This is a genomic window from Pseudomonas sp. B14(2017) (assembly GCF_002113255.1).
Taxonomy (GTDB): domain Bacteria; phylum Pseudomonadota; class Gammaproteobacteria; order Pseudomonadales; family Pseudomonadaceae; genus Aquipseudomonas; species Aquipseudomonas putida_Z.
The window spans coordinates 1-115,343 of record NZ_NEJY01000002.1; the positions used below are offsets into that span (position 1 = coordinate 1).

A 115,343-nucleotide genomic window follows, 5' to 3' on the forward strand; every position below is an offset into this window, starting at 1 on the left:
GGCGGGAGGGGTGGATCTTGGCATTAGTGCTCCGGTACCCCGAGCGGCTGCTCGGAGGGCTTGTCAGTGGGTGCTGGCAGCGGTTTTTGCGGCACTTTCGGGCCAGCGGTAACGATCACCAGTTTATCGGCTGACAGGTGTTTGTTCATGGCCGTTCTTACCTGCTCGACGGTGAGGGCCTGGGACTGCTGCATGAAGTCCTCCAGCCAGGTCAGCGGCAGGTTGTAGAAGCCAATGGCACCCAGTTGGCCGACGATGCTGGCGTTGCTGGCATTGGACAGCGGGAAGCTGCCGGCCAGTTCGCGCTTGGCATCGTCCAGCTCCTGCTGGGTTGGGCCGGCCTTGAGGTAGTCGGCGAGAATATCCTGCACCAGCTTGAGCGTGCCCTCGCTGAGTTCGGCACGGGTCTGCAGGTTGATCATGAACGGCCCGCGCACCTGCATCGGGCTGAACACCGAGTACACGCCGTAGGTCAGGCCGCGCTTTTCACGCACCTCGCTCATCAGCCGGGTGCCGAACGCACCGCCGCCGAGGATCTGGTTGCCCAGTGACAGGGCCGGCCAGTCCGGGTCCTGGCGGTCGATGCCGAGTTCGGCCAGCATCAGGTGGGTCTGCTTGGACGGGAAGTCGATGTGGGTCAGGCCTGCCTTGGCTTCGCCGGGTTGGGCCGGTGCGGCCAGCGCGGGGCCCTTGGGCAGGCCAGCTGATACCTGGGCGGCGATGGCTTCGGCCTCGGCGCGGCTGAGGTCGCCGACCAGGGCGATGACTGCGTTGCCGCCGGTGTAGGCCTTGGCGTGGAAGGCGCGCAGCTGTGCCAGGGTGATGCCACTGATGCTTTCGGCGGTGCCGTCGCTCGGGTGGGCGTAGGGGTGGTCGCCGTAGAGCTTGGCGAACAGGGCCTTGCCAGCGACCTTGCCGGGGTTCTGCTTTTCATACTCGAAGCCGGCCAGCATCTGGTTCTTGATGCGCTTGAGGGCGTCTTCGGGGAAGGTCGGCTTGCCAGCCACCTCGGCGAACAGCTTGAGCGCCGGTTCGCGCTTGTCCTTGGCGCTGAGGCTGCGCAGCGAGGCCACGGCCATATCGCGGTAGGAGCCGTTGCCAAAGTCGGCGCCCAGGCCCTCGAAGCCTTCGGCGATGGCAGTCACATCCTTGCCGGCCACGCCTTCGTTGAGCATGGCGTTGGTCAGGGCAGCCAGGCCTGGCGTGCCGCCATCCTGGCTGCTGCCGGCGGCGAAGGTGATGCGCAGGTCGAACATCGGCAGTTCGCGGGCCTCGACGAACAGTACCCGGGCACCTTCGGCGGTGTTCCAGTGCTGGATGTTCAACTGGCGCCGGCTGGGCGCCTTGCCATCCAGCTCGGCCAGCGACTGCAAGGTGTTGGCCGGGCGTGCCGCGTTGCTGTCGGCCTTGGCGGCGTTGTCGGCCATGGCCGGGGCGGCCAGCACCGCCGCCAGCGCCAGGGCGCGGATGCCCGTGGCCAGCAGGGTTGGGCGTGGTGCGCGGCGATCACTCATGAGCGGACTCCTCGGGCAATACATGGGCAACGCTCAGGCGTTCGCGGGTGAAGTAGGTGCGCGCGGCGTTCTGGATGTCCTGCGGGGTAACGCGCTTGAGCTCGTCCAGCTCGCTGTCGATCAGCTTCCAGGACAGGCCGACGGTTTCCAGCTGGCCGATGGTAGTGGCCTGGCTGCTGATGGAGTCGCGGTCGTAGACCAGGCCGGCAATGACCTGGGCGCGTACGCGCTCCAGCTCTTCGGCGCTGGGTGGGGTGGTCTTGAGCTCATCCAGCAGCTGCCAGACGCCTTTTTCGACATCGGCGAGGGTTTTCTGCTTCTGCACGTTCGGCGTGGCCGAGATCAGGAACAGGCTGTCGCCGCGGGTGAAGGCGTTGTAGCTGGAAGAAGCACCGGCCACCAGCTCCTGGCCACGTTCCAGGCGTGCCGGCATGCGGGCGCTGTAGCCGCCGTCGAGCAGCGCCGAGATCAGGCGCAGGGCATGCACCGTACGCGGGTCCTTGGCGGTGGACAGGCCAGGTACGTTGAAACCGTAGATCAGGCTCGGCAACTGGGTGCGCACGTGCAGGGTCAGCTGGCGCTGGCCTGGTTCGGCCAGTTCGAGCGGCAACTTGGCCGGCGGCACGGCACGCTTGGGGATGCTGCCGAAGTACTTCTGCGCCAGGCCCTTGACCTCATCGGCGGTGACATCGCCGACCACCACCAGGGTGGCGTTGTTGGGGGCATACCAGGATTCGTACCAGTGGCGCAGTTCCTCGACCTTCATGCGCTCCAGGTCGGCCATCCAGCCGATGGTCGGGGTGTGGTAGCCGCTGGCCGGGTAGGCCATGGCGCGGAACAGCTCGAACGCCTTGGAGTTGGGCTGGTCGTCGGTGCGCAGGCGGCGTTCTTCCTTGATCACCTCGATTTCACGGCTGAATTCGTCAGCGGGCAGGCGCAGGCTGGCCAGGCGGTCGGCCTCGAGTTCCAGGGCCACCGGCAGGCGGTCGCGCGCCAGCACCTGGTAATAGGCGGTGTAGTCGTCGCTGGTGAAGGCGTTTTCTTCGGCGCCAATGTCACGCAGGATGCGCGAGGCCTCGCCGGGGCCGACCTTGGCGCTGCCCTTGAACATCATGTGTTCCAGCGCGTGGGACAGGCCGGTCTGGCCCGGGGTTTCGTAGCTGGAGCCAACCTTGTACCAGATCTGCGAGACCACCACCGGGGCGCGGTGGTCCTCGCGCACGACCACTTTCAGGCCGTTGTCGAGGATGAATTCGTGGGTGGGTTGCACATCGGCGGCGAAGGCCGCGAGCGGCAGGCAGAGCGTGCCGAGCAACAGGCCAGCGGCGCGGCGGGCTAGAGCATTCATACGGTGTTTAACCTGTTCGGCGGCCCGCTGGTTTAGCGTCGGCGGGCCAGGAGGTGCTAGGATACTGATCCGGTTGCCTGGCGACCATGCCTGTCGCCGTTCTGGCCCGCAGGACACTAAGACAAAACGTTGCGCATGAACCAGCCGGCTTCAAGATAGTCTGTTCTGCGTAGAGAGAATTCCCGATGCGCCATAGCTGGCCCATCGCTACCCTGAGATAGCCGTCTTCCATGTTTGGTTCCAACGACGACAAAAAAGCGCCGGCCGAGGCTGGTGAGAAGAAAGGCCTGTTCAGCTGGTTTCGCAAGAAACCGCAGCAACCTGTGGAAGCGGGCGTGCCCGCGAATGAACCCCCAGCCGTCGAGCAGCCTGCAGCCGCTCCGGTCGAGGGTTCTACCGCCGAAGCGCCACAGGCCCCTGAGCCCGTTCAGGCCCCTGCGGCCCCACAGCTGACAGAACCGCAGCAGGTCGCCGCACCCGTCCAATCCCCGGTGGTCGAGGCCCCTGCCCCTGAACCGGTTGCTTCCCAGCCGTTGCAGGCCCCTGAACCCGAGCCGGTCGCGTCCCAGCCACTGGTGGCACCTGCACCGCAGCCGGTCGCGTCCATGCCCTTGCAGGCGGCCCCGGTCGAGCCAGCCCCTGTCGAGGCGGCCCCGGTCGTCGAGCCGGTCGCGCCGGTCAGCAACCTGGTGCTGCCGGTTGCCGAAGAGCCCGTGGCCCTGGTGCCGGATCTGGAGCCGAAAGCGCCGCCCGCCATCCCGGAACGCCCTGCACCAGAGCCTTCTGCCCCTGTGGCTGCAGCCCCGGTCGCCGCGCAGGCCGAGCAGGCCAAGCCCGGCTTCTTCGCCCGCCTCAAGCAGGGCCTGTCGAAGACCAGCGCCAGCATCGGCGAGGGTATGGCCAGCCTGTTCCTGGGCAAGAAAGTCATCGATGACGACCTGCTCGACGAAATCGAAACCCGACTGCTGACCGCCGACGTTGGCGTGGAAGCCACTTCCACCATCGTCCAGAACCTGACCCAGAAGGTTGCCCGCAAGCAGCTGGCCGACGCCGATGCCCTGTACAAGTCGCTGCAGGAAGAACTGGCTGCGCTGCTGCGCCCGGTCGAGCAGCCGCTGGTGGTACAGGCGCAGAACAAGCCCTATGTGATCCTGGTGGTCGGTGTGAACGGCGCCGGCAAGACCACCACCATCGGCAAACTGGCCAAGAAGCTGCAGCTCGAAGGCAAGAAAGTGATGCTGGCTGCTGGCGACACCTTCCGTGCCGCTGCGGTCGAGCAACTGCAGGTGTGGGGCGAGCGTAACCAGATCCCGGTGATCGCCCAGCACACCGGCGCCGACTCCGCTTCGGTGATCTTCGATGCCGTACAGGCCGCAAAGGCTCGTGGCGTCGACGTGCTGATCGCCGACACCGCTGGCCGCCTGCATACCAAAGACAACCTGATGGAAGAGCTGAAGAAGGTTCGCCGGGTCATCGGCAAGCTCGACGCCGAGGCGCCGCACGAGGTGCTGCTGGTACTCGATGCGGGCACCGGCCAGAACGCCATCAGCCAGGCCAAGTACTTCAACCAGAGCGTCGAACTGACCGGCCTGGCCCTGACCAAGCTGGACGGCACTGCCAAGGGCGGGGTGATCTTCGCCCTGGCCAAGCAGTTCAAGCTGCCGATCCGCTTCATCGGTGTCGGTGAAGGCATCGACGACCTGCGTACCTTCGAAGCCGAGCCGTTCGTCAAGGCTCTGTTCGCCGAGCGAGACTGAACATGATCCGATTCGAACAGGTTGCCAAGCGCTATCCCAATGGTCATGTGGGTTTGCATGAGCTGAGTTTCCGGGCGCGCCGGGGCGAATTCCTGTTCGTCACCGGCCACTCGGGCGCGGGCAAGAGCACCTTGCTGCGCCTGCTGCTGGCCATGGAGCGCCCGACCAGCGGCAAGCTGATGCTGGCCGGGCAGGACCTGGGCCAGATCAGCAATTCGCAGATCCCGTTCCTGCGCCGGCAGATCGGCGTGGTGTTCCAGAACCACCAGCTGTTGTTCGACCGCACGGTATTCAACAACATCGCCTTGCCGCTGCAGATTCTCGGCCTGTCCAAGGCCGAGGTCGCCAAGCGCGTGGACTCGGCGCTGGAGCGAGTGTCGCTGGCCGACAAGGGCGAGCTGTTCCCGGCCGACCTGTCCACCGGGCAGCAGCAACGGGTGGGCATCGCCCGCGCCATCGTTCACCAGCCAGCCCTGCTGCTGGCCGACGAACCCACCGGTAACCTCGACCCGCGCCTGGCCGCGGAGATCATGGGGGTGTTCGAGGACATCAACCGCCTGGGTACCACGGTATTGATCGCCAGCCACGACCTGGCACTGATTGCGCGCATGCGCCACCGCATGCTGACCTTGCAGCGCGGCCGCTTGATCGGCGATGGGGAGGCCGGGCAATGAGCACTACACGTACGCCGAAGGTTTCCGAGCGGGTTGCGCCGAAACCGGCCGACCCGCAACCGGCGAAGAAAAAGCACGACGACGATGACGGCCCGGATTTCCGCACGCTGCTGCATGCCTGGCTGGAAAGCCACCGTTCCAGCATGGCCGACAGCCTGCGTCGGCTGGGCAAGCAGCCGATCGGCAGCTTCTTCACCTGCCTGGTGATGGCGGTGGCGCTGAGCATGCCCATGGGCCTGTCGCTGCTGCTGAAGAACGTCGAAAAGCTTGGCGGCTCGTGGCAGCGCGCCGCGCAGATTTCGCTGTACCTCAAGCTCGATGCAGGCAGCCGCGAAGGCGAGGCGCTGCGCGACGAGATCAAGGGCATGCCTGGCGTGGCCGACGCGCAGTATGTCAGCCGCGAGCAGGCGCTGGAGGAGTTCCAGCAACAGTCCGGCCTGGGCGAAGCCCTGCGTGAACTGCCTGACAACCCGCTGCCTGGCGTGGTGGTGGTGACCCCTACCGAAGTCGACAAGCCGGCCCTGGAAGCCCTGCGCCAGCGCCTGTCGGAGCTACCACGGGTGGAAGTGGCGCAACTCGACCTGGTTTGGGTCGAGCGCCTGGCGGCCATCCTCAAGCTGGGTGACCGGTTTGTCTTTGGCCTGGCCGTGATGCTGATTTCTGCCCTGCTGTTAGTAATCGGTAACACAATTCGTCTACACATTGAAAACCGCCGTACCGAGATCGAAGTGATCAAGCTGGTCGGTGGCACGGATGCCTACGTACGCCGGCCTTTCCTGTACATGGGCGCGCTGTATGGCCTGGGTGCAGGGGTGATCGCATGGGGCATCCTGGCGTTTGGCCTGAACTGGCTGAACGAGGCGGTGGTAGGGCTTTCCGGGCTGTACGGCAGCGACTTCGCCCTGGGCGGGGTGCCGGCGTCCGATGGTCTGTCGCTCTTGATCGGAGCGGTGCTGTTGGGGTATATCGGTGCATGGATCGCAGTGGCCCGCCATCTGAACGAGCTGGCGCCGCGATAGTTTTTACGTGCCAGCATTGACAAATTCTTCACTATGGAACTTGTACCGTCGTTCCAGGTCAATGTTGGCAGCGCCCACAAGGCGCGAGTTCTGTAAGTCGGAGGTTCTTGAATGACCACATCGTTGCAACCTGCCTATGCCCTGGTACCCGGTGCAAACCTGGAAGCCTACGTGCACACGGTCAACAGCATCCCGCTGCTGACTGTCGAGCAGGAGCGTGATCTGGGCGAGCGTCTCTATTATGAGCAGGATGTCGAGGCCGCTCGTCAAATGGTGATGGCCCACCTGCGTTTCGTCGTACATATCGCCCGTAGCTATGCCGGCTACGGGCTGGCCCAGGCCGACCTGATCCAGGAAGGCAACGTCGGCCTGATGAAAGCCGTCAAGCGCTTCAACCCGGAAATGGGCGTGCGCCTGGTGTCGTTCGCCGTGCACTGGATCAAGGCAGAGATCCACGAGTTCATCCTGCGCAACTGGCGCATCGTCAAGGTGGCCACCACCAAGGCCCAGCGCAAGCTGTTCTTCAACCTGCGCAGCCAGAAGAAGCGTCTGGCCTGGCTGAACAACGACGAAGTGCACCGCGTGGCGGAAAGCCTGGGCGTGGAGCCGCGTGAAGTGCGCGAGATGGAAAGCCGCCTCAGCGGCCAGGACATGGCGTTCGACCCGGCAGCGGAAGCTGACGACGACAGTGCCTTCCAGTCGCCTGCGCATTACCTGGAAGACCACCGCTACGACCCGGCAGTGCAGCTGGAGGATGCCGACTGGAGCGACAACTCCACCAGCAACCTGCACGAAGCACTGCAAGGGCTGGACGAGCGTAGCCGTGACATTCTCTACCAGCGCTGGTTGGCGGAAGAGAAGGCCACGTTGCATGAGCTGGCGGACAAGTACAGCGTTTCGGCTGAGCGGATTCGCCAGCTGGAGAAGAATGCGATGAACAAGGTCAAGGCGCTGATCGCGGTCTGATCGAGCCCTGGCTGTAAGGAAAAGCCGCTGGCCCGCATAGGGTGAGCGGCTTTTTTTTGCGCAAGATTTACCGGTCTCTTCGCGGGCGCGCCCGCTCCCACAGGTACTGCACAGGCCTCAGGGGTAATGCTGGCCCTGTGGGAGCGGGCGTGCCCGCGAAGAGGCCCTCAAGGCTTGCGCGAAGTGTCGAGCTGCATCAGGTAGCTGGGCCCACCCAACTGGCTCATCTGCCGGCGAATCCAGCCGGCCCGGCTGGCCACGTAGGCGCTCGGCCGGCTGGCACTCCACTTGATCGGGCTCGGCAGCACCGCCGCGAGCTGCGCCGCCTGCTGGCGGCTCAGGCGGCTGGCATCGATGCCAAAGTGGTAGCGCGCTGCCGCCTGGGCGCCAAACACACCTTTGCCCCATTCGGCACTGTTCAGGTAGACCTCGAGAATCCGCTCCTTCGACCAGAACAGCTCGATCAACGCGGTGAACCAGGCTTCCAGCCCTTTGCGGAACCAGCTGCGCCCGGACCACAGGAACAGGTTCTTGGCCACCTGCTGGGTCAGGGTGCTGGCACCGCGAATGCTGCCGCCGCGCTCGTTGTAGGCCAGCGCCGCCTGGATGGCCGGGATGTCGAAGCCCCAGTGGTTGGCGAACTTCTGGTCCTCGCCAGCAATGACCGCGACCTTGAGGTCATCGGAGATGTTCTCCCACGGCTCCCAGTCGCGCTGCAGGTCGATCGGCTCGCCATTCACCCAGGACTGCACCTTGCGCTCGACCATCAGCGCCGTACCAGGTGGTGGCACCCAGCGGAACACCAGCACCAGCACGATGCTGCCGGCAGCGAACCAGAGCAGGGCGCGGGAGAGGCGGCGGAGAAGGGTTGGCAGCATGACGATGGCTTGGCCGTACGGGTGGAAGGGGCCATTATACAGACCCGATCCAAGGAGTCGTCCCATGCTTCGCAGCTTCCTGATGCTTGCCGCCTTTTTCGGCTTCACCGGTGTGGCCCTGGGCGCTTTCGCCGCCCACGGCCTGAAAAGCCGGCTGACGGCCGACTATCTGGCGATCTTCCAGACTGGTGTGACCTACCAGTTGGTGCATGCCCTGGCGATCTTCGCTGTCGCCGTGCTCTCGGTGCACCTGCCAGGGCGCCTGGTCGGCTGGGCTGGCGGCCTGTTTGCCATGGGGATAGTGCTGTTCTCCGGTAGCTTGTACCTGCTGACCCTCAGCGGCCTGGGCAAGCTCGGCATCATCACCCCGATTGGTGGCCTGTGCTTCCTCGCCGGCTGGCTGTGCCTGGGCCTGGCAGCCTGGCGGCTCGGTTGACCGAGTGGTCCACAATCGCGACTAATGGCGTGCAGCGCCCTTGGGTTGCAGGGCGGTTCAGCGCTAGAATGCGGGCCCCCAAAGAACAATGGTGGCCGTGCGCATGCGCATTCAACTGAACGGTGAACCTTACGAATTGCCCGCTGGCGAAAGCGTCGCGGCCCTGCTGGCCCGCCTGGAGCTGACCGGGCGCCGCGTCGCGGTGGAACTTAACCTGGATATCGTGCCGCGTAGCCAGCACGACAGCACGCTGTTGAACGACGGCGACCAGGTCGAAGTGGTCCACGCCATCGGTGGCGGCTGATTCCGGCCGGCGATTCACCTGCAAGCCCAGCAACCTTTTCCCGAGGAACAACCATGAGCAACGTTCGTAGCGACAAGCCCTTCACCCTGGCTGGGCGTACTTTCCAGTCGCGCCTGCTGGTCGGTACCGGCAAGTACCGTGACATGGAAGAAACCCGCCTGGCCATCGAAGCCTCGGGTGCCGAGATCGTCACCGTTGCCGTGCGCCGCACCAACATCGGCCAGAACCCGGGCGAGCCGAACCTGCTCGATGTGCTGCCACCGGACCGCTACACCATCCTGCCGAACACCGCTGGCTGCTACGACGCGGTCGAAGCCGTGCGCACCTGCCGCCTGGCCCGCGAACTGCTGGATGGCCACAACCTGGTCAAGCTGGAAGTACTGGCTGACCAGAAAACCCTGTTCCCCAATGTGATCGAAACCCTCAAGGCCGCCGAAGTGTTGGTCAAGGATGGTTTCGACGTGATGGTCTACACCAGCGACGATCCGATCATTGCCCGCCAGCTGGCCGAAGCCGGCTGCATCGCGGTCATGCCGCTGGCTGGCCTGATCGGTACCGGCCTGGGTATCTGCAACCCTTACAACCTGCAGATCATCCTGGAAGAGTCCAAGGTGCCGGTGCTGGTCGATGCTGGCGTGGGTACCGCGTCCGACGCCACCATCGCCATGGAAATGGGCTGTGAAGCGGTGCTGATGAACTCGGCCATCGCCCACGCCCAGCAGCCGGTGCTGATGGCCGAGGCCATGAAGCACGCCATCGTCGCCGGTCGCATGGCCTACCTGGCCGGCCGTATGCCGAAGAAACTCTATGCCAGCGCCTCTTCGCCGCTGGATGGTCTGATCAAGTAAGAGCCCCTGATGACTGAATCGCACGATACGCCGATCACCCCCGACGGCGAAGCCCGCCCGCACCGCCGCATCAAGAGTTTCGTGATGCGCGCCGGGCGCATGACCGAAGGCCAGCAACGTGGCCTGGAGCAGGGCGGCCCGCTGTACATCCTGCCGCTGGCCGACAGCCCGGTGGACTACGACCAGGTATTCGGCCGCTCGGCGCCGCGCACCCTGGAGATCGGCTTCGGCATGGGCCATTCCCTGCTGGAAATGGCTGCTGCCGCGCCTGAACAGGACTTCATCGGTGTGGAAGTACACCGCCCGGGTGTTGGCGCGCTGCTCAACGGCGTGCTGACCCAGGGCCTGAAGAACCTGCGGGTATATGACTGCGATGCCATCGAAGTGCTGAACCGCTGCGTGGCGGACAACAGCCTCGACCGCCTGATGCTGTTCTTCCCCGACCCATGGCACAAGGCGCGCCACCACAAGCGCCGCATCGTCCAGCTGGAGTTCGCCGAGCTGGTACGACGCAAGCTCAAGCCCGGTGGCGTGTTCCACATGGCCACCGACTGGGAGCCGTATGCCGAGTACATGCTGGAAGTGATGAGCGCTGCCCCGGGCTATCGCAACCGTGCGGCTGACGGTACCTACGTGCCGCGCCCGGAAGAGCGCCCGATCACCAAGTTCGAGCGCCGCGGCGAGCGGCTGGGGCATGGGGTTTGGGATTTGAAGTTCGAGAAGGTGGATTGACCGGCTGATACGGCCTTTCGATTTGCCGATGCCTGCAGAAATGCAGGCGAAAAAAAACCGCCTTGAGAAGGGCGGTTTTTTTATGACTGTGCTCAAGCCCGTTCGGGACTGTGTGGGAGCGGGCGTGCCCGCGAAACAGGCGACGCGGTGGATGGCACCGGCTTCGCCGGTGTTCGCGGGCATGCCCGCTCCCACAGTGACCGCATGCGCATTTAAATTTTGAGCAAGACAGTTGCTCCTGCAAGGTTCAGTGCAAGGCCGTGGCTCAGCCCCGTCGATCCGCCACCACCCCGATCAGCACCAGTACCACCAGCAGCACCGGCGCCAGCGCGTAGTTGTTGAACTGGCTCAGCCCTTTCACCACCCAAGGCGTGGCATAGATCAGCGCCGCACCGCTGCCGATCATCACCAGCAAGGCCATGAACGGTACGCGCAGGGCGCCCGCCAGGCCGCCCAGGCGCTGTTCCACCCAGCCCTTGATATCGGTGCCGAACAGCACCAGCAGGCAGCCTACCAAGGCCAGTGAAATCTCCGACAGGTTGCTGCGGCTCCAGCGAGAAACCGTCTCGAGCAGATCAAGTACCAGATCCATGGGTCATCCTTAGGTCAAGAAATACTGCAGCAGGTCATTGAGGAACAACTGGCCCCTCGGTGTGGCCACCAGTCGATCCGGTTCGACCTGCAAAAGGCCCTTTTGTTCGGCTGCGCGGCGTGCCTCGCGCAGCTGTGCCAGCGGCAAACCGGTGCGTTGGGTGAACAGTTCGGCTTCCACCCCATCGGTCAGGCGCAGGGCGTTCATCAGGAACTCGAACGGCAGCTCGTCGACTGGCAGCAGCTTTTCGCCGGCCTTGAACGGCTTGGCCAGGTTCAGGTAGTCCTTGGGCAGGCGGGTTTTCCAAGTGCGCAGGATGCGCCCGTCGGCGAAGGTCAGCTTGCCGTGGGCACCAGCGCCGATGCCGATGAAGTCGCCAAAGCGCCAGTAGTTGAGGTTGTGCCGGGCAGCGCGCCCCGCCTGGGCATAGGCCGAGACCTCGTACTGGCGGAAGCCGTGTTCGGCCATCAGTGCCTGGCCGGCCTCCTGGATATCCCAGAGGATGTCGTCCTCGGGCAGCTCGGGCGGCTGGTTCCAGAACACCGTGTTCGGCTCCACGGTCAGCTGGTACCACGACAGGTGCGTCGGCCCCAGGTCGATGGCCTGGCGCAGGTCGCCCAGCGCGTCGTCGAGCGACTGGTCGGGCAGGCCGTGCATCAGGTCCATGTTGAAGTTGTCGAAGCCGGCGGCGCGTGCCATGCCTGCGGCGCGGACTGCTTCATCGCCATTGTGGATACGCCCCAGCGCCTGCAGTTTGGCTGGCTGGAAGCTCTGCACACCGATGGACAGGCGGTTGATGCCGGTTTGCCGGTAGGCCTTGAACTTGTCCTGCTCGAACGTGCCCGGGTTGGCCTCCAGGGTGATTTCGATGTCCGGCGCAAACGGGATACGTTGTTCCACGCCACGCAGCAGCCGGCCAAGGGCGTCGGCACTGAACAGGCTGGGAGTGCCGCCGCCGAAGAAGATCGAGCTGATCGGCCGGCCTTGCACGGCGGCCAGTTCCTGGTCGAGGTCGGTCAGCAGGGCGGCGACGTAGGCATCTTCCGGCAGTTCAGGCCCGGCAGCGTGGGAGTTGAAGTCGCAGTAAGGGCATTTGCGTACGCACCACGGGATGTGGATGTACAGCGCCAGCGGCGGCAGGCTGGTAAAGCCCGCCGCGCCGGGGTTGGACAGCGTTTCGATCATGCCAGGCCCAGACGTTGGCGCAGCAGGGCCATGGCGCGGGCGCGGTGGCTGAGCTGGTTCTTGTCCACAGGGGCCAGGTCGGCGCTGGAGCAACTGCGCTCCGGTACCCAGAACAGCGGGTCGTAGCCAAAGCCGTGCTCGCCACTGGCCTCGAACATGATGCGCCCGTGCCACAGGCCTTCGCACAGAATCGGCAGCGGGTCGTCGGCATGGCGCACCAGTGCCAGGACGCAGACGAACTGTGCGCCACGCTCGGCTTCAGGCACGTCTTTCAGTGCTTCGAGCAGTTTGGCGTTGTTCGCCGCGTCACCCTTGCCGTCGGCATAGCGCGCCGAGTAGATGCCCGGCGCGCCGCCGAGGAAGTCCACCGCCAGGCCCGAATCGTCGGCCAGGGCCGGCAGGCCGGAAATGCGTGCGGCGTTGCGCGCCTTGAGGATGGCGTTCTCGACGAACGACAGGCCGGTTTCTTCCGGCTCGACCTGGCTGAACTCGCCGATCGAGCGCAGTTGCACGGACGCGCCGAGCATGGCCTGGAGTTCCTTGAGTTTGCCGGCGTTGTGGCTGGCCAATACGAGTTGCTGGAAATTCATCATTCGCCTGGGAAAACGTCCTGATTGAAGCTGAGGGAGTTGCTGATGCCGCCGGTTTCGATATTCAGGTCGAAGGTGACGGTTTCTGGCTGGTCGATCTTGAACTGGGCGATGTAGTACACCGCGCCCTGTTCGGTGATCTGCTTGAACGACAGCGGGCTGCTGCGCCCGGTCAGGTCCTTGACCGTGCCGCTGACCACCGCCATGGCGGGCTTGTTGGCCTTGAGCACGGCGATGTTGAGTACGCCCTGGTTCTTGCTGCGTACCAGGCCGGTGGCTGCGGCCACCTCCGGTGTCAGCATGCTCGAGGTGAACGCGCTGTAGTGCACCGTCACGTCGCCAAACACTTCCTTGCGCTCGGGACGGGCAGCATCGGCAGCCAGTACCGGCAGGGCCAGGCACAGGCTGATCAGGAACAGGGCTAGGCGACGCATGGGGTGATTCCTCCGGTGGGCGTCAGACCGCGAGCTGATGTTCTTGCAGGCCCGGGCTGCTGACGCGGTAGATGCCGATCTCACCTAGAAGATTAGGCCAAAGCCGGCCACCCCACCCGTTGCGGTGCAAGTGGTCGACCGCCAGGCGGTCTAGCACCTTGGCGCGGCGCTCGTGGCACAGCTCTTCGAAGTCGGCGAAGGTGCAGAAGTGGATGTTCGGCGTGTTGTACCAGGTGTACGGCATGAAGTCCGAAACCGGCATGCGGCCTTTGGTCGCCAGGTACCAGCGGCAACGCCAGTGGCCGAAGTTGGGGAAGGTGATGATGCACTGGCGGCCCACGCGCAGCATCTCGTCCAGGATGCGGTCGGGGTACTCCACGGCCTGCAGGGCCTGGGTCATGATCACCACGTCGAAACTGTTGCTGGCGAAGTTGCCCAGGCCCTTGTCCAGGTCCTGCTCGATGACGTTGACGCCCTTGGCCACGCAGGCCGCGATGTTGTCGGCGTCGATCTCCAGGCCATAACCGGTGACCTGCTTGCGGTCGCGCAGCGAGGCCAGCAGTTCGCCGCTGCCGCAGCCCAGGTCGAGTACCCGGCTGCCGGCGGGGATCCAGTCGTGGATGATTTCCAGATCGGCTCTCATGCTGTCCTCAGATGGCAATGCGGTTCATGTAGTTCGAGAAACCCTGCATGTAGCGAGGCGTGGGGATCAGGAAGGCGTCGTGCCCGTAAGGCGAGTCGATCTCCAGGTAGCAGACGTTCTTGCGCGCGGCCATCAGGGCGTCGACGATCTCGCGCGAACGGGCCGGGGAGAAGCGCCAGTCGGTGGTGAACGACATGATGCAATAATCCGCCTTGACGTGGGCCAGGGTGGCCGCCAGGTCGCCGCCCTGGGCGGCGGCGGGGTCGAAGTAGTCCAGCGCCTTGGTCATCAGCAGGTAGGTGTTGGCGTCGAAGCGCCCGGAGAACTCCTCGCCCTGGTAGCGCAGGTAGCTCTCGACCTGGAATTCGACGCTGTGGAAGTCGTAGTTGAGCTTGTCGCTCTTCAGCTCGCGGCCGAATTTTTCACCCATCGAGTCGTCCGACAGGTAGGTGATGTGGCCGACCATGCGCGCCAGCATCAGGCCGCGCTTGGGGATCACGCCCTGGTCCTGGAACGAACCACCGTGGAATTCGGGGTCGGTGAGGATGGCCTGGCGTGCCACTTCGTTGAAGGCGATGTTCTGTGCCGACAGCTTGGGCGCCGAGGCGATGTCGACGCAATGGCGCACGCGCTCGGGGTAGCTGATGGTCCACTGCAGCGCCTGCATGCCACCCAGGCTGCCACCGACCACGGCGGCCCACTGCTGGATGCCCAGGCGCTCGGCGAGACGCACCTGGCTGTGCACCCAGTCTTCCACGGTCAGCACCGGGAAGTCGGCGCCATAGGGCTTGCCGGTGGCCGGGTTGACGCTGCTGGGGCCGGTGCTGCCGTTGCAGCCGCCCAGGTTGTTCAGGCTGACCACGAAGAAGCGGTTGGTGTCGATCGGCTTGCCAGGGCCAATGCAGCTGTCCCACCAGCCCGGCTTGCGGTCGGTGGCGGCATGGTAGCCAGCGGCATGGTGGTGGCCGGAAAGGGCATGGCAGATCAGCACGGCGTTGCTCGCGCTGGCGTTCAGGGTGCCATAGGTCTCGTAGACCAGTTCGTAACTGGCCAGGGAGCGGCCACAAGCCAGTGCCAGCGGTTCATCGAACCGGGCGGTTTGCGGTACTACCAGACCGACGGAATCTTCGGGAAAGACAGTGGACATCGACCCTGCTCACGCTTGACGGAGGCGTAAGTCTAAAGAGCGCTACCCCCAGCGGCAAGCAGAGGCTTGTCGCTGGAAGCAACCCGGGTCAGGTGAGGCTCAGATCATCCGCCACAGCTCTTGTGGCATGCCGGCGTAGGCGGCCAGCGGCGGCATGACGAACGACTGGATCACCTGGATCGCGAGGAAGGCGAAGATCGGCGAGATGTCCATGCCGCCCAGGTTGGGCACGATGCGGCGGAACGGTGCCAGCACCGGTTCGCTGATCTGGTAGGCCAGTTCGGCCGCCGGATTGTGGCTGTTGGGAGCAACCCAGGACACGATCACCATGACGATCATCGCCACCCAGAAAATCTTCAGGAACAGCGAGGTGATACCGATGATGGCCCACATCAGCAGGTGCAGGATGTCACCGAAGGTGCCGTAGGTGACCATCAGCACGAAAGCCATCAGCAACGCCTGGATGACCACCGACAACAGCAGCGACGAGGTATCCAGCCCACCAACGCTGGGGATGACCCGGCGGATCGGCTTGAGCAGCGGTTGTGTGGCGCGCACGGCGAACTGGCACAGCGGGTTGTAGAAGTTGGCCTTGACCAGCTGCAGGACGAAGCGCAGCAGGACGATCACCAGATACAGGCTGACCAAGGTTTGCACCACGAAGATCGCGGCGCCGGACAGTGCATTCATCTGAGGCTCCTTATTTGCCCAGTTGTTCGGCCAGCTCGGCGGAACGTGTAGCCGCAGCCTGCAGCGCCTGTTCGACGATGGCTTCGAAGCCGCTGGCCTGGAACGACTTGATCGCCGCTTCGGTAGTGCCGGCAGGCGAGGTGACACGGCGGCGCAGTTCGGCAGCATCGACATCGCTGGCAACCGCCATGCGTGCGGCGCCCAAGGCTGTCTGCAGGGTCAGCTGCGAGGCGGTTTCAGGTGGCAGGCCAAGTTTTTCGCCGGCCGCGGTCATGGCTTCGATCAGCAGGAAGAAATACGCCGGGCCGCTGCCGGAGACAGCCGTCACGGCGTCCAGTTGCTGCTCCTGCTCCAGCCACAGGGCGGTGCCCACGGCCGACAGCAGTTGCTCGGCCTGCTGGCGTTGTTCGCTGGATACTTCCGCGGTGGCGTACAGGCCGCTGACGCCTTGGCGCAGCAGTGCCGGGGTGTTGGGCATGCAGCGTACCACCGGGCGAGCCCCGACCCAGCTTTGCAGGCTGGCGCAGGTGATGCCGGCGGCGATGGAAACGATCAGCTGGCCATCCTGCAGGTTCGGTTGCAGGGCTTGGCACACGGCTTTCATGACCTGGGGCTTGACCGCCAGGACGATGACGTCGGCACCATCGATGGCCTGTGCGTTGTTCTCGAAGGTTTCGATGCCGTGCTCGGCCTGGATGCGGCTGCGGGTCTCGGCGCCCGGGTCGCTGGCGCGGATCTGCGAGGCGTCCAGGCCCTGGGCACGCAGACCACCGATCAGGCTGGCGGCCATGTTGCCGGCGCCGATAAAGGCAATACGAGTCTTGCTCATGTCAGGTCCTTGTGGGAAAGAGTGAGTAAAGCATGGAATCAGGGCTGCCCGTAGTCGCGGGCACCGAACAGGGCGGTACCGATACGCACCCAGGTCGCACCCTGTGCAATGGCCGCTTCCAGGTCGTGGCTCATGCCCATGGAAAGGGTGTCCAGGCCAAGGTCAAGGCCTTCCTGCAATTGGCGCAGGGTGGCAAAGGCGGCTTCCTGGGCGGCGCGGTCATCAGTGGGTTCTGGGATGGCCATCAGCCCGCGCAGGCGCAGGTTGGGCAGCGCGGCTACCGCCTTGGCCAGGGCCGGCAGGTCGGCGGGGGCGCAGCCGGATTTGCTGTCTTCGCCGCTGACGTTCACCTGCAGGCAGATGTTCAGTGGCGCCAGCCCGGCCGGGCGCTGCTCCGAGAGGCGTTGGGCGATTTTCAGGCGGTCCACGGAATGTACCCAGTCGAAATGCTCGGCGATGGCTTTGGTCTTGTTCGACTGAATGGGGCCGATGAAGTGCCAGATCAAGGGCAGGTCGCCGAGCGCCTGCTGCTTTGTCAGCGCTTCCTGTAGGTAGTTTTCCCCGAAATCGCACACGCCGGCGGCGTGGATCTCGCGGATGGCGCTGGCTGGCTTGGTCTTGCTCACGGCCAGCAACTGGACGCTGGCCGGTTCACGCCCGGCAGCCTGGGCAGCGCTGGCGATACGGGCGGAAATAGCGGAAAGGTTGTCTGCTAGGGTGGACATGGACTGATGCCGGCGGCTGTGGGGTTTGCGGCATTCTACCTACTTGAAGGCCTTTGGGGAGTCTCATGGATGTGACCGACCTGTTGGCCCGGGCCGTGGACGCGGGGGCTTCCGACCTGCACCTGGCGGCGGGCCAGATACCGATGTTGCGCCTGGATGGCGAGCTGCAGCGCATGGCCCTGCCGACCTTGGGCCCGGCTGCCTTGACCGAGGGCATGGCACCCATGCTGGATGAAGACCAGCGCCGACAGTGGACCCGGGGTGATGAGCTGGACCTGGCGCTGGAATTGCCGGTGCTGGGGCGCTTTCGGCTGAACCTGTTTCGCCAGTTGCATGGCCCTGCGGCCACCTTTCGCCTGATCCCGGGGCATATCGCCACACTCGATGAACTCGACCTGGGGGATGTGTTTCAAGCTGTTGCGCAGTGCAGCGATGGCTTGATCCTCGTGGGTGGGCCGACCGGCAGCGGCAAGTCCAGCACCTTGGCGACACTGCTTGACCAACTGAACCGCGATCGGGCTCTGCATATCATCACCCTCGAAGACCCTGTCGAAGTGATCCACAGTAGCCAGCGCAGCCTGGTCAACCAGCGTGAGGTCGGCCGCCATTGTGGTGGGTTCGCCCAGGGGCTGCGCAGTGCCCTGCGCCAGGACCCGGATGTGATCATGATCGGTGAGCTGCGCGACCTGGAAACCATTCGCCTGGCCTTGCGCGCGGCCGAGACCGGACACCTGGTGCTGGCGACCGTGCATACGCGTTCGGCGGTGAGCAGCATTGACCGGTTGGTGGAGGTGTTCGCTGCCGAAGAGAAGCCGCTGGTGCGGGCGATGCTGGCCGAGTCGTTGCGCCTGGTGGTGGCGCAGGTGCTGGTCAGGCGTGCGGGCGGTGGGCGGGTTGCTGCGCGGGAAGTGCTGGTGGTGACGCCAGCGGTGCGTAACCTGGTTCGGGAGGGGCGGATGGCGCAGTTGTGTTCGGTGATGCAGGCGGGTGGTGCGGACGGGATGCGGACGATGGAAGGGGCGATGCGAGGGTTGAAGGAGAGGGGGCTGATCAGCGATCTATAGTGCCTGTGCTGGCCCTTTCGCGGGTAAACCCGCTCCCACATGGATAACACAGCCTTCGAATGCTGTGGTGTACCTGTGGGAGCGGGTTTACCCGCGAAGAGGCCCGGACAGGAGAGCGCCGATCAGATCAGCGCTTGGCCAGGTTCAGCTGCTGCTGTTCTTTCGGCAGCACTCGCTTGGCCACCACGTAATGCTTCTGCCAGTAAGGCTTGCTCAGGGTGTCGATGCTTACCCGCTTGCCACGGCGTGGAGCATGGATGAAGCGGTCGTTGCCGAGGTAGATGGCAACGTGGTTCACCCGGCGGCTCTTGATGTTGAAGAAGATCAGGTCACCTGGCTTCAGGTCACCCTTGGCTACCTTGACGCCGTGGCCCTGGGCCATGGCATTGGAGGTGCGCGGCAGGTCGACGTCGGCGACGTCGTTGAAGGCGTATTTGACCAGCCCGCTGCAGTCGAAGCCTTTCTTCGGGCTGCTGCCGCCCCAGACATAAGGGGTGCCGAGCACATTCACCGCACGGCTGAGCACATCGCTGCTCTGCTTCGGCGACATGGCGGCGACCGGCGCACCGGGCACGCTGCGGCTGCTGGCGGCATAGCTTGGGCGGGTGCGCAGCGCGGTCTGCTTGACCGGTGCGTGTCTTACCGAGGCATTGGTGGTGTAGCCGGTAAAACCATTGGGAAGACGTTGCTCACGATTGGTGGCGTGGGCGGCCAGGGGCAATAATAGGCAGAGGGTCAGCCATGTCTTGAGTAAAGGCGGCATAGATGAAGCTCTTATGAATAGTTATGTGTTGGGCGCGCAACTTTATAACAGCTTTTTGATCAATCTTTGATCCGTTGGTCGATTGTCCAGGTGCCGTACGTCGGCCTGCGACAAGAAAGTCACATTTTTTTTTAGAAAATTTTCGGATAACCCACGGGGGCTATGAATGAACAGTTATCAACAGGGGGCGCCGTTTCACGACACCCACAGCAAGACCATTGGCTACCTGCTATGGATTTTCGGCTTTACCGGGTCGCATCGTTTCTATTACGGCAAGCCAGTAACCGGCACCATCTGGTTCTTCACCCTGGGCCTGCTGGGCATCGGCTGGTTGATCGACCTGTTCCTGATCCCGTCCATGGACCGTGAAGCCGACCTCAGGTTCCAGTCCGGGCGCATTGACTACAACATCGCCTGGATCCTGCTGACCTTCCTCGGGGTGTTTGGGCTGCACCGGCTGTATCAGGGCAAGTGGATCACCGCGATCATCTACTTCTTTACCGGCGGGCTGTTCCTGGTGGGGGTGCTGTATGACTTCTGGACGCTGAACAGCCAGGTTTCCGAGCGGAATGCGGGGCGGGGTTGACGCACAGCCCTTGTGGGAGCGGCCTTGTGTCGCGAAAGGGCTGCAAAGCAGCCCCAGCATGCTCAGCAGCACCGCTGAAATCCTGGGGCCGCTTTGCGGCCCTTTCGCGACACAAGGCCGCTCCCACAGGGCCGCAAACGCAGGTTACTGACGGGTCTGCCGCTGTTGCAGCAGCAGGTTGCTGAAACCTGCCCCGGCCAGCTGCTTCTGCGCCCCGGTCAGCTGCTCGCGGTTGCTGAAAGGGCCCACCAGTACGCGGTACCAGGTTTCGTCCTTGACCGTGCCCGACTCCACCTTCACCGACTGGCCCAGCAGGATGATCTGCGCACGCACCTTGTCGGCATCGGCCTGCTTGCGGAACGAACCAGCCTGCAGGAAGAACTGGGTGGTTGCCGCCGGCTTGATCACCGGTGGTGCCGGTGGCGGGGTCTGGCCCATCAGCGCCGCCTGGGCTCGCGCCGTGTCGATCTTCGCCGCTTCGGCCGGCGTCACCGGGGTCACCGGCTGGGCCGGGACGGGTGGCGTCTTCTCTGGCACGGCCTCCGGCGGCACGATCACCTCGGACTCCGGCAGCAGCGTGTAGAAGTCGTACTTCGGCTTCACCGGCTGCTGCGGGGTGGCCTGCGCCGGCTTGCCGGCTTCGGCCACTTTCTCCGCCTTCTGCTGCTCGGGCTTGGTGCGCTTGATGTCTTCGCCACCGGGCTCGAGCTTCATCAGGAACACGATGAACGCGCCTACGGTCAGGCCGACCGCCAGCCATACCCAACCGGGAATCGGCTGCTTGGCCGGCGCCGTCTGGCGGCTGGCGCCGCGTTTGGGTGCGGGTTTTTTCTTGGCAGCCAACTTACATGCGCTCCAGGGTTTCCAGGCCGAGCAGTTCCAGACCTTGCTTGAGGGTGCGGCCGGTCAGCGCCGCCAGGCGCAGGCGGCTCTGCTGCTGCTGCGGGGTTTCGGCGGCAAGAATCGGGCAATTCTCGTAGAAGCTGGAGAACAGGCCGGCCAGGTCGTACAGGTAGCTGCACAGCACGTGCGGCGTGCCCTTGTCGGCGACGTTGTTGAGGATTTCGCCAAACTGCGCCAGGCGCGCGGCCAGGTCTTGCTCGTGGGCAGCCTGCAGCACGATGTTGCCGTCGACTTCATCGAAGCCTTTGCCCAGTTTGCGGAATACGCCGGCCACGCGGGTGTAGGCGTACAGCAGGTAAGGCGCGGTGTTGCCTTCGAAGTTGAGCATCAGCTCGAAGTTGAAGCTGTAGTCGCTGGTGCGGTGCTTGGACAGGTCGGCGTACTTCACTGCGCCAATGCCAACCACTTCGCCGATGTGGCGCAGCTCTTCGTCGGCCAGGCTCGGGTTCTTTTCCTTGACCAGCGCGTAGGCGCGCTCCTTGGCCTCGGTGAGCAGGTCGATCAGCTTCACGGTGCCACCGTCACGGGTCTTGAACGGGCGGCCATCGGCGCCGTTCATGGTGCCGAAGCCCATGTGCTCCATCTGCATCGGGTGGCCGACGAAGCCTGCGCGGCGTGCAACTTCGAACACCTGGTTGAAGTGCAGGGCCTGGCGCTGGTCGACGAAGTACAGGGCGCGGTCTGCCTTGAGCACGTTGCTGCGGTAGCGCACGGCAGCCAGGTCGGTGGTGGCGTACAGGTAGCCGCCGTCGGCCTTCTGCACGATAACCGGCAGAGGTTCGCCTTCGCTGTTCTTGAACTCGTCGAGGAACACGCACTGTGCGCCCTGGTCTTCGACCAGCAGGCCCTTGGCCTTGAGGTCGGCGACCACGTTGGCCAGGTCGTCGTTGTAGGCGCTTTCACCCATCACGTCGGCCATGGTCAGTTTGACGTTGAGCAGCTCGTAGGTCTTCTGGCAGTGCGACAGCGAAATGTCCTTGAAGCGCGTCCAAAGGGCCATGCAGTCCGGGTCGCCGGCCTGCAGCTTGACCACCAGGCCGCGGGCGCGGGTGGCGAATTCTTCGGATTCGTCGAAGCGTTTCTTGGCGGCGCGGTAGAAGTTTTCCAGGTCCGACAGCTCGTCGCTGGTGATCGGGTTTTCTTCCAGGTAGGCCAGCAGCATGCCGAACTGGGTGCCCCAGTCGCCCACGTGGTTCTGGCGGATCACGTCATCGCCGAGGAACTCCAGCACGCGCGCCACGCTGTCACCGATGATGGTCGAACGCAGGTGGCCGACGTGCATCTCCTTGGCCAGGTTGGGTGCCGACATGTCGATCACAACCTTTTGCGCAGGGCCGGCCTTGCGCGCGCCCAGGTGGGCGTCGGCCAGTGCGGCATCCAGGCGGTTGGCCAGGGCGTCGGTGTTCTGGAAGAAGTTGAGGAAGCCGGGGCCGGCGATCTCGACCTTGCTGATGTCGGCGCTGGCCGGCAGGGCATTGATCAGTTTCTCGGCCAGGTCGCGCGGCTTCATGCCGGCCGGCTTGGCCAGCATCATGGCGATGTTGCTGGCGAAGTCGCCGTGGGTCTTGTCCCGGGCGTTTTCCACCTGGATCGCCGGCGACAGCCCTTCAGGCAGCACACCGTCGGTGACGAGTTGGGTGAGGGCTTGCTGGATCAGCTGGCGAATGGTGTCTTTCATGGGGATCTCTTTTCGACCGCAAGCGCGGTGGAGCGCTTGGATGCGCAGGTGGAAAAACTGGGCATTATCCGTGGCTGGGGGCGGGTTGCCAACCTTTGGGGTGCAACCATCAAGGGTTCCATGTTGCGTTCGAGGGCCTCATCGCCGGCAAGCCAGCTCCCACAGAAGAGCGCGCGCAACCTGTGGGAGCTGGCTTGCCGGCGATGAGGCCGGTCGATTCAGTACAGGTCTACCGGGTCGACATCCAGCGACCACCGCACCTGGCGCCCGCTCGGCATCTGCTCCAACACTAGCAACCAGGCGCTGATCAGTCGATGCAAAGGCGCCCGCGTATTGGCCTGTATCAACAGTTGCGCGCGGAAGCGCCCGGCGCGGCGCTCCATCGGTGCTGGCACCGGCCCCAGCAACTCGATGCCGGGCAGGCGCTGTTCGGCCACCAGGCGCTCGGCGGCGGCGCAGGCCTCGTCGAGGAAACCTTCGGCCTGCCCGGGCTTGTGCGCTTCGGCACGCAGCAGCGCCAGGTGCGAGTAAGGCGGCAGCCCGGCGGCGCGGCGTTCGTCCAGGGCCTGCTCGGCGAAGGCGAAGTAGCCCTGCTCGGTAAGCTGCACCAGCAGCGGATGGTCGGCCAGGTGGGTCTGGATGATGACCTTGCCGGGTTCCTCGGCCCGCCCGGCCCGCCCGGCAACCTGCACGATCAGCTGCGCCATGCGTTCGCTGGCGCGGAAATCGCCGGAGAACAGCCCGCCATCGGCATCGAGGATGGCCACCAGGGTCACCCGCGGGAAGTGATGGCCCTTGGCGAGCATCTGGGTGCCGACGAGGATGCTCGGCTGGCCGCGCTGGATGGTGCTGAACAGGTTGTGCATGGCGTCCTTGCGCGCCGTGCTGTCGCGGTCCACACGCAGGATCGGGTAATCCGGGAACAGCACTTTCAGGCGTTCCTCGGCACGCTCTGTGCCGGCGCCGACCGGGCGCAGGTCAACGTGGTTGCACTGCGGGCACTGCTGCGGCAGGCGCTCGTCATAGCCGCAATGGTGGCAACGCAGCACGCCGGAGCGCTGGTGCACGGTCATGCGCGCATCGCAGCGCGGGCATTCGGACAGCCAGCCACAATCGTGGCACAGCAAGGTCGGGGCGAAACCGCGGCGGTTGAGGAACACCAGTACTTGCTGGCCCGCTTCCAGGGTTTGGCGGATGGCCTGCTGCAGTGGGCCGCTGATGCCGCTGTCCAGCGGCAGGCTCTTCACATCCAGGCGCAGCATGCGTGGCGGGCGGGCACCGCCGGCGCGCTGGTTCATGCGCAGCAGGCGGTAGCGGCCGGTCAGGGCGTTGTGCAGGGTTTCCAGCGATGGCGTGGCAGAACCTAGCAGGATCGGGACGTTTTCCTGGTGGGCGCGCACCAGCGCCAGGTCGCGGGCGTGGTAGCGCAAGCCTTCCTGCTGTTTATAGGAGCCGTCGTGCTCCTCGTCGATGATGATCAGGCCGGGGTTCTTCATCGGCGTGAACAGCGCCGAGCGGGTGCCGATGATGATGTCGGCCTCGCCGTCCCTGGCTGCCAGCCAGGCATCCAGGCGTTCGCGGTCGTTCACCGCCGAATGCAGCAGGGCGATGCGGGCGTTGAAGCGTTGCTCGAAGCGGGCCAGGGTCTGCGGGCCGAGGTTGATCTCCGGGATCAGCACCAGGGCCTGCTTGCCGGCTTCCAGTGTTTCGCGGATCAGCTGCAGGTACACCTCGGTCTTGCCGCTGCCGGTGACACCGGCCAGCAGGAAGGCGCCGAAGCCGCCAAAGCCTTCGCGCACGGCGTCGAAGGCGTCGCGTTGCTCTTCGTTGAGCGGCAGCTCCGGCTGTGCCAGCCAGTGTTCGTGGCGCAGCGACGGCAGGTGGCGGCGGACCTCGATCTGCACCAGGTCCTTGGCCAGCAGCAGGTCGAGGCTGTCCTTGTTCAGGTTGAGCTTGGCCAGCAAGCTGTGGGCCACGCCGTGCGGGTGCTGGGCAAGGGTCTTGAGGGCATCGCGCTGGCGCGGTGCGCGGGCGATGCGCGGGTCTTCCAGGCGGGCGCCGGGGGCGACGTGCCAGAAGCGCTCCTGGCGCATCTCGGCGGGCTCGCCCTGGCGCAGCAGGGTCGGCAATGCCCAGCTCAGGGTGTCACCCAGGCTGTGTTGGTAGTACTGGGCGGTCCACAGGCATAACTTGAACAGCGACGGCGGGATCGGCGACACCGGGTCGAGCAGGGCGCTGGCCGGCTTGAGCTTGTCGGCGGGCACTTCGCTCTGCTCGCACACCTCCACCAGCACGCCGATCATTTCGCGGCGGCCAAATGGCACGCGAATGCGCATGCCCGGAGTCAAGGCCTGGCGCGCCATGCTTGCCGGCGCCTTGTAGTCGAACAGGCGACGCAGCGGGGAGGGCAGGGCAAGGCGCAGGATGACGTCGGACACGCGGAAAGTCTCGGAGGGCGTTTCAAAGACTGGCGAGCCTAGCAGACGACGGTCGGTGCAAGCGACAACTTGCGTTGGCGTGATGCTCTGGTATTATTCGCCGCCTAATTACGTGCGGTATTCAACAATTGGTGTTGGGTGGCGGCACGCAGCTCGAGGAAGTGACCATGAAAGCAGATATTCATCCGAACTACGAAGTAGTTGCAGTCACCTGCAGCTGCGGCAACAAGTTTGAAACCCGTTCGACCCTGGGCAGCACCCTGGCGATCGACGTTTGCAACCTGTGCCACCCGTTCTACACCGGTAAGCAGAAAGTCCTGGACACCGGTGGTCGCGTACAGAAGTTCGCCGATCGCTTCGGTATGTTCGGTACCAAGAAGTAATCATGCGCATGGCGAACCCCTCGGGTTTCGCATTGCTGCAAAAAAAGGCGCCCCTTGTGGGCGCCTTTTTTATGGGCGTCATCTGGCATTTCCCGGCCCTGGCGTTCTGCCCGCTACCAGGCAGCCCTCAGCAGGTGGCGGTGCGCCAGGTGGTCGATGGCGATACCTTGCGTCTGGTCGATGGCCGCAGCGTGCGACTGATCGGCATCAATGCCCCGGAAATCGGCCGTAACGGGCGCACCAGCGAGCCCTATGCCGAGGCCGCCAAGCAGCGTTTGCAGGCCTTGGTCAAGGCCAGCGACGGGCGCGTCGGGCTGGAGCCGGGCGTAGAGGCCAAGGACAAATACGGCCGCACGCTGGCGCATATCTACGGCCGCAATGGCGACAATATCGAAGCACAGTTGCTCAGCGAGGGCTTGGGCTATCGCGTCGCGGTTGCCCCAAATGTGCGCCTCAGCGCTTGCCAGCAGCTTGCCGAGCAGGCTGCGCGCAAGGCTGGCTCCGGGCTGTGGCGTCGTTCGCCGGTGGTGCGTGCCGGGGATGTCCGGCAGTCGGGTTTCGCGGTCATTGCGGGCCGCATCGAAGGCGTGGAGCGCAACCGTGGCGGGGTTTGGCTGAACCTGGACGGTGCGGTGGTGCTGCAGGTTCCCGCTCGTCTGCAGCGCAACTTCCCCGCCAGCTTCTTCGATAACCTCAAGGGACGCCAAGTCGAGGCGCGTGGCTGGGTGCTGGATCGTTCCCGCAAGGGCGGCCTCAAGCCCGGGCAGCGACGCTGGCTGTTGCCGTTGACCGATCCGAGCATGTTGGAGCGCATTTCAGGCTAAAAGATGTAGACATTTCGCTATTGGATTGTACACACTGTTAGCCGTATGCCCCGTGGGTTATAGCGTAAAGTCGTAGGCTAAAGGCCTTGACACAAGTGACCGACCAGTCTTGTGGCTCCCCGGCTCTTTGCGTATCCTCGGCGGTCCGTCAGAACAGTAAATAGCGGAATGCCCACCATGTCAGACCTGAAAACCGCCGCTCTCGAATATCACGCTCAACCTCGTCCGGGGAAACTGAGCGTCGAACTCTCCAAGCCCACCGCCACCGCCCGTGACCTCGCCCTGGCCTACAGCCCAGGTGTTGCTGAGCCCGTGCGTGAAATCGGCCGTGATCCAGAGCTGGCTTACAAATACACCGGCAAAGGCAACCTGGTTGCGGTGATTTCCGATGGCACCGCCATCCTCGGTCTGGGTGACCTCGGCCCACTGGCTTCCAAGCCGGTCATGGAAGGCAAGGGTGTTCTGTTCAAGCGTTTCGCCGGTATCGACGTGTTCGACATCGAAGTGGAATCGGAAAGCCCGCAGGCGTTCATCGACACCGTTCGCCGCATCTCGATCACCTTCGGTGGCATCAACCTCGAAGACATCAAGGCGCCTGAGTGCTTCGAAATCGAGCGCACCCTGATCGAACAGTGCGACATCCCGGTATTCCACGATGACCAGCACGGTACCGCCATCGTCACCGCGGCCGGCATGATCAACGCCCTGGAAATCGCCGGCAAGAAGCTGGAAGACGCCAAGATCGTCTGCCTGGGTGCCGGCGCTGCCGCCATCTCCTGCATGAAGCTGCTGGTGAGCATGGGTGCCAAGGTCGAGAACATCTACATGATCGACCGCAGTGGCGTGATCCACGCTGGCCGTGACGACCTGAACCAGTACAAGGCGCAGTTCGCCCACGCCACCGACAAGCGCACCCTGGCTGACGCCCTCGACGGTGCCGACGTGTTCGTAGGCCTGTCCGGCCCGAACCTGCTGAGCGCCGAAGGCCTGAAGTCGATGGCTGCCAACCCGATCGTGTTCGCCTGCTCGAACCCGGACCCGGAAATCTCGCCAGAGCTGGCGCACGCCACTCGCAGCGACGTGATCATGGCTACCGGTCGTTCCGACTACCCGAACCAGGTCAACAACGTACTGGGCTTCCCGTTCATCTTCCGTGGTGCCCTGGACGTTCGCGCCAAGCGCATCAACGAAGAAATGAAGATCGCCGCCGCCATCGCCCTGAAAGACCTGGCCAAGCTGCCAGTGCCGAAGGAAGTGTGCGACGCCTACGGCGTACAGGCTCTGGAATTTGGCCGTGAGTACATCATTCCGAAGCCGCTGGACGCTCGCCTGATCACCGTCGTTTCCGACGCTGTGGCCAAGGCCGCCATCGAATCCGGCGTGGCTACCCTGCCGTATCCGAAGCACTACCCGCTGACCAGCGTGGATGACGTGTTCAAAGGCTGATTGCTGCCTGGCGACACAAAAAAGCCCCGGCTCGTATGAGCCGGGGCTTTTTGTTTGCCGGTGGGGTTGGCGCGGCCTTTGTGGGAGCGGGCGTGCCCGCGAAGAATCCAACGCGGAGGCTGGCACCGGCTACGCCGGTGTTCGCGGGCATGCCCGCTCCCACAGGGTCGGTGTTGCCTTCGAGGGCTCTTAGAACAGATCCATCGGCGCCGCTTCATCCGCCGGCAACGGGCTGCCCGGTGCTGCGCCAGTGCCCAGTTCGTCCACCGACGGCGGCGAGTCTTCGGCCTTGAACAGCTCGAAGTAGGCATTCGGTGTGCTCGGCGAAGCGGCACGGCCGCTGACCGGGTCGACGCGCAGGCTGAGGATGCCTTCCGGCTCTGCCGGCGCATGCGCAGGCTTGTCCTTGAGTGCCGCGCCCATGAAGCTCATCCAGATCGGCAGTGCCGCCGTACCGCCGTACTCGCGGCGACCAAGGGTTTCGGGCTGGTCGAAACCGACCCACACGGTGGTCACGTAGTCGGCGTTGTAGCCGGAGAACCAGGCGTCCTTGGACTCGTTGGTGGTACCGGTCTTGCCTGCCAGGTCGGTGCGGCCCAGGGCCAGCGCCCGGCGGCCGGTACCGCGCTTGATCACGTCCTGCAGCATGCTGGTGAGGATGTAGGTGGTGCGCCCGTCGATGATCTGCTCGGCCACGGCCGGCGCCTGCGGTGCAGGCGCCACCTGGCTGAAGGCTGCGGGTGCCTCGCCCGGCATGGCGGCGGTGCTGATCGGCTGTTCGGGCGCGGCCACACCTGCCTGGTCCTCGGCACCTTGCGGTACCCGGGCCGGGTTGGCGGTGAACAACGTCTCGCCGCTGCGGCTTTCGATGCGATCGATCAGGTACGGGGTGATCTTGTAGCCGCCGTTGGCGAAAGTACTCCAGCCTGTGGCGATTTCCATCGGGGTCAGGGTGGCGGTGCCCAGTGCCAGCGACAGGTTGCGCGGCAGGTCCTGCTTGTTGAAGCCGAACTTGGCGATGTAGTCGATGGTGCGGTCCACGCCCATGGCCTGCAGCAGGCGGATCGACACCAGGTTGCGCGACTTGTACAGCGCTTCGCGCATGCGGATCGGGCCAAGGAAGGTGTTGGTGTCGTTCTTCGGTCGCCAGACCTTGTCCAGATACTCGTCGACGAACACGATCGGTGCGTCGTTGACCAGGCTGGATGCGGTGTAGCCACTGTCCAGGGCGGCGCTGTAGATGAACGGTTTGAAGCTCGAGCCCGGCTGCCGCTTGGCCTGCATGGCACGATTGTAGTTGCTCTGCTCGAACGAGAAACCGCCGACCAGGGCGCGGATGGCGCCGTTGTAAGGGTCGAGGGTGACCAGCGCACTCTGCGCGCCAGGTACCTGGCTGAACTTGAACTTGCCATCTTCCAGGCGCTGCAGGCGCACCAGGTCGCCGACCTGGGCCACGTCTGCCGGCGACTGCGGCGCACGGCCCTGGGAGTTGCTATTGATGAACGGGCGGGCCCATTTCATGGTGTCCCAGGCCACCAGCTCTTCCTGGCCGCTGCGGGTCAGCACCTTGAGGCCGGTTTTTTCGACCTGGGTGACGATGGCCGGCTCCAGGCCGCCAAGGCTGCGCTGCTTGCCCAGTTCCTGCAGCCAGGCCGCCTGGGTGCGGCCCGGGAAGCGTGCTTCGGGGCCGCGGTAGCCGTGGCGCTCGTCGTAGTCGGAGAGGCCGTTGAGGATGGCCTTGTTGGCCATTTCCTGCATGTCGCTGGGCACCGTGGTGGTGACGCGGAAGCCTTCGGTGTAGGCGTCGCTGCCGTAGCGGCCGACCATTTCGGCGCGGGCCATTTCGGCGATGTAAGGTGCATTCACTTCAGGCGTGGGCACGTGGTAGCTGGCGTTGAGCGGCTCGGCCAGGGCTGCCTGGTAGCTGGCTTCGTCGATCTTGCCCAGCTTGTACATGCGGCCGAGGATCCAGTCGCGGCGCTCCTTGGCGCGCACCGGGTTGGCCAGCGGGTTGAAGCGCGAGGGTGCCTTGGGCAGGCCGGCGATCATCGCCATCTGCGCCAGGCTCACGTCGCGGATCGACTTGCCGTAGTACACCTGCGCGGCGGCATCGATACCGTAGGCGCGGTTGCCCAGGTAGATCTTGTTCACGTACAGCTCGAGGATCTCGTCCTTGGTCAGCTCGCGCTCGATCTGCAGGGCCAGCAGAATCTCGTTGGTCTTGCGCGAGAAGCTGCGCTCGCTGGTGAGGAAGAAGTTCTTCGCCACCTGCATGGTGATGGTACTGCCGCCGGTCTGGATATGGCCGGTTTTCACCAGCTGGGTCGCGGCGCGCATCAGGCTGCTGGGGTCGACACCATAGTGGTTGAGGAAATTGTCGTCCTCGGCCGACAGAAGCGCCTGGATGAATTGTGGGGGAATTTCCGCGAAGCGGATCGGCGAGCGGCGCATTTCGCCGAACTCGGCAATCAGCTTGCCGTCGCTGCTGTACACCCTGAGGGGGATCTGCAACTGGATGCTTCTGAGCGACTCGACCGAGGGCAGGCTGGGGCTAAGATACAGAAACGCACCGCTCACACCGAGTACGAGCGCGCAGATGACTGCGACGGAAGACCACCAGAAGAACTTCAGCAGACGTATCAAGGCTTTTCGGTGTCCAGGTTGGGAGTGGATTGCACGCAGGTCCGGCGGACCAAAAAACGCTGGGCATTATAAGCATTTTTTCGCCTCTCCGGGTTACCGGCCAGGCTGCCCGTCGCCTCGATGGGCCGGCGCGGCCTAGTGTTGACGCGGGGTTGGGGCAGGTAGCCGCGACAGATGGCGGCGACAGACAACAAGGATGCCACGATGCTAGGACGCTTCGGCAAGGATGCCGGTTCACTCGTGGGGGTGGAAATTGCCCCCGACTCCGTTCGGATTGTGCAACTGCAGCGGCGTAACCGGCGCTGCCGGGTGCTTGCCTCGGTACAAGAACCGTTCGAATCACCGGCTGGCGGTGACTGGGCGGCAGAGCCTGGCGCCGTGGCGGCTGCCTTGAGGCGCGCCTACCGACGCAGCGGCCTCAGGCAGCGCCGGGTCGCGCTGGCACTGCCGGGCAACCAGGTGATCTGCAAGCTGTGCCACCTGCCGGTTGAACAGGGCGGGTCAGAAATGGAGGCGCAGCTGCTGGCTGACGCCGAACGGCTGTTTCCATTTCCGCTGGAAGACCTGGCCCTGGATTTTCAGGTACTGGGAGGCTCTAGCGTCCAGCCAGGCTGCGCCGAGGTGATGGTGGCTGCGTGTCGGCAGAGTGCACTGGCGCCACTTGAGGGCATCGTCGAGGAGGCCGGGTTGCAACTGGAGGCCGTGGAGGTCGACAGCATTGCCTTGGGGCGCATGCTGCCGCTGGCCAGGCACCAAAGCTCGGCGCTGCTGCGTATCGAGGCGCAAAGCACCACCCTTCATGGCTGGCAGGCGGGTCGGCCTCAGCAACGGCGTGAGCTGAACCTGGGGCTGTCGACGATAGCCGGGGCGCTGCCGGAGCGCCTGCTGGCCCTGCTCGCCGGTGAGCCTTTGCCCGATTGTCTGTTGATCGCCAGCTGTTCTCCGATCGAACCAAGCCAGTTGCACAGCCTCGGCTCCCGGTTGAACCTGCCGTGTCGCCTGGTACCCGACCTGGCGCGCCTGGAACACGTCGATGGCGCGATGATCCTGGCGTGCGCCCTGGCTCTCGGAGGGTTGCGCCGATGATGCGGCTGAACCTTCTGCCCTGGCGCGAACGGCAACGCCAGGCTGCGTTGCGGTCTTTCCGCAGGCGACTGGTCGCCGGCGCGTTGCTGGCCCTGTGTGGCGTGACGCTGGTCGACCAGCTGGCCCGCCAGCGCGGGCAGCAGCAGGCGCTGGCCAATATCCGCCACCAGGCGGCCCTTGAGGTGTTGGGCGAACAATTGCAGCCGCTGGCCGATGTGCGTGCGCAGCATGAGGCGCTACTGGCACGTGCGGTGGCGCTGGAAGGCCTGCGTGCCAACCAGGATGTGCTGGCCGGGGTGTTCGCTGACCTCGAGCGGGCGCTGCCAGTGGGTGTGCAACTGCTCGACCTCAGCCTGGAAGACGGCAGCCTGCAGATGACCGGGCTGGCCACGTCCGGTGCCGTGGTCGCGCAGTTCATGCGGGACCTGAGCCGCTCGAGTGCGCTGGTTGGTCTGGAGCTCAAGCGCATCAGGAGCCTGCCGGGCGGCGATGAATTCCTGCTGGGTGCGCGCGTTTCGGCGTTCTGGTCGTGAATGCTGCACAGGTGCTCGGCTGGCTGGCCATGGCCGAGCGCTCCAGCCGCTTCAGGCAGCTGGCGCCAGTGCTGGTGGCCTTGGCGTTGTTCGGCCTGGGCTGCGCCATACGTCTCCCGGCAGCGCTGCAGCAGCATGCGCAGGAGGAGGCCCGGCACGCCGAGTTGCACGAACAGCATTCAGCCGGCGCGGTGCAGCTGGCCGAACTGGAGCAGCTCCAGGCGTCTGTGGCCATTGCCGAGCGACGCTTGCGGGAGGCGTACTGGCACCTGGCGGCCGGGGAGGGCATGAGCGACCTGCTCGAGCGCCTGGCAGCGTCGGGGCATGCGCATGGCTTGCTCATCGAGCGCTTCGATGTACATGAAGACGAACAACAGGCTGGCTTTCGCAAGGTACCGCTGGAGCTACAGGTGGTGGGGCAATACGCGGCCTTGCGCCAGTGGCTGGGCGACTGGTTGGGCCAGGCGCGTGTGCTGCGCAGCGGTGACCTGCAGCTGGCTGCAGCCGATGGCAAGCCTGGCCTGCTGCGCCTGCAGTTGCGGGTTGATGCCTATCAGGCGCTGGCGCCAGTGCCGGAGCCTGCGATGCTTGCGCGCATGCCGGCCAGGGGCGTGACGGCAGCGCCCCCGGTCGACCCGTTTGCGCCTGGGGCGACGCGATTGACGGGCAGCGGGTTGGCCGACGTGCCTTTGGCGCAACTGGAGATGGTCGGCAGCCTGTCGCGTGGGGCGGAACACGAAGCACTGCTGATGGCGGCCGGCAGGCTCTATCGCGTGCGCCCTGGGGACCGGGTCGGGCGTGACCAGGGGGTGGTGGCGAGGGTTGATCAAACCCAGGTCGAAGTGCGCGAACGGCTGTTCATGGCAGGGGTGTGGCATGAACGCACGGCGTTCATCACACTCGCAAAGCACCTGGGCAAGGAGGCCCCGGACGACGATGAAAACATTGATGAGATGGATGCTGGCAGCCCTGCTACCGGTCCCGCTGGCGTCGGCGACGCCTTATCAGGGTGAACCACTGTCGCTGAACTTCCAGGATGTGGAAGTGCGCTCGGTGCTGCAGGTGCTGGCTGACTATGCTGGCGTCAACCTGGTCGCCAGCGATGCCGTGCAGGGTAGCGTCACCTTGCGCTTGCAGGACGTGCCATGGGACCAGGCGCTGGACCTGGTGCTGCGCAGCAAGGGCCTGGCCCGGCGCCAGGAGGGCAATGTGCTGCTGGTGGCGCCTGCGGCCGAGTTTGCCGCGCAGTCTGTCGATGCCCGTGTGGGCCAGGCGCTGGATGCGCAGTTGCAGCCGTTGCGCCGGGAGCTGTTGCCCATCCATCACGCCAAGGCCGCCGAACTTGCGGAGCTGCTGCTGGCGAGCCTGGCGGATGACGGCATCCTCACCGGTCGGGGCAGCCTGAGTGTCGATGAGCGCACCAATACGCTGGTGGTACACCTGCCGGCCGAGCGCCTTGCCGAGCTGAGGCAACTGGTGGCGCAGTTGGACGTACCGGTGCGCCAGGTGGCGATCGAGGCGCGTATCGTCGAGGCCAACGTCGATTACGAAAAAAGCCTGGGGGTGCGCTGGGGTGGGCCGCTTTACGTTGAAGACCCGCTGCCGGGCAAGGACCTGTTCGTCGACCTCGGGGTGGAGCGGGTGGGCGGCAGTATCGGCCTGGGCCTGCTGCGTGGCGACGTGCTGCTCGACCTGGAGCTGAGTGCCATGGAAAAGAGCGGCAACGGCGAAATCATCTCGCAGCCCAAGGTGGTCACGGCCGACAAGGAAACGGCCAGGATCCTCAAGGGTACCGAGGTGCCGTACCAGGAAACCAGCAAGAGCGGCGCCACCTCGGTAGCGTTCCGCGAAGCCTCGTTGTCGCTGGAGGTGACCCCGCAGATCACCCCGGACAACAAGGTGATCATGACCGTCAGGGTGACCAAGGACGAGCCGGATTACGTCAATGCCTTGAACAACGTACCGCCGATCCGCAAGAACGAGGTCAATGCCAAGGTTCGCGTGGTGGACGGTGAAACGATCGTGATTGGTGGCGTGTACTCGACTTCGCAAAACAATGTGGTCGACAAGGTGCCATTTTTCGGCGATCTGCCGTATGTTGGGCGGCTGTTTCGACGCGATGCATTACAAGAGAAAAAATCCGAGCTGCTGGTCTTCCTGACTCCGCGTATCATGAGTGACCAGGCGATTGCTGTGAGTCGTTGATTCTGTGCGAAATTTGATACTTGTGGGGCCCATGGGCGCTGGTAAAAGCACCATCGGACGCCTATTGGCCAAAGAGCTGCGCCTGCTGTTCAAGGATTCCGACAAGGAAATCGAACTGCGATGCGGCGCCAACATCCCGTGGATTTTCGACAAGGAAGGCGAGCCGGGTTTCCGTGACCGCGAGCAGGCGATGATCGCCGAGCTGTGCGCACTCGACGGCGTGGTCCTGGCGACCGGCGGTGGCGCGGTAATGCGCGAAGCCAACCGCCAGGCCCTTCACCAGGGTGGCCGGGTGATCTACCTGCATGCTTCGGTGGAACAGCAGGTTGGCCGCACCGCGCGCGATCGCAATCGCCCCCTGCTGCGCACCGCCAATCCCGAGGCGACCTTGCGCGCCCTGCTGGAAACCCGCGACCCGCTCTACCGCGAGATCGCCGACCTGGTAGTGGAAACCGACGAGCGGCCACCACGCATGGTGGTGATCGATATTCTCGAGCGCTTGCAGCAGTTGCCGCCCCGTTAGCCCGGGACTATTCTCGGCCACCAGCGCCGAGGCGAGGTTCAACGTTACCGCGCGGGTGCCTGAACGGCGCCGCGCCCAAGTACATTGTGGGGATACATGCAGACACTAAAGGTCGACCTGGGCGAGCGTAGCTACCCGATCTACATTGGCGAAGGCCTGCTGGACCAGCCCGAGCTGCTGGCGCCGCACATCGCCGGGCGGCAGGTTGCCATCGTTTCCAACGAGACCGTCGCGCCTCTGTATCTCGAACGCCTGAGCAAGACCCTGGGTGCCTATTCGGTGCTGCCGGTGGTATTGCCCGATGGCGAAGCCCACAAGAACTGGGAAACCCTGCAACTGATCTTCGATGGCCTGCTGACTGCACGGCACGACCGCCGCACTACCGTGGTCGCCCTGGGTGGCGGCGTGATCGGTGACATGGCCGGCTTCGCTGCCGCCTGCTACCAGCGCGGCGTCGACTTCATCCAGGTGCCGACCACGTTGCTGTCCCAGGTCGACTCTTCGGTTGGCGGCAAGACCGGCATCAACCACCCGCTGGGCAAGAACATGGTCGGTGCCTTCTACCAGCCCAATGCGGTGCTGATCGACACCACCAGCCTCAAGACCCTGCCGGCGCGCGAGCTGTCCGCAGGCCTGGCCGAAGTGATCAAGTACGGCCTGATCTGCGACAAGCCGTTTCTCGCCTGGCTCGAGGACAATATGCAGGCGCTGCGTGCCCTCGACCCGGTGGCGCTGACCGAAGCCATCCGCCGCTCCTGCGCGGCCAAGGCCGCGGTGGTGGGTGCCGACGAGCGCGAGTCTGGCGTACGCGCCACGCTGAACCTGGGGCATACCTTCGGGCATGCCATCGAGACCCACATGGGTTACGGCGTGTGGCTGCACGGCGAAGCCGTGGCGGCGGGCACGGTGATGGCCCTGGAGATGTCCATGCGCCTTGGCTGGATCGACCAGACCGAGCGCGATCGCGGAATCCGCCTGTTGCAGGACGCAGGTTTGCCGGTGGTGCCACCACAGGAAATGACCCCGGCGCATTTCATGGAGCACATGGCGGTCGACAAGAAGGTGCTCGACGGCCGTCTGCGTCTGGTGCTGCTGCGCCAGATGGGCGAGGCCGTGGTGACCGACGACTATCCGAAAGAGATTCTACAGGCCACGTTGTCGGCGGATTACCGCGCGATCGTGGCCCAGCTTTGAGGTTGTGACAGCGCAATGACCAGTTTGCATGCCGATGAGGCCTTTCTCGACCATTACCAGTTGAGCCACGATCCGTTCGCGCCCCGCGTGCCCGGCTTCAAGTTCTTCCCGGCCCAGCGCAAGCCCGTGCTCGGCCAACTGCACCACCTGGCGCGCTACAGCCAGCTGATGCTGGTTGTCACCGGCCCGCTGGGCAGCGGCAAGACCCTGCTGCGCCAGGCCCTGGTGGCCAGTACCAACAAGCAGGCGGTGCAGAGCGTGGTGGTGTCCGCCCGTGGCGCCAGCGATGCCGCCAGCGTACTCGGCCAGGTCGCGCAGAGCCTGGATGTGGCCGAGGCCGAAATGCAGGCGATCCTGGCCAAGGTGGTGCAACTGGCACTGACCGGCCAGGAAGTGTACTTGCTGGTGGACGATGCGGAACAACTCGACGAGTCGGCACTCCAAGCGTTGCTGGAATTGGCGGCGGGTGTGCCGGAAGGGCGCCCGCATGTGTTCCTGTTCGGTGAGCCGTCGCTGATTGCCGGGCTGGACGAGATCAATATCGAGGAAGAACGCTTCCACATCATCGAACTCGCCCCCTACAGTGAAGAAGAAACCCGCGAGTACCTGGAGCAGCGCCTGGAAGGTGCTGGCCGGGGCATCGAGGTGTTCAGCCGTGAACAGATCGTCGATATCCATGAAAACTCTGACGGCTGGCCTGGCAACATCAACCAGGTCGCCCGTGACACTTTGATCGAAGCCATGATCGCCAGCCGTTCGACGGCCAAGCGACCATCCATGGGGTTCAAGATGCCTAAAAAACATGTGCTCGCGCTGTCCGCTGTGGTTGTGGTCGCCGTTGCGGCCGCGGTGTTGATGCCGAAAAAAGGTGACAAGGCGCCTGCCGAAGCGCCGGCCGCCCAGGCCCAGTTGCCGCTTGGCGAGGGCCAGGCCAATGGTGGCAACCCAGCCATCGAGTTCTCGGGTTCGTCCCAGCCGATGCCGCTGCCGCTGGTTGGCCAGTCGCAACCGGTGATGCGCGAGCCGCTGGCCCAGGCCGCGGGCATGGGTGAGGGTGAAGAGGGTAGCCCGGCCGGTGATACCGCCCTGCAGCCAGGCAACCCGCCCCCAACCGTGACCACCATCGCACCGCCGCAAGGTGTGCCGGCGGGCCCGGCACCGGTACCTGCCCAGCCTGTAGCCACGGCGCCGGCCCAGCCGGTACAGCCGCAACCGCAGCCGGTTGCACCTGCACCAAAACCTGTCGCAACCCAGCCTGCCAAGCCGGTTGCGCCAGCCAAACCTGCACCAGCGCCGACCCAGGTCGCCGTGGCCAAGCCGGCCGCCAAACCTGTCGAGAAGCCGGCAGCCGGTGGCAGCGGCAACAGCGGCTGGTACGCCGGGCAGAAACCGGGCAATTACGTGGTGCAGATCCTGGGTACCAGCTCCGAGGCTTCGGCCCAGGCGTTCGTCAAGGCCCAGGGTGGCGACTATCGCTACTTCAAGAAAAACCTGCAGGGCAAGCCGCTGTACGTAGTCACTTATGGCAACTTCGCCAACCGCGACGCAGCGGTTGCGGCAATCAAGAACTTGCCAGCGAAGGTCCAGGCTGGTAAACCTTGGCCACGTACCGTCGCCAGCGTCCAACAAGAGCTGGCCTCGGCCCGCTGATACCTTCCGGGCGGCACCACCCCGCCGCCCAGTTGCTGAGCGATTACTGACTTTCGAATAGCCTGCTGCGTTGTCACGCGGCAGGCTTTTCTGTCCCAGACTGCCGGCCACAAGCCTTACTTGCAGTCATGGCTGAAACGCTTCAGACTCGAGCCAAGCCGCTATCACGGCGCATGGCGCAAAAACATTCAAAATTGCGACATAAATTTTCAATGGTGAGACATGAAAATTTGTGGGCATCGCTGTCGCTGTGCAACAATGGTTTTCCATGGCCACCGCAAAAAAGCTGGCGTTTGATCGGCGTGGATGGTAAGTGGTTGTTAAAAAAGAGATTTACCTCCGTTGAGAGGTGAACCTGGTGAGAATGTGTCTATGAAAACAGGTCTGTACCATCCCGAAGAATTCAAGGACAACTGTGGTTTTGGCCTGATCGCCCATATGACGGGCGAACCGAGCCACCACCTTCTGCAAACCGCCATGCAGGCACTGACCTGCATGACGCACCGCGGCGGTATCAACGCCGACGGCAAGACCGGTGACGGTTGCGGTCTGCTCATGCAGAAGCCCGATCAATTCCTGCGTGCCGTGGCCCAGGAGCACTTCGCTGTCGAGCTGCCCAAGCAGTACGCCGTCGGCATGGTGTTCTTCAATCAGGATCCGGTCAAAGCCGAAGCCGCCCGCGCCAACATGGACCGCGAAATCCTCGCTGCTGGCCTGAAGCTGGTCGGCTGGCGCAAGGTGCCGATCGATACCAGCGTGCTCGGCCGCCTGGCCCTTGAGCGCCTGCCGCAGATCGAGCAGGTGTTCATCGGCGGTGAAGGCCTGAGCGACCAGGAATTTGCCATCAAGCTGTTCAGTGCCCGTCGCCGTTCGTCCGTGGCCAACGCCCACGACGCCGACCACTACATCTGCAGCTTCTCGCACAAGACCATCATCTACAAAGGCCTGATGATGCCGCGCGATCTCGCGGCCTTCTACCCAGACCTGGGTGACGAGCGCCTGCAAACCGCGATCTGCGTGTTCCACCAGCGCTTCTCCACCAACACCCTGCCGAAATGGCCGCTGGCGCAGCCGTTCCGCTTCCTCGCCCACAACGGCGAGATCAACACCATCACCGGCAACCGCAACTGGGCCATGGCCCGTCGCACCAAGTTCGCCAACGACCTGATCCCCGACCTCGACGAGCTCGGCCCGCTGGTCAACCGCGTCGGTTCCGACTCCTCGAGCATGGACAACATGCTGGAGCTGATGGTCACTGGCGGCATCGACCTGTTCCGTGGCGTGCGCATGCTGGTACCGCCAGCCTGGCAGAACGTCGAGACCATGGACGCCGACCTGCGTGCCTTCTACGAATACAACTCCATGCACATGGAGCCGTGGGATGGCCCGGCCGGTATCGTAATGACCGAAGGCCGCCATGCGGTGTGCCTGCTCGACCGTAACGGCCTGCGCCCGGCGCGCTGGGTGACCACCAAGAACGGCTACATCACCCTGGCGTCGGAAATCGGCGTATGGGACTACAAGCCCGAGGACGTCATCGCCAAGGGCCGCGTCGGCCCGGGCCAGATCTTCGCCGTGGACACCGAAACCGGCCAGATCCTCGACACCGACGCCATCGACAACCGTCTGAAGTCGCGCCACCCGTACAAACGCTGGCTGCGTCAGCACGCCACGCGCATCCAGGCGACGCTGACCGATGACCAGGGCGTGGCCAGCTACGACGCTGACCAGCTCAAGCAGTACATGAAAATGTTCCAGGTCACCTTCGAAGAGCGTGACCAGGTGCTGCGCCCGCTCGGCGAGCAGGGCCAGGAAGCGGTCGGTTCGATGGGTGACGACACGCCAATGGCCGTGCTGTCGCAGCGCGTGCGTTCGCCGTACGACTTCTTCCGCCAGCAGTTCGCCCAGGTGACCAACCCGCCGATCGACCCGCTGCGCGAAGCGATCGTCATGTCCCTGGAAATCTGCCTGGGTGCCGAGCGCAACATCTTCCAGGAATCCCCGGAGCACGCTTCGCGGGTAATCCTCAGCTCGCCGGTCATCTCGCCCGCCAAGTGGCGTTCGCTGATGAACCTGGAGCGCGAAGGCTTCGACCGCCAGCTGATCGACCTCAACTATGAAGAGAGCGTCGGCCTGGAAGCGGCCATCCGCAACATCGCCGACCAGGCTGAAGAAGCCGTGCGCGCTGGCAAGACCCAGCTGGTGCTGAGCGACCGCTACATCGCCCCGGGCAAGCTGCCGGTGCACGCCTCGCTGGCCGTTGGTGCGGTGCACCACCGCCTGACCGAACAGGGCCTGCGTTGCGACAGCAACATCCTGGTGGAAACCGCCACCGCCCGCGACCCGCACCACTTCGCCGTGCTGCTGGGCTTCGGTGCCTCGGCCGTTTACCCGTACCTGGCCTATGAAGTGCTGGCTGACCTGATCCGTACCGGCGAAGTGCTGGGCGACCTGGACGAAGTCTTCAAGTACTACCGCAAGGGCATCTCCAAGGGCCTGCTGAAGATCCTGTCGAAGATGGGTATCTCCACCATCGCCTCGTACCGTGGCGCGCAGCTGTTCGAAGCCATCGGCCTGGCCGAGGAAGTAGTGGGCCTGAGCTTCAAGGGCGTTTCCAGCCGCATCAAGGGTGCGCGTTTCGCAGACCTGGAAAGCGACCAGAAGCTGCTGGCAGCCGAAGCCTGGAGCGCGCGCAAGCCGATCCAGCAAGGCGGCCTGCTGAAGTTCGTCCACGGTGGCGAATACCATGCCTACAACCCGGACGTGGTCAACACCCTGCAGGCCGCCGTGCAGCAGGGCGACTACGCCAAGTTCAAGGAATACACCACGCTGGTCGACCAGCGCCCGGTGTCGATGATCCGCGACCTGCTGAAGGTGAAAGTGGCCGACCAGCCACTGCCGCTGGAGCAGATCGAGCCGCTGGAGGCGATCCTCAAGCGCTTCGACTCCGCCGGTATCTCGCTGGGTGCTCTGTCGCCAGAGGCCCACGAAGCGCTGGCCGAGGCGATGAACCGCCTGGGCGCGCGTTCCAACTCTGGCGAGGGCGGTGAAGACCCGTCGCGCTACGGCACCATCAAGAGCTCGAAGATCAAGCAGGTGGCCACCGGCCGCTTTGGCGTGACCCCGGAGTACCTGGTCAACGCCGAAGTGCTGCAGATCAAGGTTGCCCAGGGCGCCAAGCCCGGTGAAGGCGGCCAGCTGCCAGGCGGCAAGGTCAACGGCCTGATCGCCAAGCTGCGTTACGCGGTACCGGGCGTGACCCTGATCTCGCCGCCGCCGCACCACGACATCTACTCGATCGAAGACCTGGCCCAGCTGATCTACGACCTCAAGCAGGTCAACCCGCAGGCCCTGGTTTCGGTCAAGCTGGTGGCAGAAGCTGGCGTCGGCACCATCGCCGCCGGTGTGGCCAAGGCCTATGCCGACCTGATCACCATCTCCGGCTACGACGGTGGTACCGGTGCTTCGCCGCTGACCTCGATCAAGTACGCCGGCGCCCCGTGGGAGCTGGGCCTGGCCGAGACCCACCAGACCCTGCGCGGCAACGACCTGCGCGGCAAGGTACGGGTACAGACCGACGGTGGCCTGAAGACCGGCCTGGACGTGATCAAGGCAGCCATCCTTGGCGCCGAAAGCTTCGGCTTCGGTACCGCGCCGATGATCGCCCTGGGCTGCAAGTACCTGCGCATCTGCCACCTGAACAACTGCGCCACCGGCGTGGCCACCCAGAACGACAAGCTGCGCAAGGACCACTACATCGGCACCGTCGACATGGTGATCAACTTCTTCACCTTCGTCGCCGAAGAAACCCGTGAGTGGCTGGCCAAGCTGGGCGTGCGCAGCCTCGGCGAGCTGATCGGCCGTACCGACCTGCTCGACGTGCTGCCAGGCGACACCGAACGCCAGCAGTACCTGGACCTGTCGCCGCTGCTGGGCAGCTCGCACATCCCGGCTGACAAGCCGCAGTTCTGCGAAGTCGACAAGAACCCGCCGTTCGACCAGGGCGAGCTGGCCGAGAAGATGGTGGAAATGGCCATGCCGGCCATCCGCGACCAGGCCGGTGGCGAGTTCAGCCTCGACATCTGCAACTGCGACCGCTCCATCGGTGCGCGCGTGTCGGGCGAAATCGCCCGCCTGCACGGCAACCAGGGCATGGCTGCGGCGCCGATCACCTTCCGCTTCAAGGGTACTGCGGGCCAGAGCTTCGGCGTGTGGAACGCCGGTGGCCTGAACCTGCACCTGGAAGGCGACGCCAACGACTACGTCGGCAAGGGCATGACCGGTGGCAAGGTCACCATCGTGCCGCCAGCCGGCAGCCCGTTCGAAACCCAGCACAGCGCCATCGTCGGCAACACCTGCCTGTACGGCGCCACCGGCGGCAAGCTGTTCGCCGCCGGTACTGCTGGCGAGCGCTTCGCTGTACGTAACTCCGGCGCCCACGCTGTTGTCGAGGGCACTGGCGATCACTGCTGTGAATACATGACCGGCGGCTTTGTCTGTGTGCTGGGCAAGACCGGTTACAACTTCGGTTCTGGCATGACTGGCGGCTTCGCCTACGTGCTCGACATGGACAATACCTTCGTCGACAAGCTCAACCATGAGCTGGTGGAAATCCAGCGTATCAGTGGTGAAGCGATGGAGGCCTACCGCAGCCACCTGGCGCGGGTCCTTGCCGAGTACGTGGAAGAGACCGGCAGCGAGTGGGGGCGTGAGCTCTCGGAGAACCTGGACGACTACGTGCGGCGCTTCTGGCTGGTCAAGCCGAAGGCAGCCAACCTGAAGCAACTGCTGTCCAGCACCCGTGCCAACCCGCAGTAACAACAGCTGCAAGTGACGGCCCCGTGCGCGGGGCCTGTCGTGCTCAAGTGATCGTCTTGCAGCTTGCAGCCTGAGGCTGGCAACTGCGGTAAAGAGGTTTTGAAAAATGGCTGAACGTCTGAACAACGACTTCCAGTTCATCGAAGTGGGCCGCAAGGACCCGAAGAAAAAGCTGCTGCGCCAGCGCAAGAAGGAGTTCGTGGAAATCTACGAGCCGTTCAAGCCGCAGCAGTCCGTGGAGCAGGCGCACCGCTGCCTGGGCTGCGGTAACCCCTATTGCGAATGGAAGTGCCCGGTACACAACTTCATCCCCAACTGGTTGAAGCTGGTTTCCGAAGGCAACATCCTGGCCGCGGCGGAACTGTCGCACCAGACCAACACCCTGCCGGAAGTGTGCGGCCGCGTATGCCCGCAGGACCGCCTGTGCGAGGGGGCCTGCACCCTGAACGACGGCTTCGGTGCGGTGACCATCGGCTCGGTGGAGAAGTACATCACCGACACCGCCTTCGCCATGGGCTGGCGCCCGGACATGTCCAAGGTCAAGCCAACCGGCAAGCGCGTCGCCATCATCGGTGCCGGCCCGGCCGGCCTGGGCTGTGCCGACGTGCTGGTACGTGCCGGCGTGACCCCGGTGGTATTCGACCGCAACCCGGAAATCGGCGGCCTGCTGACCTTCGGTATTCCCGAGTTCAAGCTGGAAAAGACCGTGCTCAGCAACCGCCGTGAAGTGTTCACCGGCATGGGCATCGAGTTCCGCCTGAACACCGAGGTGGGCAAGGACGTGACCATGGAGCAACTGCTCGCCGAATACGACGCAGTGTTCATGGGCATGGGTACCTACACCTACATGAAGGGCGGCTTCCCGGGCGAGGACCTGCCGGGCGTGCATGACGCGCTGGACTTCCTGATCGCCAACGTCAACCGCAACCTGGGCTTCGAGAAGTCGCCGGAAGACTTCGTCGACATGCAGGGCAAGAAGGTGGTGGTACTGGGCGGTGGTGACACCGCGATGGACTGCAACCGCACCTCGATCCGCCAGGGCGCCAAGTCGGTGACCTGCGCCTATCGCCGTGACGAGGCCAACATGCCGGGTTCGCGTCGTGAGGTGAAGAACGCCAAGGAAGAGGGCGTGAAGTTCCTTTACAACCGCCAGCCTATCGCCATTGTCGGCGAGGACAAGGTCGAAGGCGTGAAGGTGGTCGAGACTCGTCTCGGCGAGCCGGATGCCCGTGGCCGTCGCAGCCCGGAGCCGATCCCGGGGTCTGAAGAGATCCTGCCGGCCGATGCCGTGGTCATCGCCTTCGGCTTCCGCCCAAGCCCGGCGCCGTGGTTCGAGCAGCATGGCATCCAGCTGGATAGCCAGGGCCGCGTAGTGGCACCGGAGAAGGGCAAGTTCAAGCACCAGACCAGCAACCCGAAAGTGTTTGCCGGTGGCGACATGGTGCGTGGGTCGGACCTGGTGGTGACGGCTATCTTCGAAGGGCGTACTGCTGCTGAGGGTATCCTGGACTACCTGGAAGTCTGAGGTTGCCTGTACTGGCCTCATCGCCGGCAAGCCAGCTCCCACAAGGGCTGCGGCTCACCCTGTGGGAGCTGGCTTGCCGGCGATAGGGCCATCGGCACCCCCATCATTAGAATTTTGTATACAAAATCTATTGATCCAGGACATACCTATAGAGAAAAGGCACGGCAAACGGCCGTGCCTTTTCTTTGTGCGTCTGAGAAAATGCCCGCACTATTTTTCCGGATGCCGACATGACTGCCCTGAAGAACGATCGTTTCCTGCGTGCACTGCTCAAGCAACCCGTAGACGTCACCCCGGTGTGGATGATGCGCCAGGCCGGCCGCTACCTGCCGGAGTACCGCGCCAGCCGCGCCAAGGCAGGTGACTTCATGAGCCTGTGCATGAACCCGCAGTTCGCCTGCGAGGTCACCCTGCAGCCGCTGGACCGCTACCCGCTGGATGCGGCGATCCTGTTCTCGGACATCCTCACCATCCCCGATGCCATGGGCCTGGGCCTGTACTTCGAAAGCGGCGAAGGCCCGCGTTTCAAGAAGGTCATCAGCACCCCGGCCGACATCGAAGCGCTGCCGATCCCCGACCCGCAGAAAGACCTTGGCTACGTGATGGACGCGGTCAGCACCATCCGCCGCGAGCTCAACGGCCGTGTGCCGCTGATCGGCTTCTCCGGCAGCCCGTGGACCCTGGCCACCTACATGGTCGAAGGCGGCTCGTCGAAGGACTTCCGCAAGACCAAGGCCATGGCCTACGACAACCCGCAGGCCCTGCACCTGCTGCTGGACAAGCTGGCCCAGTCGGTCACCAGCTACCTCAACGGCCAGATCCTCGCTGGTGCCCAGGCCGTGCAGATTTTCGACACCTGGGGCGGCAACCTGTCGGCGGCGGCTTACCAGGAGTTCTCCCTGGCCTACATGCGCAAGATCGTCAGCGGCCTGATCCGCGAGCACGAAGGGCGCAAGGTGCCGGTGATCCTGTTCACCAAGAACGGCGGCCTGTGGCTGGAAAGCATCGCCGAAGCCGGCGCCGACGCGCTGGGCCTGGACTGGACCTGCGAGATCGGCGATGCCCGCCGCCGCGTGGGTGACAAGGTTGCGCTGCAGGGCAACATGGACCCGACCGTGCTGTACGCCAAGCCCGAGGCAATCCGCAAGGAAGTGGCGCGCATCCTAGCCAGCTATGGCCACGGCACAGGCCATGTGTTCAACCTGGGCCACGGCATCACGCCGGAAGTCGACCCGGAGCACGCCGGCGTGTTCATCAACGCCGTGCATGAGCTGTCGGCGCAATACCATCAGTGAATTGATCTCTGAACACGAAAGCCCGGCCATGAGCCGGGCTTTTTGTTGCATTAAGTTTTAATTCAGCGATCGTCGTTAATCTGGTCCCATCGAAACCGAAACAGGACCTGATCCTCATGAAAGCACGTTATCTTGCGTTGATCCTCGCCCCCTTGTTCAGCACTGCTGCCTTGGCTGCCGGTTATACCGGCCCCGGTGCCCAGTCGGTCACCACCGTAGCTGCGGCCAACGATGCTGCCGACGACACCCCAGTGGTACTGCAAGGCTTCGTGACCAAGAAGATCAACAACGACGACAAGTACGAGTTCAAGGACAACACCGGCACCATCACCGTGGAAATCGATGATGAAGACCTGCCACCGACGCCGTTCAACGACAAGACCAAGGTCAAGCTGACCGGTGAGGTGGAGAAGCACCTGATGAGCCGGGAAGTGGATGTGGATATGGTCGAGATCATCAACTGATCCGAGGGCCCTATCGCCGGCAAGCCAGCTCCCACAAGTACTCCACAGGTCATGAGCCTTGTGGGATCCTGTGGGAGCTGGCTTGCCGGCGATGGGCTGCAAAGCAGCCCCATGCTCAGGCTGTCTTGGGCGGCAACTTGCTCAAGTGCAGCGCCACCAGCAACGCCACCGCCAGCAGGCTGCCAATGAACAGCCCGATGCCATTCCAGCCCCACTGGTGCCAGAACACCCCGCCCGCCGTACCGGCCACGCTCGACCCGGCGTAATAGCTGAACAGGTACAACGACGACGCCTGCCCCTTGGCCTTCAAAGCCCTGCGGCCGATCCAGCTGCTGGCCACCGAGTGCGCGCCAAAAAAGCCAAAGGTGAACACCAGCATACCTACGATAACCATCACCAGCGGGATGGCCAGGGTCATCAGCAAGCCGCCCGCCATCACCACGATACTGGCCCAGAACACCTTGCGCCGGCCCAGTTTGTCAGCCAGTGCGCCGACCTGCGCCGAGCTGTAGATGCCAGACAGGTACACCACTGACAGCAAGCCGACCAGCGCCTGGTTCATGTGATAGGGCTCGGCCAGCAGGCGGTAGCCGATGTAGTTGAACAGGGTGACGAAGGCGCCCATCAGCAGGAAGGCTTCGAGGAACAGCCAGGGCAGGCCGGCATCCCTGAAGTGCATGACGAAGCCATCCAGCAGGCTGCGTGGGTTCATCGCCTGCGGGCGGAAATTGCGCGACTCGGGCAGCACCTTCCAGAACACCAGCGCCGCCACCAAGGCCAGGCCGCCGATGGTCAGCATCGCCGTGTGCCAGCTGACGAAGTCGATCAGCACGCCGGTGATCAGGCGCCCGCTCATGCCGCCAATGGCGTTGCCGCCGATGTACAGGCCCATGGCCAGGCCGATGTGCTGCGGGTGGATCTCTTCGCTCAGGTAGGTCATCGCCACCGCCGCCAGGCCGCTCAGCGACAGGCCGACCAGAGCGCGGGTGGTCAGTACCAGCTCCCAGCTCGGCATCACCGCGCTGGCCAGGGTGGAAAGGGCGGCGCAGGCCAGGGCAAACACCATCACCGGCTTGCGCCCGATGCGGTCGGAGATAGGGCCGGTGATCAGCAGGCCGAACGCCAGCATGGCTGTGGAGACCGACAGCACCAGGCTGCTCTGCGCCGCATTGATGGCAAATTCCTTCGACAGCAACGGCATCATCGGCTGCACGCAGTACAGCAGGGCGAAGGTGGCGAAGCCGCCGCTGAATAGCGCCAGCACGGTCTTCATGAAAGCGGGGCTGCCTTTTTCGATCCACATTTCGTTCAGCGGGGCAGGTTCGGGTTCGGCGGGAAGGGGAGCTACAGCAGTTTTCACGGGGGGTACCTCTGGCGCAATGAAAAAAAGCATATAGCTGGCTAATGATTAGATCCAATATATTGTTCGACCTATTTGAGATGTTTTACGACCTGTTTGGAGCTGATCATGGAACTGCGCCATCTGCGTTACTTCATCGCCGTGGCCGAAGAGCTGCATTTTGGCCGCGCCGCCCAGCAGCTGGGCATTTCGCAGCCACCCTTGAGTCAGCAGATCCAGGCGCTGGAGCAGGAACTGGGGGCCCGGTTGTTCGAGCGTACCAACCGTCGGGTCGAGCTGAGCGAGGCGGGGCGGTTGTTCCTCGAGGAAGCCCGCCAGGTGCTGGCGCAGGTGGAAAAGGCCGCCGATGTCGCCCGGCGTGCGCAGTTGGGGGAGCTGGGGGAGATGAAGATCGGCTTTACCTCCTCGGCACCGTTCACCTCGAAGATCCCCAAGGCCATCCACGCGTTTCGCCAGCGCTTCCCGGCGGTGCACCTGAACCTCAAGGAAATGAGCAGTCGCGACGTGGCAGAAGGGGTGTTCGACGAGTCCATCGAGGTCGGGCTGATGCGGCCGATGCCGCTGCCGGAAGGGCTGGTGGCCACCGAGCTGTTTCGCGAGCCGCTGGTGGCAGTGATCAATGCCTCGCATCCATTGGCCGAAGGCACGGAGCATGGCGTGCACATGGCCGCGCTGGCCAATGAGCCGTTCGTGTTCTTCCCGCGCAGCTATGGCAGCGGGTTGCACGCACAGTTGCTGAGCCTGGCGCGCCAGGCGGGTTTCAGCCCGCATTTTGCCCAGGAGGCGGGGGAGGCGATGACCATCATCGGGCTGGTATCGGCAGGGCTTGGGGTATCGGTGCTGCCGGCGTCGTTCCAGCGCATGCGCATCGAGGGGGTGGTCTATCGCACGCTGCTGGATGAAGGGGCGATGTCGGCGGTGTGGCTGGTGCAGCGCGAGCATGGTGGGTCGGCGATGGCGCGGGCATTTGCCGAGTTGCTCACAGGGCAGGTGGCTGGCGGGGGCAGTGTAGTTGCCTGATCGGGCCCCGATCGCCGGCAAGCCAGCTCCCACAGGGGACGCGCTTGGCTTGCCGGCGATAGGGCCAGGGCAGGCAGCACAAGGCTGTTGTTCCGGGCAAATGGCACTGGTCATTGCCGCAGCGGCGCCACATACTCGGGCATTCGTTGATACACGGAGGTCAATCATGCGGCGCGTGGTGTTCAATCAGAAAGGTGGTGTGGGCAAGTCGAGCATCGCTTGCAACCTGGCGGCGGTGAGCGCCAGCGAAGGTTATCGGACCCTGCTGATCGACCTGGATGCCCAGGCCAACTCGACCCAGTACCTGACTGGCCTGACCGGCGACGATATCCCCATGGGCATCGCCGACTTCTTCAAGCAAAGCCTGTCCAGCGGGCCGTTCAGCAAGAAGAACCAGGTCGATATCTACGAAACCCCGTTCGACAACCTGCACGTGGTCACCGCCACGGCCGAGCTGGCCGATCTGCAGCCGAAGCTTGAGGCGAAGCACAAGATCAACAAGCTGCGTAAGTTGCTCGACGAACTGGACGAGGACTACGAGCGCATTTACATCGATACCCCGCCAGCGCTGAACTTCTATGCGGTTTCCGCACTGATCGCCGCCGATCGCGTGCTGATTCCTTTCGACTGCGACAGCTTCTCACGCCAGGCCCTGTATGGCCTGCTGGCCGAGATCGAAGAACTCAAGGAAGACCACAACGAAGACCTGGTGGTCGAAGGCATCGTGGTCAACCAGTTCCAGTCCCGCGCCAGCCTGCCACAGCAGATGCTCGACGAGCTGCTGGCCGAAGGGCTCCCGGTGCTACCGGTGTACCTGGGCAGCTCGGTGAAGATGCGTGAGTCGCACCATGCCAGCCTTCCGCTGATTCACCTGGAGCCCAGGCACAAGCTGACCCAGCAGTTTGTCGAGTTGCATTCGCTGCTCGAAGAGAACGCTTAGACCCCCTGGCTACGCAACCACTCCAGCAACGACTGGAGTGGAAACGCCCCGGCCTGACGGCTGACTTCACGGCCATTCTTGAACAGCAGCAGGCTGGGGATCGAGCGGATGCCCAGTTGCCCGGCCAGGTTGCGGTTGGCTTCGCTGTCGAGCTTGGCCAGGCGGCAGCGGCCGGCCAGTTGGCGGGCGGCCTGTTCGAAGGTGGGGGCGAAGGATTTGCACGGACCGCACCAATCCGCCCAGATGTCGACCAGCAGTGGCAGGTCGCCTTTGATCTGGCTGGCGTAGCTGGCTTCGGTGAGTTCGAAGGGGGTGCTCAGCAGCACGTCCTGTTTGCAGCGGCCGCATTTCGGCGCGTCGCCCAGGCGCTCGGCGGGCAGGCGGTTGAGGCCGTTGCAGTGGGGGCAGGGGATTACCAGTGGGTCGGACATGTCGTTTCCTTGAGGTTTTTGGGGCTGCTTTGCAGCCCATCGCGACACAAGGCCGCTCCTACAGGAGTCCGCGTACCCTTGTAGGAGCGGCCTTGTGTCGCGATGGGCCGCGCAGCGGCCCCAGGATTCATGATGAGCAGCTGATTTCCAGGTGCTTGCCCCATTCCGGCGGTCGCTCGGCATAGCCCTGCATTCCGGCCTGCTCCTCGAACGGGCGGCTCAGCACCTCATGCAGCTGTCGCACTTCACTGTAATCCCCCGCTTCGGCTGCTTCGATGGCTTTCTGTGCCAGGTAGTTGCGCAGCACGTACAGCGGGTTCACCGCATGCATGCGTTCACGCCGCCCTTGGGCATTATCCGCTTCGCGCTCGCAGCGGGCCAGGTAGTCCGCCCCCCAGGCATCGAAACCGGCCAGGTCGATGAAGTCGTCACGCACCACCTTCAGCGCCTCGGCCACGGGCTGATCGCCCAGTTTGCGGAAGAACAGGTTGTAGTCCACACCACCGCTCTGCATGCGCTGCAGCAGGCGCTCGACCAACGCCATGTCGTCCTCTTCCGCGGTGGTCAGGCCCAGGCGCCGGCGCATCAGGTCCAGGTAGTGTGCCTGGTACAGCGGCAGGAACAGGCCCAACGCCTCCTTGAGCGGTTCGACTTCGATCACCGTGGTCAGCGCCTGGGCCAGTGCACTGAGGTTCCAGTGGGCGATCGGTACCTGGTTGGCGTAGCTGTAGCGGCCACGGTCGTCGGAGTGGTTGCAGATGAAGTTGGCGTCGAAGTCGTCGAGGAAGGCGTACGGGCCGAAGTCGAAGGTGATGCCGAGGATCGACATGTTGTCGGTGTTCATCACCCCGTGGCAAAAACCATAGGCCTGCCAGCGTGCGATCAGCTCGGCATTGCGCTCGACGATGGTGCGGAACATGGCCAGATAAGGCTGCTCGGCATCGCGGCATTCGGGGTAGTGCTGCTCCAGCACGTGGTCGATGAGCACGCGCTGCTGTTCTGGCTGCCTGGTGTAGTAGAAGTATTCGAAATGCCCGAAACGCACATGGCTCTGCGCCAGGCGGGTGAGCATGGCCGCGCTTTCGCGGGTTTCGCGCCACACCGGGGTGCTCGAGCCGATCACGCACAGTGCCCGGCTGCTGGGAATGCCCAGGGCGTGCAGGGCCTCGGAGGCGAGGAACTCGCGGATCGAGGAACGCAGCACGGCGCGGCCGTCGCCCATGCGCGAGTAGGGCGTCTGCCCGGCACCCTTGAGGTGCAGGTCCCAGTGCTCGCCCTGGTCATTCAGCACTTCGGCCAGCAGCAGGCCGCGGCCATCACCCAGGCGCGGGTTGTAGGAGCCGAACTGATGGCCGGAATAGACCATCGCCCGCGGGTCGGCCTCTTCCCATAGCTTGTGGCCGCTGAACAGCTCGGCGAAAACCGGCAGCTCTGCCTGGGCCGGGTCGAGGTCGAGCAGCGCCATGGCCGACTCGCTCGCTACCACCAGGCGTGGGTCTGCGATGGGTTCGGGCAGGACCTGGGTGGAGAACGCGTCGCCCAGGCGGGCGAAGCGATTGTCGAAAGTGAGTTGGTCGAGGGCTTTCACGGGCTGCTCCTGGAAGTCGGTACCTAGGGGGCCGCTTTGCGGCCCATCGCCGGCAAGCCAGCTCCCACAGGGGATGTGCAGGGCCTGGGTGCGGCACGGCCCCTGTGGGAGCTGGCTTGCCGGCGATCGAGGGCGAAGCCCTCGCAGGCATTCTGGGCGTTCATGCTCTATGGAGTCCACTCACACAGGTTGAGTGCCATCCGGTTTCGGCTGCTCCACCGGAATCAGCTGCTGTTTGCCGCCCTTCGGATCCATCAGAAACACCTCGACCTGGCGCACCGAGATCTTGATGTTATGCGCCTTGAACTCGCGGTTGATGTAGCGGTTGATCTCGTCCAGCGTCGGGTTGCGGTCGCCCAGGTCGCGTACGTGCATGCGCAGCTCGTGGTCCAGCGAGCTCTCGCCGAAGTTGAGGAAGTACACGATCGGCTCCGGGTCCTTGAGCACGCGTGGGTTTTCGTGGGCACCCTTGAGCAGCAGGTCGCGCACCAGGTCCAGGTCCGAGCCATAGTCGATGCCCAGCTTCAGCGTTACCCGGGTGACCGTGTCGGTCAGCGACCAGTTGATCAGCTGACCGGTAATGAAGGTCTTGTTGGGGACGATGATGTCCTTGCGGTCGAAGTCGGTGATGGTGGTGGCGCGGATGCGGATCTTGCTCACCGTGCCCGACAGGTTGCCGATGGTGATGGTGTCGCCAATCCGCACCGGGCGCTCGAACAGGATCATGATGCCGGAGATGAAGTTGGCGAAGATCTCCTGCATGCCGAAGCCCAGGCCCACCGACAGCGCGGCCACCAGCCATTGCAGCTTGTCCCAGCTGACCCCGAGGGTCGACAGGGTGCTGACGATACCGACGCCGACGATGACATAGGACAGCAAGGTAGTAGTGGCATACGCACTGCCCTGGGCCAGGTTGAGCCGCGACAGCACCAGTACTTCGAGCAGGCCGGGCAAGTTCCGACCTAGCGCGAAGGTGATGCCGATGATGACCAGCGCACCGAGGAAGTCGCCCAGGCTGATCGGCACCATGCTGGCGGTGGCACCGGTGCCGCTGGAGTACTCGTACAGGGTGAAATTGTTGAGGTAGGCGAACACCGAGATCAGGTCCGACCACACCCAGTACAGGCCGGCGATGAAGCCGCCCAGCAGGGCCAGGCGGATCAGGCGCAGCGACTGCTGGTTGACCTGTTCGATGTCCAGCGTTGGTTCTTCGGTGATGACTTCGCCATCCAGCCCTTCCTTGGCCGCCGCCCGCTTGCTCAGCGCGCGCTGGTAGGCCAGGCGCCGTGCCGCCACCGACAGACCACGCACGAACGCGGCTTCGATCACCAGCCAGAACAGCAGCAGGTACAGGGTGTAGATCAGCCGGTCGGTAAGTTTCAGTGCGGTGTAGTAGTAGCCGAAGCACACGGCCACGAACAGAGCGATGGGCAGGGCGGTGAAGGCGACGCCCACGGCCTTGCGGAACAGCGAGGTGTCGCGGTGCGCCGGGCTGCTGAGCAGCAGGCGGCTGAGCAGCCAGGCCATCAGTGCGTAGCAGGTCAGTACCACGCCGATACCCAGCACATCATCGGCCAGCGCCGAAGGCTGATGTTCGGCCACTGCCACCACGCCGACCAGTGCCAGTACCACGGTGCCCAGGCGACGCACCCAGCCACGCAGGAACTCGACCTGCGGCTTGTGCCAGCGGAAGTGGATTTCCGCCACGCCGCCCGGGGCGAGGATGCGGTAGGCGGTGTAGAACACCAGCCAGGCCTGGGCCAGTTGCCAGAGGGCGGCGCCGAGGTTGGCATTCTGCCCGCGGGCGTCGATCTGCAGGGCGTAGCTGCACAGGGCCAGGCCCAGGCTGACCGGCATCGCCAGCAGGATGTTGATGAGGATCGCCTGTGGCGTGTGCCACTGGCTGTCACGGCGGAAGTGGCCGATGTCCTGGTGCACCTTGCCCAGCCGTTGGTACAGGTACTTGCGCCGCCACAGCAGGGCGCCGATCACCAGCAGCAAGGGCAGGAACAGCAGCGGGCGCTGGCCCAGCCCATCGGCCAGTTCCTTGAGGCCCGAACCCCAGGGCAGGCTGGCTACCTGGTCGGCGAAGCGTGCCGGCACCAGGCTCAGCCATTCCCAGTCCAGTGGCTTGTTGCTGGGAATCCAGAACATCTGCTCTTCGAGCGTGGTGCGCAAGCCCTGGGCGGTGCCGAGCAGCTGCTTCTGGTTGAGCTGCAGGGTGATCGATTCGTTGAGCAGTGCCGACAGCTCCCGGCTGAGGCGTTCGAGCAGGTCGACGCGGGTAATCATCACCTCCAGCAGCGCCTTGCGCAGCTGAGGGGTAACCTGCTCCTGCGGCTGGCCGAGCAGCAGGTTGTCGACGTACGCGGCGGGGCTGCTCATCTGCTCGCGTTGCTGGTTCACTTCGAACTGGTAAAGACGGATATCGGCGATCTGGTCAGCCAGGTCGCGGTCGACTTTCAGGTGCGGCAGGGCCTGCTTCTGCTTGTAGAGGATCTTGGACAGCAGCAGGCTGCCCTTGAGCACGCTGATCTGTTCGTCCAGGGCCTGGTCGGCCTGGGTCAGGCTGTCCAGCTGCTGCTTGCTGCGCAGGTTCTGCTGGGTCAGCTCGTTGAGGCGGTCGGTACTCTTGAGGAGGTAGTCGGACAGTTTCAGGTTGGCAGCGCTTTCGTTGGCCAGCAGGGTGCTGCCGCCGGCTTTCTGCGCTTCGATCGACTGCTGGGTGACCGCCTGTTGCGACTGGGCCAGGCGTTTTTCGTTGATCAGCGATTGCAGGTCCTGGATTTCCTGCTCCATTCGTGTGGCGCGCTCGATCAGCAGGTCGTGACGGGCATTGCCCAGGTCCTGCAGCAGGCCGTTGCCAGCCAGTTCCTGGCGGCGCAACGAGGTCAGGGCATTTAGCGACGCCAGCTCGGCATTGAGCCTGTTGCGTTGGTCGCTGTTGAGCGGCTTGCCGTTCTCCTTGCCGCTCTTGAGGCTGAGGTTGATCTGCTGGGTACGTGTCTGGTTGTTGCTGATTTCTGCCTGAGCCCGCTCTGGGCGGGTCTGCGAGTTGATGATCAGGCTGTTGGCATCCGACAGTGCCTTTTGCAGTTCGCCTTGTTGCGTACTGCGCTCGCTGAGCATCTGCTCCAGCTGTGGCACGTTCAGGGTGGCGTAGCGTTGGGCCACCGGCAGTGGCTTGCTGGCCTTGAGCTTGATCAGCTCGCGCTGGCTGTCGGCGGTTTCCTTGGGCGCGCCAGCCAATTGCTGCTTGAGTGCCTCAAGCTTCTTTTCGCTGTCTTCCTTGCTGAGCAGCAGTGCCAAGGTCTGTTCCAGCACCTGTTGCTGGGCCTTCTGCTCCGGTGTCTGTTGCGCAGCCTTGGGGTCGGCCTCGGCACCCTTGGGCTGGGAAATCTTGTTCAGGCTGCTCTGGATGCTGGTCGTGGTGGGAAGCTCGGCCGCACCAGCGGCGAACGAGAGAGACAGGCACAGCCCGAGCAGGGCTGTGCGGAGGTACACGCGCAGGGACATAGGCAGACTACTTGTGGATCCGGCAGAAACGAAGTTTAGAGGAACAATCCTGGTCCGGGTCGCGTTCCTTCGGGGAATCTGACGCCTACTTTCTGGATCTTGTTCCCGTCCATGGTGGCCACGGTCCAGATCGTGCCATGCCATTCGACCTGGTCACCTACTACTGGAGCGCCTCCGACCTTCTGTCGGATGAACTGGGCCAGCGGCATTTTCGCGTCCAGGCCGTCGAGTTTCAGGCCGTACAACGCTGCCACCGCACCCAGTTCGGCATCGCCTTCGAGCACGAAGTCGCCGAAGAAACGCAGGTCGAGGCCACGTTGTGGCGCCTGGCTGAACAGTTTGCCCAGGGCCGGCAGGTTATGTTCGTGGCCGATCACGCAGAGCATGTCGCCTACTTCCAGTACCGTACTGCCGGACGGGTGCAGCAGCTGCTCGCCCCGGAACAGCGCGGCGATCCGCGTGCCTTCGGGCATTTTCAACTCGCGCAGGGCGGCGCCGATGCACCATTTTTCGGCGCCCAGGCGGTAGACGAACATTTCCCACTCGCTGGTAATGTGCACTTCCAGGGCGGAGCGGGAGATTGGTGCCGGGTCTGGCGGTACTGTCACTTTCAACAGCTTGGCCATCCACGGCAGGCTGGTGCCTTGCACAAGCAGCGACACCAGCACGATGAAGAAGGCCAGGTTGAAGAACAGCTGGGCGTCCGGCAGGCCGGCCATCAGCGGGAACACCGCGAGGATGATCGGTACCGCACCGCGCAGGCCGACCCAGGAGATGAAGCCCTTTTCGCGGCCATGGAAAGCCTTGAACGGCAGCAGGGCGGCGACCACCGACAGCGGCCGCGCCACCAGGATCATCCACAGCGCCAGGCCCAGCGCCGGCAGGGCGATGGGTAGCAGGTCGTGGGGCGTGACCAGCAGCCCCAGCACCAGGAACATGCCGATCTGCGCCAGCCAGGCCATGCCGTCGAGCATATGCAGGATGCCGTGGCGGCTGCGGATCGGCTTGTTGCCCAGCACCAGGCCGCACAGGTACACGGCAAGGAAGCCGCTGCCGTGCAGGGCATTGGTCAGCGAGAACACCACCAGGCCGCCGGCGATCACCAGGATGGGGTACAGACCGCCAGCCAGCTTGATGCGGTTGACCAGTTGCAGCATCAGCCAGCCGCCGCCCAGGCCCAGCAGCCCGCCTATGCCGAATTCGCGCAGCAGGTGGGTGAGCAGGCTCCAGTGCAGGCCGGTCTGGCCGCTGGCGATCATGTCGATCAGGGTGACGGTGAGGAACACTGCCATCGGGTCGTTGCTGCCCGACTCGATCTCCAGGGTGGCGGTAACCCGCTCGTTCAGGCCTTTGCCGCCGAGCAGCGAGAACACCGCCGCGGCGTCGGTAGAGCCGACGATGGCGCCGATCAGCAGGCCCTGGATCAGGCTCAGGTCGAACAGCCAGGCGGCGACCAGGCCGGTGAGGGCGGTGGTGATCATCACGCCGATGGTGGCCAGCGACAGCGCCGGCCACAGCGCCACGCGGAAACTCGCCACCCGCGTGCGCAGGCCGCCGTCGAGCAGGATCACGGCCAGCGCCAGGTTGCCCACCAGGTAGGCGGTCGGGTAGTTGTTGAAGATGATGCCGCCACCATCGACCCCGGCGACCATGCCGACGGCGAGGATGATGACCAGGATAGGGATGCCCAGGCGCGACGACAGCGAACTGACCAGGATACTTGCGCCCACCAGCAATGCGCCGATCAGGAACAGGCTGTTGATGGTGCTTGCATCCAAAGGCAGGTACTCCGGGGACCGCAGGGGGGAGGGGACTTGATAGCATGACGCTAGCAGGTCGCGTGCCAAATGATTCTAACCTGATGAATTGGCAGGCTGTAAAGCGTTTCTGCAGATGAAAAAAAGGCACCGCGGTGGGTGCCTTTTCCGGTGTTGCCTGGGTGGGCCCTTTCGCGGGTGAACCCGCTCCCACAGGTACTGCACAGTTTTCAAAACCTGTGTGAACCCTGTGGGAGCGGCATTAGCCGCGAAGAGGCCGGTGCAGGTTTACGCCTGCTTGACTTCACGCATCGGCTTGCCCTTCACCGGTGCATCGCCAGCCACGTAGTACTTGGCGGTGCTGCGCGGCAGCGGCTTGCGGCCACGGATCTTGTCCGAGATTTTCTCGGCGATCATGATCGTGGTGGCGTTGAGGTTGCCGGTGATGATCAGCGGCATGATCGACGCATCGACCACGCGCAGGCCCTTCATGCCATGCACGCGGCCTTCGCCGTCGACCACCGCCATGTCGTCGGTGCCCATCTTGCACGAGCAGGACGGGTGGAAGGCGGTTTCGGCGTGCTCGCGGATGAACTTGTCCAGCTCTTCATCGGTTTGCACGTGCGCGCCCGGGCTGATCTCACGGCCACGATACGGGTCCAGTGCCGGCTGGGCCATGATTTCGCGGGTCAGGCGGATGCCGTCACGGAATTCCTGCCAGTCCTGCTCGGTGGACATGTAGTTGAACAGGATGCTCGGGTGTTGGCGCGGGTCCTTCGACTTGGCCTGGATGCGGCCGCGAGCAGGCGAGCGCATGGAACCCATATGCGCCTGGAAGCCGTGTTCTTTCACGCCGTTGGAGCCGTTGTAGTTAATGGCCACCGGCAGGAAGTGGTACTGGATGTTCGGCCACTTGAATTCAGGGCGGGTACGAATGAAACCACCGGCCTCGAACTGGTTGCTGGCGCCGATGCCGGTGCCGTTGAACATCCACTCGGCACCAATGGCCGGCTGGTTCCACCACAGCAGCGACGGGTACAGCGACACCGGCTGGGTGCAGGCGTACTGCAGGTACAGTTCCAGGTGGTCCTGCAGGTTTTCGCCAACGCCCGGCAGGTCGTGCACAACCGGGATGTCGAGGCTTTCCAGCAGGGCGCGCGGGCCGACGCCGGAGCGCTGCAGCAGCTGCGGCGAAGCGATGGCGCCGGAGCTGACGATGACTTCCTTGCGGGCGCGGGCTTCAACGCGCTCTTCGCTGTCACCGACCAGGTAGGTCACGCCGATGGCGCGCTTGCCGTCGAACAGCACGCGGTCAGTCAGGGCGTGGGTGACGATGGTCAGGTTCGGGCGCTTCTTGGCCTGGTCCAGATAGCCACGGGCGGTGCTGGAACGGCGGCCGTTCTTGGTCACCGTACGGTCCATCGGGCCGAAGCCTTCCTGCTGGTAGCCGTTGAGGTCTTCGGTGCGCGGGTAACCGGCCTGCACGCCGGCCTCGACCATGGCGTGGAACAGCGGGTTATTGCCAGCCTTTGGCGTGGCAACGCTGACCGGGCCTTCGCCACCGTGGTAGTCGTTCGGGCCGATGTCGCGGGTTTCGGCTTTACGGAAGTACGGCAGGCAGTCCAGGTAGGTCCAGTCTTCCAGGCCTGGCAGTTCTGCCCAGCCGTCGAAGTCCATGGCGTTACCGCGGATGTAGCACATGCCGTTGATCAGCGACGAGCCGCCCAGGCCCTTGCCGCGGCCACATTCCATGCGGCGGCCGTCCATGTACGGCTCCGGGTCGGTCTCGTAGGCCCAGTTGTAGCGGCGGCCCTGCAGCGGGAAGGCCAGGGCCGCCGGCATCTGGGTGCGGAAGTCGAAGCGGTAGTCGGGGCCACCGGCCTCCAGCAGCAGTACGGTGACGCCGGCGTCTTCGGTCAGGCGGGTCGCCAGGGTGTTACCGGCCGAGCCGGCACCGACGATGATGTAATCGAATTCTTGGGACATGAAAGTACCCTCGTGTTGGCGGTGATCAGGGAGCGGGAACGCCCGTGCGCAGCGGCACGGGCGGGGCTATACAGGGTTTAGAAAACCGAGTTGTAGCCGCCCAGCTCGACCTGGACCGACTTGATGCGAGTGTATTGAGCCAGCGAGCTGACGCCGTTCTCACGGCCGACGCCCGACTGCTTGTAGCCACCGACTGGCATTTCGGCCGGCGATTCGCCCCAGGCGTTGATCCAGCAGATACCGGCTTCCAGCTTGTGGATGATGCGGTGGGCGCGGGTGATGTCGTTGGTGCAGACACCGGCGGCCAGGCCGTACTCGGTGTCGTTGGCACGACGGATGACTTCTTCTTCGGTTTCGTAGGTGAGGATGCTCATCACCGGGCCGAAGATCTCTTCCTTGACGATGGTCATGTCGTCGGTGCAGTCGGTGAACACGGTCGGGGCCACGAAGGCGCCCTTGGCGAAATCACCAGCGGTCAGACGCTCGCCACCGCACAGCACGCGGGCACCCTCTTCCTTGCCCTTGGCGATGTAGCCAAGCACGCTTTCCATGTGCTGGAAGCTGACCAGCGGGCCGAAGTTGGTGTTTTCGTCTTCCGGGTTGCCAGCGCGGATGCGGGCAACGCGCTCGACGATCTTGGCCTCGAAGGCAGCTTTCATTTCAGCCGGGATGAACACGCGGGTGCCGTTGGTGCAAACCTGGCCCGAGCTGTAGAAGTTGGCCATCATGGCGATGTCGGCGGCCTTGTCCAGGTCGGCGTCGGCGCAGATGATCAGTGGCGACTTGCCGCCCAGTTCCATGGTGACTTCCTTGAGCGACGAGCTCGAGGCGCTGGCCATGACCTTCTTGCCGGTGGTGGTGCCGCCGGTGAAGGAGACTTTTTCGATGCGTGGGTGCTCGGTCAGCCAGGTGCCGACTTCGCGGCCGCTGCCGGTCAGGACGTTGAACACGCCGTTCGGCAGGCCGGCTTCGGTGTAGATCTCGGCCAGTTTCAGGGTGGTCAGCGAGGTGACTTCCGACGGCTTGAAGATCATCGCGTTGCCGGCGGCCAGGGCCGGGGCGGATTTCCACAGGGCGATCTGGATCGGGTAGTTCCAGGCGCCGATACCGGCGGTCACGCCCAGCGGCTCGCGGCGGGTGTAGACGAAGGACGATTCACGCAGCGGGATCTGCTCGCCTTCGATGGCCGGAACCAGGCCAGCGTAGTACTCCAGCACGTCGGCGCCGGTGACGATGTCGACGTAGCGGGTTTCCGAGTACGACTTGCCGGTGTCCAGGGTTTCCAGCATGGCCAGCTCGTCGTTGCGCTCGCGCAGGATCTCGACGGCGCGGCGCAGGATGCGCGAACGTTGCATGGCGGTCATCGCGGCCCAGACTTTCTGGCCACGCTCGGCGCTTTCGACGGCCTTCTCGACGTCAGCCTCGGTGGCACGTTGCACGTGGGCGAGGACTTCGCCGGTAGCCGGGTTGATGGCTTCGAAGGTGGCATCGCTGCCAGCGTCGACGTAAGCGCCATCAATGTAGAGTTTTTGCGTTCCGAAACGGGCCATAGTGTCCTCGCAAGTGCAGTGTGTGGTTTGGCTTGCGCGTCACGCTCCTGCCGGGTTGGCAAGGGCCGTGCGCGTTGGTTCAGCGGCCTGGTCGTTTGTACCCAGGGTGTGCTGTTTAGCCAGTTGTAGATCCATGTATTCGTAAGCAATCCGTATCGCCTGGTCGGTGTCGAATGCATCCCCCGACAGGGCGCCACGCAGCCACAAGCCGTCGATCAAAGCTGCCAGGCCGCGGGCTGCCTTGCGCGCATGGTAGAGCGGCAGGGCGCGGCGGAACTGGCAGCACAGGTTGGAATACAAGCGGTGGTCGTTGATCCGCTGCAACCTGTGCAAATCGGGCTGGTGCATGCTGGAAGCCCAGAAGGCCAACCAGGTTTTCATCGCCGGGCCGTTCACCTGGCTGGCATCGAAGTTGCCCTCGATGATCACTTTCAGGTGGGCGCGCGGGCTGTCGTCCGTCAGGGCCTGGCGACGTGCTCTGACACCTTCGTTGAGCATGTTCATGATGTAACCCATCGTCGCTGCGATCAGGCCGTTCTTGTCCCGAAAGTAGTGACTGATGATGCCGTTCGACACACCGGCCAAACGGGCAATCAGCGCAATGCTGGCGTCGCCCAGTCCGACCTGATCGACCGCCTGCAACGTGGCTTCGATCAACTGCTGGCGGCGGATGGGTTGCATACCGACCTTGGGCATCTTGCTATCTCCTCAGGCCTGCGAGCAGACGACGGGCGGCTGACTCGGCGAAGGCCAGTCTATTTTGTTTTGATTGAACGTTCAATCAATAAAGAATAAGCTCTGCGACAATTTGTGCCATTGACAGTTTTTCAGGCGGTCGAGAAGGCACGGATTGACACCCCAGGAAATCGCGTAACCCCCGTAATACAAGGCGTTGACGGGCATGAGCGATGCGAAATGCAGATTCTGCCGTGCGGTCATGGACCCTGCGGCGGGCCCTTGGAGCGGGCGGGGTGATCTGTGACGAATGCGCGCACCTCGGCTGAGGCGTGGCATTTGCAGCAGGCCACCTGTCTGTTTTTTTGCAACGTATCGATTCGGGATCACGGTTTCCAGGGTGCTTTTATAACACCTGATGCAGTGGGGATATTCCACCAATTGCTCGGGAAAGACTGATTAGCCTCCACAGCCGTACTGCCCGGAGCATTCGTGCAATGAGTTCTGCCTCACTTACCAACCCTCCGGCCGAGAGGGTACGGGTCAACCGCGTGGTGTTCTTCACCTCCGCGCTGATGATCCTCGTTCTGACTGCCTTGCTTATCGCTGTACCCGAAACCGCCGGCCAGGTGCTGGGCGTGGCCCAGAAATGGCTTACGCGCACCTTCGGCTGGTACTACATGCTGGTAATCGGCGGTTACCTGCTGTTCGTCATCTACCTGGCCTTCTCCGACTACGGCAAGCTCAAGCTTGGCGGCAAGGATGACCAGCCCGACTTCAGCTATGGCGCCTGGGCCGGCATGCTGTTCTCCTCCGGTATCGGCATTTCGCTGCTGTACTTCGGCGCTTCCGAGCCGCTGGACCACTACTTCAACCCACCGGAAGGCACCTCTGCCAGCCTCGACGCAGCGCGCCAGGGCCTGCAGCTGACCTTTCTGCACTGGGGCCTGCATGGCTGGGCGATCTACGCGCTGGTCGGCCTGGCCGTGGGTTACTTCGCCTACCGCCACAACCAGCCGCTGGCCCTGCGCTCGGCGCTGTACCCGCTGGTGGGTGAGCGTTGGGTCAAGGGTGCGGCCGGCAATGCCGTGGACATCTTCGGCATGTTCGTCACCCTGCTGGGCCTGGTGACCAACCTGGGCATCGGTTCGATGCAGGTGGCCTCCGGCCTGGAATACCTGTTCGGCATGGACCACAGCAAGACCAACCTGCTGGTGGTGATCCTGGTCATGGCCGGCGTTGCCACCGTGGCGGCGGTCTCTGGTGTGGAAAACGGCATTCGCCGCCTGTCCAACCTGAACATCATGCTGTTCAGTGGCCTGTTGATCTTCGTCCTGCTGGGCGGCGAAACCCTGCACCTACTCAACGGCTTCGTGCAGAACATCGGCGACTACCTCAACGGCATCGTGCTGAAAACCTTCGACCTCTATGTGTATGAAGGCGAAGCCGGCAAGTCCGAGCGCTGGCTGGGCCTGTGGACCGTGTTCTACTGGGCCTGGTGGATCTCCTGGGGCCCGTTCGTCGGCATGTTCATTGCCCGTATCTCCAAGGGCCGCACCGTGCGCCAACTGGTCAGCGGCGTGTTGCTGATCCCGCTGGGCTTCACCCTGGCCTGGCTGTCGATCTTCGGCAACACCGCGCTGGACCTGGTGATCAACCAGGGCGCCGTGGAGCTGGGCAAGACCGCCCTGGAGCAGCCGTCGATGTCGATCTACCAGCTGCTGGAATACTTCCCGGCGGCCAAGATCGTGATCGGTGTAGCGGTGTTCGTCGGCTTCGTGCTGTTCCTCACCCCGGCCGACTCCGGCGCGGTGATGATGGCCAACCTGTCGTGCAAAGGCGGCAAGGTCGACGAAGACGCCCCGCACTGGATGGTGGTGTTCTGGTCGGTGGTCATCACCTTGGTCACCATCGGCCTGCTGTTCGCCGGTAACTTCGAAGCCATGCAGACCATGGTGGTGCTGGCGGGCCTGCCGTTCTCGGTGGTGCTGGTGCTGTTCATGTTCGGCCTGTACAAGGCCATGAAGCAGGACGTGGCGGTCGAGCAGGAGCGTGCCGAGCTGGCCGCCCGTGGTCGTCGTGGCTTCAGCGAGCGCCTGACCCAGCTGGAACTGCAGCCGACCCAGGCCGTGGTGCAGCGTTTCATGGACAAGCAGGTCAGCCCGGCGCTGAAAGAAGCCGCCGCGCAGTTGCAGACCCTGGGCTTCGAGGTGGAAACCCGGGTTGGCCAGTCGCGCAACATGATGGGCCTGCGGGTGATGATGGAAGAGGGCAACCCGTTCGTCTATGAAGTGAGCCTGGATGGCTACCTGGCCGCGCCGAGCGAAGCGCCGGTGGAAGGTGAGCCGGAAGTGCGTCAGCGCTTCTACCGCGCCGAGGTGTACCTGCACGATGGCAGCCAGGAGTACGACCTGATGGGCTTTGCGCCGGAGCAGATCGTGCGTGATGTGCTGGATCAGTTCGAAAGCCACCGCCAGTTGCTGGGGCGTGTGTACAGCTGATTCTTGAGCGACGAGGAGGCCCTGCAAGACGCAGGGCCTTTTTCATGGGCAAGCAATAATTAGCCCGGGCGTCGTACAAGTTTGCTTCAGCCTGCCGGTTTTCTTCCGGAGGCATGCTTCATGAAACGTTCCGCTATTTCCACATTCGATTTTCAGTACGCCGCAGCCAGTCAGTTCAGTGATCGGCCGACATTGCGGCAGGTGACCAGCGAGAAGCTGTGGACCGTGCTGCTGGGGAAGCTGCCCTGGCTTGCCTATGTGAAGCCGGCGCTGTCCAACGCCGACTCTCTCATGTTGGATAGTCCCGATCCCAGCACGCCTTACTGGGGCACGCAACCGCTGGTCGACCGTGTGCTCCAGGCATTGCTCGAAGCACAGCCGCTGGACATCGAGCCTGTCGGTGAGCGGCATCACAATCTTGCACTAACCTCCTCATACCGTTTTCCTGGCTCGGACAGCGCGTTCGACACCCGCCAACTGAGCGGCATGTCCGACGCGCTCGACGAGCTGGTAAAACAGTTGCCACGGCTATTCTGCGAGGCACAGCTCAAATACTGGAATGCCAAGGGCAGTGCAGGGGTGAGCCGTGACCAGTGGTTGCAACTGCTGCTCAGGACTGCACTCTTGCGTGGCCTGCCTCTGCAAGGGCTGGATGTTCAGGAGCAGGCCTGCATTCGCGGATTGATCCGCGGTGGTGCTGCCCAGCCATCGGTCTGTTTCGTGAAAGCCAGCCTGACTTGTGGGTCGATTCAATACGACCAGATGCTCAGTCACCTGCTGGTCACTGGCGATTACGATGAGCGGCAGGTAGTGCTCTGGTGCGCGCCGTCCGGTATCACGCGCAGCTTCGCTTCCCTGGCTGATTTCGGCGAAGCGTTGCGCAACGAACTGGCGCAGCACTACAGTTTTCAGAGCATGTCGTGGACGCGTCAGCCGGTTGAGGGCAACGTCTTTGCCCAGCAGGTTTCGCTGTTGCTTGAGTCCATGTTCCAGTCTTTCGACCTGATGCGATTCAGTGGCTTGTCCGATGTGGCGGCAATGGAGAGGCGTTTCGCCGACCTGAGCGACCCGGCGGCCTGGTTCGTACGCTACGAAGACGACACGCCAGCCACCATGGCCCCGCCAGGGCTCAGGGCCAGCGCTCCCCAGGACAGCTTTGCCTGTCGCGCCGCGTTGTTGCAGCTCGCCCTTGACCAGTTGGATGCCGGGGGTGTTTCGGTGCTGGACGGCATCCAGTCATTGACGGCGTATGCCGCGCAGCAACTGGGCGAGCAGATGAAAAAGGAGCACGGGGACGAAACCTCTCCAGATCACCTGCTTCTCGACCTGTATATCGCTCGGGGTGTGCCTGGCGGCGCTGCGACAGGTGCCGGCGGTGGCGAGCCACTGGCGTTCGTGGGTACCAAGTCGCTTACCGAATTTGCTATCGGTAACCTTGCTTCGCTCAAGGGCGCGGAGATCAAAAAGGTCAGCCATCGAAAGGGCATCACGCCCCCGAAGTGGCTGGATGCCAATGCTGCGGAGCGATTGGTGACCCAGGTAGACATTGGTGGCCGTTACCCAGCCTATGTTGCCGAACAGTTCGATGATCAGGCCATGCGCGCCGAGCGCATCGTGCGTTTGGCCAGGGAATGGCGAAGCGCGTTTCTTTCCAGCGCCCTTTCGGCCAGGCTCGATGCGAAAGTCTCCGAGGTGGGCCTACAGTGCGTGGTCGATTTTTGCGCAGGTCATCAGGACTCCTTGGTTCCGCGCATGTCCTTGATCCCCCTGGCCTTCAGGCGCAGCCGTCATTCGCGCAAGATAGACGATGTGCGTGGCATGTACTTGCTGTTCTGCGCCGAGCCGGCAAAAGTTCTGGTGTACCGCCCGCTATATCGACAGGACACGGTTCGCGAGTACGCAAGCCTTGAGGCCTTGCTTGCACATATTCGTGAGTCGGCTCTCTTCCAAGAGAGCATTCTTGACTGGATCGACCCGACCGCGCGCGACGTATATGCAGAGGGTGGTTTCAGCGAGCCGCACATTGTGAGTATTGGTCTCGACCCTTATACGCTCCCGGCCAAGCCGGAGCCGGCGATGCTCGACCTGAAGCTGTGGCGCAACAAGGTTGACGAGAAAATCTACCAGGCCAACCGAGATCTGCTGGTCGAGCTGGCAGGGCTGGAATCGGTATCTGACGCCGAGAGCCGCTGGCAGCTCCTGTGCGAAGGCGCCTGGCTGTTGTTCGATGTGGTGACTCAGGCGATACGCGGTCCGGTCGCGTCTGTGGCCTGGTTGGTACAGTTTCTGGCTTCGCTGCAAAACGACTTGACCGCGTTGGAGCAGGGTGGTGAGTTCGATCGGTCCGCGGCAGTGGCCGACTTGTTGCTCAACCTTGGGATGACGCTGCTGCATGCCCATCAACCGAAGCAGGAGACAGTGCCCACAAGGCGCCTGCCTGATGTATCACTGTTCGAAGGGCCTGACCTGCAAAACGGCGCGTTTGCCGAACTTGCTATCGAGGCGCGTGAAGAGCCGGAAGGCAAGCTGGGCGAACTGGGCAGCCAGATGCTGGACTTTTCCTGGCGCGGCCAGCATGGGTTCAACTGGCTGCCTGCGCAGCAGCGGCAGAGGTTGCAAGCCATGAGTTCCAGCGTCTCGGTCAATGGGTTGAGCCCTTTGACTGCGGGCGATGGTGAAGGCCTGTACCAGATCGATAAGAACTACTACGCGGCCATGGCTGGTGATCTCTATAGGGTGGAGTTGCTGGCTGAGGGAGTTCGGGTAGTCAACGCGACTGGCGGTTACGGGCCCTGGCTGGCATTTGTCGATGGGGCTTGGCGGGTGGATACGAAACTGCGCCTTGCGGGAGGGGCTCCCGACTCCAAGACTTCGGTATCGCGCCGCTTCGATAAACTTTACGAAAAAGTTTCCAAGCTGGATGAGGACGTTCCGGCGTTGAAAGCGAAGGTCCAGGCAGTTACCCAGCAGATGATGGCCTTGCACAAAAGCCTTGTGACCATGGAGGCGTTGAAGGCGAAAGCGCAGTCTGAGGTGGCTTCGGCCCCTGCAGGTACTGATGTGTCAATGAAGGAGTCGCTGATAGCAAAGTATGCTCAACGAGAAATAGAGGTGAAGGAAAGCATCGCTCAGCAGCGCGAGAAAATCGTTTCGCTGCTGGAAGAGGCCATTGGCAAGATGGATGAACAGCTAAAACTGTTGATCACGATGGCAGAACCCAAGTATGCCAAATCTCGCCATAACAAAGGGTTGGATGAGATTCTTGACCAGCATCAGGAAAGTGCTCGAATAGAGCTGATTCGTGATTGTGTGTTCGTTTACAACGAGCTGTGGAGCCTGACGGACTATCCGCAACTTGCCGCGCTGCAACGGGCTATCGATGGGAAGCCACTGACAGAAGTCGGAGAACACTATGCTGAGTTTCGTATCAAGCTGGAGCATGTGGTGGAGTATCAGGACCGCATGCTCGCCATACGAGTGCACCTGGACAATTTGCTGGCCGAGTCGCCGGTTGACCTCGTCATACCTTCCAACCCCCCTGGCGACCATCGCACAGTGGGGCATCTGATCGACGAAAGACCGTTCTCGACCGTGCAGATGCGCTTCCATCAGGTGCAGAACCTGGCAGACCTGGCCTTGCACCTCAATGCTCCCGGCGGCCTTCAGACAGTCGCCCGCTACCGGGACGAGCTGGTCAGCATGGCCTTGCGCAATGCCGCAGAGACTCACGGGGAGCTTGACTTCGCCAATCTGTCGGCAGATGACCGCATCACGATCCTGCAAGAGGCATGGGATGAGTACTCTGCCGCACTACTCAACAGTGCCCGCATTCTCGACGAAGGAGGCGCACTGATCCAGCCCGCAATGCTCGAGCGATATCGCAACCATTTAAAGCAACTGAAGGAAGATGCGGGGCAGCGGCTGGTTGCCGCGATCTCGGAGCAGGAGGGTGGAACGGTCGCGCAAAAGCGCACGCCCTACAAGGTGTCTACCGAAGAGCAGCGCGTGGTGCGAAACCTTGCTGGGCAGTTGATGATCGGGGTGGAAAAGACGATAGGCGAACGCCAGATAGTGGAAGTGCGCGAGACCTTCAGTGAAGAAGTGCTGGCAACTTTCGACCTGGTGGATGGGGAATGGCGGCAGCGTGAAAGCAAGCGCCCATCATTGGTGGAGGAAGCTACTCCAACAGATCTGTCCAAGTGGGTACAGGCGCTGCTGGACGAGAGCGGTTCCGTGCGAACGCGGGCCGAGGACTTTATCAAGTCCAGTATAAAAGGGGCGTTGCTCGAGGAGTTGTTCGACCGGCAGCTAGGAAAGCTGAATCAGGCGCTCAGTGTGATGCGTGCCGGCGGAAACGATGAGCTGGTCACGATGCTGGAACGGGAACTGAAAGAATTGGGAGCGGATAAGAAACAGCAAATGACCAATCTCTATACCCGCACCATTTATCCGTCGGCCGAAGCTTTACAGCATCTTCACAAAGAGAAACTGATACAGGTTGAATATGTGAATCGGCGCACCATGCGGGATGGCAGCGCATTTGACGAATACCGGATCCTTAGTCTTCCGAGTAAGAAAAACCTTTGGGTTGCGCACTTCCATTTAACCTCGCCAAAAGCTAACGCTGATGAATTCACGGCTGGTCACCTCAAGACTTGGAAGCAGCGCTTTTGGAGCAGCCAGGTCGCTGCAGCCTCGGGTCAACGGGTGCACAGAGGTAAACTTACGCTGGATCAGGCACGGGCAATCATTCCTTTCCGTTGAGCCGGCCAACGGGGGCAGTGGGTTGGTGCCTGGCATGCGCGGGCATCGTCCGATTGCCCCGCTCGGCAATCATCTGCTCCAAGCCGATCAGCTCTATGCCCTGGCGCTTCAGCCGGGGCAGTTCGCGTTCGAGCACTTCGAGGGTTTGCGGATAAGGGTGGCCGATCAGCACGGCTGAGCCTTGTTTGCGAGCCAGTTCGACCCCGAGCTGCAATTCGCTGCCGATGGCCTCGACCGTACGTACGTTGTCCAGAAAGACATCGCGGGATACCTGTGCCAGGCCCTGGGCCTGAGCCTGGAATGCGGCTACCGTGGCAGCGCTGGTGCGGCTGTCGACAAAGAACAGGTGCCTGCGTTGCAGGTCAGCCATCAGCATCGCCATTGCTTCGGGTTCGGCGGTCATGCGGCTGCCCATGTGGTTGTTGATGCCGGCTGCGCACGGCACCTGCGCCAGGGCGGCGTCCAGGCGCCTGGCCAGCTCCGGCAGAGGCGTGCCGGGGTGCCAGGCGTAAGGGCCGGTGGCCGGGTCCATGGGCATGTGCAGGATCACCGTCTTGCCGGCCTTGTGCGCCTGGCGGGCAAAGTCGGTGGCATGCGGGGTGTCGGGCATGATCGCCATGGTCACCGGACCGGGCAGGGCCAAGGTACGGCTGTCGCGCTCGCTGCTCTGGCCCAGGTCGTCGATGATGATGCTCATGTAGGCCTTGCCGGCCGGCGCCGCTTGCGCGACCCCGGCCATCAGGCAGAACAGCAGACACAGCAGATAACGCATGGGGTGGATCAGTCGCCCTTGGTGATGTTCAGGCCTTTGAGCAGGCTCAGGGCCTGGCTCAGCTGGAAGTCGTCATCCTGCGGGCGCTCCTTGCGCTTGCCGCTGCCGGTCGGGCGGTCGGCGCCGCCGTTGCCGTTGCCCAAGTGGCCCTGCAGGTCGGCTTCCTTGAAGTTGTCGGTGTCGGCTTCGGCGGTGAGCTTGGCCGGGCGCACTTCGATGTCGGGGACGATGCCCTGGGCCTGGATCGAGCGGCCGTTGGGGGTGAAGTACAGCGCGGTGGTGAGCTTCAGCGCACGGTCGTTGGCCAGTGGCAGCACGGTCTGCACCGAGCCTTTGCCGAAGCTGTCGGTGCCCATCAGCACGGCGCGTTTCTGGTCTTGCAGGGCGCCGGCGACAATTTCCGAGGCCGAGGCACTGCCGCCGTTGATCAGCACCACCAGTGGCACGCCGTCGCTGGCGTCGGCCGGGTCGGCAGAGAAGCGCAGCTCGGAGTTGGCGATGCGGCCCTTGGTGTAGACGATCAGGCCCTTGGTCAGGAAGTGGTCGGCCACTTCCACCGCCGACTGCAGCACGCCGCCCGGGTTGTTGCGCAGGTCCAGCACCACGCCGCGCAGCTTCTTGCCGTTGTCCTTGCGCAGCTTGGCCAGGGCCTTGCCTACTTCGTCGCCGGTCTTGACCTGGAACTGGGTGATGCGGATGTAGCCGTAGTCGTTCTCCAGCAGCTGGCTCTTCACGCTCTTGACCTGGATGACCGCGCGGGCGAGGGTCACGTCGAAGGGGTTGCCGCCGTCACGCACCAGGGTCAGGGTGATTTTCTCGCCGACCTTGCCGCGCATCTTGTCGACCGCTTCGGTCATGGTCTGGCCACGAGTCGGGGCGCCATTGATCTTGACGATCAGGTCGCCGGCCTGCACGCCGGCACGCGAGGCCGGGGTGTCATCGATCGGCGAGACAACCTTGATGAAGCCGTCTTCCTGGCCTACTTCGATGCCCAGCCCGCCGAACTCGCCGCTGGTGCTTTCCTGCAGCTCCTGGAAGTCCTCGGGGCCGAGGTAGGCCGAGTGCGGGTCGAGGTTGCTGAGCATGCCCTTGATAGCATTTTCCAGCAGGGTCTTGTCGTCCACCGGCTCCACATAGGCCGCCTTGATGCGGTCCATGACCTCGGCGAAGGTGCGCAGCTCTTCAAGCGGCAGTGGCGCCTTGGCGGTCACCTCGGTGGCCGGTACTGCGGCCGGCTTGGCCGGCTCCGCGGCAGTGGCCAGGGGCGCGCCGACCGCCAGGGCGATGGACAGGGCCAGCTGGGTGAGACGAGGCGAGTGCAGCATGTCGAACGAACTCCTGATCCTGTAAGCGCTCCCTGGGGAGCATCGGTGCAGCCCGTGGGCTACCCCGTAGAAATTTGACTAGCCCCGGCACCACTGCGAAGGGTCGGTAGGCCGGCCCTGCTGGCGGATGGCGAAGTACAAGCCGGCAGCGTCCTGGCCGCCGCTGTCGCCAACGGTGGAAATGGCCTCGCCAGCCTTGACGATATCACCGGCGCTCTTGAGCAGGCTCTGGTTATGGCCGTACAGGCTCAGGTAACCGTTGCCATGGTCGAGAATGACCAGAAGCCCGGCACCGCGCAACCAGTCGGCGAACACTACGCGCCCGCCGTGCACGGCACGGACCTGGGTGCCCGGGTTGGCGCTGATCATCACCCCGTCCCACTTGGCACGGGCATCGCTGCCGCGGGCATCACCGAAACGTGCCAGCAATCGACCATTGACTGGCCAGGGAAGTTTTCCCCGTGCGGCAGAAAATGCGCCGCCGTAGTTCGCGCCGTCGCTGGAAACCAGCGGGCCCAGGGTGGTGCGGGCCTTTTTCGGTGGCTCCACCGGTTCGCGGGCCTGTTCGCGGGCGGCAGCGGCGGCCAGGGCTTCCTGCTGGCGGCGCTTTTCCGCTTCCTGCTGGGCCAGCAACGCCTTCTTGCGCGCTTCTTCGGCCTCGCGGGCCTGGCGGGCGAGGGTTTCCTCGATGGTCTTGAGTACCTTGGACAGGTCGGCCTGGTCCTGCTCGCGCGATTGCAGCTTCTGGTCGCGATCCTTCATGTCGCTGTTGAGCTTGGCCAGCACCTGCTGGCGCTTGCCACGCTCGGTTTCCAGGGCCTGGCGGCGGCTGTCGAGGTCGGCGCGCTGGGCCAGCAGCTGTTGCTGCTGGGTAGCGATTTCCTGTTCGACGTTGGCCAGCTGGCGCAGGGTCTCGTTGAAGGTGCGCAGTTGCTCCAGGCGCGCCTTGCTCAGGTAGTCGTAGTAGGTGAGGGTGCGGGCGAACTTCTCGGGGTTCTGCTGGTTGAGCAGCAGCTTGAGGTATTCCTCGCGGCCGTTCTGGTAGGCCGAACGGGCCTGGATGGCGATCAGTCGCTGTTGTTCAACACGGGCGCTCTGGAGTTTTTTTTTCTCGGTATCAAGGCGCTCCAGCTCGCCCTCGGTCTTTTTTAGTTCTTGCTGCAGGGCCTCCACCTGCTTTTCGAGGTTGCCGATATCGGTCTCGGTGGCTTTGAGGTCCTTTTGCACACCGGCCTTTTCTTCCTGGAGCTTGCCCAGCGTCTTCTTGAGCTCGGCAATATCCTGACGGGTGGCGTCCAGTTGCTGCTGGGTCTGCGCACGCTCATCGGCAAAGGCCGGGCTGAGCAGGCAAGACAGGGCTAGGAGGATCAGGGCGCGAAGCATGGGGTTTGGCGTACCAAGGATGGAGACTGGCCTAGTATGCCCGCGCGGGCGGGCAAAAAAAACGCCTCGCTGCGGGTGCAGAGGGGCGTTTGTCTGGAATTCATGTGCAAAGGGGCTGCTTTGCAGCCCAATCGCCGGCAAGCCAGCTCCCACAGGATCACCACAGGCCTTGAAACTGTACAGTACTTGTGGGAGCTGGCTTGCCGGCGATTGGGCCGCGATGCGGCCCCATGCTCAGAATCAGGCGTCGACCAGAATCGAGGTACCAGTCATTTCCACCGGCTTTTCCAGCCCCAGCAGCTTCAGCATGGTCGGCGCCACATCGGCCAGCACGCCGCCGTCACGCACCTTGACGTTGCGCTTGCCGACATAGATGAACGGCACCGGCTCGGTGGTGTGCGCGGTATGCGCCTGGCCGGTGCACTCGTCTTCCATCTGCTCGACGTTGCCGTGGTCGGCGGTGATCAGCGCTTCGCCGCCGACCTTGTCCAGCGCCTCGACGATGCGCCCGACGCAGCCATCCAGGGCTTCGACGGCTTTCACCGCCGCTTCGAACACGCCGGTATGGCCGACCATGTCGCCGTTGGCGTAGTTGACCACGATCACGTCATAACGCTGCTGCTCGATGGCCTCGACGATGCGGTCGGTAACTTCCGGTGCGCTCATTTCCGGCTGCAGGTCGTAGGTGGCGACCTTCGGCGACGGGATCAGGATGCGCTCTTCGCCTTCGAACGGCTCTTCGCGGCCACCGGAGAAGAAGAAGGTGACGTGGGCGTACTTCTCGGTCTCGGCGATGCGCAGCTGGGTCTTGCCGTTCTTCGCCAGGTACTCGCCCAGCACGTTGTTCAGGCTGGCCGGGGCGAAGGCGGCAGGGGCCGGGATTTTCGCCGAGTACTGAGTCAGGCCGATGTAGGCGGCCAGTTTTGGCAGGCGGGCACGCGGGAATTCGTTGAAGTCGGCTTCGACGAACACGCGCGACAGTTCGCGGGCGCGGTCGGCGCGGAAGTTCATGAAGATCACCGCGTCGCCGTCTTCGACCTTGACTGCTTCACCGATGCGCGTGGCCTTGACGAACTCGTCGCTCTCGTCGCGGGCGTAGGCCGCTTCCAGGCCGGCCAGGGCGGTATCGGCGGTGTATTCGGCAGCGCTGTCGACGATCAGGTTGTAGGCGGCGCTGACGCGGTCCCAGCGGTTGTCGCGGTCCATGGCGTAGTAGCGGCCGATCAGGCTGGCGATGCGGCCCTTGCCCAGCTTGGCGAAGGCGGCGTCGAGCAGTTCGATGGACGACTGTGCGCTGCGTGGCGGCGTGTCGCGGCCATCGAGGAAGGCGTGCAGGTAGATCTTTTCCGCACCGCGCTGCGCGGCCAGTTCGGCCATGGCTACCAGGTGGTCCTGGTGGCTGTGTACGCCGCCGTCGGACAGCAGGCCGAGGATGTGCACGGCCTTGCCGGCACTGGCTGCCTTGTCCACGGCGCCGGTCAGAACCGGGTTCTCGAAGAACTCGCCGTCGCGGATGGCCTTGGTCACCCGGGTGAAGTCCTGGTACACCACGCGGCCGGCGCCGAGGTTCATGTGACCGACTTCGGAGTTGCCCATCTGCCCGTCCGGCAGGCCGACATCCATGCCCGAGCCGGAAATGAGGCCATGCGGCTGGCTGGCGCGCAGGCGGTCATAGACCGGTGTTTTGGCGGCGTAGATGGCGTTGTATTCGGGGCTTTCGCTGTGGCCGAAGCCATCCAGGATGATCAGGACCAGGGGTTTGGGCGTACTCGTCATCAATCAAACTCACGGTTGTTCAAAGATGATAAAGACACGCATTTTAGGGCAAATGCGCCACCGGCGGCGAATATTCGTCCTGTTCCCTGACCAGCGTGGCCAATGTGGCAACATGAAGGTACCTTTCCGGCCGGCCCGTCGGGCTTTGGTGGCACTGGGGGGCTGTGTATACTGGCCGGCATTTTCAATCGCGTGGAACACCCCAGATGGTTGCTAACCTGATTCAATTTGCGACAAACCACTACATCCTGGTGGCGATCTTCGTTGTTTTGCTGGTCGCGCTGCTCGTCAACGAAATCCGTCGCGGCGGCCAGAGCCTGAGCAACGGCCAGCTGACTGCCCTGGTCAACGCCGAGAAAGCCCTGGTCATCGACATCCGCCCGACCAAGGAATACTCCGCCGGTCACATCGTCGGTGCGGTGAACATCCCGCAGGACAAGCTGGTCAACCGCATGAGCGAGCTGGACAAGCACAAAGAGAAGACCCTGATCGTCGTCGACTCGATGGGCCAGCAGTCCGGCACCATCTGCCGCGAGCTGCTCAAGGCTGGTTACAACGCCGCCAAACTGAGCGGTGGCGTTTCCAGCTGGAAAGCCGATAACCTGCCCCTGGTGAAGTGATATGAAGCCCGTCATCGTCTATTCCAGCGACTACTGCCCCTACTGCATGCGCGCCAAGTACCTGCTCGAGAGCAAGGGCGTGGCCTTCGAGGAAATCAAGGTCGACGGCAAGCCACAGGTTCGTGCCGAGATGAGCCAGAAGGCCGGCCGTACATCTGTGCCGCAGATCTGGATCGGCAGCACCCACGTCGGTGGATGCGATGACCTTTATGCCCTGGAGCGCGCCGGCAAGCTCGACGCGCTGCTGGCGGCCTGATTTGCACTGCATTCAAAAACATTAGGATAAGGATCTGCCATGACTGACCAACAGACCAACGGCGCTGCTGCAGAAGACAACAGCCCTCAGTTCTCCATGCAGCGCATCTATGTGCGCGACCTGTCGTTCGAAGCCCCGAAAAGCCCGCAGATCTTCCGTCAGACCTGGGAGCCGAGCGTTGCCCTGGACCTGAACACCAAGCAGAAAGCCCTGGAAGGTGACTTCCACGAGGTGGTGCTGACCCTGTCGGTTACCGTCAAGAACGGTGACGAAGTGGCCTTCATCGCTGAAGTGCAGCAGGCCGGTATCTTCCTGATCAAGAACCTGGACGCGGCTTCGATGAGCCACACCCTGGGTGCGTTCTGCCCGAACATCCTGTTCCCGTACGCCCGCGAGACCCTGGACAGCCTGGTGACCCGCGGTTCGTTCCCGGCCCTGATGCTGTCGCCGGTCAACTTCGACGCCCTGTACGCGCAGGAAATGCAGCGCATGCAGGAAGCCGGCGAAGCGCCGACTGTGCAGTAATAGCTGCATTTGAAAAAGGGCGACTTCGGTCGCCTTTTTTTGTTGGCCTGTTCCGGCCCTATCGCCGGCAAGCCAGCTCCCACAGGTACTGCACAGGTTTCAAGGGCGGTGCGGTCCCTGTGGGAGCGGGCAAGCCCGCGAAAGGGCCGGCACAGGCTATAGCTCAGCTCCCGGCAAACCCATTCTGCCGCCACGCCTCATACACCGTCACAGCCACGGTATTGGACAGGTTCAGGCTGCGGCACCCCGGCCGCATCGGCAGGCGCAGGCGTTGTTCGGCCGGCAGGCTGTCCAGTACCTCGGTCGGCAAGCCACGGCTTTCTGGCCCGAACAGGAAGGCATCACCCGGCTGGTAGGCCACTTCGTGGAACGGGTGCGAGCCCTTGGTGGTGAAGGCGAACAGCCGTGGGTTGCCCAGGCTTTCCAGGCATCCGGCCAGGCTCTCGTGGCGCTTGAGCGTGGCATACTCGTGGTAATCCAGCCCCGCGCGCCGCAGGCGCTTGTCATCCAGTTCGAAGCTGATGGGCTCGATCAGGTGCAGGTCGCAGCCGCTGTTGGCGCACAGGCGAATGATGTTGCCGGTATTCGGCGGAATTTCTGGTTGAAAAAGGATGACGTGAAACATGCACGGCTCCAAGCGTGAAGATGACGGGCATTCTACCCCCGAACCGGACCTGCGTTCGAAGGCGTTCCCGCGGGTGATGCTGTCGCTGGCGATCGTCGGCTTGATGGTGGGGCTGATGATCGGCCGCCTGACCACACCCGACGAGCGCGAGCTGCAGCAGGTGGAGGTGGTGCAGGATGGCCTGGAGCTGTGGTTCAACGAAGAGCCCCAGCTGCATGGCGAGAATGTGGAAGGTACGGTAGCACTGTTGTTCCAGGCCCAGGGCAAGGCCCGGCAAGGGCAACTGAGCCTGCAGGGCAAGCCTGTGAGCTGGCGGGTGCAGAATAGCAAGGAAGGTCTGTTGCTGACGGTGGTGGCCGCGCGCCCCCTGCACGGCGAGTGGGCCGGTGCAGAGGACGCTGGGCGCTGGCGGTTGCAGGTGAAACTGCACGAATAAAAGAGGGGATATCCCGGCCTGCCTGTACCAGGGTCCCCGAAAGGGGTACTGCGTATAAAGGGGGGATGGCCCGGCCTGCCTGTACCGAGGTCCCCAAAACTGGCGATGTTGCGAATAAAAGAGGGGTTCACCCGGCCTGCCTGTACCAGGGCCCCCGAAACTGGATATGTATGGGTTATTGCAGGGGGCGTGCCAGTTTTGAAAAGCCCGTGAATTATGGGTTTTCAGGGTGATTTGGCCGTTTTTGCGGGGGATTTGTGCCTTCGAGAGGTGCATCGGGCACAGGATCGGTGCATCGAAGGGCTGAAATGTTTGGGGCCGCCTTGCGGCCCATCTCGACACAAGGCCGTTCCTACAGGTGATCGCATTCTCCTGTAGGAGCGGCCTTGTGTCGCGATGGGCTGCGCAGCAGCCCCAAAGAACTATGGGTTTACCTCGAACTCAGTGCTCGTCCCCTTCCTCATCATCGCCACCCGCCACATTCATCCCCAGCTCCTTGATCTTGCGCGTCAGGGTGTTGCGCCCCCAACCCAGCAACAGTGCCGCATCGCGCCGACGGCCAGCGGTGTGCTTGAGCGCCGTCTCGATCATGATCCGCTCGAAGCTCGGCACTGCGCTGTCCAGCAGGCTGGTCTGCCCGCGCGCCAACGCCTGGTCGGCCCACTGGCGCAGGGCCTGCTCCCAGTTGGTTACCGGCGCGGCGTCCTGTGGCAGGTTCAGCAGTTCTGGCGGCAGGTCGCCGATCAGCACTTCGCGGCTGGAGGCCATCACGGTGATCCAGCGGCAGGTGTTTTCCATCTGCCGTACGTTGCCCGGCCACGGCAGGTTGCGGATGAATTCCTCGGTTTCCGGCTTGAGGATCTTCGGCTCCACCGCCAGCTCCTGGGCGGCGCGGGCGAGGAAGTGGCGGGCGAGGGCGGGGATATCCTCGCGGCGGTCGGCCAGCCGTGGAATGTGGATGCGAATCACGTTCAGGCGGTGGAACAAGTCCTCGCGGAACTTGCCGGCCTGTACCAGCGACTCCAGGTTCTGGTGGGTGGCGGCGATGATGCGCACATCGACCTTGACCGGCACGTGGCCGCCCACGCGATAGAACTCGCCATCGGCCAGTACCCGCAGCAGGCGGGTCTGGGTGTCGGCGGGCATGTCGCCGATCTCGTCGAGGAACAGGGTACCGCCGTCGGCCTGCTCGAAGCGCCCCCGGCGCAGGTTGGCGGCGCCGGTGAAGGCGCCTTTTTCATGGCCGAACAGCTCGGACTCCATCAGGTCCTTGGGGATGGCGGCCATGTTCAGGGCAATGAACGGCGACGCTGCACGCGGGCTGTGGCGGTGCAGGGCGTGGGCCACCAGCTCCTTGCCGGTACCGGACTCGCCGTTGATCAGCACGGTGATGTTGGAGTGGCTGAGGCGGCCGATGGCGCGGAACACCTCCTGCATCGCCGGCGCTTCACCGATGATTTCCGGGGTGCGCGCCAGGCTCTGCGGCACATCCAGCCCTTGTTGCTCCTGGGCGTGCTGGTTGGCGCGCTTGACCAGCGAGACCGCCTCGTCCACATCGAACGGCTTGGGCAGGTACTCGAAGGCACCGCCTTGGTACGATGCCACGGCGCTGTCCAGGTCGGAGTGGGCGGTCATGATGATGACCGGCAGGCGCGGGTGCTGCTCACGGATCTGTGCCAGCAGGTCGAGGCCGCTGGTGCCCGGCATGCGGATGTCGGAAATGATCACGTCCGGTTGCTGGCGTGCCAGGCGGCCCATCACGCCATCGGCGCTGTCGAAGCTCTGGGTGGTCATGCCTTCCTGTTGCAGGGCTTTTTCCAGGACCCAGCGGATGGAGCGATCATCGTCGACGATCCATACGGTTTCACTTCGGCTCATGAGGCGGTGGCTCCTTGTTCCAGGGGCAGGTAGATCGAGAAGGCGGTGTGGCCTGCATGGCTTTCACACTCGATCAGGCCCTGGTGCTGGCTGATGATGTTCTGGGTAATGGCCAGGCCCAGCCCGGTACCGTCCGGGCGGCCGCTGACCATGGGATAGAAGAGGGTGTCTTGCAGTTCCGGCGGGATGCCCGGGCCGTTGTCGATGATCTCCACCCGCGCCACCAGGCGATGGCGCACGTGGCCGATGGTGAACTGGCGCAGGGCACGGCTGCGCAGGGTGATGCGGCCCAGGCGCAGTTCGTTCTGCGAACTGATCGCCTGCATGGCATTGCGCACGATGTTGAGCACGGCCTGGATCATCTGCTCGCGGTCGATCAACACATCAGGCAGGCTGGGGTCGTAGTCGCGCACCAAAGTGATGCAGCCCTGGCTTTCGGCCTCCACCAGGCTGCAGACCCGCTCCAGCACTTCGTGGATGTTGGTCATGGCCAGCGACGGCAGCTTGTTCGAGCCGAGCATGCGGTCGACCAGGTTACGCAGGCGGTCGGCTTCCTCGATGATCACGTTGGTATAGTCGCGCAGGCCTTCTTCCGGCAGCTCGCGGGCCAGCAGCTGGGCTGCGCCGCGGATGCCACCAAGGGGGTTCTTGATTTCGTGGGCCAGGCCGCGCACCAGCATCTTGGTGGTTTCCTGCTTGCTCAGCTGGGCCTCTTCCTTGGTAATGCGCAGCAGCCGGTCGCGTGGGTGCACCTCCAGCAGCAGCAGGGTCTGGCCCTGGTGCAGGATCGGCGTTACCGCGTAGTCGACGGTTATGGTCTGCCCGGTCAGCGAGGTGAGCTGCGCTTCGCGCTTGGTGAACGGGTGCGCCTGCTCGACCGCCTGGCGCAGCGAGCTGAGGGCCTCGGTCGACTCGGTGAACAGTTCGCTGATGAACTGCCCATGGCTGCGCTGGCCACTGACCGCCAACAGCATTTCCGCGGCCGGGTTCATGTACTCCAGGCGCAGCTCGGCGTTGAGCAGCAGCGTGGCGGTGGTCAGGTTGTCCAGAAGCAGACGGTGCTGGGCATCGCTGATGGTCATAGGGCGTCGTCGACCTCTTTTGGCGCGTGTCGGGCATGGGCGCGGCCATGGTCGGGCGCGCGGTGGATCCGCTGATTCCAGTCTTTGGGCAAAAAATGCAAGAACCAAACCAAGGCTCCGAAAAGAAGCGGAATTTGCCGATAAAGCCCTGGAGACGGGACAATTCGCACCAGAATGAACTGATTAAACGGTTCACGTGATCGCTTTTGGGGTGCATTCGGGGGCGTTAGTCCACAGAATGCACCAATATGGAGCATAGGTGGTTTCAGGGTTTATCGCACAGTTGGCGGGCATTCGGCTTCTGGCGTTGAAAACGCCAGGTCTTCATTGCTTGCGTGGAACACCATGACAGTGGCGGGCTGCGCGGTGGTGTGCCCGCGGTGCACTACCCCTTGAAGTTCTGCCAGCGTCTGGCCCGCAACCAGGCTTGTGCGCTTGCCGTCGCGTGTTTCCACCTCAAGTGTGCCCTCTGCCAGATAGCCCAGATTGAGCGCCTGATGGCAGTGCCAGCCGAGGGTTGTGTGGGCGGGGATGCTGACTTTCACCAGCGACAGCACTGGTCGTCCTTCGGGGTAATCGAGATAGGGGGTGCCGTCCCAACTGCCGGTGGCGCGGTGAAGCACCTGCGACGTTGCCTGGCCTGGCGCGGTGCCGTTGCTGGCGCAGCCGGCGAGGAGGGCGGATACGGTAATCATTGCAGGTAGAAGGTTGCGCATGGCGTGATGTCCGTTGACTGAAGGGACGCCTACCCTGCGTGCTGAGGGGGCGGCGAAATGTCAGCGGCATCTGCTGGTTCTGTATGAAATCGATGAGGCAGCCACGGAAACGAAAACGGCCTCCCGAAGGAGGCCGTTCGTGATCATGTCATCGGCGCCAGGCGCCGATCAGATCAGCAGCTGTAGTACAGCTCGTATTCCAGCGGGTGAACGAAGGTGCGGACCTTGATTTCTTCTTCGCTCTTCAGCTCGATGAAGGCATCGATGAAGTCGTCGGAGAACACGCCGCCCTTGGTCAGGAACGCACGGCCCTTGTCCAGCTCTTCCAGAGCTTCCTTCAGGCTGCCGCAAACCTGCGGGATGTCCTTGGCCTCTTCAGGCGGCAGGTCGTACAGGTTCTTGTCGGCCGCATCGCCTGGGTGGATCTTGTTCTGGATACCGTCCAGGCCGGCCATCAGCAGGGCCGCGAAGGCCAGGTATGGGTTGGCCGATGGGTCCGGGAAGCGAGCTTCGATACGGCGGGCTTTCGGGCTGCCGACGTAAGGAATACGGATCGAGGCGGAACGGTTGCGAGCCGAGTAGGCCAGCATTACCGGGGCTTCGAAGCCTGGGACCAGACGCTTGTAGGAGTTGGTCGATGGGTTGGTGAAGCCGTTCAGGGCCTTACCGTGCTTGATGATACCGCCGATGAAGTACAGGGCGGTGTCGGACAGGCCGGCATAGCCTTCACCCGAGAAGGTGTTCTTGCCGTCTTTCCAGATCGACATGTGCACGTGCATGCCCGAGCCGTTGTCGCCGTACAGAGGCTTCGGCATGAAGGTGGCGGTACGGCCGTAGGCGTCGGCAACGTTGTGCACGACGTACTTCAGTGCCTGTACTTCGTCAGCCTTCTTCACCAGGGTGTTGAACTTGACGCCGATTTCGTTCTGGCCGGCAGTCGCCACTTCGTGGTGGTGAACTTCGACGGTCTGACCCATTTCTTCCAGTGCGTTGCACATGGCGGTACGGATTTCGTGGTCGTGGTCGAACGGCGGAACCGGGAAGTAGCCGCCTTTCACGCCTGGACGGTGGCCTTTGTTGCCGCCTTCCACGTCAGCGCCGGTCATCCACGAGCCTTGCTCGGAGAAGATCTTGAACATCGAGCCGGAGATGTCCGACTGGAACTTCACTTCGTCGAAGATGAAGAACTCTGGCTCCGGGCCGGCGAATACGGTGTCACCGATGCCGGTGCTCTTCAGGTACTCTTCGGCGCGCTTGGCGATGGCGCGAGGGTCACGATCGTAGCCCTGCATGCTCGACGGGTCGACGATGTCGCAGGTGATGATCAGGGTTGGCTCTTCGGTGAACGGGTCCAGTACGGCAGTTTCGTCGACCGGCATCAGGATCATGTCGGAAGCTTCGATGCCTTTCCAGCCAGCGATGGAGGAACCGTCGAACATCTTGCCGACTTCGAAGAAGTCGTCTTCCAGCGCATCACGCGACGGCATGGTCACGTGGTGCTGAATGCCTTTGGTGTCCGTGAAACGCAGATCAATCCACTTGACGTCATGATCTTTGATGAGTTGAACCGACTTCGACATGTTGTCCTCCGGATGGTCTAGAGCGCGGTGGGCCGCTGCCCTGGAAAAAGGGTGTTGCCGGGCGCGGATAGTCGGCCAAGCTTACCTGCCTCACAAGGGAGCAAATTGCATGCCAGTGCCCGAAAATGGCGAGGGCGGGATAAAAGGGGGCGTTTGCGGGCATTGGGCGCAGGGTTGGCGGGTAAAAATGCACCCTTAAGATGCGAATTTTGGTAGCGGTGCACCAATAGTGTGCATTGCTTGAAATGTGTGCTTTCTTTGAGGGCCTCTTCGCGGGCTCGCCCGCTCCCACAGGTAGGGCGTAAGTCTTGAGAGCTGCGGATAGCCTGTGGGAGCTGGCTTGCCAGCGATGAGGCCGGTGCAGGCAATATAAATCCGACCTTCTGTACAAAAGTTGGTCAAATCCTGAGCAATTTCCGCTATAATTCGCGCCCCTCATTTTCGGCAGGCCCTGCGCGCGCTGTTAACCAATGAAACTTATCGTCAAAGTCTTCCCAGAAATCACCATCAAGAGCCGGCCGGTGCGCAAGCGCTTCATCCGCCAGCTCGGCAAGAACATCCGCAACGTGCTCAAGGACCTCGACCCTGAGCTCGTGGTCGATGGTGTCTGGGACAATCTCGAAGTGGTTACCCGCGTCGAAGACGAAAAAGTCCAGCGCGAGATGATCGAGCGCCTCACCTGCACCCCGGGTATCACCCACTTCCTGCAGGTAGAGGAATACCCGCTTGGCGACTTCGACGACATCGTCGCCAAGTGCAAGCAGCACTTCGGTCACCTGCTGGCCGGCAAGCACTTCGCCGTGCGCTGCAAGCGCGGCGGCCACCACGACTTCACCTCGATGGACGTCGACCGTTACGTCGGCAGCCAGTTGCGCCAGCAGTGCGGCGCAGCCGGCATCGAGCTGAAGAACCCGGAAGTGCTGGTGCGCATCGAAATCCGCGACCAGCGCCTGTACGTGATCCACAACCAGCACCAGGGCATCGGCGGCTACCCGCTGGGCGCCCTGGAGCAGACCCTGGTACTGATGTCCGGCGGCTTCGACTCCACCGTGGCGGCTTACCAGATGATGCGCCGTGGCCTGATGACCCACTTCTGCTTCTTCAACCTCGGCGGCCGTGCCCATGAGCTGGGCGTGATGGAAGTGGCCCACTACCTGTGGAAGAAGTTCGGCAGCAGCCAGCGCGTGCTGTTCATCAGCGTGCCGTTCGAGGAAGTGGTCGGCGAGATCCTCAACAAGGTCGACAACAGCTACATGGGTGTGACCCTGAAGCGCATGATGCTGCGCGGTGCCGCGCACATGGCCGACCGTCTGGAGATCGACGCGCTGGTCACCGGCGAGGCGATTTCCCAGGTGTCCAGCCAGACCCTGCCGAACCTGTCGATCATCGATTCGGCCACCGACAAGCTGGTGCTGCGCCCGCTGCTGGCCAGCCACAAGCAGGACATCATCGACCAGGCCTACGCGATCGGCACTGCCGACTTCGCCAAGCACATGCCAGAATACTGCGGCGTGATCTCGGTAAACCCCACCACCCACGCCAAGCGCCACCGCATGGAGCATGAAGAGAAGCAGTTCGACATGGCCGTGCTGGAGCGCGCCCTGGAACGCGCCCGGTTGATCTCCATCGACCATGTGATCGACGAACTGGGCAAGGACATCGAAATCGAGGAAGTGACCGAGGCGCTGCCCGGCCAGATCGTCATCGACATTCGTCACCCCGATGCCCAAGAGGACGAACCTCTGGTGCTCGACGGTATCGAAGTCCAGGCCATGCCGTTCTATGCCATCAACAGCAAGTTCAAGCACCTGGATGCCAACCGCCAGTACTTGCTGTATTGCGACAAAGGTGTGATGAGCCGTCTGCACGCACACCACCTGCTCAGTGAGGGACATGCCAATGTGCGTGTTTATCGTCCGACATAAGACGCCAGGGCTGTATGGCGGCAGCATCCGCCATCGCCCTCCCGACCATCGGGCCCGCTGAGCCTCAAACCGTACATATTCGCCGCCTACACTGGCGGCAACCGAATCCTCTGATCGAGATACAGTTGTGATCGAAAATCTGCGTAACATCGCCATCATCGCCCACGTTGACCATGGTAAAACCACCCTGGTCGACAAACTCCTGCGCCAGTCCGGCACCCTGGAGCGTAACGAGCTCAACGACGAGCGCGTGATGGACTCCAACGACCAGGAAAAAGAGCGCGGCATTACCATTCTGGCGAAAAACACCGCCATCAACTGGAACGGCTACCACATCAACATCGTCGACACCCCCGGCCACGCCGACTTCGGTGGCGAGGTTGAGCGTGTAATGTCGATGGTCGACTCCGTGCTGCTGCTGGTCGATGCCCAGGACGGCCCGATGCCGCAAACCCGCTTCGTGACCAAGAAGGCTTTCGAAGCTGGCCTGAAGCCGATCGTCGTGATCAACAAGGTTGACCGCCCGGGCGCGCGTCCTGACTGGGTTCTGGACCAGATCTTCGACCTGTTCGACAACCTCGGTGCCACCGACGACCAGCTGGACTTCCAGGTTGTCTACGCCTCGGCCCTGAACGGCATCGCCGGTCTGGACCACACCGACATGGCTGAAGACATGACCCCGCTGTACCAGTCGATCGTCGACAACGTACCGGCGCCGAACGTTGACGTCGATGGCCCGTTCCAGATGCAGATCTCCGCTCTGGACTACAACAGCTTCCTCGGTGTTATCGGCGTTGGCCGTATCGCCCGTGGTCGTATCAAGCCGAACACCCCGGTTGTTGCCATCGACACCGAAGGCAAGAAGCGTAACGGCCGTATCCTCAAGCTGATGGGCCACCACGGCCTGCACCGCGTCGACGTTGAAGAAGCCCAGGCTGGCGACATCGTCTGCATCAGCGGTTTCGACGAGCTGTTCATCTCCGACACCCTGTGCGACATGAACAACGTCGAGGCGATGAAGCCACTGACCGTTGACGAGCCGACCGTTTCGATGACCTTCCAGGTCAACGACTCGCCGTTCTGCGGCAAGGAAGGCAAGTTCGTCACCAGCCGTAACATCAAGGAACGTCTGGACAAAGAGCTGCTGTACAACGTTGCACTGCGCGTTGAAGAAGGCGACTCGGCTGACAAGTTCAAGGTTTCCGGCCGTGGTGAGCTGCACCTGTCGGTTCTGATCGAAACCATGCGTCGTGAAGGCTTCGAGATGGCTGTAGGCCGCCCTGAAGTGATCATCCGCGAAGTCAACGGCGTGAAGCAGGAGCCGTTCGAGAACGTCACCATCGACATCCCTGAAGAATCCCAGGGCAAGGTCATGGAAGAAATGGGCCTGCGTAAGGGCGACCTGACCAACATGGCGCCGGATGGCAAGGGCCGTGTACGTCTGGAGTACAACGTACCTGCTCGTGGTCTGATCGGTTTCCGTAACCAGTTCCTGACCCTGACCAACGGTGCCGGCATCCTGACCTCGATCTTCGATCGCTACGACACCATGAAAGCCGGCCAGATGTCCGGTCGCCTGAACGGTGTACTGGTTTCGATCGAGACCGGCAAGGCGCTGACCTACTCGCTGGAAACCCTGCAGGCTCGCGGCAAGCTGTTCATCGAGCACGGCCAGGACATCTACAACGGTCAGATCATCGGCCTGAACAGCCGTGACAACGACCTGGGCGTGAACCCGACCAAGGGCAAGAAGCTCGACAACATGCGTGCTTCGGGCAAAGACGAAGTCATCGCCCTGGTACCGCCGGTTCGCCACACCCTGGAACAGGCCCTGGAATTCATCCAGGACGACGAGCTGTGCGAGGTGACTCCGAAGTCGATCCGCCTGCGCAAGAAGATCCTGGACGAAGGCGAGCGTACCCGCGCTGCCAAGAAAGCCAAGGCTTGATCGTCTAGCTTGAGCTGAAACAAAAACGCCCCCGGTCGAAAGGCCGGGGGCGTTTTTGTTTGCCTGCAGATTTTGGGGCCGCTTTGCGTCCTATCGCGACACAAGGCCGCTCCTACAAGGGACCGCGATCTCCTGTAGGAGCGGCCTTGTGTCGCGAAAGGGCTGCAAAGTAGCCCCAGGATCTCAAATGCAAAGCAGGATCAGCGCCCGACCACCTTGGGCTTGTACGCACAATACCCCGGCCGCGGCCCGACCTTGGGGTGGTTGCGGCAGGTATCCGGCCGCTTGTCATAAATGGTGCACAGCCGGCTTTTACGATCCAGGTACAGGCAGTCATCATTGCTCATCCGGGTCAGGGTGAAGATCCCCGACTTCTGGTTGAAGCGTTCGATGATGCCGTCCTTCTGCAGGCGCTTGGCGATGTTCTTCGGCGGTTCGTCTTTCTCGAACTCGTCGACCACGCCGATACGGATCAGATCCTTGATCTTCACCTCCACCGGCAGGGTGCAGCAGGTCGAATGGCAGCCATGGCACATGTTGCTGGTATAGCGCTGCCAGGTCTCCAGGCGGTCGACTTCGGCCGCGGCGATCAGGGTCGTTTTCATCGTTATGGGGGTGTATCACGGTCTTGGGGCGCGCGATCATACCGGAATTGTTCAATTTATGAACAACCTTTTGCCGGAATCGCAGAGTGGGCATGAAAACTGCGAACGCTAACTGTCACTCCCTGTCGAAGGGTCTAGGCTCAACAGTCTCCCTCCGCTTTCGTCAACTTGCCCGAGGATGCCGCATGTCCCAGGAACCCAAAGCTCGTGACGCCGAGGTGGCCGAATTTCGCGCCGCTGTACTGGACAAGCTGACCTATGCGGTCGGCAAGGACCCGGAGCACGCTTTCGACCACGACTGGTTCGAAGCCATTGCACTGGCCGCGCGCGATCACATGGTCGATCACTGGATGGACCACACCCGCCAGGCTTATCGCCGCAGCCAGAAGCGGGTCTATTACCTTTCCCTCGAATTCCTCATCGGCCGCTTGCTGTACGACAGCCTGAGCAACCTGGGCCTGCTCGACATTGCCCGCGATGCACTGGAAGGGCTGGACGTGGACCTGGAGCGCATCCGCCTGCTCGAGCCCGATGCCGCGCTGGGCAACGGTGGCCTGGGCCGCCTGGCGGCGTGCTTCATGGAGAGCATGTCGACCCTGGGCATCGCTGCTCACGGTTATGGCATCCGCTACGAGCACGGGCTGTTTCGCCAGGCCATGGTTGATGGCTGGCAGCAGGAGCAGACCGAGAACTGGCTGGACTTCGGCAACCCCTGGGAGTTCGAGCGCGCGGAGGTGATCTACCCGATCAGCTTTGGCGGGAGCGTCGAAACGGTGCACGACACCCACGGCCAGCAGCGCCAGGTGTGGTGGCCGGGCGAGACCGTGCGAGCGGTGGCCTATGACACCCCGGTAGTCGGTTGGCGCGGGGCCAGCGTGAATACCCTGCGCCTGTGGCGTGCGCGGGCGCTGGAAGAGCTGCACCTGGAACGCTTCAATGCCGGTGACCACCTGGGTGCGGTAGCCGAGGTGGCGCGGGCCGAAAGCATTTCGCGGGTGCTGTACCCGGCCGATAGCACCGAGGCGGGCCAGGAGCTGCGCCTGCGCCAGGAGTACTTCTTCGTCTCGGCTTCGTTGCAGGACCTGCTGCGCCGCCACCTGAACATGCACGACAACCTGCTCAACCTGCCGGATGCGGCGGCCATCCAGCTCAACGACACCCACCCGTCGATCGCCGTGGCCGAGCTGATGCGCCTGCTGGTCGACCAGCATGAAATCCCTTGGGATACCGCCTGGGAGCTGACCGTCGGCACTCTGGCCTACACCAACCACACCTTGCTGCCCGAAGCCCTGGAAACCTGGCCGGTGGCGCTGATGGAACGCATGCTGCCGCGGCACATGCAGATCATCTACCTGATCAACGCCTACCACATCGACGCGCTACGGGCGAAAGGCCTGCACGACTTCGATGTGCTGCGGGCCGTGTCGCTGATCGAAGAAGACAACGGCCGCCGGGTGCGCATGGGCAACCTGGCGTTCCTCGGTTCGCACAGCGTCAACGGTGTGTCGGCGCTGCACAGCAAGCTGATGAAAAGCACGGTGTTCTCCGAGCTGCACAAGCTCTACCCGCAACGGATCAACAACAAGACCAACGGCATTACCTTCCGCCGCTGGCTGTACCAGTCCAACCCGCAGCTGACCGCCATGCTGGTCGAGGCGCTGGGCCCTGAGTTGCTGGACGATCCGGAAGGGCGCCTGGTCAATCTGGTGCCGTTCGCCGACAAGAGCGGCTTCCGCAAGCAGTTCGCCGCGCAGCGCCTGCACAGCAAGCGTGCCCTGGCCAGCATCATCCAGGACCGCCTGGGCGTTACGGTGAACCCCGAGGCGTTGTTCGATGTGCAGGTCAAGCGCATTCACGAATACAAGCGCCAGTTGCTCAACCTGCTGCACACCGTGGCGCTGTACCAGGCCATGCGCAATGACCCCGGTACCGACTGGGTGCCGCGGGTGAAGATTTTCGCCGGCAAGGCCGCGGCCAGCTATCACCAGGCCAAGCTGATCATCAAGCTGGCCAACGACATCGCCCGGGTGGTGAACAACGACCCGACCGTGCGTGGCCTGCTGAAGGTGGTATTCCTGCCCAACTACAACGTCAGCCTGGCTGAAAGCATCATCCCGGCGGCGGACCTTTCCGAGCAGATTTCCACCGCCGGTTACGAAGCCTCCGGTACCAGCAACATGAAGTTCGGCCTGAACGGTGCGCTGACCATCGGCACCCTGGATGGTGCCAACGTCGAGATGAGCGAGCAGGTGGGTACCGAAAACATGTTCATCTTCGGCCTTACCGCGCAGCAGGTGGAGGCCAGGCGGCGCGACGGGGACTTTGGCGCCAGTGCGGCGATTGCCGCGTCCAGCCGCCTGAACGACGTGTTGCAGGCTGTTCGCAGCGGGGTGTTCTCGCCGGACGACCCGTCGCGCTACAGCGCGCTGATCGACGGGCTGGTGGCTCATGACCGCTTCCTGGTGTGTGCCGATTTCGATGCCTACTGGGATGCCCAGCGAAGGGTCGAGGAGCTGTGGCACACGCCGCAGGAATGGTGGCGCATGGCGGTGCTGAATACCGCGCGGATGGGCTGGTTCTCCTCGGACCGGACCATTCGGGAATATGCCAGCGAGATCTGGAAGGCGCTGGATTGAGGAAAAGGGGCCGCTGTGCGGCCCATCGCCGGCAAGCCAGCTCCCACCTCGACCGCGTCGACCTCGAGCCATGTGCAGTCCCTGTGGGAGCTGGCTTGCCGGCGATGGGCTGCACAGCAGCCCCAACCGACCATCGGCTTGGTGCTTGCTGAACTTCAGGGGCCGAAGTCGAGTCTCTTTGCTCGCTAGCCCGCAACTCTCCCTGTAAACTGCGGGGGTTTTTATCCCCCAATCCTTTCGGAGCCATACATGTCCCGCGTTACCCTGAGTCGCTATCTGATTGAGCAGACCCGCAGCAACAATACCCCTGCCGATCTGCGCTTCCTGATCGAAGTGGTGGCGCGTGCGTGCAAGGAAATCAGCCATCACGTGTCCAAAGGCGCCCTTGGTGGTGTGCTGGGCAGCATGGGCACTGAAAACGTGCAGGGCGAAGTCCAGAAGAAACTGGACGTGATTTCCAACGATATCCTGCTTGAAGCCAACGAGTGGGGCGGCCACCTGGCCGGCATGGCTTCCGAAGAAATGGACAACGCCTACCAGATCCCGGGCAAGTACCCGAAAGGCGCCTACCTGCTGGTCTTCGACCCGCTGGACGGCTCGTCCAACATCGACGTCAACGTTTCGGTCGGCACCATCTTCTCGGTACTGCGTTGCCCTAACGAATACCTGAGCCAGAACGAAACCCTGAACGAAAATGCCTTCCTGCAGCCAGGCACCCAGCAGGTCGCCGCCGGTTACGCCATCTACGGCCCGCAGACCATGCTGATCCTGACCCTGGGCAACGGCGTCAAGGGCTTCACCCTGGACCGCGAACTGGGCAGCTTCGTCCTCACCCACGAAAACATCCGCGTGCCGGAAAGCACCGCAGAGTTCGCCATCAACATGTCCAACCAGCGCCACTGGGAAGCCCCGGTTCAGCGCTACGTGGGCGAATTGCTGGCAGGCGAGACCGGCCCGCTGAAGAAGAACTACAACATGCGCTGGATCGCCTCGATGGTGGCCGACGTACACCGCATCCTGACCCGTGGCGGCCTGTTCATGTACCCACGTGACGCCCGCGAGCCGAGCAAGCCGGGCAAACTGCGCCTGATGTACGAAGCCAACCCGATGTCCTTCATCATCGAACAGGCCGGCGGCGCCTCCACCAACGGTTACGATCGCATCCTCGACATTCAGCCAGAAAGCCTGCACCAGCGTGTGTCGGTAATCCTCGGCTCGAAGGAAGAGGTCGAGCGCGTCACCGCCTACCACAAGGAGTAAGTCATGCTCGCACCTTGGCAGCCGTTGCTGGAGTGGTGGTTCGGTTGGGGCACCAGTCCCCAGGCCGTGGCTGACGAGAAGAGCACGCTGTGGTTCGGCAAGCATCATGATGCCGAGGCCCATGCGCTGTTTGGCGAGCTGGTCGAGCATGCCCTGGCGGGTGGGCTCGACGAGTGGCAGCAAAGCCCGCAGGGCTGGCTGGGCCTGCTGATCCTGCTGGACCAGCTGCCGCGCATGATCCATCGCGACACGCCGCGTGCCTTCGAGGGCGACCGGCGTGCCCAGGTGGTGGCGATGCAGGGTTTGCAGAAGAACTGGGATTACCAGCTGCTGCCGATCCAGCGGGTGTTCGTGCTGCTGGTGCTGGAGCATGCCGAGGTGCTGGACTGGCAGAACCTGTGCGTCGAGCGCTACCAGGTGCTGCTGGACGAGCAGCCCGAAGCCAACCGCCGGTTGTTCGAAGGCTTCCTCGACTACGCCGAGCAGCACCAGCGGGTAATTGCCCGTTTCGGGCGCTTCCCGCACCGCAACCTGGTGCTGGAGCGGCCGAGTACCAGCGAAGAGATGGACTTTTTGCTGGAGCCTGGGTCCAGGTTCTGAGGTTTCGTGGCCTGCTGCGCAGGCCGTCGCGACGCAAGGCCGCCTCCTGCACGGGGCGGCCTTTTTGTTTGGGCGGGGTAATTCTTTGTGATTAATCGCACAGTAGTGGCCATCCGACCAATGGCGTAGGGGTAGAGGAGGGAGGTCAGGGAACCTGGGAGGGTTTTTACCGTCGAAGGTCACTGCAGGCCACTCGCCTGTATCCCCTCTCCAGGAGTGTCCTTCATGTCGTTGCGTTCCCTCGCCCTGTTGTCGCTGTGCGTCGTCCTGACTGCCTGCAGCAAGATCAACCAGGAAAACTATTCCAAGATCAAGGCCGGTATGAACAAGGCCGAGGTCGAGCAGCTGCTCGGCACGCCGACCGAGTGCTCTGGTGCGCTGGGGATGAGCAGCTGCACCTGGGGGGACGAGAAGAGCTTCATCAGTGTGCAATATGCGGCTGACAAGGTGCTCATGTATTCAGGGCAGGGTCTCAAATGAGGCACCTGTATCTGCTGATGGGGGTATGCCTGGCGCTGCTGCTGGGCGGTTGTGCCGGCTCCGTGCATGACCCGCTGGCGCCGAAAACCGCGGGCAACATCGACCTCAAGCGCTACCAGGGCAAGTGGTACGAGCTGGCGCGCCTGCCGATGCGCTACCAGACCGGCTGCGAGCAGTCCGAAGCGCACTACAACCTCCGGCTCGATGGTAGCCTCGGCGTGCTCAACCGCTGCCGCACCATGGGTGACGAATGGCTGCGCGCCGAAGGGCATGCGAACATCCAGGAGCCGGGGCATACCGACAAATTGTGGGTCGAGTTCGACAACTGGTTCACCAAGCTGGTGCCAGGGGTGGCGAGGGGCGAGTACTGGATTCTGTATGTAGATGATCGCTACCGCACGGCGGTGGTCGGCAGCCCGGACCGCAAGCACTTGTGGATCCTGTCGCGTACGCCGACGCTACCGGCCTGGGAGCGCGAGAACCTGATGTCCAAGGCCCGGCAGCAGGGGTATGACACCAATCGGCTGATCTGGCGGGCGTCGGACCAGCAGATCGTCAAGAGGCACTGAATTTCTGGGGGCTGCTTTGCAGCCCATCGCGACACAAGGCCGCTCCTACAGGGGAACGCACATTCCTGTAGGAGCGGCCTTGTGTCGCGATGGGCCGCAAAGCCGCCCCAATAAACTCACCCCAACAGCTGTCGCAACACCTCGGCAAACGCCAGCGCGCTTTGCTCTTCCTGCGCATGCCGCCCCTGGCGCACCACCCACTGCCCATTCACCATCACATCCCGCACCTGGCGATCGCCCCCGGCAAACAGCCAGCGGTTGAGAATCGCATCCCCATCGGCCATGGCGATGTAAGGGTCCTGCCCATCGAGCACCAGCCAGTCGGCGCGCTTGCCCACGGCCAGTTCCCCGACCGCCTGCCCCAGCGCCTGCGCACCGCCCGCCAGCGCAGCGTCATACAGCGTGCGCCCGACCATCGGCTGGTCGCCGCGATACAGGCGGTTACGCCGCTGGTCGCGCAGCCGCTGGCCATATTCCAACCAGCGCAGTTCCTCCACCACGCTCAGCGACACATGGCTGTCCGAACCAATGCCCATGCGCCCACCCTGCGCCAGATAGTCCACTGCCGGGAAAATCCCGTCGCCCAGGTTGGCCTCGGTGGTCAGGCACAGCCCGGCTACCGCGCCACTGCGGGCCATGGCGGTGACTTCATCCGGCTCGGCATGGGTGGCATGCACCAGGCACCAGCGTGGGTCCACGTCCACGTGCTCGTACAGCCACTGCAGCGGGCGCAGGCCGCTCCAGGCCAGGCAGTCGTCGACTTCCTTCTGCTGCTCGGCGATATGGATATGCACCGGGCACTGCTTGTCGCTGGCTGCCAGCACTTCGGCGATCTGCCCGGGCGTCACCGCGCGCAGCGAATGGAAGCACAAGCCCAGTTGCTGCGCGGGTTGCGCGGCCAGCAGCGGGGCCAGCTGCGCTTGCAGTTGCAGGTAATGTTCGGTGGAGTTGATGAAGCGCCGTTGCCCGTCATTCGGGGCTTGGCCGCCGAAGCCTGCGTGGCTGTACAGCACCGGCAGCAAGGTCAGGCCAATGCCGCTGTCGGCTGCAGCCGCGCTGATGCGGCGGGACAGTTCGGCCGGGTCGGCGTAGGCCTTGCCGGCCTGGTCATGGTGCACGTAGTGGAACTCGGCGACCGAGGTGTAGCCGGCCTTGAGCATCTCGATGTACAGCTGACGGGCGATGACCTGCAGCTGCTCCGGGCTGATCTGGCCGACCAGGCGATACATCAGGTCGCGCCAGGTCCAGAAACTGTCGTTGGGGTTGCCGGCGACTTCCGCCAGCCCTGCCATGGCGCGCTGGAAGGCATGCGAGTGCAGGTTGGGCATGCCGGGCAGCAGCGGGCCGGCCAGCCGCTCGGCGCCTTCGGCCGAGGCACCCGGTTCGATGCGGGCCACATGGCCATCACTGGTGACCTCGATGCGGACATGGCTGGCCCAGCCCGTGGGCAGCAGGGCGCGTTCGGCGAAGTAGGCGGACATCGGTGAAAATCCTGTTATTGTTAACTTGTATATACATATACAGGCGTTTGCCTGCCGGGTAAACTGCGGCAAGCTACCGCTCATTCCATTTGCACAAGGATCCAACGCCGTGCCGACACCACCTGTCTCCGCGCTGGTTGCCCAGATGGGCGAGGGCCCGGCTCCGCTGTACGCCCGGGTCAAACAGATGATCATCCAGCAGATCGACAACGGCAGCTGGCCACCGCATCACCGAGTACCCTCGGAGAGCGAACTGGTCAGCGAGCTGGGCTTCAGCCGCATGACCATCAACCGCGCCCTGCGCGAACTTACCGCCGAAGGCCTGCTGGTGCGCATGCAAGGGGTCGGTACCTTCGTGGCCGAGCCCAAGGGGCGTTCGGCGCTGTTCGAGGTCAACAACATCGCCGACGAAATTGCCGCGCGTGGCCACCAGCATAGCTGCCAGGTGATCACCCTCACCGAGGAAACGGCCGGTTCCGAGCGGGCCCTGGCCCTGGACATGCGCGAAGGCCAGCGGGTGTTCCACTCGCTGATCGTGCATTTCGAGAACGGCGTGCCGGTGCAGATCGAGGACCGCTACGTCAATGCGGCGATTGCCCCCGACTACCTCAAGCAGGACTTCACCCGGCAGACGCCTTACGCCTACCTGTCGCAGGTGGCGCCGCTGACCGGGGGTGAGCACGTGGTCGAGGCAATCCTGGCCGAGCCGGAAGAATGCCGCCTGTTGCAGATCGAGCGGGGCGAGCCCTGCCTGCTGATCCGCCGTCGCACCTGGTCCGGCCGCCAGCCGGTGACCGCCGCGAGGCTGATCCACCCCGGTTCCCGTCATCGCCTGGAAGGACGTTTCAGTAAATGAGTCAGCTGCAGTTGTTGCGTGCGCAGGGCTACCCGCGCATGCCGTGGAAGAACGGTGGCGGTTTCACCGAAGAGATTACCCGCGACAGTGGCGAAGGCCTGGACGGCTTTGGCTGGCGCTTGTCGATTGCCGATATCGAGGAGTCCGGCGGGTTTTCCACCTTCGCCGGCTACCAGCGGATCATCACCGTGTTGCAAGGTGACGGCATGCGCCTGCTGGTCGACGGCCAGGCCAGCAGGCCGTTGCTGCCGTTCGATGCTTTCGCCTTCAGCGGCGAGAGCCAGGTCAGCTGCAAGCTGCTGGGCGGGGCGATCCGCGATTTCAACCTGATCTACGCACCGCAGCGCTACCGGGCGCGGTTGCAGTGGTTCGATGGCACCAGCCGCTTGTACAGTTCGGCGTCGACGGTGTTGCTGTTCGCTGCCAGCAGCCAGGTCGAGGTGGGTATTGCCGGGTGCGAGACGCAGCGGTTGGGGTTGTATGACTGCCTGCGGCTGGAGGGCAATGACCAGTTGCTGGGGTTGGATGTGCAGGGGCGGTTCTGCCTGATCGAACTCGTTTCACGTTGAGATAGCCGGGGGGCTGCTGCGCAGCCCTTCGCGGGCTTGCCCGCTCCCACATGTACAGCGCACGCCTTGAAGGCAGTGGAGCTCTCTGTGGGAGCGGGCAAGCCCGCGAAGGGCCGCGCAGCGGCCCCATTTCTTTTGCCATTCAGCGGAAAAGTCCAATTATTTTGGTTGTCCATGCTTGTACATACAAGTAAAGGTGTGTTTGTATATCTACCACGACATACCCGCCCGCGGACGACCGCAGAGGACCTTTCCCGTGACCGACAACAACAAATACCGTGACGTTGAAATCCGTGCCCCACGTGGCAACAAGCTGACTGCCAAAAGCTGGCTGACCGAAGCGCCACTGCGCATGCTGATGAACAACCTCGATCCACAGGTCGCGGAAAACCCGAAAGAACTGGTGGTGTACGGCGGTATCGGCCGCGCTGCCCGTAACTGGGCGTGCTACGACAAGATCGTCGAGACCCTGACCCGCCTGGAAGACGACGAAACCCTGCTGGTGCAGTCGGGCAAGCCGGTCGGCGTGTTCAAGACCCACAGCAACGCCCCGCGCGTACTGATCGCCAACTCCAACCTGGTGCCGCACTGGGCCAACTGGGAACACTTCAACGAACTGGACGCCAAGGGCCTGGCAATGTACGGCCAGATGACCGCCGGCAGCTGGATCTACATCGGCAGCCAGGGCATCGTCCAGGGCACCTACGAAACCTTCGTCGAAGCCGGTCGCCAGCATTACGGCGGCAGCCTGAAAGGCAAGTGGGTACTCACTGCCGGCCTGGGCGGCATGGGCGGCGCCCAGCCACTGGCCGCCACCCTGGCCGGTGCCTGCTCGCTGAACATCGAATGCCAGCAAAGCCGCATCGACTTCCGCCTGGAAACCCGCTACGTCGACGAGCAGGCCACTGACCTCGACGACGCTCTGGCACGCATTGCCAAGTACACCGCCGAAGGCAAGGCCATCTCCATCGCCCTGCACGGCAACGCTGCTGAAATCCTGCCAGAGCTGGTCAAGCGTGGCGTGCGCCCGGACATGGTCACCGACCAGACCAGCGCCCACGACCCGCTGAACGGTTACCTGCCAGCCGGCTGGACCTGGGAACAGTACCGCGACCGCGCGCAGACCGAGCCGGCTGCAGTGGTCAAGGCCGCCAAGCAGTCGATGGCCATGCACGTGCAAGCCATGCTCGATTTCCAGAAGCAGGGTGTTCCGACCTTCGACTATGGCAACAACATCCGCCAGATGGCCAAGGAAGAAGGCGTGGCCAATGCCTTCGACTTCCCGGGCTTCGTGCCGGCCTACATCCGCCCGCTGTTCTGCCGTGGCATCGGCCCGTTCCGCTGGGCGGCGCTGTCCGGTGATGCCGAAGACATCTACAAGACCGACGCCAAGGTCAAGGAACTGATCCCCGACGACGCCCACCTGCACCGCTGGCTGGACATGGCTCGCGAGCGCATCAGCTTCCAGGGCCTGCCGGCACGTATCTGCTGGGTTGGCCTGGGCCTGCGCGCCAAGCTGGGCCTGGCGTTCAACGAAATGGTACGCAGCGGCGAGCTGTCGGCACCGATCGTGATCGGCCGTGACCACCTGGACTCCGGTTCGGTGTCCAGCCCCAACCGTGAAACCGAAGCCATGCGCGACGGTTCCGACGCTGTCTCCGACTGGCCGCTGCTCAACGCCCTGCTGAACACCGCCGGCGGTGCTACCTGGGTTTCGCTGCACCACGGTGGTGGCGTGGGCATGGGCTTCTCCCAGCACTCTGGCATGGTCATCGTCTGCGACGGTACCGATGAAGCCGCCGAGCGTATCGCTCGCGTGCTGACCAACGACCCAGGGACCGGTGTGATGCGTCATGCCGATGCCGGTTACGACATCGCCATCGAGTGCGCCAAGGAGCAGGGCCTGGACCTGCCGATGATCACTGGCTGATCGCCACGCTTTGGATCGCACCCCACAAGGGGTGATACTGAACAACAAGAAGGAGCACGCAGGCACTCACAAACGGGCCTGCAGCTCCACGCGATTGGAGTAGTGAAGTGACCGAATTGACCCTCAAGCCCGGCACCTTGACCCTGGCCCAGCTGCGCGCCATCCATGCCGCGCCCGTGCGCCTGCAACTGGACGCCAGCGCCGCGCCAGCCATCGACGCCAGCGTTGCCTGCGTCGAGCAGATCATTGCCGAAGACCGTACCGCCTACGGCATCAACACCGGTTTCGGCCTGCTGGCCTCGACCCGCATCGCCAGCCACGACCTGGAAAACCTGCAGCGCTCGCTGGTGCTGTCCCACGCCGCCGGTGTCGGCGCGCCGCTGGATGACGACCTGGTGCGGCTGATCATGGTGCTGAAGATCAACAGCCTCAGCCGTGGCTTCTCCGGCATCCGTCGCAAAGTCATCGATGCGCTGATCGCCCTGGTCAACGCCGAAGTCTACCCGCACATCCCGCTGAAGGGTTCGGTGGGCGCCTCCGGCGACCTCGCCCCGCTGGCGCACATGTCGCTGGTGCTGCTGGGTGAAGGCAAGGCCCGCTACAAGGGCCAGTGGCTGCCAGCCACCGAAGCCCTGGCCGTGGCCGGCCTCGAGCCGCTGACCCTGGCCGCCAAGGAGGGCCTGGCCCTGCTCAACGGCACCCAGGCGTCCACCGCCTATGCCCTGCGTGGCTTGTTCCAGGGCGAAGACCTGTACGCCGCTGCCATCGCCTGCGGCGGCCTGAGCGTCGAAGCCGCATTGGGCTCGCGCTCGCCGTTCGATGCGCGTATCCACGAAGTGCGTGGCCAGCGCGGCCAGATCGACACTGCTGCCTGCTTCCGTGACCTGCTGGGCGACTCCAGCGAAGTGTCGCTGTCGCACAAGAACTGCGACAAGGTCCAGGACCCGTACTCGCTGCGCTGCCAGCCGCAGGTCATGGGCGCCTGCCTGACCCAGCTGCGCCAGGCCGCCGAGGTACTGGGCATCGAAGCCAACGCCGTGTCGGACAACCCGCTGGTGTTCGCTGCCGAAGGTGACGTGATTTCCGGCGGTAACTTCCACGCCGAGCCGGTGGCCATGGCCGCCGACAACATCGCCCTGGCCATTGCCGAAATCGGTTCGCTCAGCGAGCGCCGTATCTCGCTGATGATGGACAAGCACATGTCCCAGCTGCCGCCGTTCCTGGTGGAAAACGGCGGGGTCAACTCGGGCTTCATGATCGCCCAGGTCACCGCTGCTGCCCTGGCCAGCGAGAACAAAGCCCTGTCGCACCCGCACAGCGTCGACAGCCTGCCGACCTCGGCCAACCAGGAAGACCACGTGTCGATGGCCCCGGCTGCCGGCAAGCGTCTGTGGGAAATGGCCGAAAACACCCGTGGCGTGCTGGCCATCGAATGGCTGGGCGCCTGCCAGGGCCTGGACCTGCGCAAGGGCCTGAAGACCTCGGCCAAGCTGGAGCAGGCGCGCCAGGCGCTGCGCAGCGAAGTGCCGCACTACGACCGTGACCGTTTCTTCGCGCCCGACATCGAAAAGGCCGTGGAACTGTTGGCCAAGGGTCGCCTGACCGGCCTGCTGCCGGCTGGTGTGCTGCCAAGCCTGTAATGCCCCCCAGGGGCCGCTGTGCGGCCCATCGCCGGCAAGCCGGCTCCCACAGATGGAGATGCGACACACCATCTCTGTGGGAGCTGGCTTGCCCGCGATTGGGCTGCAAGGCAGCCCCCTTCGATCTCACGACCACAAAAACAATTTAAGGACGTGACATGCAACAAGCTCAAGGTCTAAAGCGCGGGCTAAGTGCCCGCCACATCCGCTTCATGGCCCTCGGTTCCGCCATCGGCACTGGCCTGTTCTACGGTTCCGCCTCGGCCATCCAGATGGCCGGCCCGGCCGTGCTGCTGGCCTACCTGATCGGCGGCGCCGCCGTGTTCATGGTCATGCGCGCCCTCGGCGAAATGGCTGTGCACAACCCGGTCGCCGGCTCGTTCGGCCACTACGCCAGCACCTACCTCGGCCCCATGGCCGGCTTCATCCTCGGCTGGACCTACGCCTTCGAGATGGTCATCGTCGCCATCGCCGACGTCACCGCCTTCGGTATCTACATGGGCTTCTGGTTCCCGGAAGTGGCCCGCTGGATCTGGGTGCTGGGCATCGTCTTCCTGATCGGCGGCCTCAACCTGTGCAACGTCAAGGTCTTTGGCGAAATGGAATTCTGGCTGTCGCTGCTCAAGGTCGGCGCCATCGTGGCGATGATCCTGGCTGGCCTCGGCATCATGGCCTTCGGCTTCAGCCAGGTTGGCACCGGGCAGGCCGTGGGTGTCAGCAACCTGTTCGACCACGGCGGCTTCATGCCCAATGGCGTGGGTGGCCTGATCGCCTCCTTTGCCGTGGTGATGTTCGCGTTCGGCGGTATCGAGATCATCGGCGTCACCGCCGGTGAGGCCAAGGACCCGCAGCGGGTCATCCCCAAGGCGATCAACGCCGTGCCGCTGCGCATCCTGCTGTTCTACGTGCTCACCCTGTTCGTGCTGATGTGCCTGTTCCCATGGCCGCAAATCGGCAGCCAGGGCAGCCCGTTCGTGCAGATCTTCAGTAACCTGGGCATCGGCTCTGCCGCCGCGGTGCTGAACATCGTAGTGATTTCTGCCGCGATCTCGGCCATCAACAGCGATATCTTCGGCGCCGGCCGCATGATGTACGGCCTGGCCCAGCAAGGCCACGCACCGCGCGGCTTCAGCAAGCTGTCGAAGCACGGCGTGCCGTGGATGACCGTGGTGGTGATGGGTGCTGCGCTGCTGATCGGCGTGCTGCTCAACTACCTGATCCCGGAGAACGTGTTCCTGCTGATCGCCTCGATCGCTACCTTCGCCACCGTGTGGGTGTGGCTGATGATCCTGCTCACCCAAGTGGCCATGCGCCGCAGCATGAGCCGTGAACAAGTGGCCCAGCTACAGTTCCCGGTACCGTTCTGGCCTTACGGCCCGGCCATGGCCATTGCGTTCATGGTGTTCATCTTTGGCGTGCTCGGTTACTTCCCGGATACCCAGGCGGCACTGCTCGTCGGCGTGGTCTGGGTGGTGTTCCTGGTGGCGTCCTACCTGCTGTGGTGCAAGCCGCGCGCAGGGCAGGGCAAACCGGTAGCGGAACCGGCCGAGCTGCACCGCTAAGTACAGGAGTCAATGTATGAGAACCGTCTGGCAGCACTGCCATGTGGCAACCATGGCCGAGGGCCGTTACTCGGCCATCGAGGACGCGGCCATCGTCACCGACGCCGGGCTGATCGAGTGGATCGGCCCACGCGTCGAGCTGGCGTCGGTCGATGCCGAGCGTACGGTGGACCTGGGCGGCGCCTGGGTCACCCCGGGGCTGATCGACTGCCACACCCACGCGGTGTTCGGTGGCAACCGCAGCGGTGAGTTCGAGCAGCGCCTGCAGGGCGTAAGCTATGCCGAAATCGCCGCACAGGGCGGTGGTATCGCCAGCACCGTGCGGGCTACCCGTGCGGCCAGCGAGGACGAGCTGTTCGCCAGTGCTCGCCAGCGGGTCCAGGCGCTGATGCGCGATGGCGTGACCACCATCGAGATCAAGTCCGGCTACGGCCTGGACCTGGCCAACGAGCGCAAGATGCTGCGTGTAGCCCGGCGCCTGGCCGACGAGTTGCCGCTGGCGGTGCGCGCCACCTGCCTTGCAGCCCATGCCTTGCCGCCGGAATACGTCGGCCGGGCTGACGACTACATCGCGCACATCTGCGACGAAATGCTGCCGGCCCTGGCCGCCGAAGGCCTGGTGGACGCAGTGGATGCCTTCTGCGAACACCTGGCGTTCTCCCCGGCCCAGGTCGAGCGGCTGTTCATCAAGGCGCGCGAGCTGGGTCTGCCGGTCAAGCTGCACGCCGAACAGTTGTCGTCGCTGCACGGCTCCAGCCTGGCGGCGCGCTACCAGGCGCTTTCGGCTGACCATCTGGAATTCATGACCGAGGAAGACGCCATTGCCATGGCAAAAGCCGGCACGGTCGCCGTGCTGCTGCCGGGCGCGTTCTACTTCCTGCGCGAAACCCAGCTGCCGCCGATGGACGCCTTGCGCCGCCACGGCGTGAAGATTGCCCTGGCCAGCGACCTCAACCCCGGCACCTCGCCAGGGTTGTCGCTGCGGCTGATGCTGAACATGGGCTGCACCTGCTTCCGCATGACCCCGGAAGAAGCCCTGGCCGGTGTCACCGTGCACGCCGCCACGGCGCTGGGCCTGGGCGACAGCCACGGCTCGCTGGAAGTGGGCAAGGTCGCCGACTTCGTCGCCTGGCAGATCGAACGCCCCGCCGACCTGGCCTACTGGCTGGGCGGCGACCTGCCCAAGCGCGTGGTGCGCAAGGGCCACGAGATTTCCAACTGAGTGAGGCACGATGGACAAGGTACTGAGTTTTCACCAGGGGCGCCTGCCGCTGCTGATCAGCATGCCCCATGCCGGCCTGCAACTGTCGCCGGCGGTACGAGACGGCCTGGTCGACCAGGCGCGCAGCCTGCCGGACACCGACTGGCATATTCCGCGGCTGTATGACTTTGCCCGTGACATGGGCGCCAGCGTGGTGGCGGCGGAGTATTCGCGCTTCGTCATCGACCTGAACCGGCCGGATGACGACAAGCCACTGTACGTCGGTGCCACCACTGGCCTGTACCCGGCCACGCTGTTCGATGGCGAGCCATTGTTCAAGGACGGGCTGGTGCCGACAGGCGAGGAGCGCAAGCAGTATCTGGAGCAGATCTGGCGCCCCTACCACGACACGATTCGTCGCGAGCTGGCGCGGCTGCGCGAGCAGTTCGGCTACGCCCTGCTGTGGGACGCCCATTCGATCCGTTCGCTGATCCCGCACTTGTTCGACGGCAAGCTGCCGGACTTCAACCTGGGTACTTTCAACGGCGCCAGCTGCGACCCGGCTCTGGCCGAACGGCTGAAAGAGGTGTGCGCCCAGGCCCAAGGCTACAGCCATGTGCTCAATGGCCGTTTCAAGGGCGGGCATATCACCCGGCATTACGGCGATCCGGCCAACCACATCCACGCGGTGCAGCTGGAGCTGGCGCAAAGCACCTACATGGAAGAAACCGAGCCGTTCGATTACCGCGAAGACCTGGCACGGCCGACACAGGAGGTGTTGAAGCAGCTTCTGCAGGCAGTGCTGGACTGGGGCAAGGCGCATTACGGGCGGTGAAGTTCGCCGGTGAGAATGGCGACGCGATGCAGGATGCGCGTCGCCAGTCACTACGGGTCAGTTGTTGTTGATCTGCTTGATGGTAAGTTCGCGCAGTAGCTCCTTCTCTTCCTGGTCCTTGTCATCTTGCAGGCCTTGCTGCAAGTTCAACTCGTCCTGAAGCGAGTGGTCCTTGCTGGCCAGCTCGAGCACCCGCAGGCGGAAACGTGCGTCTATTTCGGCGAAGCGGTCGGCACACTCGGCGCGCAGGCGCGTGGTCCAGTCCGTATTCGCCAGCATGTAGTCGACCAGTGCATCGCTCAGTTCACTTTTGCGGACCTTTTCCAGCACACTGGATAGCTCATCGCGCGCCAGGTTCGCAGCACCTCGAAAACGCATGCTGTCGGCGATCGGCAGGTCCAGTTCCCTGGCCAGTTCCCGGCGGTAGGCCAGGCGTACCGAGACCAGGTCACCCGAGCCAGTCCGTTGGTTGGCCAGCAGCTCCAGCTGTTCGATCCGGAAAAGCTGCAACAGCCGACGACGCAGTGCTTGCAGGGAATCGCCGGCGTCGACCAACAGGCGTTGGCTCATCAGGTACAGTTCAATATTGTTGAACTCCTGCAGCGCTCCGTCATGGCAGGTCTGCGAGCCGGTTACCGGGTCTGGCAATGCCGCTGCGGCGATGCTCTCCATGATCGGGCGTTCGGTTTCGTTACTTGCAGCCACCACCAGCATCAAGCGCACCCGTTCGCAGAAGGTGGCTCGCGTATTCGGGTCAACGTATGGGGCGGCATTGTGCAAACGGCCCGCCAGACGCAACAGATAACTGCCTTCGAGCCGCTCCCAGCAGTCCTGCAATGCGGCATTCTGTGCTTCGCTACCCAGCATCCAGTCCTCCAGCCTGGGCGTATCATCGCCCAGCAGTGGGAAGTGAGGGTGGTCGAGAGACCCTTCGCTGGAAGAGTCGAAGAACATCAGGTCGTCGGGGATATCCAGGGCAAAGGAATAGCTGTGCTGGCTGTCCGAGAAGGTGCGTACCCGCAGGATGGTTTCAAGAGGCAGCGGGTTGTCGAACAAGGCGATCGACGAGATTGGCATGGGATTGTTCAGGTTCGTCAGGATGTGCTCGGGCAACTGGGTGATGTTGTTCGAGCTCAGGTCCAGAAGTTCCAGTGGCAGTAAACTGTCACACCAGCTGGGCCAGGCTTGCAGGTTCATGTTGGTCAATGCGAGTGACTGCAGATTGCTGGCCAGCCATGCGGGCACATGGTCGATGCTGCCTGCACGGTTGCCCGACAGGTCCAGCGAGGTCAGGTTTCGCAGCCCTGCGAAAATGTCCATCATGGCCTGGTCGACCTCCAGCCCCATGTTGCGAAACTCCAGGTAGGTGAGTTGGGGAAGGCGGGCCAGGGCGGATGCCAGCGAGGGCATGGCGGCCTGGTGTTCATCGATGGTCAGTCGGCTGATGTTAGGGAACCGGCTGAGTAGTTCATCGAGCTGTGAGGTGCTGCCTCGCAACCGCGTCAGGCTGAGTGCACGTACGCGGGCGCCGAAGAACGCTGGAAGCCGCCTGGGGAAATGCTCGATGGCCACGTCCTCGAGTTGCAGGCGCAGGTATGACTGGCCCTGCTCCTGCTGTTCCCAGAATTGATCGATCGCTGACGCGATACGTTGCCTGTCCGCCAGTGCGGCCTGGGTCAATGGGTTGCTCGAACTGGATGCCTGGGCCCAGCCATCGATCGCATCGCGCATCTGTCGTCGCTCATCGCGAATGCGTGCTAGCTGTTCGGAAAGTGAGGCTGGCTGGTCCGTGGTGATACCCGAGGTGTCGACGTGCTCGTTCAGCAACAAGCGCTGCAGGTGGGATTCATTGATGCTGTTGCCTTCCAGCGAGATCACCGGTGGGGTGGTCAGCATGTCCGCTTCATGAAGCAGGAACGTGGGCAACGACCTGAGATTGTTGTGGCGCAATGACAGGTGGGCAATGCGCGCCAGGGCGTCGCTGCCAATCCCGATCGGCCATTGGGCCAATTGCATCTGGTCCAGGCCCAGGTAATCCAGGGTCAATTCATGGAAGCTTGGCCTGTTGCTCTGCGCCAGCCGGTTACCACTCAGGTCCAGGTATCTCAATTGGCGAAGCCCTGACAGCAGGTTCAGGTCGCTTTCGGAAAGCGTCATGTTCTGGTTGGTGAGCACCAATCGTTGCAACCCTGGCAGGCACTCGGTGATGGTGGGCACGCTGAACAGGAAGGGCGAGGGCGTTGCCCTGGGGTCAAACGGACGGCTGATTTCAAGCGACTCGATCTGCGGCATCTGCCTGAGCAGGCGTTGCAGCAGGCGCTCGTTTTGCGCCCAGCCCGCCAAGGACCCTGACGGTAAGTCGATCAGGCTCAGGCTGCGTACGCGTGCGTTGAAAAAAGCGGGCAAGGTGAGGGGCACATCCGCAAGAGGGACGCGGGCGATACGCAGTTCGGTGGTGGGCCCGGTGCTCTCGTCCAGCGCAGTGTCGTACCAATGTTGCATGATCGAGTCACGCAGGCTGTCGTAGTCCTGTGCTGCCTGGTCGCTTGCCGGCGAAATGGCTTCGCTCCAATCGTCCAGGCTGCTTTGCAGCGCGTTGCGCTGCTCCAGTAGTGTCTGCAAATGTTCGAATATCTGCAGTTGCGTACGGCCGCGGCTGGCAAGTGCCAGCAGAACCTGATCCGCCGAGCGGCCGGTGCGTGCGGCGAGCCCTGTGGCTTCGATAGCTTCGAGCAGGCGCTGGCGGGTGATGCCATGGGTGGCCGGGCCGCCGCCACTGAGTGGGTAGCCCAGGCGGCCATCGGCCAGGCGCATGGGAGAACGGTAGCCTGGGCGTACGGGCTGCATGCCCAGCAGCACCCTCAAGGCCGGGCGGGGTAGTAACGGGCTTTCCTGTACAAGGCGCTGCAGCGCTTGCTGATCGGCGACGTCCATGCTTGCCATGGCCGCTGGCAGTGCCTCGTACAATGCAGCGTAAAGGCTTGAATACACCTTGACCGCCGCGCTGGGCAGGCTTTCGTCGTGGACGATGTACCCTGCCTGGGCATGAGTGATGGTCTTGAATGGGCGGGTGTCCAGTGTGCCTATGGCATGATCCTGGGTCGGCCAGGACATGCGCTGGAGCAGCCGGAGCCTGGTCTGTGCAGGCCAGCCTGGCAAGCGTTCGAGCGTATGCATGATCAACAGGTCGCTATCCCAGTTCGGCACGCTGGACAGGTACAGCCCTTCGCAGGCGCGGGCAAGGCGAATTTGTTGCTGGTAGATGCGGGCCTCTTCGGCAAGGCGCAGTGGTACCTTGCCGTTGTCGAGTATCTGCAGTCCGTTGGCACTGGCCTCGCGCGCCAGCTCATTGGCGACTGCCGATGGCAATTTCGGATACGCCCTCTGGATGGCCTCGGCGCCCGGCGCCAGGTCGCGCGAAAGGCCGGCGTAGGCCCTGGCAAACTCAGCGGGCCGAGTGCTCTCGTCCGCCCGCTGGCGGACCGTTTCGTCCAGCTTGAAGCGTTGCAGGGTGTCTTCCAGCAAGGCCGGCAGCCGCTGGCTTTCGGCCAGGGCCCGGCGCAGCTCGTCTTCGTGTACGCCGCTTACGGCGATAATCCGTTGCAGCGTCGGCTCGTCGAAGTGCCCACTCAAGTGGCCGATGCGGCGCAGGAGTGTCATGCCCGACCAACTCAGTGGCTTATCGGTAACGTGCAGCCATGCTCCGGCACCGTTGTGCCGCACTGGCGGCTGGTAACGGCGAGGACTTGCAGGGTGTTGCAAACGATATTCACCAGTCGTTGGCGTTTGGCTGACGATGTACTGATTGCCCTGCAGTACCAGCCAGCGTTTGCCTTGGTGATGCCGTAGGCCCAGTTCGTCCGGTACCAGGTCATGGGGCAGTGTCTCGAAGCTCTGGTAGGGCGTGAGGTCGGGTTTCCACAGCCGCATCTGACCATCGGATGTTTCCACGTCTTCCAGTTCTTCGATGAATGAAGGTGTTTCTACAGGAATACGGGCTATCCCTGGCTCCTCATCCTCTGGCTCTTCTATCTCCGGCCCTTCCGAAACCCTGCCGGTTTCACTGCCCTGCGAGCCTCTCAATGCTTTGGCTGCTGCGCTGAGGGCGGACATGACGGCCACGTTTTCGATCACATCGACCAGATAGCCATAGGCAGTATCACGCTCGTCGTTTGCCCAGGCGTCGATCCCTTCATACACCTCATGGGCCAGCTGGGCCAGGCAAACGGCAAGCATTGCCTCGCCAAGCCCCGGCACGAAGAAGCCGGCGATGTTCAAGGCCGTGAGCACACGGCCGGCAATCAGTTCCCGGTGGGCTTGCGTGGTGCGCCGGTCGACGATTTCGGTTGGCGTGGCGTGAAACAGCACATCCTTTTCATGACGCTGGGCCTTCTGGAAAGCCATCACGCCTTGGAAGGCGTGGCTGAAAGGCTTCATGACCGGATACAGGGTGGCGTGCGGGTCCGGAACACGTTCATGCAAGCCGCGGACACTCCAGGCGAGGGGCATGAGCCGGTCCTTCAGGCGGGTAGTTATCGGCGCCTTGTCGCGGTCGGCGAGGTGCCTGTCCAGGTAGCCGATATCGGCCTGGAGCCTGCCGCGCAATTCGTCGTGCATGGCTTGCTGGCTGGTGAACTCCTTGAGGGGCGCGGTGCTGTCTTCAGGGATGTACAGCGCCACGGCCTGATGCCCTTCAGCTTGCAGGGTAATGAGCACAACGCCGGTCAGCTCGGCTTCCCACAACTCGAGCAAGCTGAATGTCACCGGCGAAGAGGGCGATGGCGCCTGGTCAAGTGGTGTGGCGAGAGCGGCGGAATATAGCGTTTCGCTGATATCACCTTTGAGGCGGGCGAAATGCAGGGATTGCCGGAATGCCGAGACCTCGGCACGCCCCAGGGTTTCATAAACGGCCAGTGCGGCTTCATCGGCGCCGAGTGGCGGCATGGCCACCGGGTAGTAGATGGCATGTACCTGTTCATGGTACTTGCCGCCGATATCCAGCGTGCGACACAAGTCGGCGAAGTCTTCGGCGGCGATATCCAGTGCATTGATGATCGGCACGGTGCCCATGAAGCGCCGGTGATCGACGATGACCGACCTCTTGAGCAGGGAGGCGGGCGCGTCCATGCCGTGTTCGGCAGCGGCGGCCTGGTCGAAGTTGTGCAAGGCGCAGTGCAGCAGCGAGCGTGTAGCCCGGTCGACGGCCTGGCGGCTGTCGATGGCGTCGGTCGTTTCGATCAGGCGGGCATCGACGAGGTAGGTGTTGCGCACATCCAGGTCAAGCCTGAATCGCTGCTTGATGGCATCGGTGAGTGCCTTGGTGGCGTAGGTTTCCAGGGTTGGAAGCTGTTCGAACAGCTTGTGCACCTGCACCTGGTGCTCGCGGTGACGTGCGTGCTCTTCCTGCCATGCCTTGGCGACTTCCGGTTGTTGCTGGATTGCCGTCGCCAGCCAGGCAGGGGCTTGATGCCAGTTGCGCATCGCAAGTCGGGTTTCTGGTGGAGCCTGCTTGAGCCAGGTGGGGATTCTGCGCTCGATGGTGGCGTAATGAACACTAGGCACGGCAGTGACTGCAGTTGGCATGGCGAGGCCCTTGCTTGATTTGGGGCGAGGGACTATCGCGGGCCTGCCTGAGCTGCTGGAGGTAGATATATGTGCCCTTGAGGTGCGGCGGCATCAGCGCGGGCAGTGCTCAAAGCGCAATTCAGGTTTATGATGGCCCACGGCCGAATAATCCTCACACGGAGTGCGCAATGCAGACCCTGTACCCGCAGATCAAACCCTACGCCCGGCACGATCTGGCCGTGGAAGCGCCGCATGTGCTGTATGTCGACGAAAGCGGCTCGCCAGAAGGTCTGCCGGTGGTATTCATCCACGGCGGCCCGGGCGCCGGATGCGACGCCCAGAGCCGCTGCTACTTCGACCCGACCCTGTACCGCATCATCACCTTCGACCAACGCGGCTGTGGCCGCTCCACGCCGCACGCAAGCCTGGAGAACAACACCACCTGGCACCTGGTCGAGGACCTCGAGCGCATCCGCGAGCACCTTGGCATCGACAAGTGGGTGCTGTTCGGCGGCTCGTGGGGCTCCACCCTGGCCCTGGCCTACGCCCAGACCCACCCCGAGCGGGTGCATGGCCTGATCCTGCGCGGCATCTTCCTGTGCAGGCCCCAGGAAATCCAATGGTTCTACCAGGAAGGCGCCAGCCGCCTGTTCCCCGATTACTGGCAGGACTACATCGCGCCAATCCCGCCGGAGGAGCGCGGTGACCTGGTCACGGCCTTCCACAAGCGCCTGACCGGTAACGACCAGATCGCCCAGATGCACGCGGCCAAGGCCTGGTCTACTTGGGAAGGCCGTACCGCCACCCTGCGTCCCAACCCGCTGGTGGTCGACCGCTTCTCCGAGCCGCAGCGTGCACTGTCGATCGCCCGTATCGAATGCCACTACTTCATGAACAACGCCTTCCTCGAGCCGGACCAGCTGATCCGCGATCTGCCGAAGATCGCCCACCTGCCGGCCGTGATCGTGCATGGCCGCTATGATGTGATCTGCCCGCTGGACAACGCCTGGGCGCTGCACCAGGCCTGGCCGAACAGCGAACTGAAGGTGATCCGTGACGCTGGCCACGCGGCTTCCGAGCCGGGCATCACCGATGCCCTGGTGCGTGCCGCCGACCAGATGGCCCGGCGCCTGCTCGACCTGCCCCTGGAAGAAGCATGAGGGGCCTGCTGCAGCGCGTGCGTGGTGCGCGGGTGGAAGTAGCGGGGGAGGTGGTAGGTGCCATCGACCAGGGTTTGCTGGTGCTGGTGGCCGTCGAGCCTGAAGATTCCCGTGAGCAGGCCGACAAGTTGTTGCACAAGCTGTTGAACTACCGGGTGTTCAGCGACGAGCAGGGCAAGATGAACCTGTCGCTCAAGGATGTGGGGGGAGGTTTGTTGCTGGTGTCGCAGTTCACCCTGGCGGCAGACACCCGCAACGGCATGCGCCCGAGCTTCTCGACGGCAGCGCCACCGGCCCTCGGCGCCGAGTTGTTCGACTATCTTTTGCAGCAGGCGAAGGCCCGGCACGCCGATGTGGCAAGCGGGCAATTCGGTGCAGACATGCAGGTGCACCTGGTCAATGATGGCCCCGTAACATTTATGTTACAAATGTGAGTGTAAAAAACCCCTTGTTCACAGGAAAACAAGGGGTTTTGTACGATAAATAGTTGTTCCAGCCTGATGCGTTGTCACGCGACCTGCTGGATAATCGCGCGCTGCATGGACCTGCGTTCGCAGGTTCGTTTCACTCTGACTCGAGCATTGTCTGGATCCGTTTGGGGAATCATTACGCCCTCACGGGGTCCGAACAGTGCTCGCCAACCCGGCATTTGTCGCTGGCCGTTGGTTTCATGATCTGTTTTCGGCGAGGGTTGCTCGTGATTGTTAGTCCCCAAAAAGCATCAAGAATCCCCGGTACCGGGCTGCGCAAGGCCCTGATGGCCAGTGTGGCACTGGTCGGCCTGATGAGCGCGGGCCAGCTGTGGGCATTCAATCTTGACGATGTTGCAGCCAAGGCAAAGGATCTGGCCGGCCAGAAGTACGAAACACCGAAAAGCAACCTGCCGGCCGTATTCCGCGACATGAAGTTCGCGGACTACCAGAAGATTCATTTCCTGCAGGAAAAGGCCGAGTGGGCCAAGGACAAGACCCCGTTCAAACTGTCGTTCTATCACCAGGGCATGCACTTCGACACCCCGGTGAAGATCAACCAGGTCACCGCCACCAAGGTCGAGGAAATCAAGTACGACCCGAGCCGTTTCGAGTTCGGTGACGTGCCACACGACCCGGAAACCACCAAGAACCTGGGTTACGCCGGCTTCCGCGTGTTGTACCCGATCAACAAGGCCGACAAGCAGGACGAGATCATGACCCTGCTTGGCGCCAGCTACTTCCGCGTGGTCGGCAAGGGCCACGTGTACGGCCTGTCGGCCCGTGGCCTGGCCATCGACACCGCACTGCCGTCGGGCGAGGAGTTCCCGCGCTTCACCGAGTTCTGGGTCGAGAAGCCCAAGCCGGCCGACAAGCACCTGGTCATCTACGCCCTGCTGGACTCGCCACGCTCCACCGGTGCCTACAAGCTGATCCTGCGTCCAGGCAACGACACCGTGGTCGACGTGCAGTCCCGCGTGTTCCTGCGTGACCATGTCAGCCGCCTGGGCATTGCCCCGCTGACCAGCATGTACCTGTTCGGCCCCAATCAGCCTTCCAAGGTCCTCAACTACCGCCCGGCGCTGCACGACTCCGAAGGCCTGTCGATCCATGCCGGCAACGGTGAATGGCTGTGGCGCCCGCTGAACAACCCGAAACACCTGGCCGTCAGCAACTTCAGCGTCGAGAACCCGCGTGGTTTCGGCCTGATGCAGCGCCAGCGCGCCTTCAGCGACTACGAAGACCTCGACGACAACTACCAGAAGCGCCCGAGCGCCTGGATCGAGCCGAAGGGTGACTGGGGCAAGGGCACCGTCGACCTGGTCGAAATCCCGACTGCCGACGAGACCAACGACAACATCGTGGCCTTCTGGAGCCCGGAGAAGCTGCCTGAGCCAGGCAAGCCATTCGAGTATGCCTACCGCCTGCACTGGACCATCGACGAGCCGAAGTTCCAGGCTTCCGAGCTGGGCTGGGTCAAGCAGACCCTGCGTTCCACTGGCGACGTCAAGCAGTCCAACCTGATCCGCCAGCCAGACGGCAGCGTGGCCTTCCTGGTCGACTTCGCCGGCCCGGCGCTGGCCGCCCTGCCGGAAGACACCGCCGTGCGCAGCCAGATCAGCGTGGGCGACAACGCCGAGGTGGTCGAGAACAACCTGCGCTATAACCCTGAGACCAAGGGCTGGCGCCTGACCCTGCGTTTGAAGGTCAAGGAAGCCAACAAATCGACCGAAATGCGTGCCGCGCTGGTGCGTGACGTGCCGGTCGAAGCCGCCAAGCCTGCCAAGGACGCCAAGCAGGACAAGGCTGCAGCCAAGCAAGCCAAGGCCGAGAAAGCTGCCAAGGCCGAACAACCTGCCGCCGATGCGGCGCCCACCAACGGGACCCCGGCCACCACCGAGAAGGTGCTGACCGAGACCTGGAGCTATCAGTTGCCTGCCGATGAGTAACTCAAGCGCAAGGCCGGAATCGCTTCGCGAGTACCTGGCCCACCTACCACTGAGCGACGAGCAACGGGCGGAACTCGCCAGCTGCACGTCATTCAGTGAGCTGCACCAACGCCTGGCGGCCAACCCGGCCGCCAGCTCTGCCGAGGCCGTGCAGGCCTCGGTGGGCCCGCGCCTGACCGTAGGCAGCGCCGCCGAGCTGGAAGACGCCGAAATGCTTGGTGTCGACGGCAGCGGCCGCCTGTGCCTGAAGATCGCTCCGCCGATCAAGCGCACCAAGGTTGTGCCTGAGCCATGGCGTACCAACGTGCTGATCCGCATGTGGCGGCGCATGACCGGCCGCACCAACGCCCCGCAGCCGCCCAAGCGCGAGCTGCCGCCAGCCCGCTGGCGTACGGTCGGCTCGATCCGCCGTTACATCCTGCTGGCGCTGATGATCGGCCAGACCATCGTTGCCGGCTGGTACATGAAGGGCATCCTGCCGTACCAGGGTTGGTCGTTCGTGGACTTTGACGAAGTCGTCAACCAGCCGCTGTGGGACACCGTGGTACAGGTTTGGCCGTATGCCTTGCAGACGTCCATCCTGGTTCTCTTCGGCATCCTGTTCTGCTGGGTATCGGCGGGCTTCTGGACCGCGCTGATGGGCTTCCTCGAGCTGCTCACCGGGCGTGACAAGTACAAGATTTCGGGTAGCAGTGCAGGCAACGAGCCGATCGCGCCCGAGACGCGTACCGCGCTGGTGATGCCGATCTGCAACGAAGACGTGCCGCGCGTGTTCGCCGGCCTGCGCGCAACGTTCGAGTCGGTGGCCGCCAGCGGCAACCTCGATCGCTTCGACTTCTTCGTGCTCAGCGACACCAACGACACCGACATCGCCGTGGCCGAGCAACAGGCCTGGCTGGACGTGTGTCGCGAAACCAAAGGCTTCGGCCGTATCTTCTACCGCCGCCGTCGGCGCCGGGTGAAGCGCAAGAGCGGCAACCTCGACGACTTCTGCCGTCGTTGGGGCGGCGAATACAAGTACATGGTCGTGCTCGACGCCGACAGCGTCATGAGCGGCGAGTGCCTGAGCAGCCTGGTGCGCCTGATGGAGGCCAACCCGGACGCCGGCATCATCCAGACCGGGCCGAAGGCCTCGGGCATGGACACCCTGTATGCGCGCCTGCAGCAGTTCGCCACCCGCGTGTACGGCCCGCTGTTCACCGCCGGCCTGCACTTCTGGCAGCTGGGCGAGTCGCACTACTGGGGCCACAACGCGATCATCCGCATGAAGCCGTTCATCGAGCACTGCGCCCTGGCGCCGTTGCCGGGCAAGGGTGCGTTCGCCGGTGCAATCCTCTCCCACGACTTCGTCGAAGCCGCGCTGATGCGCCGTGCCGGCTGGGGCGTGTGGATTGCCTACGACCTGCCGGGCAGCTACGAAGAACTGCCGCCGAACCTGCTCGACGAGCTCAAGCGCGACCGCCGCTGGTGCCACGGCAACCTGATGAACTTCCGCCTGTTCCTGGTCAAGGGCATGCACCCGGTGCACCGTGCGGTGTTCCTCACCGGGGTGATGTCGTATCTGTCGGCACCGCTGTGGTTCCTGTTCCTGGTGCTGTCGACCGCGCTGCTGGCGACCAACACGCTGATGGAGCCGCAGTACTTCATCGAGCCGTACCAGCTCTACCCGCTGTGGCCGCAGTGGCACCCGGAGAAGGCCGTGGCGCTGTTCTCCACCACCATCGTGCTGCTGTTCCTGCCCAAGCTGCTCAGCGTCATCCTGATCTGGGCCAAGGGCGCGACAGAGTTTGGCGGGCGTATCAAGGTCACCCTGTCGATGCTGATGGAGATGCTGTTCTCCATGCTGCTGGCACCGGTGCGCATGATCTTCCACACCCGCTTCGTGCTGGCCGCGTTCCTCGGCTGGGCCGCGACCTGGAACTCGCCGCAGCGTGACGACGACTCCACGCCGTGGAGCGAAGCGGTGCGCCGCCACGGCCCGCAGACCCTGCTGGGCATTGCCTGGGCGGCGCTGGTGGCCTGGCTGAACCCGAGCTTCCTGTGGTGGCTGGCGCCAATCGTTGGTTCGCTGGTGCTGTCGATCCCGGTTTCGGTGATCTCCAGTCGCACCCGACTGGGCCTGGCGGCCAAGGACGAGAAGCTGTTCCTCATCCCCGAGGAATACGCCACTCCGCAGGAGCTGCTGGCCACCGACCAGTACACCCACGAAAACCGCTGGCATGCCCTGCATGACGGCTTCGTGCGGGCTGTGGTCGACCCGCGGCAGAACGCCCTGGCCTGCGCCATGGCCACTGCCCGTCATGGTCAGGCGGCGCCGATCGAGGCACTGCGCGTCGAGCGCGTGGCCAAGGCGATGGAGGTCGGGCCGCAAGGGCTGGACCTCAATACCCGCCTGGCCCTGCTCAGCGACCCGGTGGCGCTGACCCGCCTGCACGAGCAGGTCTGGGCCGAGCACAATGCGGCGTGGATCAACGTGTGGCGTGCATCGATCAAGAACGACCCGCATTCGCCGCTGTTGCCGCTGCATCCGGAGAATGAAGGCCAACCGGCACTCGTCGGCGCCTGATCGGGCCTATTCGCGGGCACGCCCGCTCCCACAGGGTACTCACAGCCTTTGAGGCATGCGCTGTACCTGTGGGAGCGGGCGTGCCCGCGAAGCTTTTCAGGGCTCCCACCGATTTTGGCCAACAAAGTCCCCCCCGGCTCTAGGTCCCCGAGCCGCCATGCGTTAGCATCCCTCTCCGATATGACGCATCGGCCGCCACGGCCATGCCAACAATAAGATTCGCTACTTTTCTTGCTAGGGGACTTGGTGATGATCAAGAAATACCTTTCGCGACTGCTGGTCGGTGTCACCGCCCTGGTCGCCGTGACGGCGGCCCAGGCGGGCGCGATCGATGACGCGGTCAAACGCGGCACCCTGCGGGTGGGCATGGACCCGACCTACATGCCGTTCCAGATGACCAACAAGCGTGGCGAGATCATCGGCTTCGAAGTCGATATCCTCAAAGCCATGGCCAAGTCCATGGGCGTCAAGTTCGAGCCGGTATCCACGGCCTATGACGGCATCATCCCGGCCCTGCTGACCGACAAGTTCGACATGATCGGCAGCGGCATGACCCTGACCCAGGAACGCAACCTGCGCCTGAACTTCAGCGAACCCTTCATCGTGGTTGGCCAGACCCTGCTGATCCGCAAGGAACTGGCGGGCGAGATCAAGTCGTACAAGGACCTGAACAACGAGAAGTACCGCATCACCTCCAAGCTCGGCACCACCGGCGAAATGGTTTCCAAGAAGCTGATCGCCAAGGCCAAGTACCACGGCTACGACAACGAGCAGGAAGCGGTGATGGACGTGGTCAACGGCAAGGCTGACGCCTTCGTCTACGACGCGCCGTACAACGTGGTGGCAGTGGACAAGGCCGGTGCCGGCAAGCTGCTGTTCCTCGAAGAACCCTTCACCTACGAGCCGCTGGCCTTCGGCCTGAAGAAAGGCGACTACGACAGCATCAACTTCATCAACAACTTCCTGCACCAGATCAAGCATGACGGGACCTACGATCGTATTCACGACAAGTGGTTCAAGAACAAGGACTGGCTGAAGGAAATGGAATAAGGCCCAGGCCACAAGCCGGCTTTATGACCCCGACGCGCAGGCAAACCCTGCGCGTTCGTATTTACGGAAGTACCCCACGTGATCAAACACAAGAAAGCCCAGTGGCCCTGGCACGGTTTGACTGCCCTGGTCCTGGTCGGCCTGGCGTTCAGCCTGTACATGGCCACCTCGATGATTTCCTACGAGTGGCGCTGGAACCGCGTACCGCAGTACTTCGCCTACAAGGCCGAGGAAGCACAGCGCGCCGCCGGTTACGGCACCGTGCAGGACATCGTCATCTCTGGCGACAATGCCCGTGTCACGCTGAAAGACGAGAGCGGTGCCGAGCAGGTGCTCGATGTGGACAAGGACAGCCTGCAGCTGGCCCGTGGCGACGATGTTTCCGAAGGCGACCAGATTGGCGTCACCCGCCACTGGGCGGCTGGCCCGCTGGCCTGGGGCCTGTGGACCACGCTTTGGATTTCGGTGGTATCCGGTGCCCTGGGCCTGTTGATCGGGCTGTTCGCCGGCCTCTGCCGCCTGTCCAGCAACCCTACGCTGCGTGACCTGTCGACGGTGTATGTCGAACTGGTGCGCGGTACACCGCTGCTGGTACAGATCTTCATCTTCTACTTCTTCATCGGTACCGTGCTCAACCTGTCCCGCGAGTTTGCCGGGGTGGCTGCACTGGCGCTGTTCACCGGCGCCTACGTGGCCGAAATCGTTCGTGCCGGCGTGCAGTCCATCGCCAAGGGCCAGAACGAAGCGGCCCGCTCGCTGGGCCTGAACGCGGGCCAGTCGATGCGCCACGTGATCCTGCCGCAGGCCTTCAAGCGCGTGCTGCCGCCTTTGGCCGGCCAGTTCATCAGCCTGGTCAAGGACACCTCGCTGGTGTCGGTGATCGCCATCACCGAACTGACCAAGAGCGGCCGCGAGGCCATTACCACCTCGTTCTCGACCTTCGAGATCTGGTTCTGCGTGGCAGGCCTGTACCTGCTGATCAACCTGCCGCTGTCGCACCTGGCCAGCCGGCTCGAGCGGAGGCTTGCGCAAAGTGATTGAAGTCCGTGACCTGCTGAAAGTCTTCGACACCCGTGGCCACGTGGTACGGGCCGTGGATAACGTCACCACCCAGGTCGCCAAGGGCGAAGTGGTGGTGGTGCTCGGCCCGTCGGGTTCGGGCAAGTCGACCTTCCTGCGCTGCCTCAACGGCCTGGAGCATTTCGACGAAGGCCATGTGGCCATCGACGGCCTGCAACTGGCCGACCCGAAGACCGACATCAACGCCTACCGCCGCGAAGTCGGCATGGTGTTCCAGCACTTCAACCTGTTCCCGCACATGACCGTGCTGGAGAACCTGTGCCTGGCACAGAAGGTGGTGCGCAAGCGCAACAAGGCCGACCGCGAGGCCAAGGCCCGGGCGCTGCTGGAGAAGGTGGGCATTGCGCAGAAAGCCAACGAATACCCGTCGCGCCTGTCCGGTGGCCAGCAGCAGCGGGTGGCGATCGCCCGTGCCCTGGCCATGGACCCGAAAGTGATGCTGTTCGACGAGCCAACCTCGGCGCTCGACCCGGAAATGGTCGGCGAGGTGCTGGACGTGATGAAGACCCTGGCCCAGGAAGGCATGACCATGGTCTGCGTTACCCACGAAATGGGCTTTGCTCGTGAAGTGGCGGACCGGGTGCTGTTCTTCGATCATGGCAAGCTGCTGGAAGATTCGGCGCCGGCCGCATTCTTCGCCTCGCCGAAAGACCCGCGCGCGCAGGCGTTCCTGCGTCAGGTGCTTTAACCGAAGGGGGCGCTTTGCGCCCCAATCGCCGGCAAGCCGGCTCCCACAGGAGTACCACAGGTACTGAGAACTGTACGGTCCCTGTGGGAGCTGGCTTGCCGGCGAATGGGCTGCAAAGCAGCCCCCCGCAATCTCAAATGCTGAACCGCCCCACCATCCCCCGCAACTGCTGCCCCAACTGCTCCAGTTCCCCACTCGAAGCCGCCGTCTGCTCACTGGCCGCACTGGTCTGATCCGACACATCGCGCACATTCAGCACACTGCGGTTGATCTGCTCGGCGACCACGCTCTGCTCTTCGCTGGCCGTGGCAATCTGCTGGTTCA

At 63.6% G+C, this 115,343-nt stretch carries 91 protein-coding genes (1 of these 91 running past the window's edge); 53 read left to right on the forward strand and 38 right to left on the reverse strand.

The features are described from left to right. Nucleotides 1-23 precede the first annotated feature (23 nt). Together CAG34_RS01965 and CAG34_RS01970 are read right to left on the reverse strand one after the other, a co-directional pair. The gene (locus tag CAG34_RS01965) at nucleotides 24-1,514 is read right to left on the reverse strand and encodes a pitrilysin family protein (RefSeq protein ID WP_025340975.1); all 1,491 of its coding nucleotides are present in this window, start codon (nucleotides 1,512-1,514) and stop codon (nucleotides 24-26) included. Continuing rightward, nucleotides 1,507-2,862: a pitrilysin family protein gene (locus CAG34_RS01970; RefSeq protein WP_025340974.1), complete on the reverse strand. Its 1,356-nt coding sequence runs from the start codon at nucleotides 2,860-2,862 to the stop codon at nucleotides 1,507-1,509. The genes CAG34_RS01965 and CAG34_RS01970 overlap by 8 nt, the downstream gene beginning before the upstream one ends. 230 nt (nucleotides 2,863-3,092) lie before the next feature. On the opposite strand from CAG34_RS01970, the gene ftsY reads away from it, so the two are divergent. From ftsY to rpoH, 4 genes are all read left to right on the forward strand, one after another. Then, a complete protein-coding gene (ftsY, locus tag CAG34_RS01980; RefSeq protein WP_085587705.1) occupies nucleotides 3,093-4,619 on the forward strand; it encodes a signal recognition particle-docking protein FtsY in 1,527 nt (508 codons plus the stop codon). Between the two features lie 2 nt (nucleotides 4,620-4,621). Further along, on the forward strand, nucleotides 4,622-5,293 hold the full coding sequence (gene ftsE / locus CAG34_RS01985; RefSeq protein ID WP_013974630.1) for a cell division ATP-binding protein FtsE: 672 nt from the start codon (nucleotides 4,622-4,624) through the stop codon (nucleotides 5,291-5,293). Then, the gene (gene ftsX, locus CAG34_RS01990) at nucleotides 5,290-6,312 is read left to right on the forward strand and encodes a permease-like cell division protein FtsX (protein WP_085587707.1); all 1,023 of its coding nucleotides are present in this window, start codon (nucleotides 5,290-5,292) and stop codon (nucleotides 6,310-6,312) included. The genes ftsE and ftsX overlap by 4 nt, the downstream gene beginning before the upstream one ends. 111 nt (nucleotides 6,313-6,423) lie before the next feature. Continuing rightward, nucleotides 6,424-7,278, forward strand: coding sequence for an RNA polymerase sigma factor RpoH (gene rpoH / locus CAG34_RS01995; RefSeq protein WP_015272155.1), 855 nt, complete (start codon nucleotides 6,424-6,426; stop codon nucleotides 7,276-7,278). Between the two features lie 167 nt (nucleotides 7,279-7,445). Here the strand turns inward: rpoH and mtgA are convergent, their stop codons facing one another. Further along, nucleotides 7,446-8,156 (reverse strand): monofunctional biosynthetic peptidoglycan transglycosylase, encoded by a 711-nt coding sequence (gene mtgA / locus CAG34_RS02000; protein ID WP_085587709.1) that lies wholly within the window; start codon nucleotides 8,154-8,156, stop codon nucleotides 7,446-7,448. Between the two features lie 64 nt (nucleotides 8,157-8,220). On the opposite strand from mtgA, the gene CAG34_RS02005 reads away from it, so the two are divergent. The 4 genes from CAG34_RS02005 to trmB all read left to right on the forward strand — a co-directional run bounded on the left by CAG34_RS02005 (nucleotide 8,221) and on the right by trmB (nucleotide 10,476). Beyond that, nucleotides 8,221-8,592, forward strand: coding sequence for a DUF423 domain-containing protein (locus CAG34_RS02005; RefSeq protein ID WP_085587711.1), 372 nt, complete (start codon nucleotides 8,221-8,223; stop codon nucleotides 8,590-8,592). Nucleotides 8,593-8,695: 103 nt separating this feature from the next. Then, complete coding sequence (gene thiS / locus CAG34_RS02010; RefSeq protein WP_003257817.1) at nucleotides 8,696-8,896, forward strand: sulfur carrier protein ThiS; 201 nt, start codon at nucleotides 8,696-8,698, stop codon at nucleotides 8,894-8,896. Nucleotides 8,897-8,949: 53 nt separating this feature from the next. Then, on the forward strand, nucleotides 8,950-9,744 hold the full coding sequence (locus CAG34_RS02015) for a thiazole synthase (protein ID WP_013974625.1): 795 nt from the start codon (nucleotides 8,950-8,952) through the stop codon (nucleotides 9,742-9,744). A gap of 9 nt (nucleotides 9,745-9,753) precedes the next feature. Further along, entirely contained in the window at nucleotides 9,754-10,476 is a 723-nt protein-coding gene (trmB, locus tag CAG34_RS02020; protein ID WP_013974624.1) for a tRNA (guanosine(46)-N7)-methyltransferase TrmB, read from the forward strand. Between the two features lie 265 nt (nucleotides 10,477-10,741). Here the strand turns inward: trmB and CAG34_RS02030 are convergent, their stop codons facing one another. The 9 genes from CAG34_RS02030 to CAG34_RS02070 all read right to left on the reverse strand — a co-directional run bounded on the left by CAG34_RS02030 (nucleotide 10,742) and on the right by CAG34_RS02070 (nucleotide 17,311). Continuing rightward, nucleotides 10,742-11,068, reverse strand: coding sequence for a DUF3392 family protein (locus CAG34_RS02030; protein WP_085587713.1), 327 nt, complete (start codon nucleotides 11,066-11,068; stop codon nucleotides 10,742-10,744). Nucleotides 11,069-11,077: 9 nt separating this feature from the next. Further along, on the reverse strand, nucleotides 11,078-12,253 hold the full coding sequence (gene hemW, locus CAG34_RS02035) for a radical SAM family heme chaperone HemW (RefSeq protein ID WP_085587715.1): 1,176 nt from the start codon (nucleotides 12,251-12,253) through the stop codon (nucleotides 11,078-11,080). Then, nucleotides 12,250-12,846 carry an RdgB/HAM1 family non-canonical purine NTP pyrophosphatase gene (rdgB, locus tag CAG34_RS02040; RefSeq protein WP_003257822.1) on the reverse strand — a complete coding sequence of 199 codons (597 nt, stop codon included), beginning with the start codon at nucleotides 12,844-12,846 and terminating at the stop codon, nucleotides 12,250-12,252. Before rdgB ends, hemW begins: the two co-directional genes overlap by 4 nt. Then, complete coding sequence (locus CAG34_RS02045) at nucleotides 12,843-13,277, reverse strand: DUF4426 domain-containing protein (RefSeq protein ID WP_003257823.1); 435 nt, start codon at nucleotides 13,275-13,277, stop codon at nucleotides 12,843-12,845. The genes rdgB and CAG34_RS02045 overlap by 4 nt, the downstream gene beginning before the upstream one ends. Nucleotides 13,278-13,299: 22 nt before the next feature. Then, complete coding sequence (gene metW / locus CAG34_RS02050; RefSeq protein WP_015272149.1) at nucleotides 13,300-13,920, reverse strand: methionine biosynthesis protein MetW; 621 nt, start codon at nucleotides 13,918-13,920, stop codon at nucleotides 13,300-13,302. A 7-nt stretch (nucleotides 13,921-13,927) separates the two neighbouring features. Next, the gene (locus CAG34_RS02055) at nucleotides 13,928-15,067 is read right to left on the reverse strand and encodes a homoserine O-acetyltransferase (RefSeq protein ID WP_046613543.1); all 1,140 of its coding nucleotides are present in this window, start codon (nucleotides 15,065-15,067) and stop codon (nucleotides 13,928-13,930) included. Nucleotides 15,068-15,166: 99 nt separating this feature from the next. Beyond that, the gene (locus CAG34_RS02060; RefSeq protein ID WP_013974619.1) at nucleotides 15,167-15,757 is read right to left on the reverse strand and encodes a YggT family protein; all 591 of its coding nucleotides are present in this window, start codon (nucleotides 15,755-15,757) and stop codon (nucleotides 15,167-15,169) included. A gap of 10 nt (nucleotides 15,758-15,767) precedes the next feature. Then, nucleotides 15,768-16,586, reverse strand: a complete 819-nt coding sequence (proC, locus tag CAG34_RS02065; protein WP_085587717.1) for a pyrroline-5-carboxylate reductase — start codon at nucleotides 16,584-16,586, stop codon at nucleotides 15,768-15,770. A 38-nt stretch (nucleotides 16,587-16,624) separates the two neighbouring features. Further along, entirely contained in the window at nucleotides 16,625-17,311 is a 687-nt protein-coding gene (locus CAG34_RS02070; protein ID WP_085587719.1) for a YggS family pyridoxal phosphate-dependent enzyme, read from the reverse strand. Nucleotides 17,312-17,376: 65 nt separating this feature from the next. Here CAG34_RS02070 and CAG34_RS02075 point away from each other — a divergent pair, with 65 nt between their 5' ends. Continuing rightward, nucleotides 17,377-18,375 carry a type IV pilus twitching motility protein PilT gene (locus tag CAG34_RS02075; protein WP_085587721.1) on the forward strand — a complete coding sequence of 333 codons (999 nt, stop codon included), beginning with the start codon at nucleotides 17,377-17,379 and terminating at the stop codon, nucleotides 18,373-18,375. Between the two features lie 127 nt (nucleotides 18,376-18,502). Here the strand turns inward: CAG34_RS02075 and CAG34_RS02080 are convergent, their stop codons facing one another. Further along, on the reverse strand, nucleotides 18,503-19,138 hold the full coding sequence (locus tag CAG34_RS02080; protein ID WP_085587723.1) for a C40 family peptidase: 636 nt from the start codon (nucleotides 19,136-19,138) through the stop codon (nucleotides 18,503-18,505). A gap of 166 nt (nucleotides 19,139-19,304) precedes the next feature. On the opposite strand from CAG34_RS02080, the gene CAG34_RS02085 reads away from it, so the two are divergent. Further along, nucleotides 19,305-19,724, forward strand: coding sequence for a TM2 domain-containing protein (locus CAG34_RS02085; RefSeq protein WP_013974614.1), 420 nt, complete (start codon nucleotides 19,305-19,307; stop codon nucleotides 19,722-19,724). 144 nt (nucleotides 19,725-19,868) lie between these two features. Here CAG34_RS02085 and CAG34_RS02095 read toward each other — a convergent pair whose 3' ends face one another. The 3 genes from CAG34_RS02095 to CAG34_RS02105 form a co-directional block, all read right to left on the reverse strand. Further along, nucleotides 19,869-20,567, reverse strand: a complete 699-nt coding sequence (locus CAG34_RS02095; protein WP_025340965.1) for an SPOR domain-containing protein — start codon at nucleotides 20,565-20,567, stop codon at nucleotides 19,869-19,871. A 1-nt stretch (nucleotide 20,568) separates the two neighbouring features. Next, nucleotides 20,569-22,305 (reverse strand): arginine--tRNA ligase, encoded by a 1,737-nt coding sequence (gene argS, locus CAG34_RS02100; protein ID WP_013974613.1) that lies wholly within the window; start codon nucleotides 22,303-22,305, stop codon nucleotides 20,569-20,571. 218 nt (nucleotides 22,306-22,523) lie between these two features. Then, the gene (locus CAG34_RS02105; RefSeq protein ID WP_085587728.1) at nucleotides 22,524-24,743 is read right to left on the reverse strand and encodes a primosomal protein N'; all 2,220 of its coding nucleotides are present in this window, start codon (nucleotides 24,741-24,743) and stop codon (nucleotides 22,524-22,526) included. A gap of 167 nt (nucleotides 24,744-24,910) precedes the next feature. Between CAG34_RS02105 and rpmE the strand changes: the two genes are divergently transcribed. From rpmE to CAG34_RS02120, 3 genes are all read left to right on the forward strand, one after another. Further along, a complete protein-coding gene (gene rpmE, locus CAG34_RS02110) occupies nucleotides 24,911-25,126 on the forward strand; it encodes a 50S ribosomal protein L31 (protein ID WP_003257833.1) in 216 nt (71 codons plus the stop codon). A 2-nt stretch (nucleotides 25,127-25,128) separates the two neighbouring features. Beyond that, nucleotides 25,129-25,950 carry a thermonuclease family protein gene (locus CAG34_RS02115; protein ID WP_085587730.1) on the forward strand — a complete coding sequence of 274 codons (822 nt, stop codon included), beginning with the start codon at nucleotides 25,129-25,131 and terminating at the stop codon, nucleotides 25,948-25,950. Nucleotides 25,951-26,127: 177 nt separating this feature from the next. Beyond that, nucleotides 26,128-27,396, forward strand: coding sequence for a malic enzyme-like NAD(P)-binding protein (locus CAG34_RS02120; protein WP_024087853.1), 1,269 nt, complete (start codon nucleotides 26,128-26,130; stop codon nucleotides 27,394-27,396). A gap of 189 nt (nucleotides 27,397-27,585) precedes the next feature. Here the strand turns inward: CAG34_RS02120 and CAG34_RS02130 are convergent, their stop codons facing one another. Next, entirely contained in the window at nucleotides 27,586-30,036 is a 2,451-nt protein-coding gene (locus CAG34_RS02130; RefSeq protein ID WP_371858030.1) for a penicillin-binding protein 1A, read from the reverse strand. A 207-nt stretch (nucleotides 30,037-30,243) separates the two neighbouring features. On the opposite strand from CAG34_RS02130, the gene pilM reads away from it, so the two are divergent. From pilM to CAG34_RS02190, 11 genes are all read left to right on the forward strand, one after another. Beyond that, entirely contained in the window at nucleotides 30,244-31,125 is an 882-nt protein-coding gene (pilM, locus tag CAG34_RS02135) for a type IV pilus biogenesis protein PilM (protein ID WP_085587734.1), read from the forward strand. Further along, nucleotides 31,122-31,658, forward strand: coding sequence for a PilN domain-containing protein (locus CAG34_RS02140; RefSeq protein ID WP_085587737.1), 537 nt, complete (start codon nucleotides 31,122-31,124; stop codon nucleotides 31,656-31,658). Before pilM ends, CAG34_RS02140 begins: the two co-directional genes overlap by 4 nt. A gap of 11 nt (nucleotides 31,659-31,669) precedes the next feature. Next, nucleotides 31,670-32,671 carry a pilus assembly protein PilP gene (locus tag CAG34_RS02145; RefSeq protein WP_085587983.1) on the forward strand — a complete coding sequence of 334 codons (1,002 nt, stop codon included), beginning with the start codon at nucleotides 31,670-31,672 and terminating at the stop codon, nucleotides 32,669-32,671. Continuing rightward, the gene (locus CAG34_RS02150; RefSeq protein WP_085587740.1) at nucleotides 32,595-33,863 is read left to right on the forward strand and encodes a type IV pilus secretin PilQ; all 1,269 of its coding nucleotides are present in this window, start codon (nucleotides 32,595-32,597) and stop codon (nucleotides 33,861-33,863) included. Before CAG34_RS02145 ends, CAG34_RS02150 begins: the two co-directional genes overlap by 77 nt. Before the next feature lie 4 nt (nucleotides 33,864-33,867). Further along, the gene (gene aroK / locus CAG34_RS02155) at nucleotides 33,868-34,386 is read left to right on the forward strand and encodes a shikimate kinase AroK (protein ID WP_025340956.1); all 519 of its coding nucleotides are present in this window, start codon (nucleotides 33,868-33,870) and stop codon (nucleotides 34,384-34,386) included. Between the two features lie 96 nt (nucleotides 34,387-34,482). Next, nucleotides 34,483-35,580 (forward strand): 3-dehydroquinate synthase, encoded by a 1,098-nt coding sequence (gene aroB, locus CAG34_RS02160; protein ID WP_085587742.1) that lies wholly within the window; start codon nucleotides 34,483-34,485, stop codon nucleotides 35,578-35,580. Nucleotides 35,581-35,595: 15 nt separating this feature from the next. Beyond that, nucleotides 35,596-37,230 (forward strand): SPOR domain-containing protein, encoded by a 1,635-nt coding sequence (locus CAG34_RS02165; RefSeq protein WP_075046643.1) that lies wholly within the window; start codon nucleotides 35,596-35,598, stop codon nucleotides 37,228-37,230. 372 nt (nucleotides 37,231-37,602) lie between these two features. Continuing rightward, nucleotides 37,603-42,048 carry a glutamate synthase large subunit gene (gene gltB / locus CAG34_RS02175; protein ID WP_025340954.1) on the forward strand — a complete coding sequence of 1,482 codons (4,446 nt, stop codon included), beginning with the start codon at nucleotides 37,603-37,605 and terminating at the stop codon, nucleotides 42,046-42,048. A 106-nt stretch (nucleotides 42,049-42,154) separates the two neighbouring features. Further along, on the forward strand, nucleotides 42,155-43,573 hold the full coding sequence (locus CAG34_RS02180; RefSeq protein ID WP_013974599.1) for an FAD-dependent oxidoreductase: 1,419 nt from the start codon (nucleotides 42,155-42,157) through the stop codon (nucleotides 43,571-43,573). A gap of 230 nt (nucleotides 43,574-43,803) precedes the next feature. Continuing rightward, complete coding sequence (gene hemE / locus CAG34_RS02185) at nucleotides 43,804-44,868, forward strand: uroporphyrinogen decarboxylase (RefSeq protein ID WP_025340953.1); 1,065 nt, start codon at nucleotides 43,804-43,806, stop codon at nucleotides 44,866-44,868. Nucleotides 44,869-44,984: 116 nt separating this feature from the next. After that, nucleotides 44,985-45,332: a NirD/YgiW/YdeI family stress tolerance protein gene (locus CAG34_RS02190; RefSeq protein ID WP_039612521.1), complete on the forward strand. Its 348-nt coding sequence runs from the start codon at nucleotides 44,985-44,987 to the stop codon at nucleotides 45,330-45,332. A 115-nt stretch (nucleotides 45,333-45,447) separates the two neighbouring features. On the opposite strand, the gene CAG34_RS02195 is transcribed toward CAG34_RS02190, so the two are convergent. Next, nucleotides 45,448-46,635 carry an MFS transporter gene (locus CAG34_RS02195; RefSeq protein WP_256573510.1) on the reverse strand — a complete coding sequence of 396 codons (1,188 nt, stop codon included), beginning with the start codon at nucleotides 46,633-46,635 and terminating at the stop codon, nucleotides 45,448-45,450. Between the two features lie 165 nt (nucleotides 46,636-46,800). On the opposite strand from CAG34_RS02195, the gene CAG34_RS02200 reads away from it, so the two are divergent. After that, nucleotides 46,801-47,712, forward strand: coding sequence for a LysR family transcriptional regulator (locus tag CAG34_RS02200; protein ID WP_085587746.1), 912 nt, complete (start codon nucleotides 46,801-46,803; stop codon nucleotides 47,710-47,712). Between the two features lie 166 nt (nucleotides 47,713-47,878). Beyond that, complete coding sequence (locus tag CAG34_RS02205) at nucleotides 47,879-48,652, forward strand: ParA family protein (protein WP_025340949.1); 774 nt, start codon at nucleotides 47,879-47,881, stop codon at nucleotides 48,650-48,652. Here the strand turns inward: CAG34_RS02205 and trxC are convergent. The 7 genes from trxC to betI all read right to left on the reverse strand — a co-directional run bounded on the left by trxC (nucleotide 48,649) and on the right by betI (nucleotide 60,176). After that, nucleotides 48,649-49,083, reverse strand: coding sequence for a thioredoxin TrxC (gene trxC / locus CAG34_RS02210; RefSeq protein WP_025340948.1), 435 nt, complete (start codon nucleotides 49,081-49,083; stop codon nucleotides 48,649-48,651). The genes CAG34_RS02205 and trxC overlap by 4 nt on opposite strands. Nucleotides 49,084-49,210: 127 nt before the next feature. Then, nucleotides 49,211-50,671 carry a protein adenylyltransferase SelO gene (gene selO, locus CAG34_RS02215; RefSeq protein WP_085587748.1) on the reverse strand — a complete coding sequence of 487 codons (1,461 nt, stop codon included), beginning with the start codon at nucleotides 50,669-50,671 and terminating at the stop codon, nucleotides 49,211-49,213. 180 nt (nucleotides 50,672-50,851) lie between these two features. After that, entirely contained in the window at nucleotides 50,852-54,187 is a 3,336-nt protein-coding gene (gene mscK, locus CAG34_RS02220; RefSeq protein WP_085587750.1) for a mechanosensitive channel MscK, read from the reverse strand. 35 nt (nucleotides 54,188-54,222) lie between these two features. Next, a complete protein-coding gene (locus tag CAG34_RS02225) occupies nucleotides 54,223-55,965 on the reverse strand; it encodes a potassium/proton antiporter (RefSeq protein WP_025340945.1) in 1,743 nt (580 codons plus the stop codon). A 267-nt stretch (nucleotides 55,966-56,232) separates the two neighbouring features. Further along, nucleotides 56,233-57,930, reverse strand: a complete 1,698-nt coding sequence (gene betA, locus CAG34_RS02230) for a choline dehydrogenase (protein ID WP_085587752.1) — start codon at nucleotides 57,928-57,930, stop codon at nucleotides 56,233-56,235. 77 nt (nucleotides 57,931-58,007) lie between these two features. After that, on the reverse strand, nucleotides 58,008-59,480 hold the full coding sequence (betB, locus tag CAG34_RS02235) for a betaine-aldehyde dehydrogenase (protein WP_025340943.1): 1,473 nt from the start codon (nucleotides 59,478-59,480) through the stop codon (nucleotides 58,008-58,010). 39 nt (nucleotides 59,481-59,519) lie between these two features. Beyond that, entirely contained in the window at nucleotides 59,520-60,176 is a 657-nt protein-coding gene (gene betI / locus CAG34_RS02240) for a transcriptional regulator BetI (RefSeq protein ID WP_025340942.1), read from the reverse strand. A 533-nt stretch (nucleotides 60,177-60,709) separates the two neighbouring features. Between betI and CAG34_RS02245 the strand changes: the two genes are divergently transcribed. Both CAG34_RS02245 and CAG34_RS02250 read left to right on the forward strand, forming a co-directional pair. After that, nucleotides 60,710-62,656 (forward strand): BCCT family transporter, encoded by a 1,947-nt coding sequence (locus CAG34_RS02245; RefSeq protein ID WP_249352862.1) that lies wholly within the window; start codon nucleotides 60,710-60,712, stop codon nucleotides 62,654-62,656. A gap of 120 nt (nucleotides 62,657-62,776) precedes the next feature. Continuing rightward, complete coding sequence (locus CAG34_RS02250; protein ID WP_085587758.1) at nucleotides 62,777-67,420, forward strand: dermonecrotic toxin domain-containing protein; 4,644 nt, start codon at nucleotides 62,777-62,779, stop codon at nucleotides 67,418-67,420. Here the strand turns inward: CAG34_RS02250 and CAG34_RS02255 are convergent. The 4 genes from CAG34_RS02255 to gpmI all read right to left on the reverse strand — a co-directional run bounded on the left by CAG34_RS02255 (nucleotide 67,404) and on the right by gpmI (nucleotide 72,676). Beyond that, nucleotides 67,404-68,192 (reverse strand): divergent polysaccharide deacetylase family protein, encoded by a 789-nt coding sequence (locus CAG34_RS02255; protein WP_085587760.1) that lies wholly within the window; start codon nucleotides 68,190-68,192, stop codon nucleotides 67,404-67,406. The two genes, CAG34_RS02250 and CAG34_RS02255, sit on opposite strands and share 17 nt — an antisense overlap. Before the next feature lie 8 nt (nucleotides 68,193-68,200). Further along, a complete protein-coding gene (locus CAG34_RS02260; protein WP_023660970.1) occupies nucleotides 68,201-69,517 on the reverse strand; it encodes a S41 family peptidase in 1,317 nt (438 codons plus the stop codon). A 78-nt stretch (nucleotides 69,518-69,595) separates the two neighbouring features. Next, a complete protein-coding gene (locus CAG34_RS02265) occupies nucleotides 69,596-70,900 on the reverse strand; it encodes a murein hydrolase activator EnvC (RefSeq protein ID WP_015272119.1) in 1,305 nt (434 codons plus the stop codon). A gap of 240 nt (nucleotides 70,901-71,140) precedes the next feature. After that, the gene (gene gpmI, locus CAG34_RS02270; RefSeq protein WP_025340940.1) at nucleotides 71,141-72,676 is read right to left on the reverse strand and encodes a 2,3-bisphosphoglycerate-independent phosphoglycerate mutase; all 1,536 of its coding nucleotides are present in this window, start codon (nucleotides 72,674-72,676) and stop codon (nucleotides 71,141-71,143) included. A gap of 206 nt (nucleotides 72,677-72,882) precedes the next feature. Here gpmI and CAG34_RS02275 point away from each other — a divergent pair, with 206 nt between their 5' ends. From CAG34_RS02275 to secB, 3 genes are read left to right on the forward strand one after another with little or no spacing between them, the layout of a single operon-like run. Continuing rightward, on the forward strand, nucleotides 72,883-73,296 hold the full coding sequence (locus CAG34_RS02275; protein ID WP_003259887.1) for a rhodanese-like domain-containing protein: 414 nt from the start codon (nucleotides 72,883-72,885) through the stop codon (nucleotides 73,294-73,296). Between the two features lies 1 nt (nucleotide 73,297). Continuing rightward, nucleotides 73,298-73,552, forward strand: coding sequence for a glutaredoxin 3 (gene grxC, locus CAG34_RS02280; RefSeq protein ID WP_003249204.1), 255 nt, complete (start codon nucleotides 73,298-73,300; stop codon nucleotides 73,550-73,552). A 39-nt stretch (nucleotides 73,553-73,591) separates the two neighbouring features. Then, on the forward strand, nucleotides 73,592-74,077 hold the full coding sequence (gene secB, locus CAG34_RS02285; protein ID WP_013974581.1) for a protein-export chaperone SecB: 486 nt from the start codon (nucleotides 73,592-73,594) through the stop codon (nucleotides 74,075-74,077). Nucleotides 74,078-74,240: 163 nt separating this feature from the next. On the opposite strand, the gene trmL is transcribed toward secB, so the two are convergent. Further along, entirely contained in the window at nucleotides 74,241-74,702 is a 462-nt protein-coding gene (gene trmL, locus CAG34_RS02290; RefSeq protein ID WP_025340939.1) for a tRNA (uridine(34)/cytosine(34)/5-carboxymethylaminomethyluridine(34)-2'-O)-methyltransferase TrmL, read from the reverse strand. Between trmL and CAG34_RS02295 the strand changes: the two genes are divergently transcribed. Next, on the forward strand, nucleotides 74,701-75,138 hold the full coding sequence (locus tag CAG34_RS02295) for a hypothetical protein (RefSeq protein ID WP_075046617.1): 438 nt from the start codon (nucleotides 74,701-74,703) through the stop codon (nucleotides 75,136-75,138). The genes trmL and CAG34_RS02295 overlap by 2 nt on opposite strands. Nucleotides 75,139-75,579: 441 nt before the next feature. On the opposite strand, the gene ntrC is transcribed toward CAG34_RS02295, so the two are convergent. The 4 genes from ntrC to glnA form a co-directional block, all read right to left on the reverse strand. After that, nucleotides 75,580-77,016, reverse strand: a complete 1,437-nt coding sequence (ntrC, locus tag CAG34_RS02300) for a nitrogen regulation protein NR(I) (protein WP_013974578.1) — start codon at nucleotides 77,014-77,016, stop codon at nucleotides 75,580-75,582. Further along, on the reverse strand, nucleotides 77,013-78,098 hold the full coding sequence (gene glnL / locus CAG34_RS02305; RefSeq protein ID WP_025340937.1) for a nitrogen regulation protein NR(II): 1,086 nt from the start codon (nucleotides 78,096-78,098) through the stop codon (nucleotides 77,013-77,015). The genes ntrC and glnL overlap by 4 nt, the downstream gene beginning before the upstream one ends. A 272-nt stretch (nucleotides 78,099-78,370) precedes the next feature. Beyond that, nucleotides 78,371-78,814: a cupin domain-containing protein gene (locus tag CAG34_RS02310; protein ID WP_085587762.1), complete on the reverse strand. Its 444-nt coding sequence runs from the start codon at nucleotides 78,812-78,814 to the stop codon at nucleotides 78,371-78,373. Between the two features lie 173 nt (nucleotides 78,815-78,987). Then, the gene (gene glnA, locus CAG34_RS02315; protein WP_025340936.1) at nucleotides 78,988-80,394 is read right to left on the reverse strand and encodes a type I glutamate--ammonia ligase; all 1,407 of its coding nucleotides are present in this window, start codon (nucleotides 80,392-80,394) and stop codon (nucleotides 78,988-78,990) included. Nucleotides 80,395-80,864: 470 nt separating this feature from the next. Here glnA and thiI point away from each other — a divergent pair, with 470 nt between their 5' ends. Further along, nucleotides 80,865-82,319 (forward strand): tRNA uracil 4-sulfurtransferase ThiI, encoded by a 1,455-nt coding sequence (thiI, locus tag CAG34_RS02320; RefSeq protein ID WP_025340935.1) that lies wholly within the window; start codon nucleotides 80,865-80,867, stop codon nucleotides 82,317-82,319. 127 nt (nucleotides 82,320-82,446) lie between these two features. After that, nucleotides 82,447-84,267, forward strand: coding sequence for a translational GTPase TypA (typA, locus tag CAG34_RS02325; RefSeq protein WP_003259874.1), 1,821 nt, complete (start codon nucleotides 82,447-82,449; stop codon nucleotides 84,265-84,267). A gap of 200 nt (nucleotides 84,268-84,467) precedes the next feature. On the opposite strand, the gene CAG34_RS02330 is transcribed toward typA, so the two are convergent. Further along, on the reverse strand, nucleotides 84,468-84,872 hold the full coding sequence (locus CAG34_RS02330) for a YkgJ family cysteine cluster protein (protein WP_003259873.1): 405 nt from the start codon (nucleotides 84,870-84,872) through the stop codon (nucleotides 84,468-84,470). Between the two features lie 185 nt (nucleotides 84,873-85,057). Here CAG34_RS02330 and CAG34_RS02335 point away from each other — a divergent pair, with 185 nt between their 5' ends. The 5 genes from CAG34_RS02335 (at nucleotide 85,058) to CAG34_RS02355 (ending at nucleotide 90,417) form a co-directional block, all read left to right on the forward strand. Continuing rightward, complete coding sequence (locus CAG34_RS02335) at nucleotides 85,058-87,508, forward strand: glycogen/starch/alpha-glucan phosphorylase (protein ID WP_025340933.1); 2,451 nt, start codon at nucleotides 85,058-85,060, stop codon at nucleotides 87,506-87,508. Nucleotides 87,509-87,757: 249 nt separating this feature from the next. Next, entirely contained in the window at nucleotides 87,758-88,768 is a 1,011-nt protein-coding gene (locus tag CAG34_RS02340) for a class 1 fructose-bisphosphatase (protein ID WP_025340932.1), read from the forward strand. Nucleotides 88,769-88,771: 3 nt separating this feature from the next. Beyond that, a complete protein-coding gene (locus CAG34_RS02345) occupies nucleotides 88,772-89,368 on the forward strand; it encodes a DUF924 family protein (protein WP_085587764.1) in 597 nt (198 codons plus the stop codon). Between the two features lie 225 nt (nucleotides 89,369-89,593). Beyond that, the gene (gene bamE, locus CAG34_RS02350) at nucleotides 89,594-89,848 is read left to right on the forward strand and encodes an outer membrane protein assembly factor BamE (protein WP_003249234.1); all 255 of its coding nucleotides are present in this window, start codon (nucleotides 89,594-89,596) and stop codon (nucleotides 89,846-89,848) included. Next, nucleotides 89,845-90,417: a lipocalin family protein gene (locus tag CAG34_RS02355; RefSeq protein ID WP_025340931.1), complete on the forward strand. Its 573-nt coding sequence runs from the start codon at nucleotides 89,845-89,847 to the stop codon at nucleotides 90,415-90,417. Before bamE ends, CAG34_RS02355 begins: the two co-directional genes overlap by 4 nt. A gap of 116 nt (nucleotides 90,418-90,533) precedes the next feature. On the opposite strand, the gene CAG34_RS02360 is transcribed toward CAG34_RS02355, so the two are convergent. Next, nucleotides 90,534-91,898: a formimidoylglutamate deiminase gene (locus CAG34_RS02360; protein WP_085587765.1), complete on the reverse strand. Its 1,365-nt coding sequence runs from the start codon at nucleotides 91,896-91,898 to the stop codon at nucleotides 90,534-90,536. A 145-nt stretch (nucleotides 91,899-92,043) separates the two neighbouring features. Here CAG34_RS02360 and hutC point away from each other — a divergent pair, with 145 nt between their 5' ends. The 7 genes from hutC to hutG all read left to right on the forward strand — a co-directional run bounded on the left by hutC (nucleotide 92,044) and on the right by hutG (nucleotide 100,491). Then, nucleotides 92,044-92,754 (forward strand): histidine utilization repressor, encoded by a 711-nt coding sequence (gene hutC / locus CAG34_RS02365; protein WP_178080859.1) that lies wholly within the window; start codon nucleotides 92,044-92,046, stop codon nucleotides 92,752-92,754. Further along, nucleotides 92,751-93,323, forward strand: a complete 573-nt coding sequence (locus tag CAG34_RS02370; protein WP_085587769.1) for a HutD family protein — start codon at nucleotides 92,751-92,753, stop codon at nucleotides 93,321-93,323. Before hutC ends, CAG34_RS02370 begins: the two co-directional genes overlap by 4 nt. Before the next feature lie 256 nt (nucleotides 93,324-93,579). Continuing rightward, nucleotides 93,580-95,253 (forward strand): urocanate hydratase, encoded by a 1,674-nt coding sequence (gene hutU, locus CAG34_RS02375; protein WP_085587771.1) that lies wholly within the window; start codon nucleotides 93,580-93,582, stop codon nucleotides 95,251-95,253. 107 nt (nucleotides 95,254-95,360) lie between these two features. After that, nucleotides 95,361-96,893, forward strand: a complete 1,533-nt coding sequence (gene hutH / locus CAG34_RS02380; RefSeq protein WP_003259868.1) for a histidine ammonia-lyase — start codon at nucleotides 95,361-95,363, stop codon at nucleotides 96,891-96,893. A gap of 158 nt (nucleotides 96,894-97,051) precedes the next feature. Beyond that, the gene (locus tag CAG34_RS02385) at nucleotides 97,052-98,455 is read left to right on the forward strand and encodes an amino acid permease (protein WP_023663049.1); all 1,404 of its coding nucleotides are present in this window, start codon (nucleotides 97,052-97,054) and stop codon (nucleotides 98,453-98,455) included. A 16-nt stretch (nucleotides 98,456-98,471) separates the two neighbouring features. Then, the gene (gene hutI / locus CAG34_RS02390; RefSeq protein ID WP_085587773.1) at nucleotides 98,472-99,677 is read left to right on the forward strand and encodes an imidazolonepropionase; all 1,206 of its coding nucleotides are present in this window, start codon (nucleotides 98,472-98,474) and stop codon (nucleotides 99,675-99,677) included. A gap of 10 nt (nucleotides 99,678-99,687) precedes the next feature. Continuing rightward, the gene (gene hutG / locus CAG34_RS02395; RefSeq protein WP_085587775.1) at nucleotides 99,688-100,491 is read left to right on the forward strand and encodes an N-formylglutamate deformylase; all 804 of its coding nucleotides are present in this window, start codon (nucleotides 99,688-99,690) and stop codon (nucleotides 100,489-100,491) included. 57 nt (nucleotides 100,492-100,548) lie between these two features. Here hutG and CAG34_RS02400 read toward each other — a convergent pair whose 3' ends face one another. Further along, nucleotides 100,549-106,074 (reverse strand): dermonecrotic toxin domain-containing protein, encoded by a 5,526-nt coding sequence (locus CAG34_RS02400; RefSeq protein WP_256573505.1) that lies wholly within the window; start codon nucleotides 106,072-106,074, stop codon nucleotides 100,549-100,551. 170 nt (nucleotides 106,075-106,244) lie between these two features. On the opposite strand from CAG34_RS02400, the gene pip reads away from it, so the two are divergent. From pip to CAG34_RS02435, 7 genes are all read left to right on the forward strand, one after another. After that, the gene (gene pip, locus CAG34_RS02405) at nucleotides 106,245-107,216 is read left to right on the forward strand and encodes a prolyl aminopeptidase (RefSeq protein WP_013974556.1); all 972 of its coding nucleotides are present in this window, start codon (nucleotides 106,245-106,247) and stop codon (nucleotides 107,214-107,216) included. After that, nucleotides 107,213-107,650, forward strand: a complete 438-nt coding sequence (gene dtd, locus CAG34_RS02410) for a D-aminoacyl-tRNA deacylase (protein WP_025340925.1) — start codon at nucleotides 107,213-107,215, stop codon at nucleotides 107,648-107,650. Before pip ends, dtd begins: the two co-directional genes overlap by 4 nt. A 323-nt stretch (nucleotides 107,651-107,973) precedes the next feature. Beyond that, a complete protein-coding gene (locus tag CAG34_RS02415) occupies nucleotides 107,974-109,635 on the forward strand; it encodes a glucan biosynthesis protein G (protein ID WP_085587780.1) in 1,662 nt (553 codons plus the stop codon). Beyond that, the gene (gene mdoH, locus CAG34_RS02420) at nucleotides 109,628-112,201 is read left to right on the forward strand and encodes a glucans biosynthesis glucosyltransferase MdoH (protein ID WP_085587782.1); all 2,574 of its coding nucleotides are present in this window, start codon (nucleotides 109,628-109,630) and stop codon (nucleotides 112,199-112,201) included. The genes CAG34_RS02415 and mdoH overlap by 8 nt, the downstream gene beginning before the upstream one ends. 252 nt (nucleotides 112,202-112,453) lie before the next feature. Continuing rightward, nucleotides 112,454-113,251 carry a transporter substrate-binding domain-containing protein gene (locus CAG34_RS02425; RefSeq protein ID WP_024087841.1) on the forward strand — a complete coding sequence of 266 codons (798 nt, stop codon included), beginning with the start codon at nucleotides 112,454-112,456 and terminating at the stop codon, nucleotides 113,249-113,251. A 78-nt stretch (nucleotides 113,252-113,329) separates the two neighbouring features. After that, on the forward strand, nucleotides 113,330-114,292 hold the full coding sequence (locus CAG34_RS02430; protein WP_015272097.1) for an amino acid ABC transporter permease: 963 nt from the start codon (nucleotides 113,330-113,332) through the stop codon (nucleotides 114,290-114,292). Beyond that, nucleotides 114,285-115,019, forward strand: coding sequence for an amino acid ABC transporter ATP-binding protein (locus CAG34_RS02435; RefSeq protein WP_013974550.1), 735 nt, complete (start codon nucleotides 114,285-114,287; stop codon nucleotides 115,017-115,019). Before CAG34_RS02430 ends, CAG34_RS02435 begins: the two co-directional genes overlap by 8 nt. Nucleotides 115,020-115,152: 133 nt before the next feature. Here CAG34_RS02435 and CAG34_RS29350 read toward each other — a convergent pair whose 3' ends face one another. After that, nucleotides 115,153-115,343: the end of a methyl-accepting chemotaxis protein gene (locus tag CAG34_RS29350; protein WP_371858031.1), read on the reverse strand. It continues 682 nt past the right edge of the window; 191 of the gene's 873 nt are visible here — the last part of the coding sequence; its start codon lies beyond the right edge, outside the window — the gene reads right to left on this strand; it ends in the stop codon at nucleotides 115,153-115,155.

Coding starts and splice junctions, on each gene's coding strand:
- rdgB (WP_003257822.1), bottom strand. CDS start 12,846: ATGATGAATTTCCAGCAACTCGTATTGGCCAGCCACAACGCCGGCAAA.
- CAG34_RS02250 (WP_085587758.1), top strand. CDS start 62,777: ATGAAACGTTCCGCTATTTCCACATTCGATTTTCAGTACGCCGCAGCC.
- CAG34_RS02005 (WP_085587711.1), top strand. CDS start 8,221: ATGCTTCGCAGCTTCCTGATGCTTGCCGCCTTTTTCGGCTTCACCGGT.
- CAG34_RS02115 (WP_085587730.1), top strand. CDS start 25,129: ATGCGCATGGCGAACCCCTCGGGTTTCGCATTGCTGCAAAAAAAGGCG.
- CAG34_RS02400 (WP_256573505.1), bottom strand. CDS start 106,074: ATGCCAACTGCAGTCACTGCCGTGCCTAGTGTTCATTACGCCACCATC.
- hutG (WP_085587775.1), top strand. CDS start 99,688: ATGGACAAGGTACTGAGTTTTCACCAGGGGCGCCTGCCGCTGCTGATC.
- grxC (WP_003249204.1), top strand. CDS start 73,298: ATGAAGCCCGTCATCGTCTATTCCAGCGACTACTGCCCCTACTGCATG.
- hemW (WP_085587715.1), bottom strand. CDS start 12,253: ATGATCGAAACGCTGTCCAACCCCGGCGCGGCGGGCTTTACCAGCCTG.
- dtd (WP_025340925.1), top strand. CDS start 107,213: ATGAGGGGCCTGCTGCAGCGCGTGCGTGGTGCGCGGGTGGAAGTAGCG.
- CAG34_RS02120 (WP_024087853.1), top strand. CDS start 26,128: ATGTCAGACCTGAAAACCGCCGCTCTCGAATATCACGCTCAACCTCGT.
- thiS (WP_003257817.1), top strand. CDS start 8,696: ATGCGCATTCAACTGAACGGTGAACCTTACGAATTGCCCGCTGGCGAA.
- CAG34_RS02385 (WP_023663049.1), top strand. CDS start 97,052: ATGCAACAAGCTCAAGGTCTAAAGCGCGGGCTAAGTGCCCGCCACATC.
- CAG34_RS02255 (WP_085587760.1), bottom strand. CDS start 68,192: ATGCGTTATCTGCTGTGTCTGCTGTTCTGCCTGATGGCCGGGGTCGCG.
- proC (WP_085587717.1), bottom strand. CDS start 16,586: ATGAGCAAGACTCGTATTGCCTTTATCGGCGCCGGCAACATGGCCGCC.
- bamE (WP_003249234.1), top strand. CDS start 89,594: ATGTCGTTGCGTTCCCTCGCCCTGTTGTCGCTGTGCGTCGTCCTGACT.
- mtgA (WP_085587709.1), bottom strand. CDS start 8,156: ATGCTGCCAACCCTTCTCCGCCGCCTCTCCCGCGCCCTGCTCTGGTTC.
- rpmE (WP_003257833.1), top strand. CDS start 24,911: ATGAAAGCAGATATTCATCCGAACTACGAAGTAGTTGCAGTCACCTGC.
- CAG34_RS02140 (WP_085587737.1), top strand. CDS start 31,122: ATGATGCGGCTGAACCTTCTGCCCTGGCGCGAACGGCAACGCCAGGCT.
- CAG34_RS02260 (WP_023660970.1), bottom strand. CDS start 69,517: ATGCTGCACTCGCCTCGTCTCACCCAGCTGGCCCTGTCCATCGCCCTG.
- CAG34_RS02370 (WP_085587769.1), top strand. CDS start 92,751: ATGAGTCAGCTGCAGTTGTTGCGTGCGCAGGGCTACCCGCGCATGCCG.
- ftsY (WP_085587705.1), top strand. CDS start 3,093: ATGTTTGGTTCCAACGACGACAAAAAAGCGCCGGCCGAGGCTGGTGAG.
- glnL (WP_025340937.1), bottom strand. CDS start 78,098: ATGACCATCAGCGATGCCCAGCACCGTCTGCTTCTGGACAACCTGACC.
- rpoH (WP_015272155.1), top strand. CDS start 6,424: ATGACCACATCGTTGCAACCTGCCTATGCCCTGGTACCCGGTGCAAAC.
- CAG34_RS02340 (WP_025340932.1), top strand. CDS start 87,758: ATGTCCCGCGTTACCCTGAGTCGCTATCTGATTGAGCAGACCCGCAGC.
- CAG34_RS02200 (WP_085587746.1), top strand. CDS start 46,801: ATGGAACTGCGCCATCTGCGTTACTTCATCGCCGTGGCCGAAGAGCTG.
- ftsE (WP_013974630.1), top strand. CDS start 4,622: ATGATCCGATTCGAACAGGTTGCCAAGCGCTATCCCAATGGTCATGTG.
- CAG34_RS02415 (WP_085587780.1), top strand. CDS start 107,974: ATGGCCAGTGTGGCACTGGTCGGCCTGATGAGCGCGGGCCAGCTGTGG.
- hutC (WP_178080859.1), top strand. CDS start 92,044: ATGGGCGAGGGCCCGGCTCCGCTGTACGCCCGGGTCAAACAGATGATC.
- CAG34_RS02060 (WP_013974619.1), bottom strand. CDS start 15,757: ATGAATGCACTGTCCGGCGCCGCGATCTTCGTGGTGCAAACCTTGGTC.
- CAG34_RS02080 (WP_085587723.1), bottom strand. CDS start 19,138: ATGCCGCCTTTACTCAAGACATGGCTGACCCTCTGCCTATTATTGCCC.
- CAG34_RS02205 (WP_025340949.1), top strand. CDS start 47,879: ATGCGGCGCGTGGTGTTCAATCAGAAAGGTGGTGTGGGCAAGTCGAGC.
- glnA (WP_025340936.1), bottom strand. CDS start 80,394: ATGTCGAAGTCGGTTCAACTCATCAAAGATCATGACGTCAAGTGGATT.
- CAG34_RS02345 (WP_085587764.1), top strand. CDS start 88,772: ATGCTCGCACCTTGGCAGCCGTTGCTGGAGTGGTGGTTCGGTTGGGGC.
- ntrC (WP_013974578.1), bottom strand. CDS start 77,016: ATGAGCCGAAGTGAAACCGTATGGATCGTCGACGATGATCGCTCCATC.
- CAG34_RS02355 (WP_025340931.1), top strand. CDS start 89,845: ATGAGGCACCTGTATCTGCTGATGGGGGTATGCCTGGCGCTGCTGCTG.
- betB (WP_025340943.1), bottom strand. CDS start 59,480: ATGGCCCGTTTCGGAACGCAAAAACTCTACATTGATGGCGCTTACGTC.
- CAG34_RS02190 (WP_039612521.1), top strand. CDS start 44,985: ATGAAAGCACGTTATCTTGCGTTGATCCTCGCCCCCTTGTTCAGCACT.
- CAG34_RS02360 (WP_085587765.1), bottom strand. CDS start 91,898: ATGTCCGCCTACTTCGCCGAACGCGCCCTGCTGCCCACGGGCTGGGCC.
- CAG34_RS02330 (WP_003259873.1), bottom strand. CDS start 84,872: ATGAAAACGACCCTGATCGCCGCGGCCGAAGTCGACCGCCTGGAGACC.
- CAG34_RS02045 (WP_003257823.1), bottom strand. CDS start 13,277: ATGCGTCGCCTAGCCCTGTTCCTGATCAGCCTGTGCCTGGCCCTGCCG.
- gpmI (WP_025340940.1), bottom strand. CDS start 72,676: ATGACGAGTACGCCCAAACCCCTGGTCCTGATCATCCTGGATGGCTTC.
- CAG34_RS02180 (WP_013974599.1), top strand. CDS start 42,155: ATGGCTGAACGTCTGAACAACGACTTCCAGTTCATCGAAGTGGGCCGC.
- betA (WP_085587752.1), bottom strand. CDS start 57,930: ATGTCCCAAGAATTCGATTACATCATCGTCGGTGCCGGCTCGGCCGGT.
- CAG34_RS02030 (WP_085587713.1), bottom strand. CDS start 11,068: ATGGATCTGGTACTTGATCTGCTCGAGACGGTTTCTCGCTGGAGCCGC.
- metW (WP_015272149.1), bottom strand. CDS start 13,920: ATGAGAGCCGATCTGGAAATCATCCACGACTGGATCCCCGCCGGCAGC.
- argS (WP_013974613.1), bottom strand. CDS start 22,305: ATGAAAGACACCATTCGCCAGCTGATCCAGCAAGCCCTCACCCAACTC.
- CAG34_RS02075 (WP_085587721.1), top strand. CDS start 17,377: ATGGATGTGACCGACCTGTTGGCCCGGGCCGTGGACGCGGGGGCTTCC.
- CAG34_RS02085 (WP_013974614.1), top strand. CDS start 19,305: ATGAACAGTTATCAACAGGGGGCGCCGTTTCACGACACCCACAGCAAG.
- hemE (WP_025340953.1), top strand. CDS start 43,804: ATGACTGCCCTGAAGAACGATCGTTTCCTGCGTGCACTGCTCAAGCAA.
- CAG34_RS02015 (WP_013974625.1), top strand. CDS start 8,950: ATGAGCAACGTTCGTAGCGACAAGCCCTTCACCCTGGCTGGGCGTACT.
- trmB (WP_013974624.1), top strand. CDS start 9,754: ATGACTGAATCGCACGATACGCCGATCACCCCCGACGGCGAAGCCCGC.
- pip (WP_013974556.1), top strand. CDS start 106,245: ATGCAGACCCTGTACCCGCAGATCAAACCCTACGCCCGGCACGATCTG.
- betI (WP_025340942.1), bottom strand. CDS start 60,176: ATGCCCAAGGTCGGTATGCAACCCATCCGCCGCCAGCAGTTGATCGAA.
- CAG34_RS02310 (WP_085587762.1), bottom strand. CDS start 78,814: ATGCGCAACCTTCTACCTGCAATGATTACCGTATCCGCCCTCCTCGCC.
- pilM (WP_085587734.1), top strand. CDS start 30,244: ATGCTAGGACGCTTCGGCAAGGATGCCGGTTCACTCGTGGGGGTGGAA.
- CAG34_RS02265 (WP_015272119.1), bottom strand. CDS start 70,900: ATGCTTCGCGCCCTGATCCTCCTAGCCCTGTCTTGCCTGCTCAGCCCG.
- CAG34_RS01965 (WP_025340975.1), bottom strand. CDS start 1,514: ATGAGTGATCGCCGCGCACCACGCCCAACCCTGCTGGCCACGGGCATC.
- mscK (WP_085587750.1), bottom strand. CDS start 54,187: ATGTCCCTGCGCGTGTACCTCCGCACAGCCCTGCTCGGGCTGTGCCTG.
- CAG34_RS02150 (WP_085587740.1), top strand. CDS start 32,595: ATGAAAACATTGATGAGATGGATGCTGGCAGCCCTGCTACCGGTCCCG.
- CAG34_RS02165 (WP_075046643.1), top strand. CDS start 35,596: ATGACCAGTTTGCATGCCGATGAGGCCTTTCTCGACCATTACCAGTTG.
- hutI (WP_085587773.1), top strand. CDS start 98,472: ATGAGAACCGTCTGGCAGCACTGCCATGTGGCAACCATGGCCGAGGGC.
- CAG34_RS02055 (WP_046613543.1), bottom strand. CDS start 15,067: ATGTCCACTGTCTTTCCCGAAGATTCCGTCGGTCTGGTAGTACCGCAA.
- trmL (WP_025340939.1), bottom strand. CDS start 74,702: ATGTTTCACGTCATCCTTTTTCAACCAGAAATTCCGCCGAATACCGGC.
- CAG34_RS02275 (WP_003259887.1), top strand. CDS start 72,883: ATGGTTGCTAACCTGATTCAATTTGCGACAAACCACTACATCCTGGTG.
- CAG34_RS01970 (WP_025340974.1), bottom strand. CDS start 2,862: ATGAATGCTCTAGCCCGCCGCGCCGCTGGCCTGTTGCTCGGCACGCTC.
- gltB (WP_025340954.1), top strand. CDS start 37,603: ATGAAAACAGGTCTGTACCATCCCGAAGAATTCAAGGACAACTGTGGT.
- CAG34_RS02335 (WP_025340933.1), top strand. CDS start 85,058: ATGTCCCAGGAACCCAAAGCTCGTGACGCCGAGGTGGCCGAATTTCGC.
- trxC (WP_025340948.1), bottom strand. CDS start 49,083: ATGTCCGACCCACTGGTAATCCCCTGCCCCCACTGCAACGGCCTCAAC.
- CAG34_RS02195 (WP_256573510.1), bottom strand. CDS start 46,635: ATGTGGATCGAAAAAGGCAGCCCCGCTTTCATGAAGACCGTGCTGGCG.
- mdoH (WP_085587782.1), top strand. CDS start 109,628: ATGAGTAACTCAAGCGCAAGGCCGGAATCGCTTCGCGAGTACCTGGCC.
- CAG34_RS02070 (WP_085587719.1), bottom strand. CDS start 17,311: ATGTCCACCCTAGCAGACAACCTTTCCGCTATTTCCGCCCGTATCGCC.
- aroB (WP_085587742.1), top strand. CDS start 34,483: ATGCAGACACTAAAGGTCGACCTGGGCGAGCGTAGCTACCCGATCTAC.
- ftsX (WP_085587707.1), top strand. CDS start 5,290: ATGAGCACTACACGTACGCCGAAGGTTTCCGAGCGGGTTGCGCCGAAA.
- CAG34_RS02295 (WP_075046617.1), top strand. CDS start 74,701: ATGCACGGCTCCAAGCGTGAAGATGACGGGCATTCTACCCCCGAACCG.
- thiI (WP_025340935.1), top strand. CDS start 80,865: ATGAAACTTATCGTCAAAGTCTTCCCAGAAATCACCATCAAGAGCCGG.
- secB (WP_013974581.1), top strand. CDS start 73,592: ATGACTGACCAACAGACCAACGGCGCTGCTGCAGAAGACAACAGCCCT.